108 protein-coding genes, 7 tRNA genes, 3 rRNA genes, 1 other RNA gene, 2 pseudogenes and 1 other annotated feature (2 of these 122 only partly in view) are annotated in these 115343 nt (G+C 50.5%); of the genes and pseudogenes, 63 read left to right on the top strand and 58 right to left on the bottom strand.

Annotated elements, in window-relative coordinates:
* Positions 1–553, top strand: partial view of a nitric oxide reductase transcriptional regulator NorR gene (gene norR, locus HUZ68_RS17355; protein WP_000010728.1) — the 3' portion only. The gene continues 962 nt to the left of window position 1, outside the view; 553 of the gene's 1515 nt are visible here — the last part of the coding sequence; its start codon lies off the left edge, out of view; its stop codon occupies positions 551–553.
* Here the strand turns inward: norR and gutQ are convergent.
* The 7 genes from gutQ to srlA all read right to left on the bottom strand — a co-directional run bounded on the left by gutQ (position 550) and on the right by srlA (position 5497).
* Positions 550–1515, bottom strand: coding sequence for an arabinose-5-phosphate isomerase GutQ (gutQ, locus tag HUZ68_RS17350; protein ID WP_001287416.1), 966 nt, complete (start codon positions 1513–1515; stop codon positions 550–552). The genes norR and gutQ overlap by 4 nt on opposite strands.
* Entirely contained in the window at positions 1508–2281 is a 774-nt protein-coding gene (gene srlR / locus HUZ68_RS17345) for a glucitol operon DNA-binding transcriptional repressor SrlR (RefSeq protein ID WP_000804550.1), read from the bottom strand. The genes gutQ and srlR overlap by 8 nt, the downstream gene beginning before the upstream one ends.
* Positions 2282–2347: 66 nt before the next feature.
* Positions 2348–2707, bottom strand: coding sequence for a transcriptional regulator GutM (gutM, locus tag HUZ68_RS17340; RefSeq protein WP_000252908.1), 360 nt, complete (start codon positions 2705–2707; stop codon positions 2348–2350).
* 105 nt (positions 2708–2812) lie between these two features.
* The gene (gene srlD, locus HUZ68_RS17335) at positions 2813–3592 is read right to left on the bottom strand and encodes a sorbitol-6-phosphate dehydrogenase (RefSeq protein ID WP_001077342.1); all 780 of its coding nucleotides are present in this window, start codon (positions 3590–3592) and stop codon (positions 2813–2815) included.
* A 3-nt stretch (positions 3593–3595) separates the two neighbouring features.
* Complete coding sequence (gene srlB, locus HUZ68_RS17330; RefSeq protein ID WP_000216201.1) at positions 3596–3967, bottom strand: PTS glucitol/sorbitol transporter subunit IIA; 372 nt, start codon at positions 3965–3967, stop codon at positions 3596–3598.
* A 10-nt stretch (positions 3968–3977) separates the two neighbouring features.
* The gene (gene srlE / locus HUZ68_RS17325; protein WP_239593941.1) at positions 3978–4937 is read right to left on the bottom strand and encodes a PTS glucitol/sorbitol transporter subunit IIB; all 960 of its coding nucleotides are present in this window, start codon (positions 4935–4937) and stop codon (positions 3978–3980) included.
* Complete coding sequence (gene srlA / locus HUZ68_RS17320; RefSeq protein WP_000573321.1) at positions 4934–5497, bottom strand: PTS glucitol/sorbitol transporter subunit IIC; 564 nt, start codon at positions 5495–5497, stop codon at positions 4934–4936. Before srlA ends, srlE begins: the two co-directional genes overlap by 4 nt.
* A 255-nt stretch (positions 5498–5752) precedes the next feature.
* Between srlA and mltB the strand changes: the two genes are divergently transcribed.
* From mltB to luxS, 15 genes are all read left to right on the top strand, one after another.
* A complete protein-coding gene (mltB, locus tag HUZ68_RS17315; protein ID WP_001295177.1) occupies positions 5753–6838 on the top strand; it encodes a lytic murein transglycosylase B in 1086 nt (361 codons plus the stop codon).
* A 144-nt stretch (positions 6839–6982) separates the two neighbouring features.
* Positions 6983–7480: a nicotinamide-nucleotide amidase gene (gene pncC / locus HUZ68_RS17310; protein WP_000132231.1), complete on the top strand. Its 498-nt coding sequence runs from the start codon at positions 6983–6985 to the stop codon at positions 7478–7480.
* A 79-nt stretch (positions 7481–7559) separates the two neighbouring features.
* The gene (recA, locus tag HUZ68_RS17305) at positions 7560–8621 is read left to right on the top strand and encodes a recombinase RecA (protein WP_000963143.1); all 1062 of its coding nucleotides are present in this window, start codon (positions 7560–7562) and stop codon (positions 8619–8621) included.
* A 242-nt stretch (positions 8622–8863) separates the two neighbouring features.
* Positions 8864–9364, top strand: a complete 501-nt coding sequence (gene recX, locus HUZ68_RS17300) for a recombination regulator RecX (protein ID WP_000140506.1) — start codon at positions 8864–8866, stop codon at positions 9362–9364.
* Positions 9365–9491: 127 nt separating this feature from the next.
* Positions 9492–12122 (top strand): alanine--tRNA ligase, encoded by a 2631-nt coding sequence (alaS, locus tag HUZ68_RS17295; RefSeq protein WP_000047196.1) that lies wholly within the window; start codon positions 9492–9494, stop codon positions 12120–12122.
* A 234-nt stretch (positions 12123–12356) separates the two neighbouring features.
* Positions 12357–12542, top strand: coding sequence for a carbon storage regulator CsrA (gene csrA / locus HUZ68_RS17290; protein ID WP_000906486.1), 186 nt, complete (start codon positions 12357–12359; stop codon positions 12540–12542).
* A 315-nt stretch (positions 12543–12857) separates the two neighbouring features.
* Positions 12858–12950: transfer RNA gene (locus HUZ68_RS17285), tRNA-Ser, on the top strand.
* A 3-nt stretch (positions 12951–12953) separates the two neighbouring features.
* Positions 12954–13030, top strand: a tRNA-Arg gene (locus tag HUZ68_RS17280).
* Positions 13031–13229: 199 nt separating this feature from the next.
* A tRNA-Arg gene (locus HUZ68_RS17275) sits at positions 13230–13306 on the top strand.
* A gap of 62 nt (positions 13307–13368) precedes the next feature.
* Positions 13369–13445, top strand: a tRNA-Arg gene (locus HUZ68_RS17270).
* 63 nt (positions 13446–13508) lie between these two features.
* A tRNA-Arg gene (locus HUZ68_RS17265) sits at positions 13509–13585 on the top strand.
* A gap of 280 nt (positions 13586–13865) precedes the next feature.
* The gene (yqaB, locus tag HUZ68_RS17260; RefSeq protein WP_000273309.1) at positions 13866–14432 is read left to right on the top strand and encodes a fructose-1-phosphate/6-phosphogluconate phosphatase; all 567 of its coding nucleotides are present in this window, start codon (positions 13866–13868) and stop codon (positions 14430–14432) included.
* Positions 14429–14857: a YqaA family protein gene (locus HUZ68_RS17255; protein ID WP_001287454.1), complete on the top strand. Its 429-nt coding sequence runs from the start codon at positions 14429–14431 to the stop codon at positions 14855–14857. The genes yqaB and HUZ68_RS17255 overlap by 4 nt, the downstream gene beginning before the upstream one ends.
* 72 nt (positions 14858–14929) lie before the next feature.
* Positions 14930–16486, top strand: a complete 1557-nt coding sequence (gene gshA / locus HUZ68_RS17250) for a glutamate--cysteine ligase (RefSeq protein WP_000611802.1) — start codon at positions 14930–14932, stop codon at positions 16484–16486.
* 149 nt (positions 16487–16635) lie between these two features.
* Positions 16636–17151 carry an S-ribosylhomocysteine lyase gene (gene luxS, locus HUZ68_RS17245; RefSeq protein ID WP_001130211.1) on the top strand — a complete coding sequence of 172 codons (516 nt, stop codon included), beginning with the start codon at positions 16636–16638 and terminating at the stop codon, positions 17149–17151.
* Positions 17152–17214: 63 nt separating this feature from the next.
* On the opposite strand, the gene emrB is transcribed toward luxS, so the two are convergent.
* The 14 genes from emrB to HUZ68_RS17175 all read right to left on the bottom strand — a co-directional run bounded on the left by emrB (position 17215) and on the right by HUZ68_RS17175 (position 31330).
* Positions 17215–18753 (bottom strand): multidrug efflux MFS transporter permease subunit EmrB, encoded by a 1539-nt coding sequence (gene emrB, locus HUZ68_RS17240; protein ID WP_001295176.1) that lies wholly within the window; start codon positions 18751–18753, stop codon positions 17215–17217.
* Positions 18754–18769: 16 nt separating this feature from the next.
* Positions 18770–19942, bottom strand: a complete 1173-nt coding sequence (gene emrA, locus HUZ68_RS17235; RefSeq protein WP_001295175.1) for a multidrug efflux MFS transporter periplasmic adaptor subunit EmrA — start codon at positions 19940–19942, stop codon at positions 18770–18772.
* Positions 19943–20068: 126 nt separating this feature from the next.
* Positions 20069–20599, bottom strand: a complete 531-nt coding sequence (emrR, locus tag HUZ68_RS17230; protein WP_000378442.1) for a multidrug efflux transporter EmrAB transcriptional repressor EmrR — start codon at positions 20597–20599, stop codon at positions 20069–20071.
* Positions 20600–20689: 90 nt separating this feature from the next.
* Positions 20690–21025: an L-valine transporter subunit YgaH gene (gene ygaH / locus HUZ68_RS17225; RefSeq protein WP_000119749.1), complete on the bottom strand. Its 336-nt coding sequence runs from the start codon at positions 21023–21025 to the stop codon at positions 20690–20692.
* Positions 21015–21752: an L-valine exporter subunit YgaZ gene (gene ygaZ / locus HUZ68_RS17220; RefSeq protein ID WP_000445658.1), complete on the bottom strand. Its 738-nt coding sequence runs from the start codon at positions 21750–21752 to the stop codon at positions 21015–21017. Before ygaZ ends, ygaH begins: the two co-directional genes overlap by 11 nt.
* A gap of 123 nt (positions 21753–21875) precedes the next feature.
* The gene (locus HUZ68_RS17215; RefSeq protein WP_077039653.1) at positions 21876–23060 is read right to left on the bottom strand and encodes an MFS transporter; all 1185 of its coding nucleotides are present in this window, start codon (positions 23058–23060) and stop codon (positions 21876–21878) included.
* 291 nt (positions 23061–23351) lie between these two features.
* A complete protein-coding gene (proX, locus tag HUZ68_RS17210; protein WP_001216525.1) occupies positions 23352–24344 on the bottom strand; it encodes a glycine betaine/L-proline ABC transporter substrate-binding protein ProX in 993 nt (330 codons plus the stop codon).
* A gap of 56 nt (positions 24345–24400) precedes the next feature.
* On the bottom strand, positions 24401–25465 hold the full coding sequence (proW, locus tag HUZ68_RS17205; RefSeq protein WP_089629534.1) for a glycine betaine/L-proline ABC transporter permease ProW: 1065 nt from the start codon (positions 25463–25465) through the stop codon (positions 24401–24403).
* On the bottom strand, positions 25458–26660 hold the full coding sequence (gene proV / locus HUZ68_RS17200; RefSeq protein WP_000985483.1) for a glycine betaine/L-proline ABC transporter ATP-binding protein ProV: 1203 nt from the start codon (positions 26658–26660) through the stop codon (positions 25458–25460). Before proV ends, proW begins: the two co-directional genes overlap by 8 nt.
* A 354-nt stretch (positions 26661–27014) precedes the next feature.
* Complete coding sequence (gene nrdF, locus HUZ68_RS17195) at positions 27015–27974, bottom strand: class 1b ribonucleoside-diphosphate reductase subunit beta (RefSeq protein ID WP_000777969.1); 960 nt, start codon at positions 27972–27974, stop codon at positions 27015–27017.
* A gap of 9 nt (positions 27975–27983) precedes the next feature.
* On the bottom strand, positions 27984–30128 hold the full coding sequence (gene nrdE / locus HUZ68_RS17190) for a class 1b ribonucleoside-diphosphate reductase subunit alpha (protein ID WP_239593940.1): 2145 nt from the start codon (positions 30126–30128) through the stop codon (positions 27984–27986).
* Positions 30101–30511 carry a class Ib ribonucleoside-diphosphate reductase assembly flavoprotein NrdI gene (gene nrdI / locus HUZ68_RS17185; RefSeq protein WP_000080947.1) on the bottom strand — a complete coding sequence of 137 codons (411 nt, stop codon included), beginning with the start codon at positions 30509–30511 and terminating at the stop codon, positions 30101–30103. The genes nrdE and nrdI overlap by 28 nt, the downstream gene beginning before the upstream one ends.
* Positions 30508–30753: a glutaredoxin-like protein NrdH gene (gene nrdH, locus HUZ68_RS17180; protein WP_001223227.1), complete on the bottom strand. Its 246-nt coding sequence runs from the start codon at positions 30751–30753 to the stop codon at positions 30508–30510. Before nrdH ends, nrdI begins: the two co-directional genes overlap by 4 nt.
* A gap of 247 nt (positions 30754–31000) precedes the next feature.
* Complete coding sequence (locus tag HUZ68_RS17175) at positions 31001–31330, bottom strand: ElaB/YgaM/YqjD family protein (protein ID WP_001295174.1); 330 nt, start codon at positions 31328–31330, stop codon at positions 31001–31003.
* A gap of 151 nt (positions 31331–31481) precedes the next feature.
* Here HUZ68_RS17175 and HUZ68_RS17170 point away from each other — a divergent pair, with 151 nt between their 5' ends.
* On the top strand, positions 31482–31826 hold the full coding sequence (locus HUZ68_RS17170; protein ID WP_000281320.1) for a DUF2002 family protein: 345 nt from the start codon (positions 31482–31484) through the stop codon (positions 31824–31826).
* A gap of 36 nt (positions 31827–31862) precedes the next feature.
* On the opposite strand, the gene alaE is transcribed toward HUZ68_RS17170, so the two are convergent.
* Positions 31863–32312, bottom strand: a complete 450-nt coding sequence (alaE, locus tag HUZ68_RS17165; RefSeq protein ID WP_000492656.1) for an L-alanine exporter AlaE — start codon at positions 32310–32312, stop codon at positions 31863–31865.
* Positions 32313–32979: 667 nt separating this feature from the next.
* Here alaE and stpA point away from each other — a divergent pair.
* Complete coding sequence (gene stpA, locus HUZ68_RS17160) at positions 32980–33384, top strand: DNA-binding protein StpA (protein ID WP_000115383.1); 405 nt, start codon at positions 32980–32982, stop codon at positions 33382–33384.
* 52 nt (positions 33385–33436) lie between these two features.
* Here stpA and ygaP read toward each other — a convergent pair whose 3' ends face one another.
* The gene (gene ygaP / locus HUZ68_RS17155; protein ID WP_001229448.1) at positions 33437–33955 is read right to left on the bottom strand and encodes a thiosulfate sulfurtransferase YgaP; all 519 of its coding nucleotides are present in this window, start codon (positions 33953–33955) and stop codon (positions 33437–33439) included.
* A 9-nt stretch (positions 33956–33964) separates the two neighbouring features.
* Positions 33965–34264 carry an ArsR/SmtB family transcription factor gene (locus tag HUZ68_RS17150; protein WP_000137282.1) on the bottom strand — a complete coding sequence of 100 codons (300 nt, stop codon included), beginning with the start codon at positions 34262–34264 and terminating at the stop codon, positions 33965–33967.
* Positions 34265–34446: 182 nt separating this feature from the next.
* Here HUZ68_RS17150 and HUZ68_RS17145 point away from each other — a divergent pair, with 182 nt between their 5' ends.
* Together HUZ68_RS17145 and kbp are read left to right on the top strand one after the other, a co-directional pair.
* Entirely contained in the window at positions 34447–34605 is a 159-nt protein-coding gene (locus tag HUZ68_RS17145; protein WP_000508177.1) for a YqaE/Pmp3 family membrane protein, read from the top strand.
* 83 nt (positions 34606–34688) lie between these two features.
* Positions 34689–35138, top strand: a complete 450-nt coding sequence (kbp, locus tag HUZ68_RS17140; RefSeq protein WP_000522424.1) for a potassium binding protein Kbp — start codon at positions 34689–34691, stop codon at positions 35136–35138.
* Here the strand turns inward: kbp and csiR are convergent, their stop codons facing one another.
* From csiR to HUZ68_RS17105, 7 genes are all read right to left on the bottom strand, one after another.
* Positions 35139–35801 carry a DNA-binding transcriptional regulator CsiR gene (csiR, locus tag HUZ68_RS17135; RefSeq protein WP_000156806.1) on the bottom strand — a complete coding sequence of 221 codons (663 nt, stop codon included), beginning with the start codon at positions 35799–35801 and terminating at the stop codon, positions 35139–35141.
* Between the two features lie 20 nt (positions 35802–35821).
* Positions 35822–37222, bottom strand: coding sequence for a GABA permease (gene gabP, locus HUZ68_RS17130; protein ID WP_001301367.1), 1401 nt, complete (start codon positions 37220–37222; stop codon positions 35822–35824).
* 508 nt (positions 37223–37730) lie between these two features.
* Positions 37731–39011 (bottom strand): 4-aminobutyrate--2-oxoglutarate transaminase, encoded by a 1281-nt coding sequence (gene gabT / locus HUZ68_RS17125; RefSeq protein WP_239593939.1) that lies wholly within the window; start codon positions 39009–39011, stop codon positions 37731–37733.
* 13 nt (positions 39012–39024) lie between these two features.
* Entirely contained in the window at positions 39025–40473 is a 1449-nt protein-coding gene (gene gabD / locus HUZ68_RS17120) for an NADP-dependent succinate-semialdehyde dehydrogenase (RefSeq protein WP_239593938.1), read from the bottom strand.
* Between the two features lie 22 nt (positions 40474–40495).
* Positions 40496–41764, bottom strand: a complete 1269-nt coding sequence (lhgO, locus tag HUZ68_RS17115; protein ID WP_239593937.1) for an L-2-hydroxyglutarate oxidase — start codon at positions 41762–41764, stop codon at positions 40496–40498.
* Between the two features lie 19 nt (positions 41765–41783).
* Complete coding sequence (gene glaH / locus HUZ68_RS17110; RefSeq protein ID WP_239593936.1) at positions 41784–42761, bottom strand: glutarate dioxygenase GlaH; 978 nt, start codon at positions 42759–42761, stop codon at positions 41784–41786.
* Between the two features lie 336 nt (positions 42762–43097).
* A complete protein-coding gene (locus tag HUZ68_RS17105; RefSeq protein WP_097470687.1) occupies positions 43098–45350 on the bottom strand; it encodes an alpha amylase C-terminal domain-containing protein in 2253 nt (750 codons plus the stop codon).
* A gap of 559 nt (positions 45351–45909) precedes the next feature.
* On the opposite strand from HUZ68_RS17105, the gene HUZ68_RS17100 reads away from it, so the two are divergent.
* The 5 genes and pseudogenes from HUZ68_RS17100 to ypjA all read left to right on the top strand — a co-directional run bounded on the left by HUZ68_RS17100 (position 45910) and on the right by ypjA (position 53602).
* Positions 45910–45985, top strand: a tRNA-Ile gene (locus tag HUZ68_RS17100).
* Between the two features lie 751 nt (positions 45986–46736).
* Positions 46737–48086: a YpjCB family protein gene (gene ypjCB / locus HUZ68_RS17095; RefSeq protein WP_097470686.1), complete on the top strand. Its 1350-nt coding sequence runs from the start codon at positions 46737–46739 to the stop codon at positions 48084–48086.
* Positions 48087–48446: 360 nt separating this feature from the next.
* Positions 48447–48614, top strand: a pseudogene (locus HUZ68_RS17090) (recombinase family protein); the annotation flags it as partial.
* Between the two features lie 223 nt (positions 48615–48837).
* Positions 48838–48957 carry a hypothetical protein gene (locus HUZ68_RS17085; protein WP_001120794.1) on the top strand — a complete coding sequence of 40 codons (120 nt, stop codon included), beginning with the start codon at positions 48838–48840 and terminating at the stop codon, positions 48955–48957.
* A 64-nt stretch (positions 48958–49021) separates the two neighbouring features.
* Entirely contained in the window at positions 49022–53602 is a 4581-nt protein-coding gene (gene ypjA, locus HUZ68_RS17080) for an adhesin-like autotransporter YpjA/EhaD (RefSeq protein WP_044807814.1), read from the top strand.
* Between the two features lie 160 nt (positions 53603–53762).
* Here the strand turns inward: ypjA and ssrA are convergent.
* Positions 53763–54125: a transfer-messenger RNA gene (gene ssrA, locus HUZ68_RS17075) on the bottom strand.
* 214 nt (positions 54126–54339) lie between these two features.
* Complete coding sequence (smpB, locus tag HUZ68_RS17070; protein ID WP_000162574.1) at positions 54340–54822, bottom strand: SsrA-binding protein SmpB; 483 nt, start codon at positions 54820–54822, stop codon at positions 54340–54342.
* Between the two features lie 170 nt (positions 54823–54992).
* On the opposite strand from smpB, the gene ratA reads away from it, so the two are divergent.
* Positions 54993–55430 carry a type II toxin-antitoxin system toxin RatA gene (gene ratA / locus HUZ68_RS17065; RefSeq protein ID WP_001341638.1) on the top strand — a complete coding sequence of 146 codons (438 nt, stop codon included), beginning with the start codon at positions 54993–54995 and terminating at the stop codon, positions 55428–55430.
* Complete coding sequence (locus HUZ68_RS17060; protein WP_001117838.1) at positions 55420–55710, top strand: RnfH family protein; 291 nt, start codon at positions 55420–55422, stop codon at positions 55708–55710. The genes ratA and HUZ68_RS17060 overlap by 11 nt, the downstream gene beginning before the upstream one ends.
* 61 nt (positions 55711–55771) lie before the next feature.
* On the opposite strand, the gene bamE is transcribed toward HUZ68_RS17060, so the two are convergent.
* The 3 genes from bamE to nadK form a co-directional block, all read right to left on the bottom strand.
* Positions 55772–56113 carry an outer membrane protein assembly factor BamE gene (gene bamE, locus HUZ68_RS17055; RefSeq protein WP_001203437.1) on the bottom strand — a complete coding sequence of 114 codons (342 nt, stop codon included), beginning with the start codon at positions 56111–56113 and terminating at the stop codon, positions 55772–55774.
* A gap of 148 nt (positions 56114–56261) precedes the next feature.
* A complete protein-coding gene (recN, locus tag HUZ68_RS17050) occupies positions 56262–57923 on the bottom strand; it encodes a DNA repair protein RecN (RefSeq protein WP_028132686.1) in 1662 nt (553 codons plus the stop codon).
* An 85-nt stretch (positions 57924–58008) separates the two neighbouring features.
* A complete protein-coding gene (gene nadK / locus HUZ68_RS17045; protein WP_001059169.1) occupies positions 58009–58887 on the bottom strand; it encodes an NAD(+) kinase in 879 nt (292 codons plus the stop codon).
* A 122-nt stretch (positions 58888–59009) separates the two neighbouring features.
* Between nadK and grpE the strand changes: the two genes are divergently transcribed.
* Entirely contained in the window at positions 59010–59603 is a 594-nt protein-coding gene (gene grpE / locus HUZ68_RS17040; protein ID WP_001296310.1) for a nucleotide exchange factor GrpE, read from the top strand.
* Between the two features lie 54 nt (positions 59604–59657).
* Here the strand turns inward: grpE and HUZ68_RS17035 are convergent, their stop codons facing one another.
* Together HUZ68_RS17035 and HUZ68_RS17030 are read right to left on the bottom strand one after the other, a co-directional pair.
* Complete coding sequence (locus tag HUZ68_RS17035; RefSeq protein ID WP_010723175.1) at positions 59658–60944, bottom strand: HlyC/CorC family transporter; 1287 nt, start codon at positions 60942–60944, stop codon at positions 59658–59660.
* A gap of 21 nt (positions 60945–60965) precedes the next feature.
* On the bottom strand, positions 60966–61757 hold the full coding sequence (locus HUZ68_RS17030) for a cytochrome C assembly family protein (protein WP_001338897.1): 792 nt from the start codon (positions 61755–61757) through the stop codon (positions 60966–60968).
* Between the two features lie 166 nt (positions 61758–61923).
* Between HUZ68_RS17030 and ffh the strand changes: the two genes are divergently transcribed.
* The 5 genes from ffh to rplS all read left to right on the top strand — a co-directional run bounded on the left by ffh (position 61924) and on the right by rplS (position 65424).
* Positions 61924–63285, top strand: coding sequence for a signal recognition particle protein (gene ffh, locus HUZ68_RS17025; protein ID WP_000460035.1), 1362 nt, complete (start codon positions 61924–61926; stop codon positions 63283–63285).
* A gap of 136 nt (positions 63286–63421) precedes the next feature.
* A complete protein-coding gene (gene rpsP / locus HUZ68_RS17020; RefSeq protein ID WP_000256450.1) occupies positions 63422–63670 on the top strand; it encodes a 30S ribosomal protein S16 in 249 nt (82 codons plus the stop codon).
* 18 nt (positions 63671–63688) lie between these two features.
* Positions 63689–64237: a ribosome maturation factor RimM gene (gene rimM / locus HUZ68_RS17015; RefSeq protein WP_000043335.1), complete on the top strand. Its 549-nt coding sequence runs from the start codon at positions 63689–63691 to the stop codon at positions 64235–64237.
* Positions 64238–64267: 30 nt separating this feature from the next.
* Positions 64268–65035, top strand: coding sequence for a tRNA (guanosine(37)-N1)-methyltransferase TrmD (trmD, locus tag HUZ68_RS17010; protein WP_000264777.1), 768 nt, complete (start codon positions 64268–64270; stop codon positions 65033–65035).
* A 41-nt stretch (positions 65036–65076) separates the two neighbouring features.
* Positions 65077–65424 (top strand): 50S ribosomal protein L19, encoded by a 348-nt coding sequence (gene rplS, locus HUZ68_RS17005; protein WP_000065253.1) that lies wholly within the window; start codon positions 65077–65079, stop codon positions 65422–65424.
* 76 nt (positions 65425–65500) lie between these two features.
* Here rplS and HUZ68_RS17000 read toward each other — a convergent pair whose 3' ends face one another.
* From HUZ68_RS17000 to HUZ68_RS16985, 4 genes are all read right to left on the bottom strand, one after another.
* Positions 65501–65983: an OmpA family protein gene (locus tag HUZ68_RS17000; protein ID WP_000589826.1), complete on the bottom strand. Its 483-nt coding sequence runs from the start codon at positions 65981–65983 to the stop codon at positions 65501–65503.
* A 15-nt stretch (positions 65984–65998) separates the two neighbouring features.
* The gene (gene dgcN, locus HUZ68_RS16995) at positions 65999–67225 is read right to left on the bottom strand and encodes a diguanylate cyclase DgcN/YfiN (RefSeq protein WP_072686791.1); all 1227 of its coding nucleotides are present in this window, start codon (positions 67223–67225) and stop codon (positions 65999–66001) included.
* A complete protein-coding gene (gene yfiR / locus HUZ68_RS16990; RefSeq protein WP_021577824.1) occupies positions 67215–67733 on the bottom strand; it encodes a regulatory sequestration protein YfiR in 519 nt (172 codons plus the stop codon). Before yfiR ends, dgcN begins: the two co-directional genes overlap by 11 nt.
* Before the next feature lie 149 nt (positions 67734–67882).
* Positions 67883–68248, bottom strand: coding sequence for a DUF2799 domain-containing protein (locus HUZ68_RS16985; protein ID WP_024248389.1), 366 nt, complete (start codon positions 68246–68248; stop codon positions 67883–67885).
* 209 nt (positions 68249–68457) lie between these two features.
* On the opposite strand from HUZ68_RS16985, the gene aroF reads away from it, so the two are divergent.
* Together aroF and tyrA are read left to right on the top strand one after the other, a co-directional pair.
* The gene (aroF, locus tag HUZ68_RS16980; protein ID WP_001168032.1) at positions 68458–69528 is read left to right on the top strand and encodes a 3-deoxy-7-phosphoheptulonate synthase AroF; all 1071 of its coding nucleotides are present in this window, start codon (positions 68458–68460) and stop codon (positions 69526–69528) included.
* Between the two features lie 10 nt (positions 69529–69538).
* Positions 69539–70660: a bifunctional chorismate mutase/prephenate dehydrogenase gene (tyrA, locus tag HUZ68_RS16975; RefSeq protein WP_000225221.1), complete on the top strand. Its 1122-nt coding sequence runs from the start codon at positions 69539–69541 to the stop codon at positions 70658–70660.
* 42 nt (positions 70661–70702) lie between these two features.
* Here the strand turns inward: tyrA and pheA are convergent, their stop codons facing one another.
* The 4 genes from pheA to bamD form a co-directional block, all read right to left on the bottom strand.
* Positions 70703–71863, bottom strand: a complete 1161-nt coding sequence (pheA, locus tag HUZ68_RS16970) for a bifunctional chorismate mutase/prephenate dehydratase (protein WP_239593935.1) — start codon at positions 71861–71863, stop codon at positions 70703–70705.
* A gap of 21 nt (positions 71864–71884) precedes the next feature.
* Positions 71885–72010 (bottom strand) — a sequence feature (Phe leader region).
* A complete protein-coding gene (pheL, locus tag HUZ68_RS16965) occupies positions 71962–72009 on the bottom strand; it encodes a pheA operon leader peptide PheL (protein WP_001386991.1) in 48 nt (15 codons plus the stop codon). It overlaps the preceding feature by 48 nt.
* A 102-nt stretch (positions 72011–72112) precedes the next feature.
* A complete protein-coding gene (gene raiA / locus HUZ68_RS16960) occupies positions 72113–72454 on the bottom strand; it encodes a ribosome-associated translation inhibitor RaiA (RefSeq protein WP_000178456.1) in 342 nt (113 codons plus the stop codon).
* A 270-nt stretch (positions 72455–72724) separates the two neighbouring features.
* Complete coding sequence (bamD, locus tag HUZ68_RS16955; RefSeq protein WP_000197686.1) at positions 72725–73462, bottom strand: outer membrane protein assembly factor BamD; 738 nt, start codon at positions 73460–73462, stop codon at positions 72725–72727.
* Between the two features lie 134 nt (positions 73463–73596).
* Here bamD and rluD point away from each other — a divergent pair, with 134 nt between their 5' ends.
* The 8 genes from rluD (at position 73597) to kgtP (ending at position 85084) form a co-directional block, all read left to right on the top strand.
* A complete protein-coding gene (gene rluD / locus HUZ68_RS16950) occupies positions 73597–74577 on the top strand; it encodes a 23S rRNA pseudouridine(1911/1915/1917) synthase RluD (RefSeq protein ID WP_000079091.1) in 981 nt (326 codons plus the stop codon).
* Positions 74574–75305: a purine nucleoside phosphorylase YfiH gene (gene yfiH / locus HUZ68_RS16945; protein ID WP_000040129.1), complete on the top strand. Its 732-nt coding sequence runs from the start codon at positions 74574–74576 to the stop codon at positions 75303–75305. Before rluD ends, yfiH begins: the two co-directional genes overlap by 4 nt.
* A 129-nt stretch (positions 75306–75434) precedes the next feature.
* Positions 75435–78008 (top strand): ATP-dependent chaperone ClpB, encoded by a 2574-nt coding sequence (clpB, locus tag HUZ68_RS16940; RefSeq protein ID WP_001235102.1) that lies wholly within the window; start codon positions 75435–75437, stop codon positions 78006–78008.
* A 443-nt stretch (positions 78009–78451) separates the two neighbouring features.
* A 16S ribosomal RNA gene (locus HUZ68_RS16935) occupies positions 78452–79993 on the top strand.
* Positions 79994–80078: 85 nt separating this feature from the next.
* Positions 80079–80154: transfer RNA gene (locus tag HUZ68_RS16930), tRNA-Glu, on the top strand.
* 193 nt (positions 80155–80347) lie between these two features.
* Positions 80348–83250, top strand: a 23S ribosomal RNA gene (locus tag HUZ68_RS16925).
* Between the two features lie 94 nt (positions 83251–83344).
* Positions 83345–83460, top strand: a 5S ribosomal RNA gene (gene rrf / locus HUZ68_RS16920).
* The 16S, 23S and 5S rRNA genes sit together here with 1 tRNA gene alongside, the layout of an rRNA operon.
* A 325-nt stretch (positions 83461–83785) precedes the next feature.
* On the top strand, positions 83786–85084 hold the full coding sequence (kgtP, locus tag HUZ68_RS16915; protein WP_000841103.1) for an alpha-ketoglutarate permease: 1299 nt from the start codon (positions 83786–83788) through the stop codon (positions 85082–85084).
* Here kgtP and HUZ68_RS16910 read toward each other — a convergent pair.
* From HUZ68_RS16910 to trxC, 5 genes are all read right to left on the bottom strand, one after another.
* The gene (locus HUZ68_RS16910) at positions 85081–85404 is read right to left on the bottom strand and encodes a YfiM family lipoprotein (RefSeq protein WP_001300818.1); all 324 of its coding nucleotides are present in this window, start codon (positions 85402–85404) and stop codon (positions 85081–85083) included. The genes kgtP and HUZ68_RS16910 overlap by 4 nt on opposite strands.
* 45 nt (positions 85405–85449) lie before the next feature.
* Positions 85450–86805: a CDP-diacylglycerol--serine O-phosphatidyltransferase gene (gene pssA / locus HUZ68_RS16905; RefSeq protein ID WP_000949265.1), complete on the bottom strand. Its 1356-nt coding sequence runs from the start codon at positions 86803–86805 to the stop codon at positions 85450–85452.
* Positions 86806–86918: 113 nt separating this feature from the next.
* On the bottom strand, positions 86919–89579 hold the full coding sequence (gene patZ, locus HUZ68_RS16895) for a peptidyl-lysine N-acetyltransferase PatZ (RefSeq protein WP_000082981.1): 2661 nt from the start codon (positions 89577–89579) through the stop codon (positions 86919–86921).
* Positions 89580–89610: 31 nt separating this feature from the next.
* Positions 89611–90309, bottom strand: coding sequence for a tRNA-uridine aminocarboxypropyltransferase (tapT, locus tag HUZ68_RS16890; RefSeq protein ID WP_000138184.1), 699 nt, complete (start codon positions 90307–90309; stop codon positions 89611–89613).
* A 68-nt stretch (positions 90310–90377) separates the two neighbouring features.
* Complete coding sequence (trxC, locus tag HUZ68_RS16885; protein ID WP_001098726.1) at positions 90378–90797, bottom strand: thioredoxin TrxC; 420 nt, start codon at positions 90795–90797, stop codon at positions 90378–90380.
* A 206-nt stretch (positions 90798–91003) separates the two neighbouring features.
* Between trxC and HUZ68_RS16880 the strand changes: the two genes are divergently transcribed.
* Positions 91004–92041, top strand: a complete 1038-nt coding sequence (locus HUZ68_RS16880) for a tRNA/rRNA methyltransferase (protein WP_000997418.1) — start codon at positions 91004–91006, stop codon at positions 92039–92041.
* A 47-nt stretch (positions 92042–92088) separates the two neighbouring features.
* Here the strand turns inward: HUZ68_RS16880 and ung are convergent, their stop codons facing one another.
* Positions 92089–92778 (bottom strand): uracil-DNA glycosylase, encoded by a 690-nt coding sequence (gene ung, locus HUZ68_RS16875; protein ID WP_001262723.1) that lies wholly within the window; start codon positions 92776–92778, stop codon positions 92089–92091.
* A 304-nt stretch (positions 92779–93082) separates the two neighbouring features.
* Here ung and grcA point away from each other — a divergent pair, with 304 nt between their 5' ends.
* Complete coding sequence (gene grcA, locus HUZ68_RS16870) at positions 93083–93466, top strand: autonomous glycyl radical cofactor GrcA (protein WP_000627807.1); 384 nt, start codon at positions 93083–93085, stop codon at positions 93464–93466.
* A gap of 55 nt (positions 93467–93521) precedes the next feature.
* On the opposite strand, the gene eamB is transcribed toward grcA, so the two are convergent.
* A complete protein-coding gene (gene eamB, locus HUZ68_RS16865; RefSeq protein ID WP_001613622.1) occupies positions 93522–94109 on the bottom strand; it encodes a cysteine/O-acetylserine transporter in 588 nt (195 codons plus the stop codon).
* Between the two features lie 102 nt (positions 94110–94211).
* On the opposite strand from eamB, the pseudogene HUZ68_RS16860 reads away from it, so the two are divergent.
* Positions 94212–95084, top strand: a pseudogene (locus tag HUZ68_RS16860) (LysR family transcriptional regulator); the annotation flags it as partial.
* A 43-nt stretch (positions 95085–95127) separates the two neighbouring features.
* Here the strand turns inward: HUZ68_RS16860 and srmB are convergent.
* Complete coding sequence (srmB, locus tag HUZ68_RS16855) at positions 95128–96462, bottom strand: ATP-dependent RNA helicase SrmB (RefSeq protein WP_000219193.1); 1335 nt, start codon at positions 96460–96462, stop codon at positions 95128–95130.
* Between the two features lie 131 nt (positions 96463–96593).
* On the opposite strand from srmB, the gene trmN reads away from it, so the two are divergent.
* Entirely contained in the window at positions 96594–97331 is a 738-nt protein-coding gene (gene trmN / locus HUZ68_RS16850; RefSeq protein ID WP_033815565.1) for a tRNA(1)(Val) (adenine(37)-N(6))-methyltransferase TrmN, read from the top strand.
* Here the strand turns inward: trmN and nadB are convergent.
* Positions 97316–98938 carry an L-aspartate oxidase gene (nadB, locus tag HUZ68_RS16845; protein ID WP_001094486.1) on the bottom strand — a complete coding sequence of 541 codons (1623 nt, stop codon included), beginning with the start codon at positions 98936–98938 and terminating at the stop codon, positions 97316–97318. The two genes, trmN and nadB, sit on opposite strands and share 16 nt — an antisense overlap.
* Before the next feature lie 255 nt (positions 98939–99193).
* Between nadB and rseD the strand changes: the two genes are divergently transcribed.
* From rseD to shoB, 13 genes are all read left to right on the top strand, one after another.
* The gene (gene rseD, locus HUZ68_RS16840) at positions 99194–99349 is read left to right on the top strand and encodes a rpoE leader peptide RseD (protein ID WP_001303621.1); all 156 of its coding nucleotides are present in this window, start codon (positions 99194–99196) and stop codon (positions 99347–99349) included.
* On the top strand, positions 99346–99921 hold the full coding sequence (rpoE, locus tag HUZ68_RS16835; RefSeq protein ID WP_001295364.1) for an RNA polymerase sigma factor RpoE: 576 nt from the start codon (positions 99346–99348) through the stop codon (positions 99919–99921). Before rseD ends, rpoE begins: the two co-directional genes overlap by 4 nt.
* Before the next feature lie 32 nt (positions 99922–99953).
* Positions 99954–100604 (top strand): anti-sigma-E factor RseA, encoded by a 651-nt coding sequence (rseA, locus tag HUZ68_RS16830; RefSeq protein WP_001168459.1) that lies wholly within the window; start codon positions 99954–99956, stop codon positions 100602–100604.
* Entirely contained in the window at positions 100604–101560 is a 957-nt protein-coding gene (gene rseB, locus HUZ68_RS16825) for a sigma-E factor regulatory protein RseB (protein ID WP_000812053.1), read from the top strand. Before rseA ends, rseB begins: the two co-directional genes overlap by 1 nt.
* The gene (rseC, locus tag HUZ68_RS16820) at positions 101557–102036 is read left to right on the top strand and encodes a SoxR-reducing system protein RseC (protein ID WP_000589070.1); all 480 of its coding nucleotides are present in this window, start codon (positions 101557–101559) and stop codon (positions 102034–102036) included. The genes rseB and rseC overlap by 4 nt, the downstream gene beginning before the upstream one ends.
* A gap of 197 nt (positions 102037–102233) precedes the next feature.
* Positions 102234–104033, top strand: coding sequence for a translation elongation factor 4 (gene lepA, locus HUZ68_RS16815; protein ID WP_000790168.1), 1800 nt, complete (start codon positions 102234–102236; stop codon positions 104031–104033).
* Between the two features lie 15 nt (positions 104034–104048).
* Positions 104049–105023: a signal peptidase I gene (gene lepB, locus HUZ68_RS16810; RefSeq protein WP_000002542.1), complete on the top strand. Its 975-nt coding sequence runs from the start codon at positions 104049–104051 to the stop codon at positions 105021–105023.
* Positions 105024–105295: 272 nt separating this feature from the next.
* A complete protein-coding gene (gene rnc, locus HUZ68_RS16805) occupies positions 105296–105976 on the top strand; it encodes a ribonuclease III (protein WP_001068343.1) in 681 nt (226 codons plus the stop codon).
* Positions 105973–106878, top strand: a complete 906-nt coding sequence (gene era, locus HUZ68_RS16800) for a GTPase Era (RefSeq protein WP_000020749.1) — start codon at positions 105973–105975, stop codon at positions 106876–106878. The genes rnc and era overlap by 4 nt, the downstream gene beginning before the upstream one ends.
* An 11-nt stretch (positions 106879–106889) precedes the next feature.
* Positions 106890–107618, top strand: coding sequence for a DNA repair protein RecO (gene recO / locus HUZ68_RS16795; protein ID WP_000399401.1), 729 nt, complete (start codon positions 106890–106892; stop codon positions 107616–107618).
* An 11-nt stretch (positions 107619–107629) separates the two neighbouring features.
* Positions 107630–108361, top strand: coding sequence for a pyridoxine 5'-phosphate synthase (gene pdxJ / locus HUZ68_RS16790; protein ID WP_001297412.1), 732 nt, complete (start codon positions 107630–107632; stop codon positions 108359–108361).
* A complete protein-coding gene (gene acpS / locus HUZ68_RS16785) occupies positions 108361–108741 on the top strand; it encodes a holo-ACP synthase (protein WP_000986037.1) in 381 nt (126 codons plus the stop codon). The genes pdxJ and acpS overlap by 1 nt, the downstream gene beginning before the upstream one ends.
* 420 nt (positions 108742–109161) lie before the next feature.
* On the top strand, positions 109162–109242 hold the full coding sequence (shoB, locus tag HUZ68_RS16780) for a type I toxin-antitoxin system toxin ShoB (RefSeq protein WP_000128773.1): 81 nt from the start codon (positions 109162–109164) through the stop codon (positions 109240–109242).
* Positions 109243–109436: 194 nt separating this feature from the next.
* On the opposite strand, the gene yfhL is transcribed toward shoB, so the two are convergent.
* Both yfhL and HUZ68_RS16770 read right to left on the bottom strand, forming a co-directional pair.
* Positions 109437–109697 (bottom strand): 4Fe-4S dicluster ferredoxin YfhL, encoded by a 261-nt coding sequence (gene yfhL, locus HUZ68_RS16775; RefSeq protein ID WP_001196285.1) that lies wholly within the window; start codon positions 109695–109697, stop codon positions 109437–109439.
* A 55-nt stretch (positions 109698–109752) separates the two neighbouring features.
* Positions 109753–110601: a MurR/RpiR family transcriptional regulator gene (locus HUZ68_RS16770; RefSeq protein ID WP_001013779.1), complete on the bottom strand. Its 849-nt coding sequence runs from the start codon at positions 110599–110601 to the stop codon at positions 109753–109755.
* Positions 110602–110809: 208 nt separating this feature from the next.
* Between HUZ68_RS16770 and yfhb the strand changes: the two genes are divergently transcribed.
* Together yfhb and tadA are read left to right on the top strand one after the other, a co-directional pair.
* Complete coding sequence (gene yfhb / locus HUZ68_RS16765; protein WP_000190644.1) at positions 110810–111445, top strand: phosphatidylglycerophosphatase C; 636 nt, start codon at positions 110810–110812, stop codon at positions 111443–111445.
* Between the two features lie 57 nt (positions 111446–111502).
* Positions 111503–112006 carry a tRNA adenosine(34) deaminase TadA gene (gene tadA, locus HUZ68_RS16760; RefSeq protein WP_001301544.1) on the top strand — a complete coding sequence of 168 codons (504 nt, stop codon included), beginning with the start codon at positions 111503–111505 and terminating at the stop codon, positions 112004–112006.
* Here tadA and mltF read toward each other — a convergent pair.
* Complete coding sequence (gene mltF, locus HUZ68_RS16755; RefSeq protein WP_033815564.1) at positions 112003–113559, bottom strand: membrane-bound lytic murein transglycosylase MltF; 1557 nt, start codon at positions 113557–113559, stop codon at positions 112003–112005. The two genes, tadA and mltF, sit on opposite strands and share 4 nt — an antisense overlap.
* A 257-nt stretch (positions 113560–113816) precedes the next feature.
* On the opposite strand from mltF, the gene purL reads away from it, so the two are divergent.
* On the top strand, positions 113817–115343 hold the 5' end (the start) of the coding sequence (purL, locus tag HUZ68_RS16750; protein ID WP_239593934.1) for a phosphoribosylformylglycinamidine synthase. 2361 nt of this gene lie beyond the right edge of the window; the window shows 1527 of its 3888 coding nt (coding positions 1–1527); its start codon is at positions 113817–113819; its stop codon lies beyond the right edge, outside the window.

Below are 115343 nucleotides of genomic sequence, written 5' to 3'. Positions count from 1 at the left end.
GCGCGTGCTGGCGGCGACTAACCGCGATTTACGCGAAGAGGTGCTGGCAGGGCGATTTCGCGCTGACTTGTTCCACCGCCTGAGCGTGTTTCCACTTTCGGTGCCGCCGCTGCGTGAGCGGGGCGATGATGTCATTCTGCTGGCGGGGTATTTCTGCGAGCAGTGTCGTTTGCGGCTGGGGCTCTCCCGCGTGGTATTAAGTGCCGGAGCGCGAAATTTACTGCAACACTATCGTTTTCCGGGGAACGTGCGCGAACTGGAACATGCTATTCATCGGGCGGTAGTGCTGGCGAGAGCCACCCGCAACGGCGATGAAGTGATTCTTGAGGCGCAACATTTTGCTTTTCCTGAGGTGACGTTACCGCCGCCAGAAGCGGCGGCGGTGCCCGTTGTTAAGCAAAACCTGCGTGAAGCGACAGAAGCGTTCCAGCGTGAAACTATTCGTCAGGCACTGGCACAAAATCATCACAACTGGGCAGCCTGCGCGCGAATGCTGGAAACCGACGTCGCCAACCTGCATCGGCTGGCGAAACGTCTGGGATTGAAGGATTAAATAATCCCGGCCTGATAGAAATCCTGCAGGTTAATTGCGCCGACGAGTTTGCCGTTTTCATCTACCACCGGTGCGGCAGTGATTTTGCGCTTCATCAGGATCTCTTTGGCGTCGATGGCGCGGCTTTGTGCCTGTAATGTGGTACCGCCTGTCGTCATCGCTTCATTAACTGGCGTGGTGAGTGCGCCGCCGCCAACCAGCCAGCGACGTAAATCGCCGTCGGTAAAGACGCCTTGTACCTGTTGTTGAGCGTCACATACCGCCACCAGCCCCAGACCGGTGCGGCTGAGTTCCAGCATCGCATCCATCACGCTGGCGGTTAACGCTACCTGTGGGATAGCGTCATCACGACGCATCAGATGATGCACTTTATTCAGCAAGCGAGCGCCCAGTGCCCCGGCTGGGTGGGAGCGGGCAAAATCTTCTTCATTAAATCCGCGCGCCTGCATGACCGCCATCGCCAGCGCGTCGCCCATCATCAGGGTATTGACGGTGCTGGAGGTCGGCGCAAGGTGCATCGGGCAGGCTTCGCGTTCTACGGAGATATCCAGCACCGCTTTCGCCGCCAGGCCCAGCGGTGACGTCGGTTTGCCGGTCATCGCCAGCAGCGCGATAGATTTATCTTCCAGACGCGGAATAATCAGATCCAGTTCCTTCGCGCCACCGGAGTAAGAGATAAACAGCATCACATCGCGGCTTTCGATCATCCCCAGATCGCCGTGCAGCGCTTCTGCCGGATGGACAAAAAAAGCCGGTGTGCCGGTACTGGCAAGCGTTGCGGCGATTTTCTTACCAATGTGGCCCGATTTGCCAATTCCCGAAACCACCACTTTGCCTTCGCAGTGCAGGATGATATTGGCGGCGCGAACAAAATCATCGCCCAGACGTTCCGGTAAGCGGCTTGCTTCCTGCAACTCCAGCATTAACGTCTGACGTCCCGCGTTCAGTAGTGCTTCACTCATTGCTCTCTCCGGTTATGATCACATCGATCCCTTTCTCTTCCAGCGCCTGACGAAACGCCGGATCGATACCTGCGTCGGTAATTAGCTTATCGACGCTTTCAAGACTGCAAACTACATTGGGGCTTTTACGGCCAAACTTTGATGAGTCCGCCATCAAAATCACTTCGCGCGCGGCATTGCACATTGCCTTACTGACGGTATAAACCTCGTTGAAGGTGGTTACGCCCGCATTGAGATCGATGCCGTCGGTGCCCATAAACAATTTATCGAAGGTGAAATGCTCGAAGGCATTCTCTGCCAGCTGCCCGTGAAATGAGGCCGATTTTTTACGAAATGTTCCGCCTGGCATCAGGATAGTTTGTTCGTTATCCAGTTCGGATAGCGCATTGACGATATGCAGGCTGTTGGTCATCACTGTGATGTTATTAAAGCGCGAGAGCAGGGGGACCATCTGCAAAACGGTACTGCCAGCATCAAGAATGATCGAATCGCCATCATGGATAAAACTAACGGCAGCTTCTGCAATCAGCTCTTTCTTGTGGGTGTTGATGAGTGTTTTATGATCGATAGGCGGATCGGATTCCTCTTTATTCAACACCACTCCGCCATAAGTACGAATGACGGTTCCGGCATGTTCCAGAATGACCAGATCTTTGCGAATGGTTGTGCCTGTGGTGTCAAAGTATTGCGCCAATTCTTCAACCGAGCATTTACCCTGCTTTTGCAGATACTCCAGAATGGCGGCCTGACGCTGACGAGGTTTCATGGGCGTGATTACCTGATTTAGGTTTCAAAATGATAACTTCGCAAGCAAGTAACATTCACAACGAAATTATCCACGTTTCAGTTTAAGCGCCAATGATAGAGCATTCTGTGATAGTGGATCATGGGGAAAGATCACATCGGGCTGTAAATCACCCGCATGCATACCGGTAATTGCGGGAATTTTTTGCGGTCGGGCGAAGACGGTCAGTCCTTTCATAAACAAGGTGTCGACGATGCGCTGCTGATCGTCCAGGGCGATGGCGACCACGACCCGCGGTTTAAAGCGCCCGCTGGAACGGCCCACGCCAACCCGCCCTTGCTGGCATAGTGTGTCGAAGGCACGGTTAAAACGAGAAATTTGCCAGCCGCCTAAGGCCAGTTGCGCACACCAGGCGATAACGGCGACAGTGATGAGTGCGGATACCATAACTTTTCCTTAATGTAGTGGCGGAAGTCCTGTATGCCTGATGAGCGTAGCGCATCAGGCATTCTATTAGTCCCACGGAGATCCTTAACGGATCTCCGCTGTTGATCAGAACATCACCTGACCGCCGGTGACATTGATCGACTGACCAGTGCAGTACGATGCCTTAGGACTGGCGTAGAACAGCAGCATATTCAGCACATCCTGATAATCGCAGCCGCGTTTGAGCGGTACTTTATCGATGTAATACTGCTCGACTTGATCCGGTTTGATACCCAGCTTGGTCGCGTATTGTGGCAACAGCGACTGGAACATCGGCGATTTCAGCAGGTTACCGAGCATCAGTGAATGCACCGTAATGCCGTACTCCGCCAGATCCAGCGCCAGTGATTGAGTCAGCCCTACGCCACCAAATTTCGCTGCGCTGTAGCCAGAGTTGTGTTTGCTGCCCACTTTGCCGGATTTCGAGTTGATCTGAATAATGCGTCCCTGAATCCCATCGCGGATCATCAAACGCGAAAATTCACGCGCACACAGGAAATAACCCACCAGATTCACCTGTAGCGAACGGTCAAAATCACCGAGCTGGAAGTCGCTGATAAAGGCTGCTTTTGCAATTCCGGCGCTGTAGACCAGCAAATCCACGCGACCAAAGATTTCATCTACCCCACGAGAGAGCGCCAGAACGCTTTGCTCACTGGTGGCGTCAGCACCAAAACCGTACGCCATACCTTCACCATATTCGGCGTTAATTTCTTGTGCCACATTTGCGGCTTTGTCGCTCTGAATATCGACAACCGCGACGCGATACCCCTCGGCAGCCAGACCGTGGCACAGGAACGCGCCTAAGGTTTGCCCACCACCGATGACAACGGCAACCTGATTCATTTTTTACTCCTTAACAGATTCAAACTTCAAAACCGATCCCGGCGCGATATCGTCGGGGACAGGGCCTGCCACATGGACAGTGCCCGGAAATTCCGCTTCGTTTAAACCATCGAAGCGCAGGGTGACATGACCCAGTTCGCGAAGGTTGTCTTCCGCCACGCTGCCAACGGCGGTCACCGGATAGCGATGCTGCCCGAGCGAAAATTGCAAACCGGGATGGAGTGCACCTTTTAACTCACCGTGGCAATGAATGAAGCAATACTCTTCGAGATCCGCAGGCGCGCCTTCACGAAAGGTGATGAGCATCTGGTCGCTGAGGGCGTCAGTGGCACTCGCGCCGATACGGGTGATGGTGGTCTGATAAATAACGGTCATGTTTCAGCCTCTATTGATAGATAAAACCGGAGACAAACCAGGCGATCAGTACAGTCGGTGCGCCGGTTAAAAAGCGGCTCACCAGAACAGAAGGGACACCGACGCGAACCGTGTCCTGACGGGCTTCCGCCAGCGACAAACCGACCGGGATGAAGTCGCAGGCCGCCTGCGCGTTGATGGCAAACAGCGCAGGTAAAGCCAGATGCGGCGGAATATTGCCGAGACCAATCTGCACGCCAATCAATACGCCGATAACCTGTGCGATAACTGCGCCTGGGCCGAGGAAAGGTGAAAGCAGTGGGAAGGAGCAGATGAGCGCCAGCATGACCAGACCCAGTGGATGGCTCGCCAGCGGAGCAAGACCGTGGGCAATCCAGTCACCAAGGCCAGAAGCCATAATGATGCCAATGAGCGCCGAAACGAATGCCATAAACGGCAGAATGGTTTTTAATACAGTGTCGATGGTGTCACGACCAGATTGAAACAACACGGCTACGGCAGAACCCATACCCATTCCCACCTTCGCCAGTAAACCATCGCTTTGTTCGGTGATTTTCTTGCTGGTGTCATAGTCACGGCCCACGGAAGAGGGTTGTGGTGTCGCATCACCCACTACAGTGATGTTTTCTTCTTTTACGCCAGAGACATAAATATCTTCCACAATGTACTGCACCAGTGGACCGGACTTGCCCGTCGAGTGGATATTAATGGTGGGAATACGTCGTTTCGGATAGATGCCGCAGCGTAATGTGCCGCCACAGTCGATTACCGCAATGCCAATTTCTGCCTCCGCGGGTTCACCTTCTTTAAATCCGTCAATAGCCTGCCAGCCAGTAAGCTGTGCCAGTTTGTCGACAATCGCAGGCCGGGTACCGGCGGTGATATAGACGATTTTTTTGCCCGGCGTGGCTTCCAGCTCAAGCGGGCCGCCCCAGCCACCCGTTCCTTTTTCGATCCGAATACGCGTCATGATGTTGCTCCTGCCAGATGAACTTTTTGTTCAAGTTGAATGCCCATCTTTTTCTCAAAAATAGCGGTGGTCAGATCGGTCACCCAGCCGCGGAAGAAGTTGGTGACCAGACCAACCAGCAGATAGCTCACCGCCAGTGGGCCAAGTGGCAGGTTCAGCGTTGTCAGACCGCTGGCAATGCCAAGATAAACAAACAGTTCGCCAGGGTTGATATGGGGAAAGAGGCCATTCATTGAGTGGCAGCTATAAGAGGCCGCCGCGTAGTAGCTGGGTTTGTACTTTTCCGGCATAAAGCGACCCAGGCTTAAGGTCATCGGATTGCAAAAGACAAACGTGCCAATGCACGGTAACAGCAGGTAACGGGAAACAGGGTTACCGGCGCAACGTTGAGCAAAACGTTCAATACGATGCTGACCGATAAAATTAATCAGTGCGTTCATGATAACCAGCAGGCTAATCAACAGCGGAAGAATGCCGGTCACCATCCCGGTAAACACCTCTCCGCCCTTTTGGAACAGCCCGATAAACCACTCTGCACCATGAGTAATGGTTTCTATCATTGTTCTCTCCTTCAGGATTTATTGTTTTATTACCAAACGGCAACCTAATCTAATCAGATTGAAAGATTTAAAAGTGTTATTTTGATCGCAAAATGAAAGATAAATATTTTAATTTGAAAGTTTGAATAAAAGGATAGCGAGGGGGATGAGTTGAGTTATGTAAAGTCCGTATCGGGCAGTGACTACCGCTTCCTTGTGCGGGGCGTGATGCTTTACCATACTTGCCCCTGGTTGAATCTGTTAAATGGACCCCTCATGTTCAAGCGTCGTTATGTAACATTGCTTCCCCTTTTTGTGTTGCTTGCCGCCTGTAGCAGCAAGCCAAAACCTACTGAGACTGATACGACCACCGGAACGCCGTCTGGCGGCTTCCTGCTTGAGCCGCAGCACAATGTGATGCAGATGGGCGGTGACTTCGCCAATAACCCGAATGCCCAGCAGTTCATCGACAAAATGGTGAACAAACACGGTTTCGATCGTCAGCAGTTGCAGGAAATTCTCTCCCAGGCGAAACGTCTGGATTCGGTACTGCGGCTGATGGATAACCAGGCACCAACGACATCGGTGAAACCGCCATCAGGTCCGAACGGCGCATGGCTGCGTTATCGCAAAAAATTTATTACGCCGGACAATGTGCAGAACGGTGTGGTTTTCTGGAATCAGTATGAAGATGCGTTGAATCGCGCGTGGCAGGTGTATGGCGTACCGCCGGAAATTATCGTCGGGATTATCGGCGTTGAAACCCGCTGGGGGCGCGTGATGGGGAAAACTCGCATCCTCGATGCGCTGGCAACGCTGTCATTTAACTACCCACGCCGCGCGGAGTATTTCTCTGGCGAGCTGGAAACCTTCCTGCTGATGGCGCGCGACGAGCAGGACGATCCGCTCAATCTGAAAGGTTCCTTTGCCGGGGCGATGGGCTACGGACAGTTTATGCCGTCGTCTTACAAACAATATGCGGTAGATTTCAGCGGCGACGGGCATATCAACCTGTGGGATCCGGTTGATGCGATCGGTAGCGTGGCGAATTATTTCAAAGCGCACGGCTGGGTGAAAGGCGATCAGGTCGCGGTAATGGCAAACGGTCAGGCTCCAGGCTTGCCAAATGGCTTCAAAACCAAGTACAGCATTTCGCAGCTTGCCGCGGCAGGTTTAACGCCACAGCAGCCGCTGGGCAACCATCAACAAGCCAGCCTGCTGCGTCTGGATGTCGGTACCGGTTACCAGTACTGGTACGGTCTGCCGAACTTCTACACCATTACCCGTTATAACCACAGCACCCATTACGCAATGGCGGTCTGGCAGTTAGGACAAGCCGTGGCGCTGGCGCGCGTGCAGTAACTATTTGCAAGAGGGGGGCGTGAGCTTCCTTCTGGCTAATCAGCTTTTTTCTGAATCCTCCTCGTAAAATTGCAACGCCAACACCATCTTCCTGACGAAAGTGCTATCTTGTCCGGCATAAATTTTTGACTGACAGAGGTTGTGATGACTGACAGTGAACTGATGCAGTTAAGCGAACAGGTTGGGCAGGCGCTGAAAGCCCGTGGCGCAACCGTAACAACTGCTGAGTCTTGTACCGGCGGTTGGGTAGCGAAAGTGATTACCGATATTGCCGGTAGCTCCGCCTGGTTTGAACGCGGATTTGTCACCTACAGTAACGAAGCCAAAGCGCAGATGATCGGCGTACGTGAAGAGACGCTGGCGCAGCATGGCGCGGTGAGCGAACCCGTCGTGGTGGAAATGGCGATAGGCGCACTGAAAGCGGCTCGTGCTGATTACGCCGTGTCTATTAGTGGTATCGCCGGGCCGGATGGCGGCAGTGAAGAGAAGCCTGTCGGCACCGTCTGGTTTGCTTTTGCCACTGCCCGCGGTGAAGGCATTACCCGGCGGGAATGCTTCAGCGGCGACCGTGATGCGGTGCGCCGTCAGGCTACTGCGTATGCATTGCAGACCTTGTGGCAACAATTTCTACAAAACACTTGATACTGTATGAGCATACAGTATAATTGCTTCAACAGAACATATTGACTATCCGGTATTACCCGGCATGACAGGAGTAAAAATGGCTATCGACGAAAACAAACAGAAAGCGTTGGCGGCAGCACTGGGCCAGATTGAGAAACAATTTGGTAAAGGCTCCATCATGCGCCTGGGTGAAGACCGTTCCATGGATGTGGAAACCATCTCTACCGGTTCGCTTTCACTGGATATCGCGCTTGGGGCAGGTGGTCTGCCGATGGGCCGTATCGTCGAAATCTACGGACCGGAATCTTCCGGTAAAACCACGCTGACGCTGCAGGTGATCGCCGCAGCGCAGCGTGAAGGTAAAACCTGTGCGTTTATCGATGCTGAACACGCGCTGGACCCAATCTACGCACGTAAACTGGGCGTCGATATCGACAACCTGCTGTGCTCCCAGCCGGACACCGGCGAGCAGGCACTGGAAATCTGTGACGCCCTGGCGCGTTCTGGCGCAGTAGACGTTATCGTCGTTGACTCCGTGGCGGCACTGACGCCGAAAGCGGAAATCGAAGGCGAAATCGGCGACTCTCACATGGGCCTTGCGGCACGTATGATGAGCCAGGCGATGCGTAAGCTGGCGGGTAACCTGAAGCAGTCCAATACGCTGCTGATCTTCATCAACCAGATCCGTATGAAAATTGGTGTGATGTTCGGTAACCCGGAAACCACTACCGGTGGTAACGCGCTGAAATTCTACGCCTCTGTTCGTCTCGACATCCGTCGTATCGGCGCGGTGAAAGAGGGCGAAAACGTGGTGGGTAGCGAAACCCGCGTGAAAGTGGTGAAGAACAAAATCGCTGCGCCGTTTAAACAGGCTGAATTCCAGATCCTCTACGGCGAAGGTATCAACTTCTACGGCGAACTGGTTGACCTGGGCGTAAAAGAGAAGCTGATCGAGAAAGCAGGCGCGTGGTACAGCTACAAAGGTGAGAAGATCGGTCAGGGTAAAGCGAATGCAACTGCCTGGCTGAAAGATAACCCGGAAACCGCGAAAGAGATCGAGAAGAAAGTACGTGAGTTGCTGCTGAGCAACCCGAACTCAACGCCGGATTTCTCTGTAGATGATAGCGAAGGCGTAGCAGAAACTAACGAAGATTTTTAATCGTTCGTTATTGATGATAATAGATAATGTGTGCACGGACGGTCCCCTCGCCCCTTTGGGGAGAGGGTTAGGGTGAGGGGAACAGGCCAGCACTGGCGTGAAAAATTACTCTCACCTCGATCCTCTAACGAATTGGGCCTGCGGGAACATTCTGCACACTCATTGACTATTAAATCTGTTTATCAGCAAAACCTGGGTCGCATCTGCGGCCCTTTTGCTTTTTTAAGTTGTAAGGATATGCCATGACAGAATCAACGTCCCGTCGCCCGGCATATGCTCGCCTGTTGGATCGTGCGGTACGCATTCTGGCGGTGCGCGATCACAGTGAGCAAGAACTGCGACGTAAACTCGCGGCACCGATTATGGGCAAAAATGGCCCAGAAGAGATTGATGCTACGGCAGAAGATTACGAGCGCGTTATTGCCTGGTGCCATGAACATGGCTATCTCGATGACAGCCGATTTGTTGCGCGCTTTATCGCCAGCCGTAGCCGCAAAGGTTATGGACCTGCGCGTATTCGCCAGGAACTGAATCAGAAAGGTATTTCCCGCGAAGCGACAGAAAAAGCGATGCGTGAATGTGACATCGACTGGTGCGCACTGGCGCGCGATCAGGCGACGCGAAAATATGGTGAACCTTTGCCAACTGTCTTTTCAGAAAAAGTTAAGATCCAGCGTTTTCTGCTCTATCGTGGCTATCTGATGGAAGATATCCAGGATATTTGGCGAAATTTTGCCGACTGAACGCATACGGTATTTTACTTCCCAGTCAAGAAAACTTATCTTATTCCCACTTTTCAGTTACCAGCCCGGCGGTTAAGACACGCTGGAGCTGGTGGCGATATTTCGTTAGCTTGATTTCAGGATAATTATGAGCAAGAGCACCGCTGAGATCCGTCAGGCGTTTCTCGACTTTTTCCATAGTAAGGGACATCAGGTAGTTGCCAGCAGCTCCCTGGTACCCCATAACGACCCAACTTTGTTGTTTACCAACGCCGGGATGAACCAGTTCAAGGATGTGTTCCTTGGGCTCGACAAGCGTAATTATTCCCGCGCTACCACTTCCCAACGCTGCGTGCGTGCGGGTGGTAAACACAACGACCTGGAAAACGTCGGTTACACCGCGCGTCACCATACCTTCTTCGAAATGCTGGGCAACTTCAGCTTCGGCGACTATTTCAAACACGATGCCATTCAGTTTGCATGGGAACTGCTGACCAGCGAAAAATGGTTTGCCCTGCCGAAAGAGCGTCTGTGGGTTACCGTCTATGAAAGCGACGACGAAGCCTACGAAATCTGGGAAAAAGAAGTAGGGATCCCGCGCGAACGTATTATTCGCATCGGCGATAACAAAGGTGCGCCATACGCATCTGACAACTTCTGGCAGATGGGTGACACTGGTCCGTGCGGCCCGTGCACCGAAATCTTCTACGATCACGGCGACCACATTTGGGGTGGCCCTCCGGGAAGTCCGGAAGAAGACGGCGACCGCTACATTGAGATCTGGAACATCGTCTTCATGCAGTTCAACCGCCAGGCCGATGGCACGATGGAACCGCTGCCGAAGCCGTCTGTAGATACCGGTATGGGTCTGGAGCGTATTGCTGCGGTGCTGCAACACGTTAACTCTAACTATGACATCGACCTGTTCCGCACGTTGATCCAGGCGGTAGCGAAAGTCACTGGCGCAACCGATCTGAGCAATAAATCGCTGCGCGTAATCGCTGACCACATTCGTTCTTGTGCGTTCCTGATCGCGGATGGCGTAATGCCGTCCAATGAAAACCGTGGTTATGTACTGCGTCGTATCATTCGTCGCGCAGTGCGTCACGGTAATATGCTCGGCGCGAAAGAAACCTTCTTCTACAAACTGGTTGGTCCGCTGATCGACGTTATGGGCTCTGCGGGTGAAGACCTGAAACGCCAGCAGGCGCAGGTTGAGCAGGTGCTGAAGACTGAAGAAGAGCAGTTTGCTCGTACTCTGGAGCGCGGTCTGGCGTTGCTGGATGAAGAGCTGGCAAAACTTTCTGGTGATACGCTGGATGGTGAAACTGCTTTCCGTCTGTACGACACCTATGGCTTCCCGGTTGACCTGACGGCTGATGTTTGTCGTGAGCGCAACATCAAAGTTGACGAAGCCGGTTTTGAAGCTGCAATGGAAGAGCAGCGTCGTCGCGCGCGCGAAGCCAGCGGCTTTGGTGCCGATTACAACGCAATGATCCGTGTTGACAGTGCATCTGAATTTAAAGGCTATGACCATCTGGAACTGAACGGCAAAGTGACCGCGCTGTTTGTTGATGGTAAAGCGGTTGATGCCATCAATGCAGGCCAGGAAGCTGTGGTCGTGCTGGATCAAACGCCATTCTATGCGGAATCCGGCGGTCAGGTTGGTGATAAAGGCGAACTGAAAGGCGCTAACTTCTCCTTCGTGGTGGAAGATACGCAGAAATACGGCCAGGCGATTGGTCACATCGGTAAACTTGCTGCGGGTTCTCTGAAAGTGGGCGACGCTGTGCAGGCTGATGTTGATGAGGCTCGTCGCGCCCGTATTCGTCTGAATCACTCCGCAACGCACCTGATGCACGCTGCGCTGCGCCAGGTTCTGGGTACTCATGTATCGCAGAAAGGTTCACTGGTTAACGACAAGGTGCTGCGCTTCGACTTCTCACACAACGAAGCGATGAAACCAGAAGAGATTCGTGCGGTCGAAGACCTGGTGAACGCACAGATTCGTCGCAATTTGCCGATCGAAACCAACATCATGGATCTCGAAGCGGCGAAAGCGAAAGGTGCGATGGCGCTGTTCGGCGAGAAGTATGATGAGCGCGTACGCGTGCTGAGCATGGGCGATTTCTCCACCGAGCTGTGTGGCGGTACTCACGCCAGCCGCACTGGTGATATTGGTCTGTTCCGCATCATCTCTGAATCGGGTACTGCTGCAGGCGTTCGTCGTATCGAAGCGGTAACCGGAGAAGGTGCTATCGCCACCGTTCATGCAGACAGCGATCGCTTAAGCGAAGTCGCACATCTGCTGAAAGGCGATAGCAATAATCTGGCTGATAAAGTGCGCTCAGTACTGGAACGTACGCGTCAGTTAGAAAAAGAACTACAACAGCTTAAAGAACAAGCTGCCGCACAGGAGAGCGCAAATCTTTCCAGTAAGGCAATTGATGTTAATGGTGTTAAGCTGTTGGTTAGCGAGCTTAGCGGTGTTGAGCCGAAAATGTTGCGTACCATGGTTGACGATTTAAAAAATCAGCTGGGGTCGACAATTATCGTGCTGGCAACGGTAGCCGAAGGTAAGGTTTCTCTGATTGCAGGCGTATCTAAGGACGTCACAGATCGTGTGAAAGCAGGGGAACTGATTGGTATGGTCGCTCAGCAGGTGGGCGGCAAGGGTGGTGGACGTCCTGACATGGCGCAAGCCGGTGGTACGGATGCTGCGGCCTTACCTGCAGCGTTAGCCAGTGTGAAAGGCTGGGTCAGCGCGAAATTGCAATAATATAAGCGTCAGGCAATGCCGTGGACTCGCTTCACGGCATTCGCATTAACGCTATCGACAACGATAAAGTCAGGTTGAAGTTGTGTATATCGGCTAAACTTAGGTTTAACAGAATGTAATGCCATGACTGCTTAGATGTAATGTGTTTGTCATTGCTTACTTTTTGGCGTTATATGATGGATAATGCCGGGATACAGAGAGACCCGACTCTTTTAATCTTTCAAGGAGCAAAGAATGCTGATTCTGACTCGTCGAGTTGGTGAGACCCTCATGATTGGGGATGAGGTCACCGTGACAGTTTTAGGGGTAAAGGGCAACCAGGTACGTATTGGCGTAAATGCCCCGAAGGAAGTTTCTGTTCACCGTGAAGAGATCTACCAGCGTATCCAGGCTGAAAAATCCCAGCAGTCCAGTTACTAATCTTTCCGCGTCTCATCTTTATCGGTGAGACGCACCCTCAAAATTTCTCCTTCATTCCATTGTCTTTTCGCTTTACTCCCGTTCATTCAACTTAAGTCTCCATTTTTTTGCATTACTGCTATCTGCCAGACCTCCGTTTTTCTGTTGATAAAACACTCTTTTTGACGTTTTTACAGACTAATTGAGCGTGAAGTGTGCAAACGATAAAAGTGTGGGAAAAATTGTTTGACTTATAAGTCTCAGAAAGTAATATGTGCGCCACGCAGCGACGATGAGCGATAAACAAGTTCTTCGAAGCACTCGTAAGAGGCGTGTGGTGAGGTGGCCGAGAGGCTGAAGGCGCTCCCCTGCTAAGGGAGTATGCGGTCAAAAGCTGCATCCGGGGTTCGAATCCCCGCCTCACCGCCATTTGCATCCGTAGCTCAGCTGGATAGAGTACTCGGCTACGAACCGAGCGGTCGGAGGTTCGAATCCTCCCGGATGCACCATATTCTCCGTAACCTTCAGCGATGAAGGTATGGAAGAGGTGGCGGTACTAACCGCAGGCACCAGGGAGGATAACGTTGCTTTAGCAACGGCCCGAAGGGCGAGCCGCAAGGCGAGTAATCCTCCCGGATGCACCATCTCTTACTTGATACAGCTTTAGTAGCGGTATCAAAAAATCTGCAGTAAAGTAAGTTTCCCGATGCATCCGTAGCTCAGCTGGATAGAGTACTCGGCTACGAACCGAGCGGTCGGAGGTTCGAATCCTCCCGGATGCACCATCTCTTACTTGATATGGCTTTAGTAGCGGTATCAATATCAGCAGTAAAATAAATTTCCCGATGCATCCGTAGCTCAGCTGGATAGAGTACTCGGCTACGAACCGAGCGGTCGGAGGTTCGAATCCTCCCGGATGCACCATCTCTTACTTGATATGGCTTTAGTAGCGATATCAATATCAGCAGTAAAATAAATTTTCCCGATGCATCCGTAGCTCAGCTGGATAGAGTACTCGGCTACGAACCGAGCGGTCGGAGGTTCGAATCCTCCCGGATGCACCATATTCTCCGAAATCTTCAGCAATGAATATATCGAAGAGGTAGCGGAATTAACCGCAGGCACCAGGAAGGATAACGTTGCTTTAGCAACGGCCCGAAGGGCGAACGCCAGTGAGTCATCCTCCCGGATGCACCATCTTCTCCAAAAAATTTCCTTCAAAAATATCTCATTTCTAAATAACTACTTTATCCATTTCCTGAATTTTCTTCTCCTTCGCCATCAGCGACAAAATCAAGCAATTACGCTAAAGTAGCGTCATATTTTTCGACTTGCGAGAAGACCATGTACGAGCGTTATGCAGGTTTAATTTTTGATATGGATGGCACAATCCTGGATACGGAGCCTACGCACCGTAAAGCGTGGCGCGAAGTATTAGGGCACTACGGTCTTCAGTACGATGTTCAGGCGATGATTGCGCTTAATGGATCGCCCACCTGGCGTATTGCTCAGGCAATTATTGAGCTGAATCAGGCCGATCTCGACCCGCATGCGTTAGCGCGTGAAAAAACAGAAGCAGTAAGAAGTATGCTGCTGGATAGTGTCGAGCCGCTTCCTCTTGTTGAAGTGGTGAAAAGTTGGCATGGTCGTCGCCCAATGGCTGTAGGAACGGGGAGTGAAAGCGCCATCGCTGAGGCATTGCTGGCGCACCTGGGATTACGCCGTTATTTTGACGCCGTCGTCGCTGCCGATCACGTCAAACACCATAAACCCGCGCCAGACACATTTTTGTTGTGCGCGCAGCGTATGGGCGTGCAACCGACGCAGTGTGTGGTCTTTGAAGATGCCGATTTCGGTATTCAGGCGGCCCGTGCAGCAGGCATGGACGCTGTGGATGTTCGCTTGCTGTGAGTGAAGCGTTATCGCTTTTCTCGTTGTTTGCCAGTAGTTTTCTCAGCGCTACACTATTACCCGGCAACTCCGAAGTCGTGCTGGTGGCAATGTTGCTTTCCGGGATCAGTCATCCCTGGGTTTTAGTTTTAACAGCAACAATGGGTAATAGCCTTGGAGGGTTAACTAACGTTATCCTTGGGCGTTTCTTTCCATTGCGTAAAACATCGCGCTGGCAAGAGAAAGCTACCGGCTGGCTGAAACGCTATGGTGCAGTCACGCTATTATTAAGCTGGATGCCCGTGGTTGGCGATTTACTGTGTCTGTTAGCGGGATGGATGCGCATCTCGTGGGGACCGGTAATCTTTTTTTTGTGCCTTGGTAAAGCGTTACGCTATGTTGCAGTTGCAGCAGCTACCGTTCAGGGCATGATGTGGTGGCACTAATTGTAGGCCTGCACATATGGTCACCATTACAGTTATGCTAATTAAAACGATTTTGACAGGCGGGAGGTCAATTTGATCCCGGACGTATCACAGGCGCTGGCCTGGCTGGAAAAACATCCTCAGGCGTTAAAGGGGATACAGCGTGGGCTGGAGCGCGAAACTTTGCGTGTTAATGCTGATGGCACACTGGCAACAACAGGTCATCCTGAAGCATTAGGTTCCGCACTGACGCATAAATGGATTACTACCGATTTTGCGGAAGCATTGCTGGAATTCATTACACCAGTGGATGGTGATATTGAACATATGCTGACCTTTATGCGCGATCTGCATCGTTATACGGCGCGCAATATGGGCGATGAGCGGATGTGGCCGTTAAGTATGCCATGCTACATCGCAGAAGGTCAGGACATCGAACTGGCACAGTACGGCACTTCTAACACCGGACGCTTTAAAACGCTGTACCGTGAAGGGCTGAAAAATCGCTACGGCGCGCTGATGCAAACCATTTCCGGCGTGCACTACAATTTCTCTTTACCAATGGCATTCTGGCAAGCGAAGTGCGGTGATATCTCGGGCGCTGATGCCAAAGAGAAAATTTCTGCGGGCTATTTCCGCGTTATCCGCAATTACTATCGTTTCGGTTGGGTCATTCCTTATCTGTTTGGTGCATCTCCGGCGATTTGTTCTTCTTTCCTGCAAGGAAAACCAACATCGCTGCCGTTTGAGAAAACCGAGTGCGGTATGTATTACCTGCCGTATGCGACCTCTCTTCGTTTGAGCGATCTCGGCTATACCAATAAATCGCAAAGCAATCTTGGTATTACCTTCAACGATCTTTACGAGTACGTAGCGGGCCTTAAACAGGCAATCAAAACGCCATCGGAAGAGTACGCGAAGATTGGTATTGAGAAAGACGGTAAGAGGCTGCAAATCAATAGCAACGTGCTGCAGATTGAAAACGAACTGTATGCGCCGATTCGTCCAAAACGCGTTACCCGCAGCGGCGAGTCACCTTCTGATGCGCTGTTACGTGGCGGCATTGAATATATTGAAGTGCGTTCGCTGGACATCAACCCGTTCTCGCCGATTGGTGTAGATGAACAGCAGGTGCGATTCCTCGACCTGTTTATGGTCTGGTGTGCGCTGGCTGATGCACCGGAAATGAGCAGTAGCGAACTTGCCTGTACGCGCGTTAACTGGAACCGGGTGATCCTTGAAGGTCGCAAACCGGGCCTGACGCTGGGTATCGGCTGCGAAACCGCGCAGTTCCCGTTACTGCAGGTGGGTAAAGATCTGTTCCGCGATCTGAAACGCGTCGCGCAAACGCTGGATAGCATTAACGGCGGCGAAGCGTATCAGAAAGTGTGTGATGAACTGGTTGCCTGCTTCGATAATCCCGATCTGACTTTCTCTGCCCGTATCTTAAGGTCTATGATTGATACTGGTATTGGCGGAACAGGCAAAGCGTTTGCAGAAGCCTACCGTAATCTGCTGCGTGAAGAGCCGCTGGAAATTCTGCGCGAAGAGGATTTTGTAGCCGAGCGCGAGGCATCTGAACGCCGTCAGCAGGAAATGGAAACCGCTGATACCGAACCGTTTGCGGTGTGGCTGGAAAAACACGCCTGACAGAAAAGAAAAAGGCCACTCGTGAGTGGCCAAAATTTCATCTCTGAATTCAGGGATGATGATAACAAATGCGCGTCTTTCATATACTCAGACTCGCCTGGGAAGAAAGAGTTCAGAAAATTTTTAAAAAAATTACCGGAGGTGGCTAAATGCCGTTGTTAGATAGCTTCACAGTCGATCATACCCGGATGGAAGCGCCTGCAGTTCGGGTGGCGAAAACAATGAACACCCCGCATGGCGACGCAATCACCGTGTTCGATCTGCGCTTCTGCGTGCCGAACAAAGAAGTGATGCCAGAAAGAGGGATCCATACCCTGGAGCACCTATTTGCTGGTTTTATGCGTAACCATCTTAACGGTAATGGTGTAGAGATTATCGATATCTCGCCAATGGGCTGCCGCACCGGTTTTTATATGAGTCTGATTGGTACGCCAGATGAGCAGCGTGTTGCTGATGCCTGGAAAGCGGCAATGGAAGACGTGCTGAAAGTGCAGGATCAGAATCAGATCCCGGAACTGAACGTCTACCAGTGTGGCACTTACCAGATGCACTCGTTGCAGGAAGCGCAGGATATTGCGCGTAGCATTCTGGAACGTGACGTACGCATCAACAGCAACGAAGAACTGGCACTGCCGAAAGAGAAGTTGCAGGAACTGCACATCTAGTCAGTAAACTATCTTCACAATTAATTGAAAAAAGCCAGTTCAAATGAACTGGCTTAGTTGTACTTAGTGCGCACCGCCTCCGCCGCCACCTGCGCCAAATGGCGGTTTAGCAAACCACACCAGCCCCAGCAGTACGAGGAATATCCCGGCTGACATCCAGAAGATCTCATTGGCGGAAATAATCAGCCCCTGATTGGTGATCTGCTGGGCAATCCAGCCTGATGCCTGCTGTTGCGTCATCCCAAGCCCTTCCAGTTGACTGTACATCGCCTGGGCATTCGGGTTGAACGGGTTTACCGACTCAGTCAACTGCGCATGGTGCATCGACTCGCGGTTGGTCCACATGGTCGTGGTTATCGACGTGCCGATAGACCCCGCCAGCGTTCGCGTAAAGTTAGAGAGGCTCGATGCCGCCGCCAGTCGTTCCGGTGGCAAACCAGACAGCGTAATGGTGGTCAGCGGCATAAAGAAGCAGGCCACCGCAAACCCCTGGATAAACTGCGGCCAGGCCGACGCGCCAAAATCCATACCTGGTTCAAAGGTATAGGCACGCCAGTAGAAGCAGACGGCATACATAATAAAGCTGAAGGTTACCAGCCGCCGCATATCCAGTTTATGCGCGAAGCGGCCGATAATCGGCGACAGGATCACCGGAATAATCCCTACCGGCGCAGAGGCCAAACCTGCCCAGGTCGCCGTGTAACCGTAGACCTCCTGCAACAACTGCGGCAGCAGAACAATAGCGCCGAAGTAGAGCATATACGCGAGGCTGATACACAAGCAGCCGATGGTGAAGTTGCGCGACTTAAACAACGACAGATCGACTATCGGGTTATCGTCGGTCAGCTCCCAGACAATCAGGAAGCAGATAGCCACCACCGCCACCACGGTAAGAATGATAATTTCCTGTGATGAAAACCAGTCCAGCTCTTTACCGCGGTCGAGCATAATCTGCAGGCTGCCGATACCAATAACCAGCAGTGCCAGCCCCACGGCATCAATCCGCCGCCGTTCGGTGCGGGTTTCACGTCCGCGCAGAGTTTGCAGTGTCATCAACACCACCGCCACGCCAATCGGCACGTTGATGAAGAATATCCAGCCCCAGTGGTAATTATCGCTGATATAACCGCCGAGGATCGGGCCGCAAATTGGCGCGACAATCACCGTCATCGACCACAACGCCAGCGCGATCGAGCGTTTGGCTGGCGGGTAGTTATTCAGCAATAGACTTTGCGAAAGCGGGATCAACGGCCCGGCGACAATCCCCTGAATCACGCGGAAGAAGATCAGCATATTCAGGCTGCTGGAGACACCACACGCCCACGACGCAATAGCAAAGGCGATGGTGGACCAAAGGAACAGTTTCACTTCCCCGACGCGCTTTGCCAGCCAGCCGGTAAGCGGGATCGAGATGGCATTCGCCACCCCGAAAGAAGTGATTACCCACGTTCCCTGGCTGAGCGATGAGCCCAGATTCCCGGCGATAGTGGGGATCGCCACGTTAGCAATGGTGGAGTCCAGCACCTGCATGAATGTCGCCAGTGACAGCGCAATCGTCATAATGACCAGTTGCGCGCCTTCCAGCGGTTTTTGCTGTTGCATCACACGCACCTCTGGATTAGCCAGCGTTAGCTTTTACGATATCGTCGATCAGTTTATTGACAGGTGCCAGGCTGATTTCACGCGCGGTACTTACCGCGACCGGTGTTGAACGTACTTTATTTGCCAGTACCTGACCGTCACGGTTAGTGGTATTGACGCTCACCAGCGTGGACAAACCAATGCGCAGCGGGTATTGCTCCAGCTGTTTCTGGTCCAGTTCGATACGCACAGGTAGACGCTGAACGACTTTGATCCAGTTACCGGTCGCATTTTGCGCCGGAAGCAGTGAGAATGCGCTACCTGTGCCCATATCCAGACCAACCACTTTACCGGTGTATTTCACATCATCGCCGTAAATATCCGTGGTGATAGTGACCGGCTGACCGATACGCATATTGGCAATCTGCGTCTCTTTAAAGTTGGCATCCACCCACATATTGGTGGCTGGAACGACCGCCATCAGCGGCGTCGTTGGGCTAATTTGCGCCCCAGGCTGTACCGCGCGGCGGGAGACATAACCGGTCATCGGACTGACAATACGGGTACGCTCCAGCGCCAGCCAGGCGTTACGTACTTCGGTGGCAGCCTGTTGCACGGCAGGCTGATCTTCCAGTTTAGTCCCCAGAATCATCGCCTGATTGGCATTGTATTGTTGAATAGCGACGTCCAGTTGCGCCTGGGCACTGGTGACGGCGTCGCGGGCGTGTTGCAGCTCTTCGCGACCAATCAGGTTGGCATTGCCCAGCGGCACACGGCGGTTGTAGTCGCTTTGTGCTTTTGCGAGGGCGATTTTCTGCACCTCAATATTCGCCTGCAACTGCTTGCTGTTAATCATCAGCTGGTGGGTTTGGCGAACGCTGGAAGCCAGTGCAGTTTTGGCTTTTTCAAACGCCTGGCGAGCATCTGTCGGGTCGAGAGTGACCAGCACGTCGCCTTCTTTTACAAAATCGGTGTTATCGGCCCAGACTTTCGTCACGCTGCCAGACACCTGAGACATAATTTGAATTTGATTCCCTGCCACGTATGCGTCATCGGTTTCTTCGAAGTGACGCAGTACCAAAAACCAATAAATCCCTATCGCTACGGCAATAATTATAAAGAGCAAGGTGAGAAGGAGGAGCAGACGCTTACGTTTGCCGCTCTTCTTTACCGGTTGCTGCGGGGTTTGAGTCTCCGCATTTGCGCTCATATTGTTCTCCACGATCTTCTTAACTCATCGGCTGAGCCGACCTGCTTGCCAAAAAGGCCAGCATGTTGCGATGCTGGCCAGTCATTTTTTCTTTTATAAATCTGGATTTTTGAGCGAGATGACGCGTTAGCTCATCGCTTCGAGAACCACACCGTCTTGTTCCATCTGGTCGAGACGGGAGAGCAATTTGCGGGTGATTTGCTCGAGCTGATCTTTTTCTGTTGTGCTGAGCGCGGACCAGAGTTGATGCAGGCAGTTATGCTGCGGTGGTAAAACCTCGCGCAAAAACTCGTGACCTTTTTCCGTTAATTGCAGATGCAGGCAGCGGCGATCGTTATCGCTTTCACGACGTTCGATCCAACCGCGTTTTTCCAGTTCATCGGCAATACGCGTCGCGTTGGTACGGGATGATCCAAGAGCACAACTTAATTCAGAAGGCTGAATACTGTGGTTTTCCTGAGACTCCAGCGTAATCAACGCCATAAACAACGTCTCGTTAATCCCCTGAGCCTTCAGCATTTTATTGCGGTTCTCCAGCAGCTTGCTTTGCATGTGCATGCAAAGACGAGTCAGAAGGATCTCCTGATAAGGAAAATCTTCGTGGCGGCTGGCGCGAAATTTTAGCATTTGTTCAATGGGCGTAAACGAACTATCCATTTGGGTATGACCTCATTAATTTCAGCCGATATAGTAACGACAGTGACAAATAAAGTAAATGTATTGTTTTAGAAAAATGATTCTTGTGGGTTATATAATCGCCATCACTTTCCAGGCGAGCCCATAGGCCAGCGCACTAAGCAGTGTTGGGATGATAATGCTGCGTGTTTTATAGAAACTGGCACCCAGTACCGCGAAGCCGACCAGCGTGGGCACGAAACGGCGTGTATCGTGCATCACTTCTGGTGCGGTAGAGACAACCAGCAGAGCGCATATCGAGGCGATGCCAATGGTGTCGAGCAAAATACCTACCGCGCCACGTTTGGTTGGGCGGGCATTACCCACACGCAGGCGCAGCGGCAAATAGCGGAAGCAATAATTCGCTGCGCCAACCAGTAACCCAAGCAGCAGAACCTCATAGCTCATCGGGCGCTCCTTGCCAGAATGCCTGGATTAACGCAGTGAGGCAGCCACAGACAATGCCTGCCAGAATGGCGACGGGAATAGAAAATAGCGTTACGCCTGCAAGGGCACCAACTAACGCTGCGGTAACGCAAAGAGATTGTTTGCGCTGGAAAGAGGCGAGCAGGAAACTCATAAAGAGTGCCGGAAGCATAAAACCTAATGCAGCTTCAACGGCGGGATAACCTTGCAGCAAGCCGCTGCCGGAGAATGCCCCTATTACCGTACCAAATACCCACGATGACCATGAACTGAAGGCAATGCCGATCATCCAGTTCTCGCTCCAGCGGCGATTATTGCGTACCAGTTTTGCGGTTGCGGCGGCAAAAACCTCATCCGTCAGGCCAAACGCCCACAGGGCGGTTTTCGATTTTTGCAGACGCTGAATAATACGGCTACGCAGTGACGGGCCATACAACACATGGCGAACATCCATTGCCATGACGGTCAGTGCAGCAACCCACAAACTACTCCCGGCTGCCAGCATCGCGGTAATGACGAACTGGCTCGCGCCTGCATAAATGATGCAGGAGAAAAAAACGCTTTCGAGAGGAGAGAATCCCAGACGGGTCGCATTCAGACCGAACGCAAAGGCCACCGGAATATAACTAATAACAATCGGTAAACTGTCTTTGCATCCTTCCATGAAGGTCGCCGAACCAGGAGCAGGCTGTGGAGTAGGGCTTTCCATAGAGTGTACGCTTAACGATTGTTAATATTATAAATAGACTGAATGAATATCTTAACCTTATCAGACTGATGGGCTTCTTAACACCCTTATAAGTGTAAAGCCACGAAAACGGTTGCTGATTGCTTAATTTGCGGCTTCCTGACGATGAAAACCTCGCCACCAGACCAGTAAGTTAACCAGGGCAATCGTCGCGCCAGCCAGACAAACGCCAGCCCAACCGCCATGTTGCCAGGCTGAGGCTGAAATTAGCGAACCGGCGGCACCGCCAATAAAGTAGCTGGTCATGTAACCTGCGGTCAGGCGATTACGCGCATCAGGGTGTATTCGATAAATTACCGTCTGGTTAGTGATATGCACGCCCTGTACGGTGAGATCCAGCACCAGGATGCCGATAATCAGCGCCAGTACGGAAGTGTGACCAAACCAGATCGCCAGCCATGAAAGTAATAGCAGCAGCAGACCGAAAGTTGTGGTGTGGTGCGATTTACCCTTATCGGCAAAACCGCCCGCCGGACGAGCGCCCAACGCTCCGGCAGCTCCCGCAAGTCCAAACAGACCAATGACACCATCGCTGTAGTTAAAAGGTGGAGCGGCAAGCAAAAAGGCCATTGAGGTCCAGAGAATGCTGAAGTTGGCAAAGGTCAGGCAGCCCAGCAATGCGCGGGTGCGCAGGATCTTATCGCTGATAAACATGCTGAAAACGGAACCTAACAACTGTGGGTAGTTGAGGTGGGTTTCTGATTTCATTTGTGGCAGACCACGCCATAATGCCAGCGCCATCAGTGCCATTAACACCGAGGCAACCCAATAGACGGTGCGCCAGCCGCCGAGATTCGCCAGCAATCCGGCAACGGTCCGTGCGAGTAAGATCCCCAACAGCAGACCGCTCATAATAGTGCCAACCACTTTGCCGCGTTTGTCCGGTGAAGCCAGCGTCGCTGCCAGCGGAACCAGAATTTGTGCCACGACAGAGAATAAACCGGTTAATGCCGTACCGAGGATCATCATCGCCAGCGACTGACTGCTGGCAGTGATTAACATGCCGCCTGCCGCCAGTAAGGTCATCGAGACAATCAGGCGGCGGCGTTCAAACATATCACCGAGGGGAACAAGAAACAGCAGACCTGCTGCATAGCCCAATTGCGCGGCGGTAACAATAAAGCCTGCCGAACTGGCGGAAAGGGAAAAGTTACGCGCGATGGTGTCGAGCAATGGCTGAGCGTAATAGTTACTGGCGACCGCCAGACCGGTGGCGATAGACATCAGCACGATCAGCGCCGGGCTAAGCTCATGATTAGGTTTAGTCATTATTTTTGTTCATCAGGTGATGATTAAGCTGGAAATCAATAATAGCGGATGTTGATGAATATGGGATGAAAGATAGCTTGTTGAAATGTGCGATGTGGTTTGTAGGCATGATAAGACGCGCCAGCGTCGCATCAGGCATTGTGCACAGAACGGCGGATGCGGCGAAAACGCCTTATCCGCCATACGGAATGAGTGTATTTTGTAGGCATGATAAGACGCGTCAGCGTCGCATCAGGCATTGTGTATAGAGCGGCGGATGCGGCGTAAACGCCTTATCCGCCCGAATAAAAATTACTTCTGCGCTGCCAACGCCTCATTCACCCAGCCATCGAACTGTTGCTGGTGGGCTTTGATCCAGCCATCAACGTGGCCCTGAATATCGCCTTCTGAGGCTTTGCCGTCATGCATAATGGCGTTCTGGGCGTTAATATCTGCCACTGGCAACTGCATAATGGCAAACAGTTTCGCTGCTGCCGGGTTTTTCTCGGCCCAGGCTTTATTGGCAACGATATGCATGGTGCTGACCGGGAAGCCGTAATTCGCGCCATTCGGCAGTTTGGTATCGGCATTTTTATCGCCCGGCAGTGCAGAGAACGGCACCTGCAACCAGACCACATCTTTGCCTGGCTTCAGCTCATTACTCACCCAGTACGGCGTCCAGGTGTAGTAAAACACCGGTTTGCCCTCTTTGTAACGACTGATGGTGTCAGCCATCATCGCCGCGTAGTTCCCCTGATTATGCGTCACGGTATTGGTCAGTTCATACGCGGCAAGCTGGTGGTTGATCGCACCTTCGCAGCCCCAGCCAGGGTTACAACCGGTTAAATCCGCTTTTCCGTCGCCGTTGGTATCGAACAGTTTGGCGATCTTCGGATCTTTCAGTTGTGCGATGTTGGTGATTTTGTACTGGTCGGCGGTTTTCTTATCGATCAGGTAACCCTGTGCCGCGCCGTTAACAAATACCCCTTCACGATAAAATTTCTTATCGCCACCGGCAGCTTCGTACATGTTGTCATGCAGTGGCGTCCAGTTCACGGCGGTGAAGGTTGCATCGCCGGAAGCAAGCGAGGTGTAGCCAACGTTGTAATCCACTTCGCTGGGTTTATTGACGGTATAACCTAATTTCTCCAGCGCACGACTGACCAGCAGTGTCTGGAAGGTTTCTTCGGTGATGGTGCTTTGAACTGGATTAACAGTAATGCCTTTGCCCGGCAGATCGGCAGCAAAAGTTTGTGTAGAGATAAGCGTGGCAAACGCTGTCGCAAAAAGTACGCTATGTCGCATTGTTATTCCTTTTTTTGGCAGGGTGATATGCCCGGCGTCACCGGGCAAGTGCAGAGTTACTTAATGAATGGGCGGGTCAGCAGACCGACAGGGCCAGTGGTGTACCAGCGACGGTTGCCGCGACTGCGTGAGTCGCGCCCAACGGCCTGCGTCAGGCGATCGAGGATAATGGCGAGGATCACAATCCCGACGCCTCCAACGGTGGCAAGCCCCATATCCAGACGACCGATACCGCGAAGTACCATCTGACCCAGCCCGCCGACGGCAATCATCGAGGCAATGACCACCATAGAAAGGGCCAGCATCAGCGTCTGGTTAACGCCCGCCATAATGGTCGGCATCGCCAGCGGTAACTGAACTTTGAACAGCATCTGGCGCGGGCTGGCACCGAATGAGCGCGAGGCTTCAATCAGATCCGCCGGAACCTGGTTAATCCCCAGAATGGTCAGACGGATAATCGGCGGCAGAGCAAAGATGATCGTCACCACCACGCCCGGCACGTTACCGATACCAAATAGCATGACGATTGGCACCAGATAAACAAACGCTGGCGTGGTCTGCATGGCATCAAGCAGTGGACGAATAATTTTCGCCGCTCGCGGACTTCTCGCCAGCCAGATCCCCAACGGCAAACCGATGACGATACAGAACAGCAGGGCGGTTAACACCAGCGCCAGAGTCACCATTGCCTGCGACCAGGCACCGATTGCGCCGATGGCAATCATCGAAACCAGCGTCGCCACACCCATTCCGACCCCGGAAATCTGCCAGGCGATGAGAGCGAAAACGATAATCGCCACCGGCGCGGGCATACCCAGCAGCAATTGCTGGAAACCGTTGAGGATATAATCAACCGGAACGCGCACGCCCTGGAAGACGGGACGGAAATGGGTAACGACCCAGTCGATCCCTTCAGTGACCCAACTGTCGAGCGGGATCAGCGTTTTATGGAACGGATCGAGAATATTAAAATGCTCGACGTTTGGCGCAGGCGTACTGGTCAGCCAGTCAGCACCACCGCCGTCAGTCGGTGCAGTCGCCGGTGTACCCCAGGCGTCTGCGGATTGCGCGGCACTGTCCGCCGCTGGCGTGGTATCCCACGGATTATTTTGATCAGCCATTATTTACCCCCTCACGATCTAAAGCGCGCAGCAGCATTCCTTTCGAAATGATGCCGACATACTGTTGGTCCTCGTCGACCACGGGCACCGCACAGGGTGCCTGTCCGACATGAGAGAGCAACTCGCTAAGAGGCGTTTGTGCATCGACTGCTAACGGCGCATCAATCAGCGCCGCATCAAGACCTTGCTGCTGCGTTAACGCGGTTTTAAGCGAATCGATAGACACTGCGCCGACAAACTTATTACCGCGTTCGATAACGTAGCCATATTCGCGATCTTCATCCTGCAATAATTTCAGTGCCGAACGTGGGCCGAAGCCAGGGGTTTTACGAATTAAGCCATTCGGTGTCCGGCGGGCAATATCTTTCGCACTGAATACCTGACTAATATCAACGCCACGGAAGAAGGTACGGACATAATCATTCGCCGGATTATTGAGAATTTCATCCGGTGTGCCGACCTGTACCACTTCACCATTTTGCATAATGGCAATTCGGTCGCCAATACGCATGGCTTCATCGAGATCGTGGGAAATAAAGACAATGGTGCGCTGATGTTTCGCCTGTAATTTTACCAGCTCATCCTGCATTTCGGTGCGAATTAATGGATCGAGCGCCGAGAAGGCTTCATCCATTAATAAAATATCCGGATTAATCGCTAACGCGCGGGCTAATCCCACACGTTGACGCATCCCGCCAGAGAGTTCATCCGGGTAGCTGTGGGCATAATTTTCCAGCCCGACCTGACGCAGTGCATCAATGGCTTTTTCCCGGCGTTCTTCGGCATTAATTCCGGCCAATTCCATACCAAACGCAGTATTGTCCAGCACGGTCATATGCGGCATTAAGGCAAAGGACTGGAAGACCATCGCAATCTTTTTTCTGCGCACCTCACGGAGTTCGGCGTCGGATATTTTGGCAATATCCACACCATCAATCAGTACTTGCCCGCGGGTGGGTTCAATCAGGCGATTGAGAAGGCGTACCATTGTGGATTTACCCGAGCCGGATAATCCCATGATGACAAATATCTCGCCTTCTTCAATGGCCAGACTGGCGTCTTTTACGCCAAGCGATAGCCCAGTTTTTTCCAGAATTTGTTCTTTCGAAAGTCCTTGTTCGATATATTTGAACGCTCGCTGTGGATGCTCACCAAATATTTTATAAAGATTTTTAATTTCTAATTTAATTGCCATGCAATAGAAAGATTCCTTTATTTGTTTATGTCGATATATTACCCAATGGAAATAGTCACTTTTTTCTACCCTAACATACTGAGAATCTGAGGCAACCCCTGAGGGCAAATGTGGCATGAATATTGATGCGAGCAAATCGCCGGAATTTCCCGTGATATAAGGGCTGAGAGCAAATCGAGAAAAGTTGATATTTTTTGTCATAGATAGCGAAAAAACGCCTGAATATTGTAGTTTCAGGCGAATAATGCAACAGAGTATCAGTGTAGATCACTACAGAATATTTGCGTGATAAAAAGCTATTTGGCGGGAATTATTTCCCTGCTGCGGGTAGTGATATTTTTGAAAATAACACCCTCAGAAATTCCAGTCTTCATCTTCTGTTTCAACCGCTTTCCCCATCACATAAGAGGAGCCTGAACCGGAAAAGAAATCGTGATTTTCATCGGCATTTGGCGAAAGCGCGGCGAGGATTGCCGGATTCACTTCCGCCATTTCTGCGGGAAATAACGGTTCGTAGCCCAGATTCATCAAAGCCTTATTGGCGTTGTAACAGAGAAACGCTTTCACATCGTCAGCCCACGGGGTTTCGGCGTACAGCTCATCGGTGTATTGCAACTCGTTGTCGTAGAGTTCCAGCAACAAATCGAAGGCGAAACTCTTCAACTCTTCACGTTGTCCCAGAGATATCTTTTCCATGTTTTTCTGATATTTATAGCCTATGTAGTAACCGTGGACTGCTTCATCGCGGATAATCAGACGGATCAGGTCCGCGGTATTGGTCAGCTTTCCGCGGCTGGAAAAATACATCGGCAGCCAGAAACCGGAATAGAACAAAAAAGATTCAAGAAACACACTGGCGATTTTCTTTTTCAGCGGATCATCACCGCGATAATGTTGCTGAATAATCTGAGCTTTTCGCTGCAACGGTGCGTTTTCTTCACTCCAGGCGTAGGCGGCATCGACATCTTTGGTCTGGCATAGCGTCGAGAAAATCGAACTGTAAGAGCGGGCATGAACCGCTTCCATAAAGCTGATATTCGATAATACCGCTTCTTCATGAGGCGTGAGTGCATCGGGCATCAGCGAAGGCGCGCCGATAACATTTTGCAGCGTGTCGAGCAGCGTCAGGCCAGTAAAAACGCGCATCGTCAGTTGTTGTTCTACGACAGTTAATGTCTGCCAGGCAGGAATATCGTTCGACAGCGGCACCTTTTCTGGTAGCCAGAAATTGCTGGTCAGGCGATTCCACACCTCCAGATCTTTATCGTCAGATATCTTGTTCCAGTTGATGGCGCTGATACGTGAGAGTTTCATAGATATTCCTTAAAGTGCACAGGAGACGCAGCCTTCAATTTCAGTGCCTTCCAGCGCCATCTGACGCAGGCGGATGTAATAGAGCGTTTTGATACCTTTGCGCCAGGCGTAAATCTGCGCTTTGTTGATATCGCGAGTGGTGGCGGTATCGGGGAAAAACAGCGTCAGCGACAGCCCCTGATCGACATGGCGAGTCGCTTCCGCGTAGGTGTCGATGATCTTTTCTGCGCCGATTTCGTAAGCGTCCTGATACAGCGCCAGATTTTCGTTAGTCATAAATGGGGCAGGGTAGTAAACGCGTCCTGTTTTGCCCTCTTTGCGTATCTCTACTTTCGCCACAATCGGATGAATACTCGACGTGGCATGGTTGATATAAGAGATAGAACCGGTTGGCGGCACCGCCTGGAGATTCTGGTTGTAAATGCCGTAGCGCATCACGTCATCGCGCAGTTGCGCCCACATCTCACGGGTAGGTAACGTAATACCGCTGCGGGCAAACAGTTCGCCAACTTTCGCCGTTTTCGGCTGCCAGTTACCTTGCAGATATTGGCTGAAATATTCACCACTGGCATAGCGTGACTGTTTGAACCCGGCGAAGGTTTGACCGCGTTCGCGCGCCAGCAACATCGAGGTACGCAGTGCGTGCCAGGTGATGGTATAGAAATAGAGATTGGTGAAATCCAGTGCTTCCGGCGAACCATAAGCGATGCCTTCTCGCGCCAGATAACCGTGTAAATTCATCTGCCCCAGTCCGATGGCGTGCGAGGCGGCATTTCCGGCTTCGATGGACGGTACGCTGCGAATATGACTCATATCTGATACTGCCGTTAAACCGCGCACGGCAGTCTCTACCGTGCGGGCAAAGTCGGGGGAATCCATGGTGTGGGCAATATTCAACGAACCTAAATTGCAGGAGATATCATGGCCTGTGCGGGCATAGTCGAGATTCTCGTTATACTCTGAGGCGCTGTTAACCTGCAAAATCTCTGAGCAGAGATTACTCATATTTATGCGCCCGGCGATAGGGTTAGCACGGTTTACCGTGTCTTCATACATGATGTACGGATAGCCGGACTCAAACTGGATTTCTGCCAGTCGCTGGAAGAAATCACGGGCGTTGAGGTATTTTTTTCGAATGCGTTCATCGGCAACCAGTTCGTCATAGTGTTGACTGATGGCCACATCGGCAAACGGCTTGCCATAAACTCGCTCTACGTCATAAGGCGAAAACAGCGCCATCTGCGCATTCTCTTTTGCCAGATGGAAAGTGATATCCGGGATCACCACGCCAAGCGACAGTGTTTTAATGCGGATTTTTTCGTCGGCATTTTCCCGTTTCGTGTCGAGAAAACGCAGAATATCGGGATGATGAGCATGTAAATAGACTGCACCAGCCCCCTGACGAGCGCCGAGTTGGTTGGCATAGGAAAATGCGTCTTCCAGCATTTTCATCACAGGAATTACGCCAGAAGATTGATTTTCAATACGTTTAATTGGCGCGCCCGCTTCCCGCAGATTCGACAGCAAAAATGCTACGCCGCCGCCGCGTTTCGACAGTTGCAGTGCGGAATTTACCGCCCGACCAATCGACTCCATATTGTCTTCAATACGCAGCAAAAAACAGGAAACCAGTTCGCCGCGCTGCTGCTTACCGCAGTTGAGGAATGTTGGCGTGGCTGGCTGAAAGCGTCCTGACAGCATTTCATCTGTCAGTTGCAACGCCAGCGTCTCATCGCCTTGTGCCAGCGTCAGCGCCACCATCGTGACTCGATCGGCAAAATCTTCCAGATAACGTTTACCGTCGAATGTCTTCAACGTATAGCTGGTGTAAAACTTCCATGCCCCGAGGAATGTCTGGAAACGAAAACCGCTGGTGTGTGCGTGGGCAAACAGCGTAATGACAAAGTCGCGAGAGTAGCGATTAAGAACGCTTTCATCATAGTAACCTTCGTTGACCAGCCAGTTCAGGCGCTGCTGCTGGCTACTGAAGGTCACACTGTTCGGACGCACATGTGTCGCCATAAAAGCGTCAACGGCCTGCCGATCTTTATCGAACTGAATGCGACCTGCGCTATCGTAAAGGTTAAGCATCGCATTCAGCGCGTGATAATCCATCGTTTCCTGCGTCAGGCGTTCTGCGGTTGTCGTTGCCAAAATTCGGTTACTCCTTTACGAACGTTTTCGATATCGCTTTGCGTACCCATGAGTTCAAAACGGTACAGCCACGGCACGCCGCATTTCCGGGCAATCACATCTCCGGCGCGGCCATACGCCTCACCAAAGTTGCGATTACCAGAAGCAATAACGCCGCGAAGCAACGCCCGGTTGTGCTCGTCGTTTAAAAAGCGAATTACCTGTCGTGGCACCGCGCCAGCCGTACCGCCGCCGCCGTAAGAGGGCACGATCAGGATGTAAGGCTCGTCTACCTGAATCCGTTCCCGCTCATTGAGCGGGATGCGCACCGCGGGCAGCCCTAAACGTTCGATAAAACGCTGCGTATTTTCGGAGCTGCTGGAAAAGTAGACGAGCTGGCTCATGCACTGGCCGCGTGTGGCGCTGGATGCAGACGATTGATCATGTCCGGGCGGAAACCAGACCAGCTAAGATCGCCTGCAATCACTACCGGCAACTGACGAAAGCCCTGAGCACGCAACGCTTCTGCCGCTTCAGGAACGCGATCGACATTAATCATTTCAAAATCAAAGCCCCGGTTTTCCATCGCCCGTTTGGTGGCGTGGCACTGAACGCAATCGTTACGAGTGTAAATAGTAATGCGCATGATTCGTATTTCCGTTTAAAATGAAGATACGGCGCGATGATACGCGTCGGGTTGTCTCTCTGTTGATACAGAGATACTAGATGTAGTTGAAAAAAGATTCAACCACACAATATATAGCAAATAGTGGTCGAAATTACCCTGGATATGAGCGTGACGGGGTAGGGGGATTTTTGTGATTCACCAGGCAAAAAGAAACCCCGAAGACAGGCTTCGGGGTCAAAGACGCGTATTTATTATCATTTTTGCACTACGATTTACGCATGCTCAACAACGCACCGATAAAAATACCTACCGCAGCAGCAGTTCCCACACTACACCAGGGTCGTTCACGAACAAAAGAATCCGCGCAGCCAACGGCATCGCGTGCGGCTTGCTGGACGCGAGTACGACCATGCATTCGCGCCCTGGTTTCTTTCAGCAATGCCTGAGCTTTACTGCGTGCGGCTTCAGCTTCCCCTTTGGCGTCGCTGCCCCAGGACTTCAATACAGATTCGAGGCTGTCAGCTAATTGATTGACATCATTCTGGATATCCTGCACGCCATCATCAACGTCGTTGCGGTTCGGTCGGTTAAACATATGATCCCCCATTAGAATTCGATGTAATTTTCAGTGTAGACCATAATTTTCTTAACTGAGGCTCATCGCGGCTTTATGGACTTTTCTGAAAGCGTTGTGAATGCGCAATCAGGTAAGGTAGGCCCGCGGTTGATAATAACGAGGATCAAATATGTATTTACGACCAGACGAGGTGGCGCGCGTACTTGAAAAAGTCGGTTTTACTGTCGATGTGGTAACCCAGAAAGCGTATGGTTACCGCCGTGGGGAAAATTATGTCTATGTTAATCGCGAAGCGCGAATGGGACGTACCGCACTGGTAATTCATCCAACATTAAAAGAACGTAGTTCGACACTGGCTGAACCCGCTTCCGATATTAAAACTTGCGATCATTATCAACAATTTCCGCTCTATTTAGCAGGCGAGCGACACGAGCATTACGGTATCCCGCATGGCTTTAGTTCGCGTGTTGCGCTTGAACGTTATTTGAATGGTTTATTTGGCGAAGCCAGTTAAAGACGCGACTGGCGATGCCAGTCGCGAAAAGAAGAGTCAGGCTTTTACCTGCTGGTAACGGCTGACTTTAAACAGTCGGCGGCAATAATCGAGGAAGTAGCCATAAACCGCCCCCATCAACATCGAAACAACGATGTTTGAACTGACCGCCGCCATAATCTGATGCCAGTCTGCGCCCACCACTAACAAGATCGCCACATACACCGGTGACTGGAACGTCACATAAGCCAGGATATCCGCCAGATTTTTTATCCAGCCCGACGGGCTAACTTTGCGTGCCGCGCGCATAAACAGATCGCGGTACATACCGTATGGCCATGCAATTAAGATGTTCACCGGAATCGCTACCAATCTGGAATAAAAAGACTGTTCGAAGCTCATTCCGGAGAGGAAAACTTCAATACACATGTTCACGACAGAACAGTAAACAACCATCGCGAACGTATCTGCAACTGCATGACGCAAGCGTGACTGCGGTGAGAACATGCTAATGCTCCTTAATAAAAGCGTAATGGGATGTTAATGGAGATGAAAGCAGTGGATCTCATTACCATCTGCATTTTCGCATAGCGTATATCGCTGGCTATGACTAATCAATTAGTGAAAAATTTTTATTTAGTTAGTTTTTGTAGATAAAATATTCCGTAACGGCTCGTTTTTTGTACATTGTGGATTTTTACATTCCGATATGATTTATTTTCAATTAAATCAATTAGATATGACCTTGCCTTTAATTTCACTAATGAAAGTTTGGGGGTGAGGTAACGCTATAAGCGTAGAGAATTCGGTGTATGTCGTGACCGGGTCATTTACAGCATTTTTTATGCCAGAAAATGTACATTAACAGCAGAAAGCACCAGTGAGGGGTGTTTTCTTTTATTCTATTATATTGCATTTTTATTCACTTCGGTTTTGTCAGGCTTGCGGAATTAGCGAGCAGAGAGCGCCACTCTGTTCACCAATAACCTAAATTACTCATCAAAATGGCTAATATATAATCTTGAAATTATTCTGAGAGTTTCAGAAAATAACAGCTGAAATAATCTCGCGCAGGACTGTAAATAGATTAAATTTTGTGGAAATATAATAAGTGATCGCTTACACTACGCGACGAAATACTTTTTTGTTTTGGCGTTAAAAGGTTTTCTTTATTATGTCCGTAATGTTACAAAGTTTAAATAACATTCGCACCCTCCGTGCGATGGCTCGCGAATTCTCCATTGACGTTCTTGAAGAAATGCTCGAAAAATTCAGGGTTGTCACTAAAGAAAGACGTGAAGAAGAAGAACAGCAGCAGCGTGAACTGGCAGAGCGCCAGGAAAAAATTAGCACCTGGCTGGAGCTGATGAAAGCTGACGGAATTAACCCGGAAGAGTTATTGGGTAATAGCTCTGCTGCTGCACCACGCGCTGGTAAAAAACGCCAGCCGCGTCCGGCGAAATATAAATTCACCGATGTTAACGGTGAAACTAAAACCTGGACCGGTCAGGGCCGTACACCGAAGCCAATCGCTCAGGCGCTGGCAGAAGGTAAATCTCTCGACGATTTCCTGATCTAATTACTGAGGCCGGATGTTGCTGATATGGCGCGTCCGGCGTCGCTTCTCAAGCTCATTGGTTCCACGGCATCTTATCTAACAACCTTGCCATCCCACAAAAACCGCTAATTCCTGCAAACAGTAACCCGGCACCAACAAAGCCGCTTAATAAGAAGAAACCGCTATTTACGGTATAACCCAGTATAACGCCGATTAATATTAAACCACCCGCAGCGATCTGCACCTGGCGCATTAACGGCAAGGGTTGAGATTTATTTACCGCTACTGGCAATCCTGCTTTTTTCCAGCCATCAATCCCATCTTCGAGTAAAAAGATTTCTGCGGGGGCGGCAATCGCTGCTAATTTATCGGCGTTATTACTGGTGCGTTTACCTGCCTGGCAGTGGAATATAATTTGCTCGCGACGTAATTTAGCCGGGAGACCTGACTGTTCCAGCACGGATAATGGAGCCAGATCTGCTTCAGGAATATGTTCACGAAGATATTCATCAGCGTCACGAATATCGATTAACTTTGCGCCGCGTGCGATTAATTCTTGTGCATCATGCGGCGAAATGGTTGTCAAAGCCATAGTGACTCCTTACGGACAATAGACATTTTTCAGGGTGGCGATAATGGCATTTACCGCCTCATTTTTAATGGAATATAGAATGCGTTGGGCATCCCGTTGGCTGTTGATAAGCCCTTCGTCCCGCATACGAGCGAGATGCTGTGATGTCGCAGAGGCGCTCAGTCCGGTAATGCGCGTCAGCTCTCCCGCGCTGGTGCCGGGGGAACCGCTAAGCATGCACAGAATCAGCAACCGTTTAGGGTGGCTCATTGCTTTCAATAAGGCCGCTGCCTGTTCGGCACTGGCCTGTAATTGCGCGAGTTCAGTCATATTTATTTAAGTATTTTCTAAATTAAGTAAACTCTAAACTAAAAATGCAACATATACCAGCCTCAGCAGCGTAAATGAGAGTAAAAGCGTAAGCTGAAACTGGCAGGCTCCGCTAAAATTACTACGCTTAAGAGATAAAATCTCTTTTTAAACAATGAGTAATTTTCTTATAGGGAGTACATATGGGTTTCTGGAGAATCGTCATCACCATCATTCTGCCGCCGCTCGGCGTGCTGCTCGGTAAAGGGTTCGGTTGGGCGTTCATTATTAATATTCTGTTGACACTGCTTGGGTATATCCCCGGTTTGATTCACGCGTTCTGGGTGCAAACCCGCGATTAAACCTGTGCTCATCCCCGCGGCGTTAACGCGCCGCGTTCCTCTGCTACACTTTCTGAGTGTTTCCGTTAACGAATGAGGTAGCTATGGGTCTGTTCAATTTTGTGAAAGATGCCGGAGAAAAACTCTGGGACGCGGTTACAGGTCAGCACGATAAAGACGATCAGGCGAAGAAGGTGCAGGAGCATCTGAGCAAAACCGGTATACCTGATGCCGATAAAGTGAACATTCAAATTGCCGACGGCAAAGCGACGGTCACTGGTGACGGCCTGAGTCAGGAGGCGAAGGAGAAAATCCTTGTTGCGGTGGGGAATATTTCCGGTATTGCCAGTGTTGATGATCAGGTGAAAACGGCGACACCAGCCACTGCCAGCCAGTTTTATACCGTTAAGTCTGGCGACACTCTGAGTGCCATTTCCAAACAGGTCTACGGTAACGCTAATCTGTACAATAAAATCTTCGAAGCGAATAAACCGATGCTAAAAAGCCCGGATAAAATTTATCCGGGGCAAGTGTTGCGTATTCCGGAAGAGTAGTTAATTGCCAGCCATCGCCTGCTGGATAATGGGAATTGGCGTCAGTAAATGCTGGCGCATTAACTCACTGGCGCGCGCGGTATCTCGCGCCAGTACCGCCGCAGTCAGGGTCTGGTGCTGATCGTGTTTATCCTCCAGCATTTCCACCGAAAGCACTGTTTGTCGCAGCCAGATAAATCGATAGCGCGCCGCCAGATCAAACAACCGTTCACGCATTTGCAGCAAATAGTGAGAACCACAGCCCGCCACAATTGCAGTATGAAACGCCTGATGACGCAGATCCCACTCATCAAGCATTTTCTCGCTGGCGTCACAGGCCTCAAGCTTACTCAGCAGATGCGCTTTTGCGAGAACGTCTGCCTCCCACTCATCGCCACCGCGGGCAATCGCCAGACTCACTAACATCGCTTCCATATTGGCGCGGGCATCGAAAATATCGAGCAGCTCCTGCTCTGACATAGACGCCACCCGATACCCTTTTTGATTCACCACCGTGACCAGCCGTTCCGCCACCAGTTGAGAAAGTGCTTCCCGCAACGGCCCAACGCCAAGTGCATAACGCGATGTCAGCAAACTCATCCGTAATTTTTCATCCGGTTGAAAATTACCGCGAATAATATCGTTCTTCAGCCAGCGATAGCCATCCAGAGACGTAATGGTCATGGTGTGACTCCTGATCATTATCAGCGCGTATTATGAACGGGTGTTTTTTGCCACAATACCAGCTTTTTCCAGCGCGCCATAATCGGCACGGTACAGATAATCCCTATCGCTAATAAGCCGGTAGAGATCACTTCTAACTGTTGCGCCGGGCGGAATAACATCACCACCAACACAAAGGTAATAAAGCCGATTACCAGCCAGGTGAGCCACGGGTAAAGCCACATGCGCAAGCGAATTTCGCTTCCTTCTGCTCGCAGAATTTTGCGCATCCGCAACTGTGAAACGGCGATGACTAAATAAACCAGCAGGGCGATAGCACCGGAGCTGTCTATCAGGAATTTAAACACTTTCGCAGGTGCGTAATAGTTCACCACCACCGTTAAAAATGCTGCTCCGGTGGAGAGTAACACCGCCACGTACGGGGTTTTACTGCGGTTGATTTTACCCATTACTGCGGGCGCATCACCGCGACGGCTTAAGGAGTAGAGCATCCTGGAAGCGGTATACAGCGCCGAGTTCAGACAGCTGGTTACGGAAAGTAATATCACACAGTCCATGATTAATTTCGCATGGGGAATATTGAGCAATTCCAGAACCGAGCGATAAGATCCAACGGCTTTCAGCCCCGGCATATTCCACGGTATTAACGCCACTACGACAAAAATAGAGCACAAATAGAAGATAGAAATACGCCAGATAACCGAGTTGGTAGCGCGGACAATATGTTTTTCCGGCGTGTCGGATTCCGCGGCGGCAATGGTGACAATTTCTGCGCCCATAAACGAGAACATGGTGATCAACATCGCGCTTAATACTGCACCGAAGCCGTTGGGCATAAAGCCGCCGCTATCCCACAATCTTGAGATCCCGCTCACGTCGGCATACGGGTAAAAACCGCTAATTGCGACTGCACCAAGGAAAATAAAGGCCAGGATAGCGATGACTTTGCACAGCGCCAGCCAGAACTCAAATTCGCCGTAGTTTTTAACGCTTAATAAATTACTGCCAGTTAAGGCAAGGGTAATGACGAGGGAAAATAACCAGATGGGAATGCCTGGAACCCACGAGTGCAGGATCATGGCGGCGATGTTGGCTTCCAGCGGGATAACCAGTACCCAAAACCACCAGTACAACCAGCCGATGGTATAGCCCGCCCAGCGGCCAATCGCTTTATCGGCATAGGTGGAAAACGAACCGGTATCGGGTGTGGCAACCGCCATTTCTGCCAGCATCCGCATAATCATAACCACCAGTAGCCCGGCGAACAGATAGGCCAGTAATACCGCCGGGCCCGCTTCGGCGATGGCGACGCTGGAACCGACAAACAGACTTGCGCCGATAACACCGGCAATAGACAACATGGTGACATGGCGTGACTTCAGCCCGCCGCCTAACTCATGTGGTTGCGATGATTGCCCCATCCTGAATCCTCTCGAAAGTGTGTCACTTGGGAGAGCGCCCCGACATTTCCCGCGTCGGGTCACGCGTTTAATTGTTATTGATTCTTTTTGCCGGAGAGCGGCTCCGCCTTACCCGGCCAACATAGATTTATTCCTGTTCACGTACAGATTGTCGGATGCGGCGTAAACGCCTTATCCGACCTGGATCCCCGTAGGCCGGACAAGACGCGTAAGCGTCGCCTCCGGCAGGGTGCGCCGAATGTCGGATGCGGCGCAAACGCCTTATCCGACCTACATTTCCGTAGGCCGGACAAGACGCGTAAGCATCGCCTCCGGCAGGGTGCGCCGATTGTCGGATGCGGCGTAAACGCCTTATCCGACCTGGATCCCCGTAGGCCGGACAAGACGCGTAAGCGTCGCCTCCGGCATGGGTGCGCCGAATGTCGGATGCGGCGTAAACGCCTTATCCGACCTACACTCTCGTAGGCCGGACAAGACGCGCAGCGTCGCCTCCGGCATGGGGGCGGTGCTACTGCTTCGCCTCAGCAAAACACTGGCCGATGATCTCCAGCCCCTGACGAATCTGAGCGTCTTCAATAGTGAGCGGTACCAGGATGCGCAGCACGTTGTAATACGGGCCGCAGGAGAGAAGAATCAGGCCCTTATCGCGGGCGCGAGCCACGATCTCGGCGGTGAGTTTGGCGTCCGGTTTGCTGTGATCGCCATCTTCAAACAGCTCGATGGCGATCATCGCCCCCAGACCGCGTACGTCGCCGATCTCCGTGTGTTTTTCGGCGATCGCCAACAATCCGTCTTTCAACTTCTGCCCCAGAACGTTGGCTTTTTGCAGCAGATTTTCCTGCTCGAACACCTTCAACACTTCCAGCGCCGCCACGCAGGCAATCGGGTTACCGGCATAGGTGCCGCCCAGCCCGCCCGGTGCGACGGCATCCATCACTTCGGCGCGCCCGGTGACGCCCGCCAGCGGGAAACCGCCTGCGATCGATTTCGCAAAGGTGGTGAGATCTGGTGCCACGCCCATTTGCTCCATCGCAAACAGCGTGCCGGTACGCCCCGCGCCGCTCTGCACTTCATCGGCAATCAGCATGATCCCGTGCTCGTCACACAGCGCGCGTAAACGCTGCATAAAGGCTGGCGTCGCGGCGTAGAAACCGCCTTCGCCCTGAACCGGCTCAATCACGATGGCGGCGATATCTTCCGGCGCAGCATCATTTTTAAAAATTCGGTGGATACTGGCGATAGCGTCATCTTCACTGATGCCGTGCAGCGGGCAAGGATAAAGCGCGCGATAAACATGCCCTGGCATCAGCCCCATCCCCGCAGAGTACGGATTCACCTTGCCGGTCAGCGCCAGCGTATAGTGCGTGCGCCCGTGATACGCGCCGCTAAAGGCGATGGTGCCGCTACGTTTGGTGGCAGCGCGGGCGATTTTCACCGCGTTTTCCACCGCTTCGGAACCGGTCGTAACCAGCAGCGTTTTCTTGGCAAAATCACCCGGCACCTTCTGATTCATAATCTCGCACAGCTCCAGATACGGCTCGTAAGCCAGCACCTGGAAGCAGGTGTGCGACAGTTTTTTCAACTGCGCTTCCACCGCCGCAACCACTTTCGGATGCAGGTGCCCGGTATTGAGCACCGCAATGCCGCCCGCGAAATCAAGATACTCACGGCCTTCAACGTCCCACACCCGGCAGTTTTCTGCGCGATCAGCGAAAATGGGGTGAATTTGCCCAACGCCACGAGGAACTGCCTGACTACGGCGCTGCATTAACTCTTTATTGCTGCTCATTCGCGTTCTCCAGTTAAAGACCGATGCACATATATTTGATTTCTAAGTAATCTTCGATGCCATACTTCGAACCTTCACGACCCAGACCCGAGGCTTTGATGCCGCCGAACGGGGCCACTTCATTGGAAATAATCCCGGTATTGATGCCGACGATGCCGTACTCCAGCGCCTCGCCCACGCGGAAGACGCGACTTAAATCACGGGCGTAGAAATAGGCGGCAAGGCCAAACTCGGTGTCATTGGCCTGCGCGATCACATCGGCTTCATCTTTAAAACGGAACAGCGGGGCGAGGGGGCCGAACGTCTCTTCTTTCGACACTTTGGCGTTGGCTGGAACGTCCACCAGAATGGTCGGCTGGAAGAAGTTACCGCCGCGTTCGTGTGCTTTACCACCGCAAACCACGCGCGCGCCTTTCTCCAGCGCATCGGCAATATGCTCTTCCACTTTTGCTACCGCTTTTTCATCGATCAGCGGCCCGATGGTGACGCCTTTATCCAGCCCGTCGCCGATATGCAGTTTGCTCACCGCCTGCTGCAATTTTTCGGCAAAGCGGTCATACACGCCGTCCTGCACGTATAAACGGTTGGCGCAGACGCAGGTTTGTCCGGCGTTGCGGAATTTCGAGGCCAGTGCGCCTTCCACGGCTTTATCGAGATCGGCATCGTCAAAGACGATAAACGGCGCGTTGCCGCCCAGCTCCAGCGACACTTTTTTGATGTCTTTCGCGCACTGTTCCATTAACTGGCGGCCAATTTCGGTCGAGCCGGTAAACGACAGTTTGCGTACCAGCGGGTTGCTGGTCAGTTCATTACCCACCGCGCCCGCCGAACCGGTGACCACGTTAAACACGCCAGCCGGAATGCCCGCGCGGATCGCCAGCTCTGCCAGCGCCAGCGCAGAGAACGGCGTCTGACTGGCGGGCTTCAGCACCATGGTGCAACCTGCCGCCAGCGCCGGGCCGGCTTTACGGGTAATCATCGCCGCCGGGAAGTTCCACGGCGTGATAGCCGCGGTAACGCCAATCGGCTGCTTGATAACAATCAGGCGTTTATCGGCCTGATGACCGGGAATGGTGTCGCCATAAATACGTTTGCCTTCTTCAGCAAACCACTCAATAAAAGAAGCGGCGTAGCTGATTTCACCTTTCGCTTCAGCCAGTGGTTTGCCCTGTTCGAGGGTCATCAGGCGCGCTAAGTCGTCCTGATGCTCCATCATCAAATTGAACCAGTTGCGCAGAATGTTGGCGCGTTCTTTGGCGGTGAGCGCACGCCAGGCGGGCAGGGCGCGGTTGGCGGCGTCGATAGCGGCGCAGGTTTCATCAGCGCCCATTTTCGGCACGCTACCTAGCTTGTCGCCGTTCGCCGGATTGGTGACGTCGATGACTTCACCATTGTTGGCGTCCAGCCATTCCCCGTTAATCAACGCCTGCTGGCGGAATAATTTACTGTCGTTAAGTTTCATTGTTACGTCCTGTTTTCAAAGGTTATTGATTAAATGCGGCGTGTAAGGCATCCACACTACGTGCCGCTCGCAGCGTGCGTCCGGGGTTACTCTGGCTTGCCAACAGCGTTTGTACCTTGCTGACAATATGCGCACCAATAGGAATTGCTGATGTCGCTGCCGGGGAGGGCGCATTGCAGGTGTGGATCGTGCGCGGGGTGGTGACAAACAGAAAATCGTCAATCAGCTTGCCGTCCGGCGATACCGCCTGCGCCCGCACACCGGCGGGCCAGGGCTGGAGATCGCTTAACGAAAGCCGGGGACAATACTTTTGCACCAGCCGCAGATAGCCGCTTTTGCACAGCGAGTTTTTCATCTCGCCCAGTCCTGAGCGTAGATGGTTTTGCAGCACCCGGCGAATCCCCGACGAGCCCAAAATCTCCAGCGTGTCGCTAAATGAGAAGTCGCGCTTGCGATAGCCTTCGCGTTTGAAAGCCAGCACCGCGTTTGGCCCGACGGTGACGCTGCCATCGATCATTCGGGTGAGATGCACGCCCAAAAACGGCATTGCCGGGTCGGGAATGGGGTAAATCAGATGGTTAACAATCTGGTTATGCTCCGGCGCCAGGCGGAAATACTCGCCGCGGAACGGGCAGATGATAAAGCCCGGTTCGAGGCCGAGCATTTTCACCAGCCGGTCAGCCATCAGCCCGGAACAGCTAATCAGCGTCGATGCTTCATAGTCGCCGCCCTGACGGGTACGTATCACCACGCCGCTTTTATGCTCACTAAGGCCGCTGACTTCGGCGTTATAGATAATCTCGCCGCCTCTGGCCTGTAAAATTTTTGCCATCGCCGCCGTTACTTCGCGGTAGCTGACAATGCCGCTGGACGGCACAAAAATACCGCCAAGCCCGGTGATATTCGGTTCGCGCTCGCGCAGTTCATCGGCGTTTAACCACTCGCGCTCGATACCGTTTGCCGCCGTGCGTTCCCACAACGCGCGCATCCGTTCCATTTCGAGTTCAGAGGTGGCGACCAGCATCTTGCCGCAGTTGTCATAGCGAATGCCGTTTTGATCGCAAAAGGCTTTAGTGGCGCGGTTTCCCGCCAGGCAAAACTGTGCCTTCAGGCTGCCGGGCGTGTAATAGACTCCGGCATGGATCACGCCGCTGTTGTGGCCCGTCTGGTGACAGGCCGGGCCGGACTCTTTTTCCAGCAACGCAATGCGGGCGTCCGGATAGACATCAATCAGTTGCATGGCGGTCGACATGCCGATGATGCCGCCGCCAATAATCACAAAATCATACATCCGCTCAATTCCTTTGCGCTTACTGATGCGTCTGGTAGTGGTGAGTGGCGTAAGCGAAATAGCCGCGCTGGCGCATCAGTTCACGGCGCAGATCCGGGTGCGGAGTAAAGCGGTCGCGACCGTGCAGCCAGAACAGGTTGTTAATCAACAGGAATTTGCCAACGGGAACGGGTACAGAAAGAATGCCTTTGCTGGTTTCGATGGCGTCCGAAAGCTCGCTCAACCACACGCCTTCTTCGAAGTCTTTCGGCTGGACGAACTGGTCGATATAGCGCATCACCGGGCGGCCCTGCTGATCGACATCGAACACCGGATGGAAGACATCTTTGCTGACGTTTTTACTCGGCGGCGCGGCAAAGCGCATCGGACGGCGCGCCAGCGGATGGCGGAAAAAGTGGTCCAGATGTTCCCAGTCGTCGAGATGTAGCAGCAGCGAGTTGCCGCCCTGCATGTTCTGCTCGTCGATTTTCATCATCAGCACATAGTCGGTGATCTCTTCGACGTAGGTACCGTCGTTGTGCAGCTCCATTACGCGGTGCGGCTGACGCAGATAGCTGTCTGAGTTATCGACATTTTTCACTACAAAACGCGCGTAATACTGACCGCTCATCGCGTCGAAATTGGAGCGACCAATCAGATGCGCCACCGCCGTTGCCAGCTTCACCATCTCATCCGCTTGCTTCACATCATCGACACCCACCGCATTGATCAACAACGCACCTTCAGCGCGGTTTAGCAGGGTCTTCAACAGCAACGGTTGCAGCTGATTCGCACACAGATCATCAAGAATTTTGCCTACCCGAAAACGCAGAAACGATTTGTACTCCAGCGCCTGCACGGGCCACTCGGCAACCTGTTCGAGAAACTGTTTGGTCGTCTGTTCGGTGAAGGTGAGTTCCAGCAGACGCGGGGATTGCGCCGACGGGATGAGAGTGAATCCGCTATAGTCCTGGCCTGAATCGACAGCGTTATTTTGTACGGCGGTCAGTGCATTCATCAGAAGCGATCCTCTTTTGAGATGTAGGGTGACATGGCGATGCTCATTTCGTAGCCATAATCTAAAAATATCTACATTTCTGAAAAATGCGCACAAATGCGCCATATTGTTTTCTTATTGTGATCAAAAGCAACAAATTGGTAACATTTAACGTAGGGTATTAAGGCAAAGTGAGACAGGAAATGAATAACTAAAGCAACAGGTTAGGGGGAGATTACCATCAGAGAACAGATTATCTGGTCGATAAAAAACGGTAAATGGCTTCACTGCAAAATGACCGCTAGTAAACTAAATATATTATCTGCCCCGTTTTAGCGAGGCAGATATAACATTAAATTACAAATAGAGATAGTTCAGCGGTTCTCCTGTTCTCCCTAAAAGAAGAGCGCTACGCCCAGGAATGTTGATATTTAGAGTTCCGCCTCTAAGCATAAATGCTTTACCAGGGGGGATAATTTTTCGGGTATTATTAATAATAATGTTAACGCTATTACTCCCCATGTTTTTATATTTTCCAGGTTGCAATTTGTTAGGCCAGGCACCTTCAACTTCTTCGTTTCCTTTATTTATTATAACTAGTCCATCATGAGGAGAGTGATTAATGTTCACAGAATCCCCACGACTAAAGGCCAGAACGTTTTTAGTTGCAAATACACCCTCAAATGCGCTCCATATTCCTGCTTTATCTATATATAATGCGTGGAATTCATTGTAGAGCTGCTGATAGGTAGAGCAACCTTTATTAAGCCACGCCTCACCGCCGACACGCGTCGACCCATCATAATTTTTAATTTCAGTCGTTGATTTTAATACCTGGCCATCCCAGTAAACTAAAGGCCTGCTGAACGGGAGAGCGGCCATATATGCCATTGCTAATTGTTCATCTTGTTGATGGTTAAATAGAAAGTCATTGAAAAGATTGCCATTGTTAGGAAAATCGTGGTTAATGTTAATCAATATCCGTCTTTTTGATGGGATGCTTGAGATTGTGGAACCCGGTTTTGATGCAAGGGTTTGGAGATCGCCACCAAATGAAAAAGCTTTTATCGTCTTCATGAGCAATGAAAAATCAATGGCGCTTAAATCATCTCTTTCATAAAGCAGCGATGACATTTGTTCTTCATCCAACTGACAAGTTACCAGATATTCCATGTAATTCATGACGGCTTTTTCATGATATTTTGGGTTAAATAAGTTAGTATTGTGTAATCGCTCATTATAATTTTTAAGCGGTGGGGTTATTGATCTTTCTATTTGTTCATGTTTTGAGTGTTTTGCTGCATCGTAACGTAAACCTCGTACGCCATATTTTCGCATTTCACGAACGTATTGATTTTGCAGCATAATAACCTGGTCACTTTTGGGGGTTGTTTTAGGCATTCCATTTAAACGCTTTTCTTTTAATGCATGGAGGTTTTCCCATTCATCCTTAGAAATATTATCTTTACTAGCTTCGAAGTCTTTTGCAGTGAGATGTATATCTTCTGGATGGATTTGTTTACGTTCTTTTGTTACTGGATCGATAATAAATGGAATCAAAACCTGACCTTGCCAATAGCCAGGGATACCACCTTCTATATCTTTACTGATCTTCGCTCGTATATCAGCAGAGGGATAATCCAGGTCATTTTTACCACTCCCCCCGATTCCCATAAAGTTAAAGGTATAATCAGGAATGATATCGATACCAAATTTTTTAGCATCTTTAACCAATGCGATAAAATCCTGCAAATCTCCCATTGGATTGTGGATGGTACAAAGATCTTCGGGTTGATAAGCGTGAAACCAGTAACCTTTTTCTTCTTCGGGAGTTTCTGGTCCGTCGGCACGGAAAGTTGTCACTGGAGGGATTTGTATATACCCATAATGGCAACGTGCAAATTCAGACATATTTTCTCTGATTTGCTGGTAGGTGGCATTAAAAGCATGAAGAATCGCTTCGCCAGGTTTTTTGGGGGTGATGATTTCACATTGTGATTTCTGAACAGCAGTAAGAGATTTACGCTCAAGTGTTTGCCGTAGATGTTCTGGATTGATTAGTATTTTAAATGTTTCTTGCTGTCCGGAAGGTGACGTCACGTTAATATTATATACATCGGCTGCCAGCTCATAGTCAGGAATGTTAATAGCATATGCAACATACTTATCTTTTGGGGAGGGTTTGTCAGATATAATGTGGGTGAAATGTTCAGCAGGACCATACTGGTGAACCCCCTTGTTATCTTCTCTTTCATTCATTGTATCTCTTTGATAAATCCATGTTTTTCCTTCTCCTATCCTGTCTGGCGCTGTAATGCTACGCTGTGCAGCTTTATTCAGTTCACGGTAAGTTGTATCTGGAAAAAGGGAAATTTTATAATCGTTTTTTAACAGATCATTAATGATTTTTTCTGCGTGAAAAGTTGATATAATTTCTCTGTCTTTTAAATCCTGAGGATAAACTCCACAAGCATTAATAATATTTGTTACACAGTTTAGATATTCTAATGTATTTAATTTGGAATTTAGATCCCCGTCAGTAATGTTCCATGATAACAATGTGGGGTTGTCGATAGGTAAATTTCTTGGTCCTGGTTTTATAGAAAACATAATAACGTTCCTCTAATGGTAGAGTAATATGATGTATACGGAAACATAAAAATGTTTAATTGTTGTGAAAGTAATTGCAAACAGATGTCCTATTTTTATCCAATATTTATATGGAAAAGGATAATGCTTAAATCTGTTTTTTTAATTATCGATGTGGTCTGGAGAGGCAACTGTCAAAAATCGCTCATACGAAACTAATTATTAGCAGAATAAGTTCTATAAAAGAATATATTGCTATATGAAGTTTATTTTTATGGAGTGAAAAGTAACAGATATCATAATGATGCGAAAACTCTTCAGTTAATGTAATAAACTTATATTATTAGATACAAAATCATTACAAAGTATCATTGAATCGATGATAACTATAGATAGTGTTAATTATTAACATTTGCTTGTTGACTGCGAGTATCGACTTTGCGAATGGAGGCGATGTCGGGTTTTATGTCGCATGTATTGACGCCCCAGGATGGATGAGAACGCATAAAAATCTGTTATTTACATCATAAGATCATCATGTTTATTGCGTGGTTTATAAGTATTGTTATTGCATACTTAAGGCCCTTTAGCTCAGTGGTTAGAGCAGGCGACTCATAATCGCTTGGTCGCTGGTTCAAGTCCAGCAGGGGCCACCAAATCATCATTCATGTATCAGGAAGAGTTAAGGGTACAAGGGGTACTCGATGGCGGTCTATATTTCATGACTAACGCCATTTAAAGGAAGAAGTGCGGTGGGTGGTTTCGAATGAGGGCTGGTGTTTTGGTACGTGGCACGCCACTGCAATGTATTTATCCATCAGTACTCATTCAAAAGTACCTGGAAAAAATGCCCGCTATGCCAAGCGGGCAAATTGCTTACATGTGGAATTAAGTAATTAACGATAAAGCCAGAGTATTATCATTTATTATACCCATTCATTTAATCAGGTTAATTACTCAAATCACTGAACTATTCTCTGTTCGCTCACTGATGATGAGTGAGTACCACAACCAATGTATGTAGAACAATGCCGTAGAGTAAGGATGAAATGTCTCTGCCACGCCTTAAACATCTACTACTGACCAGAACACCCGCCGCAGGTAGATGAGTTTTGTGAGCGTTACAGGAGCGTGGCTATGCTCATTAACCAACGCTATTGAGATATAAATTTCTAACACTTGAAAAACGATTTTCACTAATAAATTATAACGGGTGTTTTTTATCATACAGCGAAATAACTTTTTGTTTATTAAATTTAACATTTTTGTGCTAATTTAATTAAAAAGTCCATGCGTAGCATGTGAAGCAGTTAATGCCAGCAATTGTCTCAAATGAGCGATTTTTTATAGTGACAAACAATAATAACATTAAAAATAGCCATGTAGACATTAACTGAGGAATAGACAATGTTAATTAATAAAAGCAACGGATTTAACGCTAGCGCAGTTTTGGGTAGTGGAAGTTATAATGAAAATAAATCTTCTAAACACATGGAGCTACTAGCTCATAGTATTGTAAAATTAATTTGTAAGGAAGCTGCATCAGAGACGTATCGCGGTGCTCTTGAAACTTTACAAAAAATGATGTCTGAATGTAAATATAAAGAAGGCAACGCCTTTGTCATTATGGGAGCTGGAGGACAATTAAAACGTATTAAATATGATGTTGATGAAAATAAATTAAAAATATTCAACATATACTTTGATAATAATTACGAGGTAGTTACTGATGGTGAGCCTGACGTAGTATTTTTAAGCAAGCAGGAGTGGGAAAATCTTCTCATTAAATTAAAACCGGAGATTAAAGAAAATGTGTTTTCTGAAAATAACAAATTATCGAGAGAAAATAATTTTGATCAGTATGTTCAATCCGCTAAAAGAAATGAACAGACCCTTTTCGATAATATAAGAAAAAGTGATTTTCATGTTGGTTCACTTAAGCCAGGTAGTATGAATAATGTTATTTTAGAAATGCCACCAAATGTCTGTATGGAATCACGTAATTCATATGAAAACCAAATAGATGAGATTTCATCTTTGTCAGAGTCAAAGGAACACCCCATAGATATTCAAGAAAAAACAGATGCGTTTGTGAATGAGTTCAGGGGGATATTATTTGATCAAAATGGAAGGTCTTCAGAGTTTCTACTTAATTTTTATGAATGTTGCTATGTGTTTTTACCAAGAGCGCAGCCTCAGGATAAAATCGAAAGCTATAATTCAGCACTGCAAGCTTTTTCCATCTTTTGTTCATCTACGTTGACACATAATAATATAGGCTTTGATTTCAAATTATTTCCAGAAGTCAAGCTGTCTGGAGAACATCTTGAAACGGTATTCAAATACAAAAATGGCGATGATGTCCGGGAGATAGCCAAAATTAACATTACTCTCCAAAAAGAAGAGGGTGGCTTATATAATCTACGTGGATTGGATTTTAAGGGATGCTTCTTTTCTGGACAGAACTTCAGTAACTATGATATTCAATATGTGAACTGGGGAACGTCATTGTTTGATGTTGATACTCCGTGTATTTTTAATACGCCTGCTAACCATGAGAGTTATGAAAAATCATTAAAACCTGTAAGCGAAAACGGTTTAAATGGAGTCTTATCTGATCGTAATAAAAAAATAAAAATGATCACGGGTGTGGCGCCATTCGATGATATTTTATTTATGGATGATGACTTTGATGATAACTCCCCTGAGGATGCTCCCATTGAGAATAGTCCTGTTGTGAATAGTCCCCTTGTATGAAGTTCTAAAAGTAGTTTTCAATGATAAATAAATGGCTATTTTTACGAAGAGATAATAAAGTAGATTGAAACAATATGTATTATTGATTGAGTAAATGGGATTATTCTTCACACTACATCCATTTTAGTGTCACTACCAAAGAAAAAGGGGCTACGTTTTCATGTAACCCCTTGATTTATTTGGTGGGCTAGCAGTGACTGAATTGGTGCTGTAATTGGTTGAAATATTTCATCTAATGTCTGGTTCAACTTTCCTTAGCTGCCTGAAAGTTTTTTGATCTTACCCAGCAATAACAGCGTTACGGTGCACCACGCCTGACTGAAGAACTGCGTGCTCAGGGTTACCACTTCAACGTAAAACCGTGGCAGGAGGTCCGGACTGAAAAAACTGCTCAGGACATCATCGGCAGGGAACGCACTGCTAGTCTGTAAACTGAACCGACTGGGGCGCAGTATGTGGCATCTTGTCGTGCTGTTGGAGGAGCTGTGCGAACGTGGTATTAACTTTCGTGCTCTGGCCCAATCTATATTTGCCCAACAATGGGGGGGCGAATGCTGTAAAAGTAAAACAATCTGCGATCTCAAAGTTATTGTGTGATTTTTATGTGAGCAGAAGATATTCATCAGAAACGATTATGTAAATCATTTTATTTTGCCAACGGCCTCATTGTCGAAAGAAAAGAATACGCCCGTGTTTCCTGAATAGATTGACTTTTTTATCCAACCACACTTCAGCGCACTGCGTTTAAAAAATGCCTCATTCTTATGCGGAATATCATCATTTCATCATGATGTCTTTGATGAGCGGTGAACACAATACACTTGCGCTGTCTCTTCAGGATGAATCCCCTGGTCTGGTGCCTGTGGGCTGATGTTGCAGCAAAGCTAAGGTCGCTTAAACGCTACTCAGTATTCACTTTTCAGAGGATGAAATTTATGAACAGGACCAGTCCCTATTATTGTCGCCGCTCAGTACTTTCCTTATTGATATCTGCCTTGATATATGCCCCGCCCGGGATGGCTGCCTTCACTACTAATGTTATTGGTGTGGTAAACGATGAGACTGTAGATGGTGTCCAAAAAGTAGATGAACGAGGTACAACAAATAACACTCATATTATCAACCATGGCCGGCAGGAGGTCTATGGTGGGATATCTAATAGTAGTATTATTGAAACTGGTGGCGAGCAACTAGTATCAATCCATGCCGATATTAACGGGCAAGCTAATAATACAACCATTAATGGAGGCAGACAGTCAATTGAGTACGGAGGAATTTCTACTGGCACGATAATCGAAAGTGGCAATCAATATGTTCATAAAGGTGGTACCAGCAATGACACGACAATTAAGGGCGGTACTTCACGCATAGAGGGGGGGACTGCGAATGGAACAATCATTGATGGTGGCAGCCAACGAGTAACAACTCAGGGGCATGTCGACAGTACAACGATAAATAAGTCTGGCTCTCAGGACATCACGCAAGGAAGTCTGGCAACGAACACAACCATAAATGGTGGTCGACAGTATGTTGAACAGAGCACAGTAGAAACAACCACCATTAAAAATGGCGGTGAGCAAAGAGTATATGAGAGCCGTGCGCTGGACACGACGATTGAAGGCGGAACTCAGTCTCTGAATAGTAAGTCAACGGCAAAAAATACGCAGATCTATTCTGGTGGTACGCAAATTGTTGATAACACGAGCTCCTCGGATGTTATTGAAGTTTATTCCGGCGGCGTGCTTGATGTTAGAGGTGGTACGGCAACTAATATTACGCAGCACGATGGAGCCGCTTTAAAAGTAACGACTTACGATTTGACGGTGAGCGGTACGAATAGTGAAGGGGCATTCTCCATCCACAATAAAGTGGCTGACAATGTGTTGCTGGAAAACGGAGGCCATTTAGAAGTATCTCATTCTGCAAACAAGACGATTATCAAAGATAAAGGAACAATGTCAGTTTTAACCAATGCTAAAGCTGATGCGACCCGAATAGATAATGGCGGGGTTATGGATGTTGCCGGAAACGCGACAAATACCATAATTAATGGTGGCACACAGAATATTAATAATTATGGCATAGCCACAGGCACCAATATCAACAGCGGAACGCAAAATATCAAAAGCGGCGGGAAAGCTGACACAACAATTATATCCTCCGGGAGCCGGCAGGTTGTTGAGAAAGATGGTACGGCAATTGGCAGCAATATTAGCGCCGGAGGCTCGCTGATTGTCTATACCGGCGGTATTGCACATGGGGTTAACCAGGAGACGGGCAGTGCTTTAGTTGCCAACACGGGTGCAGGGACTGATATCGAAGGATACAACAAGCTCTCTCACTTCACTATTACCGGAGGGGAGGCTAATTATGTTGTGCTGGAAAATACCGGCGAACTGACGGTAGTGGCTAAAACCTCGGCGAAAAATACTACCATTGATGCTGGCGGTAAGCTGATTGTCCAGAAGGAGGCTAAAACAGATAGCACCAGACTTAATAATGGCGGCGTTCTGGAGGTTCAGGATGGTGGTGAGGCTAAGCATGTTGAGCAACAATCCGGCGGCGCATTAATTGCTTCCACGACATCCGGAACACTTATCGAAGGAACCAACAGTTATGGTGATGCTTTCTACATTAGGAATTCAGAAGCTAAAAATGTAGTGCTGGAAAACGCTGGCTCATTAACAGTCGTCACTGGTTCCCGGGCAGTTGACACGATTATTAATGCCAACGGCAAAATGGATGTTAATGGAAAAGATGTTGGCACTGTACTCAATAGTGCTGGCACCCAAACAATATATGCCAGTGCCACTTCTGATAAAGCAAATATCAAAGGTGGCAAGCAAACGGTATATGGTTTAGCCACTGAAGCAAATATCGAAAGTGGTGAACAAATTGTTGATGGTGGGTCAACAGAGAAAACACACATCAATGGTGGCACGCAAACCGTTCAGAATTATGGTAAGGCGATCAATACCGATATCGTCTCTGGCCTACAACAAATTATGGCAAACGGGACAGCGGAAGGTTCCATTATTAATGGCGGTTCACAGATAGTTAATGAGGGCGGTCTGGCTGAAAACTCGGTGCTTAATGACGGCGGCACACTCGATGTGCGGGAGAAAGGCAGCGCAACGGGGATACAGCAAAGTAGCCAGGGCGCGTTGGTTGCAACCACCAGGGCGACGCGGGTCACAGGGACACGCGCTGATGGTGTCGCGTTCAGCATCGAGCAGGGTGCGGCGAACAATATCCTGCTGGCAAATGGCGGCGTGTTAACCGTGGAGTCAGACACCACTTCCGCCAAAACACAGGTCAATACGGGCGGGCAGGAGATCGTCAAAACAAAAGCCACTGCGACAGGCACGACGCTCACCGGCGGCGAACAAATCGTCGAGGGTGTGGCGAATGAGACAACGATTAACGACGGTGGAATACAAACAGTTTCGGCTAACGGAGAGGCAATAAAAACAACGATCAATGAAGGCGGTACGCTGACAGTTAACGATAATGGCAAAGCAACAGATATCGTCCAGAACAGCGGTGCCGCTCTCCAGACGAGCACGGCTAACGGTATTGAAATCAGCGGTACTCACCAGTACGGCACTTTTTCCATTTCCGGCAATTTAGCGACCAATGCGTTGCTGGAAAATGGCGGTAATTTATTGGTATTAGCAGGCACCGAAGCTCGCGACTCCACGGTTGGCAAGGGTGGTGCAATGCAAAACCTGGGTCAGGACTCCGCCACAAAGGTTAACTCTGGCGGGCAATATACCCTTGGGCGGTCAAAAGATGAGTTTCAGCCTCTGGCCCGGGCAGAAGATCTCCAGGTCGCTGGCGGGACGGCAATCGTCTACGCAGGTACGCTGGCGGATGCATCGGTCAGTGGCGCGACAGGAAGCCTGTCGTTAATGACGCCACGGGATAATGTTACGCCAGTTAAACTCGAAGGGGCGGTCCGGATTACCGATAGCGCGACATTGACTCTGGGAAATGGCGTCGATACAACGCTTGCCGACCTGACGGCTGCCAGCCGGGGCAGTGTCTGGCTTAACAGCAATAATTCCTGTGCAGGCACCAGCAACTGCGAGTATAGAGTAAACAGTTTGCTACTTAACGACGGTAATGTTTATTTATCAGCACAAACAGCAGCGCCTGCCACAACTAACGGTATATACAATACGCTGACAACCAATGAACTTTCCGGTAGCGGTAATTTCTACCTGCATACCAACGTTGCAGGCTCCCGGGGCGATCAACTGGTCGTCAACAACAACGCCACTGGTAATTTTAAAATCTTTGTTCAGGATACCGGCGTCAGCCCACAGTCTGACGACGCGATGACGCTGGTGAAAACAGGGGGAGGGGATGCTTCGTTTACGCTGGGCAATACCGGCGGTTTCGTTGATCTTGGGACCTATGAGTATGTCCTGAAAAGCGATGGCAACAGCAACTGGAACCTGACCAATGATGTCAAACCCAACCCGGATCCCAACCCAAATCCCAACCCAAATCCGAAGCCAGATCCAAAACCAGACCCAAAACCGGATCCGAAACCAGACCCGACTCCCGATCCAACGCCGACACCCGTTCCGGAGAAACGCATCACGCCTTCTACGGCAGCCGTACTCAATATGGCTGCAACATTACCGTTGGTATTTGATGCTGAGCTAAACAGTATTCGCGAGCGGTTGAACATAATGAAAGCGAGTCCACACAACAATAATGTCTGGGGGGCGACGTATAACACCCGTAATAATGTCACCACCGATGCGGGGGCCGGGTTTGAGCAGACGCTGACCGGAATGACAGTGGGGATCGACAGCCGTAATGATATTCCTGAGGGGATTGCGACGCTGGGCGCTTTTATGGGTTATTCCCATTCACATATCGGTTTTGATCGTGGAGGACATGGCAGTGTGGGCAGTTATTCTCTGGGCGGCTATGCCAGTTGGGAACATGAAAGTGGTTTCTATCTGGACGGTGTCGTGAAGCTGAACCGTTTTGAAAGTAACGTAGCCGGTAAAATGAGCAGCGGTGGAGCCGCCAATGGCAGTTACCACAGCAACGGGCTGGGCGGTCACATTGAAACCGGGATGCGATTTACCGATGGTAACTGGAACCTGACGCCGTATGCATCGTTAACGGGGTTCACCGCTGATAACCCCGAATATCATTTATCCAATGGCATGAAATCGAAATCAGTCGATACCCGCAGTATATATCGTGAACTGGGCGCAACGCTGAGTTACAACATGCGTCTGGGAAACGGTATGGAAATTGAGCCGTGGCTGAAGGCGGCTGTGCGCAAAGAATTTGTCGATGATAACCGGGTGAAGGTGAATAATGACGGTAATTTCGTCAATGATTTGTCGGGCAGACGTGGAATATACCAGGCAGGTATTAAAGCCTCATTCAGCAGTACGCTAAGCGGGCATCTCGGGGTGGGGTATAGCAACGGTGCCGATGTGGAATCCCCGTGGAACGCGGTGGCTGGTGTGAACTGGTCGTTCTGACCATCAACGAAAAAGCCCACATCTGTGGGCTTTCATGTCACCAGGAGCCGCGGCTCCTTTGCGTATCCTTTTATGTCTCCTCACCGTCTGGTCGGTGTCCTGCTAAGACTTCTAACTTCCTGTTTTTGTTGGTGTTGTCCTTACACCGTCCAATCATGATTGGTGGAGCTGGCGGGAGTTGAACCCGCGTCCGAAATTCCTACATCCTCGGTACTACATGCTTAGTCAGTCTTTACATTCGCTTGCCAGCTGCGGACGGACACGCCACTAACAAACTAGCCTGATTAAGTTTTAACGCTTCAACCCCAGGCAGGGCTTCCACGCGATCTCTTTTGGGTTTGACCTCTCTTGATCCCCGTCCTAAGAGCGGAGGCTAGGGAGAGAGGGCTCTAAGCAGGTTATTAAGCTGCTAAAGCGTAGTTTTCGTCGTTTGCGACTATTTTTTGCGGCTTTTTACGAGGCCAACCGCCCCTCGGCATGCACCTTGGGTTTCGCAAATCCCGTCGAATCCAGAATCAGCCCCAATGTGTAAAGGTAAGTATACCAGATTTATGAGCGCCATGACCAGCCTCAATGGCGTTATCGTTAAAGATTTAGCACCCATGTAGCCTGATTTTTATTCGATTAAGCAATGGGATGGCAACATTTGTGTCGGATGTAATAGCCAATAAGATGTTCATTCGCGCCGCCGGAGAGGGAGGCGCGGTGAGGAACTGGTCAATAATTGGAGTGCAGGTTTAACGGTGGGCGTTTTTCATGATACGTGCTTTATCCACCTGCCATTCGCGTTCTTTGATATCTGAACGTTTATCGTGCTGTTTCTTACCTTTGGCGACGCCGATTTTCACTTTGCACCAGGCATTTTTCCAGTACAGGGAGAGCGCCACTACGGTATAGCCTTCTCGATTGACGCGACCGTACAATGAGTCCAGTTCGCGCTGGTTGAGAAGTAACTTGCGGGTACGGGTAGGGTCGCACACCACATGCGTGGAGGCCACGGCCATTGGCGTGATGTTAGCGCCAAACAGAAATGCCTCTCCGTCACGCAGAAGGACGTAGCTGTCGCTGATATTGGCTTTTCCTGCGCGCAGGGATTTAACTTCCCAGCCTTGCAGGGCAAGTCCCGCTTCGAACTCTTCTTCGATAAAGTATTCGTGACGGGCGCGCTTATTAAGCGCGATGGTCGCTGAACCAGGTTTATGTGCTTTTTTCTTCGTCATAAGCGTCGTGAATCATCGGTAATCTGAAATCGAAAACACCCCATATCAATCCTGCGGGGGACAAGGCTCTATCTTAGCATGAACCCGATGTTACCCAGCGCCGGGATAGCGTTTTTTTTACAGCAGGATAAATGATATTATTTGTTGGATTTTTGTTGATGGAAATTGTTATGCCTCAGATTAGCCGGACCGCACTGGTACCCTACAGCGCGGAGCAAATGTATCAGTTAGTGAATGACGTTCAGTCTTATCCTCAGTTTTTGCCGGGTTGTACCGGAAGTCGGATTCTGGAGTCCACTCCTGGGCAGATGACTGCGGCGGTAGATGTCTCTAAGGCTGGGATCAGCAAAACGTTTACTACCCGCAACCAGTTGACCAGTAACCAAAGTATTCTTATGAATCTGGTGGATGGGCCGTTCAAGAAATTGATCGGTGGATGGAAGTTTACGCCGCTGAGCCAGGAGGCGTGTCGTATCGAGTTTCATCTCGACTTTGAGTTTACCAATAAGTTGATTGAGCTCGCCTTTGGTCGCGTGTTTAAAGAGCTGGCGTCTAATATGGTCCAGGCTTTTACGGTTCGTGCGAAAGAGGTTTACAGTGCCAGGTAAAATTGCCGTTGAGGTGGCTTATGCGCTACCTGAGAAGCAGTACCTGCAGCGCGTGACGCTGCAGGAGGGCGCGACGGTTGAAGAAGCTATTCGCGCCAGTGGCTTGCTGGAATTGCGGACCGATATCGATTTAACTAAAAACAAAGTCGGCATTTATAGCCGTCCGGCAAAACTGAGCGATAGTGTGCATGATGGCGATCGGGTGGAGATTTATCGCCCTCTCATTGCCGATCCGAAAGAGCTGCGCAGGCAACGAGCAGAAAAATCAGCGAATAAATAACAGACAGAAAAAAGGTGCTCATTGAGCACCTTTTTTAACGTCTTTGAGAGCAACTTTATTATTAGTTACCACTCAGCGCAGGTTTGTTATCAATATTGGTCAACACACCGCTACTGTTAAAGGTTAGCGTCAGCGTTTGCTGCGTTACACCTTCATGACCTGGTTGCTGGCGGAAGACATAGAACCAGGTATTCGTACCAAATGGATCGGACATCAGCGGTGTACCCAATGCGTACGCAACTTGTTGTTGCGTCATGCCAACACGTATTTTGGATACGTCGTTAGCGGTCAGATAGTTCCCCTGGTTGATGTCAGGACGGTAAACCACTCGCTCCAGAGTGGAACAGCCTGCGGTCAACATCAATAGTACTGCTGCTGCAGCAGTCAGCGTTTTACAGCGCATAGTGATTTGATTCCTTTTCGGGCCCGAGCAGTACGTGGCTCATCTGTAATATGCCGATGATAATAGACCTTTCATCACTTTAAAACCTTTTGCTTTCCGGTCTTACGGCGTTTTGCTGTTTACTCTGACCGTGAAGCAGGAAAAAAGTTTACGCTGCAAGCAGTTCTTTCGCATTCGCCAGTGTGTTACGTGTGACTTCACTGCCACCAAGCAGGCGCGCCAGCTCTTGTAACCGCGCTTTTTTATTCAGGGATTGCATATGCGTTTCTGTCATCGCACCATCGGTTTCTTTGCTGACAAAATAGTGTTGATGACCACATCCCGCGACTTGTGGCAGGTGGGTAACACACATCACCTGAGTTGATTCGCCGAGTTGACGCAGCAGTTTGCCGACAACTGCCGCTGTTGGACCGCTAATCCCTACATCCACTTCATCAAAAATCAGTGCCGGGGTTTCCATTTTACGCGCCGTGATGACCTGGATTGCCAGTGCGATGCGGGACAATTCACCACCGGATGCGACTTTGGCAATAGGCTGCATTGGCTGACCTGGGTTGGTGGTTACCCGAAACTCAATACGATCGGCACCGTCAGCGCCCAGGTGATGCTCGTCAAATTTAACATCGATCGTAAACTGCCCATGCGGCATTGAGAGCGCATGCATACTGTCGGTGATCAGCTGTGCAAGTTCTTCTGCATATTGCTGGCGTTGTTGGTGTAATGCGCGCGCGGTTTCCAGTGCCTGCTGATGATGTTTCGTTACCGCCAGCGCGAGCGTTTCTTGTGAGTCGGCCTGATCGTCCAGTTGCTGCTGTTCTTCCAGTAGCGACTGGTAATACTGTGGTAATGCCTCAGGGCTGACGTGATGTTTACGTGCCAGCGAAATCTGTTTTGAGATGCGTTGTTCAAGTTCAAACAGCCGGTTGGGATCGAGATCCAAACGATCGCAGTAGTGGCGCAGTTCGTCGCTGGCTTCAGCAATCTGGATGGTAGCTTCTTCCAGCATATCAAGTACGCCGGACAGTTTGCTGTCCATGCCAATCAATTCGCTCACCAGTTGTTTAGCCGTGTAAAGCTGACTTTGCAGGTTTGCGTCTTCACCGTCGGCCATTAATGCCAATGCATTCTGGCTGGTGGTCAGCAATTGACCGCTGTTCGCCAGACGTTTGTACTCTTCGTCGATTTGCTCAAACTCTCCGGGCTGCGGATTAAATTCGTTAAGTTCTTTTAATTGGTATTGCAGCAGTTCCGCACGGGCAGCGCGTTCCTGACTTAACTGTTGATGATGCGCGAGGTCACGGCAGCTTTGATGCCACAACTGATAACGTGCGGTCATTTCCTGGAGTAGAGAGGTTTCATTGGCATAGCCATCAAGCAGGAACTTTTGGTGCTCGGGTTTGGTGAGTAACTGATGAGCGTGCTGACCATGGATCTGAATCAGCAACTGACCCAGTTCGCGCAGTTGTGACAGAGGAACAGCTGTACCGTTGATGAAACCACGGGAGCGACCATCGCTGCTGATCACGCGACGAAGCAAACATTCATGCCCGTCTTCAAGCTGGTTTTCTTCCAGCCAGCGCAGGGCCGCTGGCGTATCTTTCAGAGAAAAACGGGCGCACAGGTCAGCGCGAGCAGCGCCGGTACGCACCATGTCGGCTTCAGCGCGACCACCGAGACAAAGACCGAGGGCATCTATTGCAATAGATTTACCCGCACCGGTTTCGCCAGTTATTACGGTCATGCCGCTATGAAAATCAATCTCAAGCTCACGAACGATAGCAAAGTTGCTGATGGTCAGTTGTGCCAACATAGTCGTTTTCCTGTATGAAAAACCATTACTGTTATTGTGTACAGTATAAACTGGTTTTATATACAGTAAAGAGGCTGGCGTAAAATTAGAATAATTTTTTTGACCAGCCGAGCTTGGTGCTTAATGTATTGAAATAACTGTAATCTTTCGGATGAATCAGATTCAGATGGTAATCACAGCGACGAATCAGGACATCTTCACCTTCCTGAATCGGTAGTGCTATCTGGCTGTCGCAACTGATTTCCAGGTCGTTACGGCGATGCGAAAAACGCAGACGGATCGTGCTGCTGCTGTTTATGACCAGTGGTCGTGCTGACAACGTATGCGGGAACATGGGCACCAGAGTAATCGCATCCAGAGAGGGGGTCAGAATAGGACCGCCCGCAGAGAGGGAATAGGCGGTGGAGCCTGTTGGCGTCGAAATAATTAGCCCATCAGATCGCTGAGAAAACGCAAAGATCTCGTCGATATACACTTCGAACTCTATCATATGCGCCACTTTGCCTGGATGAAGTACCACTTCATTTATCGCGGTGCTGATGCGCTTTTGGCAATCTTGCTGACAGACTTGCGCTTCCAGCAAAAAACGTTTCTCGCTGATGTAGTGACCTTCCAGCACATCGGCTAATTGTTGCTGGGCGTTATCGGGGTCAAGGTCAGTCAGGAAACCCAGGTTGCCACGGTTGATTCCAATAACTTTAATATCGTAACGGGCGAGCGTGCGCGCCGCGCCCAGCATATTACCGTCGCCACCAACGACTACCGCGAGATCAGCCAGTTGCCCAATCTCCGCGAGCGTGCCAGTTTTCACATTCTTCAGTTGCAATTCGTGAGCGATTTGTTGCTCAACGATGACCTCGTAACCTTTTGTGCACAGCCAGCGGTAGAGCATTTCATGTGTTGTCAGTGCAGTCGGGTGCCGTGGGTGTCCCACAATGCCAATACACTTGAAATGATTATTCATTTTTCCGAGGTCCTTGTTGCGAAGATTGATGACAATGTGAGTGCTTCCCTTGAAACCCTGAAACTGATCCCCATAATAAGCGAAGTTAGCGAGATGAATGCGAAAAAAACGCGGAGAAATTCATGAGTAGTAAAGAACAGAAAACGCCTGAGGGGCAAGCCCCGGAAGAAATTATCATGGATCAGCACGAAGAGATTGAGGCAGTTGAGCCAGAAGCTTCTGCTGAGCAGGTGGATCCGCGCGATGAAAAAATTGCGAATCTCGAAGCTCAGCTGGCTGAAGCCCAGACCCGTGAACGTGACGGCATTTTGCGTGTAAAAGCCGAAATGGAAAACCTGCGTCGTCGTACTGAACTGGATATTGAAAAAGCCCACAAATTCGCGCTGGAGAAATTCATCAACGAATTGCTGCCGGTGATTGATAGCCTGGATCGTGCGCTGGAAGTGGCTGATAAAGCTAACCCGGATATGTCTGCGATGGTTGAAGGCATTGAGCTGACGCTGAAGTCGATGCTGGATGTTGTGCGTAAGTTTGGCGTTGAAGTGATCGCCGAAACTAACGTGCCGCTGGACCCGAATGTGCATCAGGCTATCGCAATGGTGGAATCTGATGACGTTGCGCCAGGTAACGTACTGGGCATTATGCAGAAGGGTTATACGCTGAATGGTCGTACGATTCGTGCGGCGATGGTAACTGTAGCGAAAGCAAAAGCGTAATTTCTGTTTTCGTAATAATTCACGGCCCTGCATGCGAATGCAGGGCCGTTTTCGTTACTCCGCCACACTCTCGCGCAGCGGTTTCACAGGAAAAACTTTTACCTGCTTAATCATATTGTCCTGTACGTCGAGAATATCTATATCGTACTCGCCAATACGCACGCGGGTGCCTGCGACAGGGATCTCTTCCAGTGCCTCAAGAATGACGCCATTAACCGTGCGGGCATCATCTTCCGGTAGATGCCAGTTAAAGGCTTTGTTGATTTCCCGCACGTTGGCAGTGCCATCAATAATCACCGAACCGTCGTTTTGCGGCGTGACTTCTTCGGCAAGTGTTGGCGACATCGACGTAGTGAAATCGCCGACAATCTCTTCCAGAATATCTTCAACCGTCACCAGCCCCTGAATGTCTCCATACTCGTTGACGACCAGGCCGACTTTCTTTTTGTTGCGCTGAAACTTCACCAACTGCGTGCTGAGCGGCGTACCTTCCGGCACAAAATAGATCTCGTCCGCGGCGCGCAGCATGGTTTCTTTGGTGAACTCTTTTTTCTCCGACATCAACCGCCAGGCTTCACGTACTCGCAGCATACTGATGGCGTCGTCCAGCGAATCACGGTAGAGCACGATGCGCCCGTGAGGTGAGTGGGAGAGTTGGCGCAGAATAGATTTCCAGTCATCGTTGATATCAATACCGATAATTTCACTGCGCGGCACCATGATGTCATCAACGGTCATTTTTTCCAGATCGAGCACCGACAGCAGCATATCCTGATTGCGACGGGAAATTTGTGAGCGCGATTCGTGCACGATAGTGCGCAACTCTTCTTTGCTCAAAGAGCCGCTAACCACGATATCGGTTTTGATACCCATCATGCGCATCAGCATACGGGTGATAGCATTCAGCAACCAGACCAGCGGCATCATCAAAATTTGCAGCGGAGCCAGCAGAAAACTACTCGGATAAGCGACTTTTTCCGGGTACAGCGCGGCAATGGTTTTCGGCAATACCTCAGCAAAAACCAGTACGACAAAAGTCAGCACACCAGTCGCAATTGCCACGCCCGCATCGCCGTACAAACGCATCCCAACAATAGTGCCGAGCGCGGAGGCAAGAATATTGACCAGGTTATTGCCGATTAACACCAGGCTTATCAGGCGGTCTGGCTTACGCAGCAATTTTTCGACGCGTTTGGCCGAGCGATTACCCTGTTTCGCCATATGTCGCAGACGATAGCGGTTGAGGGTCATCATTCCGGTTTCGGACCCGGAAAAATAGGCTGAAATGACCACCATGATGATCAGAATAATGATCAACGTAGTAGTAGAAATGTGTTCCAGGGGGAAACTCCTTTTCTGGGTTTAGCTGATTAACTGCTGGACAATTCGGCTGCCGAAGTAGGCCAGTGTCAGAATGACTGCACCCGCAACGTTAAACCAGACGACGCGACGTCCACGCCATCCTTCATGATAATGTCCCCACAGCAGCACAATATAGACAAACCACGCCACGATAGAGAGCACAGCCTTGTCGATATTTTCCATGCTAAATAAGTTGTGCATGTAGAACAGGCCAGTGCAAAGCGTGAGCGTTAGCAGCACCACGCCAATCTGCGTGATGTGGAACATTTTACGCTCGATACTCATCAATGGCGGCATTTCCTGGTTAAACGCCAGCTTCTTGTTCTTCAGTTGGTAATCAATCCACGCCAGTTGCAGCGCGTACAGGGCGGCGATAATTAGCGTGGCATAGGAAAAGAGCGATAAGCCAATGTGCACCAGCATCCCAGGCGTAGCTTCCAGATGGGTGATGTATTCATTGGGCATGAAGGTCGCCAGCGCCAGGTTGATAAGCGCAAAGGCATAGACAATGGGTAGCAGCAACCAGCCACGATTGCGAGAAGCCACAATGGTCATTACCGTACAGATCATCAAACTGACCAATGAACCAACGTTCAGCAGGCTGAGGTTTTGTCCGCTATCACCGTCGGGCAGGATGCGGGCTTCCAGAGCGATTGCGTGGCAGACCAGCGCAATGACCGCAGAAATAATAGCCATGCGCCGCCAGCCGCCGTTTTTTTGCAGCAGACCGGGAACAATCAGCGCAAGACTGACGGAGTAGGCGACAAGCGCGAGCAGAGCAAAAACGGGCATAGTGATGTCGACAGTTTGAGCAATAAGAAAGAGAAGCAGTATAGCGTCAGGTGAACGCTGCTCCAACCGTTGCATAACAACAAAGACGCCTTCATGTTATACTGCGGCAAAATACTGATGATGTGTCGCGATTGCGGCCAACCGTTTCCACCCCAGGCGAGAGACAATGTTTGATAATTTAACCGATCGTTTGTCGCGCACGCTGCGCAATATCAGTGGCCGTGGACGCCTCACTGAAGACAACGTAAAAGATACGCTGCGCGAAGTGCGCATGGCGCTGCTGGAGGCGGACGTCGCTCTGCCGGTAGTGCGTGAGTTTATCAATCGCGTAAAAGAGAAAGCGGTTGGTCATGAAGTTAATAAGAGCCTGACGCCGGGGCAGGAGTTCGTCAAAATCGTCCGTAACGAACTGGTTGCGGCGATGGGCGAAGAGAACCAGACCCTGAACCTGGCTGCGCAACCGCCTGCGGTCGTACTGATGGCGGGCCTGCAAGGTGCCGGTAAAACAACCAGCGTTGGTAAACTCGGTAAGTTCCTGCGCGAGAAGCACAAGAAGAAAGTGCTGGTGGTTTCTGCTGACGTCTATCGCCCGGCGGCAATCAAACAGCTTGAGACGCTGGCAGAGCAGGTGGGCGTTGATTTCTTCCCTTCTGATGTTGGTCAGAAGCCGGTTGATATTGTTAACGCGGCGCTGAAAGAAGCCAAACTGAAATTCTACGACGTGCTGCTGGTGGATACCGCTGGTCGTCTGCACGTTGACGAAGCGATGATGGACGAGATCAAACAAGTCCATGCGTCGATTAACCCGGTTGAAACCCTGTTTGTGGTTGACGCCATGACCGGTCAGGATGCGGCCAATACGGCAAAAGCATTCAATGAAGCGTTACCGCTTACCGGCGTAGTGTTGACCAAAGTGGACGGTGATGCCCGCGGCGGTGCGGCGCTCTCTATTCGTCACATCACTGGCAAACCGATCAAGTTCCTCGGTGTTGGCGAGAAAACTGAGGCGCTGGAGCCGTTCCATCCGGACCGCATCGCGTCGCGTATTCTCGGCATGGGCGACGTACTGTCGCTGATCGAAGATATCGAAAGCAAAGTTGACCGCGCGCAGGCAGAGAAATTAGCCAGCAAGCTGAAAAAAGGTGACGGCTTCGATCTCAACGACTTTCTTGAGCAGCTGCGCCAGATGAAAAATATGGGCGGCATGGCTAGCCTGATGGGCAAGCTGCCGGGCATGGGGCAGATCCCGGATAACGTCAAGTCGCAGATGGACGATAAAGTGCTGGTGCGTATGGAAGCCATCATCAACTCGATGACGATGAAAGAGCGCGCTAAGCCAGAAATCATCAAAGGTTCGCGTAAACGCCGTATTGCTGCCGGTTGCGGTATGCAGGTGCAGGACGTTAACCGTCTTCTGAAACAGTTCGACGACATGCAGCGCATGATGAAGAAAATGAAGAAGGGCGGAATGGCGAAGATGATGAGAAGCATGAAGGGGATGATGCCGCCGGGATTTCCTGGTCGCTAAATGACCTTATGCGACAGAGTTATTAACTGCTGATTGCATTTTCTCCAGAAATCAGTAAAATTTTCGGGCTTTTAATATGACACCGGACTCCGTTCCTCGATGGGGTCCGGTTGTTTTATTCACACAAGAGGATGTTATGGTAACTATTCGTTTAGCACGTCACGGCGCTAAAAAGCGTCCGTTCTACCAGGTTGTTGTCGCTGACAGCCGTAATGCACGCAACGGTCGCTTCATCGAGCGCGTTGGTTTCTTCAACCCAATCGCTAGCGAAAAAGAAGAAGGCACTCGCCTGGATCTGGATCGCATCGCTCACTGGGTTGGCCAGGGCGCAACTATTTCTGATCGCGTTGCTGCGCTGATCAAAGAAGTAAACAAAGCAGCTTAATCTGTCACGGTGGTCATGATGAGCAAACAACTCACCGCGCAAGCACCTGTTGATCCCATCGTTTTGGGAAAAATGGGTTCGTCTTACGGTATTCGTGGGTGGCTCAGAGTGTTTTCTTCCACCGAAGACGCCGAAAGCATTTTTGACTATCAGCCCTGGTTTATCCAGAAGGCGGGTCAGTGGCAGCAAGTCCAGCTGGAAAGCTGGAAGCACCACAATCAGGACATGATCATCAAGCTGAAAGGCGTTGACGATCGTGATGCGGCGAACCTGCTGACGAATTGTGAAATTGTCGTGGATTCATCGCAGCTGCCTCAGCTTGAAGAGGGGGACTACTACTGGAAAGACCTTATGGGCTGCCAGGTAGTAACCACTGAAGGCTACGATCTCGGTAAAGTCGTCGATATGATGGAAACCGGATCCAATGACGTTCTCGTCATTAAGGCAAACCTGAAAGATGCGTTTGGTATCAAGGAACGTCTCGTACCGTTCCTCGATGGGCAGGTTATCAAGAAAGTCGATCTCACTACTCGTTCAATCGAAGTAGATTGGGATCCTGGTTTTTAAACCACCGGATAAACGGTAAAAGACGGCGCTATGTGGATTGGCATAATTAGCCTGTTTCCTGAAATGTTCCGCGCAATTACCGATTACGGGGTAACTGGCCGGGCAGTTAAAAATGGCCTGCTGAGCATCCAGAGCTGGAGTCCTCGCGACTTCACGCATGACCGGCACCGTACCGTGGACGATCGTCCTTACGGCGGCGGACCGGGGATGTTAATGATGGTGCAACCCTTGCGGGACGCCATTCATGCAGCAAAAGCCGCGGCGGGTGAAGGCGCAAAGGTGATTTATCTGTCACCACAGGGACGCAAGCTTGATCAAGCGGGCGTCAGCGAGCTAGCAACGAATCAAAAATTGATTCTGGTGTGCGGTCGCTACGAAGGTATAGATGAGCGCGTGATCCAAACCGAAATTGACGAAGAATGGTCAATCGGCGATTACGTTCTCAGTGGTGGTGAGTTACCAGCAATGACGCTGATTGACTCCGTTTCCCGGTTTATTCCGGGAGTACTGGGACATGAAGCCTCGGCAACGGAAGATTCCTTTGCTGAAGGATTGCTGGATTGCCCGCACTATACGCGGCCTGAGGTGTTAGAAGGGATGGAAGTTCCGCCAGTGTTACTGTCGGGAAACCATGCCGAGATACGTCGCTGGCGTTTGAAACAGTCGCTGGGCCGTACCTGGCTTAGAAGACCTGAACTTCTGGAAAACCTGGCTCTGACTGAAGAGCAAGCAAGGTTGCTGGCGGAGTTCAAAACGGAACACGCACAACAGCAACATAAACATGATGGGATGGCGTAAGCCCCCGAGATATCAGTTTACCCAGGATAAGAGATTAAATTATGAGCAACATTATTAAGCAACTTGAACAAGAGCAGATGAAGCAGGACGTACCTTCCTTCCGTCCGGGTGATACCGTGGAAGTGAAAGTATGGGTTGTTGAAGGTTCCAAAAAACGTCTGCAGGCATTCGAGGGCGTGGTTATCGCTATTCGTAACCGCGGTCTGCACTCTGCATTCACTGTTCGTAAAATTTCCAACGGCGAAGGCGTTGAGCGTGTCTTCCAGACTCACTCTCCGGTAGTTGACAGCATTTCTGTCAAACGTCGTGGTGCTGTTCGTAAAGCTAAACTGTACTACCTGCGTGAGCGTACTGGTAAGGCTGCTCGTATCAAAGAGCGTCTTAACTAAGATTTCGCTTAAGCGACATCCTGTTAAGAAGGGCTGGCCAATTGGCTGGCCCTTTTTTTATCTGTTTGCTCGTGTTTTAAGGGGTAGTAATCACCACTGCGACGCGGCGGTTCTCGGCGCGGCCCTGGGCGGTCTTGTTACTGGCTATGGGATATTTTTTTCCTAAACCCTGTGTGGTGAGATTGCTGCGCGGAATTTGTCCACCCTTAGCCCATGCATCGGCCACGACATTCGCCCGTTTCAATGATAAGCCTTCGTTGTAACTATCTTCACCATAGTTATCGGTGTGTCCATCCATACGGGCATGTGTTAGCCCTGTCGAGGCCAATTTGGCTGCCATGGTTTGGATCTGTTGCTGGCTTTCCGGGAGCAATTTGTAGTCATTTTTTGCGAACAGAATGGCATCTGATAAGCCCAGCGACCAGTCGCCGGCGGATTCAGTAAATCCATAAGATTGCATAGCGGCGACTTGCTCAGGAGTAAACTTTCCCTGAGGGGACTGGCAGCCAGTCAGTATTAGTGAGGTGAAAATCAGGGGTGCTACCAGGTGCTTTATCATATCGATATATCCTTGTTATCTCACCAGCTTTTCGGCACGCTGGTGTTTGGCCTGATACATATTGTGATCGGCAAGCTCTTGTAATTTTTCCGCAGAGGCGTGCGCAATGGTCATCGCGTAACCAATGCTTAATGTCATAGTGGTCAGATGGCCATTATGAAGATCAAACGGGCGATTAAAGATTTGTGTCAGTGCTGAGCATATCTGCTGCACTTCAGATTCCGACTGTACATCATAGAGCACCATAGCGAATTCATCGCCGCCCAGGCGGTATGCTTTATGTCGCAGCCCGCCAAATTCAGCTAACCGTTTTGCGATTTCAATCAAGACTCTATCGCCCGTCGCATGACCCCAGGTATCATTGATATATTTGAAATTATCGCCATCAAGAAATAGTAACGCCGACGTTTTTCGGGCATCGGAATTGTTCATCAACGTATTGATGCCGCTACGAAACGCTGCGCGGTTAGCCAGCCCGGTTAATGGGTCATGTAGCGCGGTACGCAGAAGCTGCGCATTTTTGGCCTGTAAACGAAGCTGCCACTCTTCCATTTCATCCAGCAGACTGTTGAAGTCGAGAGCGAAGCGGTGAAACTCAGCGATACGTTCTTCCGAAACTCGTCGGGAAAAATTGCGGTTGGAACGCACATCATGTACGACATCGGTGATATTTTTCAGTGCTTCCACCAGGCCATTGTGCAAATGGCGGGTGAGGGTAATTGCGATTCCTGATGCCAGCAGAATACAACCGGTCAGTACGGCGAGCGAAAACCAGATAAAATTGCTGATTGAACTGTCGCGAGCGGTTAAGCGTACTTCGCCAATGGTTTCGCCATTGTGACGAATCGGCTGAATGATGGGGGCAGGGAAGAGCCAGTGGCTTATGAAATTGCTGAAAGTATCGCCTGGATCCTTACGGGTGTAATGCCAGGATGCCAGAATATTTTGCTGCTTATCACGTACTTCTGCAGTTGAAAATTGCCCTTGCTGGCCCAGCGCTGCCAGTGTTTCAGTTGCTGCAGGGCCATCGGCAAAAACGACAGCTGCTTCCAGACTGTAAGTCATTGTTGCTGCTGTCAGTGCCAGGTTTTTTTGCGCGTACTGTTTCAGGGTCAGCACCGAGGTCACGGAAAGCAGCAACCAGATCAGCATCATAGTGATAAATATGCTGGTCATACTGATGTTGCGTAATGCTCTTTTAAACGTGGGGCGCTTATTAAGAGAATTATCGTTATCCATCATTTTTCTTCCGTGCGAGCATCAAGACATCCGGGTTGACCTTTACACCGCTACGCGATAAGGCATCCAGGTTTACGGCAAATCTGACGTCATTATTGTGGATGATTAGACAAAAGGCGCTACCAATAATGCACTCGGTATTTTGTTCGGCAATTAATAATAACGCCTTTGACGGATATTGTTCGGTTAATTCCATCTGGAATGTCGGTGACTCGTTGCCAAAATAAAAACCATTGCAGTCTGAAATCATCGCCTCTTGTTGAGTGTGAATGATGACAGGCAGATAAGGCAAAGATGTCGCGGCATTCTCTTGTAGGGCGGTACTAAAACGTGAAGATGAAAAGATACATAACTTTGGTGGCCCTGATAGCGCAGGCCAGCGGGTGTAACTGATAATACCGGACACCATCATACGCACGTTTTTCGCAACGTCAGAAGGTTCCTGAGCGAGTATTGGTGCTCCCGTCAGCAGGATAATCAGCAGTAAGAACAGTCGGTGAGAAAAACGCATTCAGGGATCCCCACCATCTTCGCTCGAAATGCATCGATATTTTTTCAGAATGCTCATTAAAATATCATTATTTCATGCGGTCGTCATCATTGTGAGAAATAAAACATAATGAGTAAAATCTTATGTTTAATTTATTTGTGGGGTTTTAATTAATTTAATCGTATTGCGCTGGCATTTTCATCAGCCCCTTTTTGCCATACTTCATGCAGTTGGCTGGCATTTTCAACATTGTTGCAGCTGGCAGGAAAGCTTTTACCGGAAAGTCCTCGGGTATAAGTAAAATCGGTCTGGCAAGTTTTCTTTTGTCCTTCGGCATATCCTTTAAGGTATAGACCGCGATCCGCCTGTGAATCGCTAAATGCATCGTCATCTTTTATGGCGCTGCCCGATATCGCATCTTCCATACCAACATCATACCAGTCGGTGCTGGTCAAGGTTGGCGCGTGAGTATAAGGATCAATCTGGCATCCGCTAACCAGTAAAGCCAACAAGGGGGCGATAAACTTTTTCATCATTTCTTTCTCCTTTTTCAAAGCATAGCGGATTGTTTTCAAAGGTGGTGTAAATTTATCTATACAGAATCAAGGGTTGAAAGCGCGAATAAATTGCTTATGTAAAGAAAAATGTACGAAATATGGATTGAAAACTTTACTTTATGTGTTATCGTTACGTCATCCTCGCTGAGGATCAACTATCGCAAACGAGCATAAACAGGATCGCCATCATGCAAAAAGACGCGCTGAATAACGTACATATTACCGACGAACAGGTTTTAATGACTCCGGCACAACTGAAGGCCGCTTTTCCATTAAGCCTGCAACAAGAAGCCCAGATTGCTGACTCGCGTAAAACCATTTCAGATATTATCGCCGGGCGCGATCCTCGTCTGCTGGTAGTATGTGGTCCTTGTTCCATTCATGATCCGGAAACTGCTCTGGAATATGCTCGTCGATTTAAAGCCCTTGCCGCAGAGGTCAGCGATAGCCTCTATCTGGTAATGCGCGTCTATTTTGAAAAACCCCGTACCACTGTCGGCTGGAAAGGGTTAATTAACGATCCCCATATGGATGGCTCTTTTGATGTAGAAGCCGGTCTGCAGATCGCGCGTAAATTGCTGCTTGAGCTGGTGAATATGGGACTGCCACTGGCGACGGAAGCGTTAGATCCGAATAGCCCGCAATACCTGGGCGATCTGTTTAGCTGGTCAGCAATTGGTGCTCGTACAACGGAATCGCAAACTCACCGTGAAATGGCATCCGGGCTTTCCATGCCGGTTGGTTTTAAAAACGGCACCGACGGCAGTCTGGCAACAGCAATTAACGCTATGCGCGCCGCCGCCCAGCCGCACCGTTTTGTTGGCATTAACCAGGCAGGGCAGGTTGCGTTGCTACAAACTCAGGGGAATCCGGACGGGCATGTCATCCTGCGCGGTGGTAAAGCGCCGAACTATAGCCCTGCGGATGTTGCGCAATGTGAAAAAGAGATGGAACAGGCGGGACTGCGCCCGTCTCTGATGGTAGATTGCAGCCACGGTAATTCCAATAAAGATTATCGCCGTCAGCCTGCGGTGGCAGAATCCGTGGTTGCTCAAATCAAAGATGGCAATCGCTCAATTATTGGTCTGATGATCGAAAGTAATATCCACGAGGGCAATCAGTCTTCCGAGCAACCGCGCAGTGAAATGAAATACGGTGTATCCGTAACCGATGCCTGCATTAGCTGGGAAATGACCGATGCCTTGCTGCGTGAAATTCATCAGGATCTGAACGGGCAGCTGACGGCTCGCGTGGCTTAAGAGGTTTATTATGGTTGCTGAATTGACCGCATTACGCGATCAAATTGATGAAGTCGATAAAGCGCTGCTGAATTTATTAGCGAAGCGTCTGGAACTGGTTGCTGAAGTGGGCGAGGTGAAAAGCCGCTTTGGACTGCCTATTTATGTTCCGGAGCGCGAGGCATCTATGTTGGCCTCGCGTCGTGCAGAGGCGGAAGCTCTGGGTGTACCGCCAGATCTGATTGAGGATGTTTTGCGTCGGGTGATGCGAGAATCTTACTCCAGTGAAAACGACAAAGGATTTAAAACACTTTGTCCGTCACTGCGTCCGGTGGTTATCGTCGGCGGTGGCGGTCAGATGGGGCGCCTGTTCGAGAAGATGCTGACACTATCGGGTTATCAGGTGCGGATTCTAGAGCAACATGACTGGGATCGAGCGGCTGATATTGTTGCCGATGCCGGAATGGTGATTGTTAGTGTGCCAATCCACGTTACTGAGCAAGTTATCGGCAAATTACCGCCTTTACCGAAAGATTGTATTCTGGTTGATCTGGCATCAGTGAAAAATGGACCATTACAGGCCATGCTGGCGGCGCACGATGGTCCGGTACTGGGGTTACACCCGATGTTCGGCCCGGACAGCGGTAGCCTGGCAAAGCAAGTTGTGGTCTGGTGTGATGGACGTAAGCCGGAAGCATACCAATGGTTTCTGGAGCAAATTCAGGTCTGGGGCGCTCGGTTGCATCGTATTAGCGCTGTCGAGCACGATCAGAATATGGCGTTTATTCAGGCTCTGCGCCACTTTGCTACTTTTGCTTACGGGCTGCACCTGGCAGAAGAAAATGTTCAGCTTGAGCAACTTCTGGCGCTCTCTTCGCCGATTTACCGCCTTGAGCTGGCGATGGTCGGGCGACTGTTTGCTCAGGATCCGCAGCTTTATGCCGACATCATTATGTCGTCAGAGCGTAATCTGGCGTTAATCAAACGTTACTATAAGCGTTTCGGCGAGGCGATTGAGTTGCTGGAGCAGGGCGATAAGCAGGCGTTTATTGACAGTTTCCGCAAGGTGGAGCACTGGTTCGGCGATTACGCACAGCGTTTTCAGAGTGAAAGCCGCGTGTTATTGCGTCAGGCGAATGACAATCGCCAGTAATAATCCAGTGCCGGATGATTCACATCATCCGGCACCTTTTCATCAGGTTGGATCAACAGGCACTACGTTCTCACTTGGGTAACAGCCCAATACCTTCATTGAACGGGTGATTTCCCCTAACTCTTTCAATGCTTTTTGCATTTCCGCTGATTCAAGATTGGCCTGAATATCCAGATAAAACATCTCTTCCCATGGATTACCGTGAATCGGGCGTGATTCCAGACGGGTCATAATCAGATTGTGGTTGCGCAGTACCAGCAACGCTTCAACCAGCGCACCGGCTTGTTGCCCGGTCGCCATTAACAACGTCGTTTTCGCCGGAACCTGATCAGACACGTTAATGGCTTTACGCGCCAACACCACAAATCGGGTGAAGTTTTGTCGCTGATTCGCTTCAATCCGCTCCAGTACCTGCAAACCGTACAAAGTGCCGCCAGCTTCGCTTCCCAACGCAGCAACATGCGGTGATTTTGCCTGTGCAACCTTTTCCATTGCCGCAGACGTACTTTCGGTATATTCAATCTTCCAGTGCGGATAACGATTAAGGAATTTGCTGCATTGCTGGAATGGCTGCGGATGGCTGTAGACCGTATTGATGGTGGATAAATCAGTAGTGCCGGAGACCAACAAACAATGGTCGATAGTTAACGTCATCTCGCCAACAATCGACAAGCTGGTATGTTGCAGCAGATCGTAAACGTCGTTTATGGCACCGGAGCTGGTATTTTCAATCGGTACGACGGCATAGTCGGCCTGGCCGGTTTCCACCTGATTAAAAATATCGGCAAATTTGGCGCAGCCACTTTCAATGAATTGCTCAAAGTGACGGGCAGCATACTGGCGCGCCGCAAGATGGGAATAAGAACCTTTGGGGCCGAGAAAAGCGATGCGTGCTGAGTGCGGATTAATTTTATTGAGATATTGTTGGAGTAAAGCCTGCTGAGTTAATACGGAATCTTCAATGATGAGCTGGAACAGGCGAGTAATGTAATGGGCGTCCAGATGGTGCGCTTTACCGAGCGTAATTAATCTTTCCAGTAAATCGCGTTCACGATCAATATCACGTACCGGGCGATGCGAGAGCAGTTTGGCTTTTCCCACCTCGACGGCCAGTTCGCGCCGCTCTGCCAGTAATGCTAATAATTTTTCATCCAGCGCGCTGATTTTCTCTCGCAGCGCCAGTAACGGGTTTTCCGATGTCATAGTGTTGCCTTTTTGTTATCAATAAAAAAGGCCCCCCGATTTGGGAGGCCTTATTGTTCGTCTTCGCATTCTGTTTCACACGACGAAACGCCTCCCATTCAGGGGAAGGTAAAAAAGAATGCGAAGAAAAACGGTGTGTGTTTCATGTTTGTTTCCTTAAGTGACTTTAGTACAGTACCCGTACTGTTTTCACGCTGTCAACAAAAAACGCGCCCGAAGGCGCGTTGGCGATACACTCAATATAAAGGACTACTCTTCTTCAACTTCTTCGACGAAGTTGGCGTCTTTCACCGATGTTGCGGCACGACGTGCTTCGCCTTTGTGCTGCAGTTTATTGAGCTGCCGTTCCAGCTTGTTGATCAATTCGTTAATTGCGGTGTACATATCTTCATGTTTACCACTGGCAACCAGAACGCCGTTAGGTGTATTGATTGTGGCGTCAGCAACAAACCCTTGTGGCTCTTTGGACAGAATGATATGTGGATTAATCAGATGTGTTTGCCATTTTTCCAGTTTGGCGAGACGGTCTGCGACATGTTGGCGGATGGCCGGAGTAATTTCCATTTGTTTGCTGGTAATGTTCATTGTCATAAATTTTACCTCTTGTCTTCCCGTCTTGGTGAATTCAGCATACCGTTCCTGATGTCAAAATGTGTGATGAAAATCTCATAATTTTGTCACTTTTTGTCAACGAAGTTTTTTTGTGAGAAATCGCAGGAAGAGGTGTTTTTTTACTTGAGGAATATCTCAAAGCGAGCCATATTTGATGAGATCGATAGTGACTAAATCGCTTCAGTTTCACAACTGACAGAATAAAAAAACGGCAGCTCAAGGGCTGCCGTTTTGTGTTTCAGGTTTCTGTTATGTATTGCTGCTGTTTGCGGCGATGATTTTCGCTACTTTTTCAGCTTGCGCATTCATCTGCATCTGACGGTATGCATTTTCCATCAGCGGCAGCGCATCACGCGTAGCCTGGGTATCCGGGTAGTCGCGCAACATGCCTTCTACGCGGTTAACGACGGCAACCCATGCGCCACGTTCTGTATAGTACTCGGCCACGGAGTATTCATATTTCGCCAGACGATCTTTCAGGAATACCAGACGTTTGGTGGCATCGGTGGTGTACTGACTGTTTGGATAGCCGCGCACCAGTTTGGAAAAGTCACTAAACGCAGCTCGTGCATGTTGAGGATCGCGATCGCTACGGTCAACGCCAAAGAACCCTTGCAGCGCACTGTCATCCAGCGCCATATTGGTCAGGCCACGCATGTACATGACATAATCGATATTCGGATGGGTCGGGTTAAGGCGAATAAAACGATCGATGGCAGCCTGCGCTAACGGCAAATCGGCGTTTTTATAGTAGGCGTAGATGAGATCCAGCTGCACCTGCTGCGAATACGGACCAAACGGATAGCGATTATCTAACGCTTCCAGTTGCGTTATTGCCTGTCTCCAGTTACCGTCCTGCAGCTTTTGTTGTGCAGTCGCGTAAATTTCATTTGGCGGATTATCAGGTACTTCTTCCTTTGACCCCGAGCAACCCGCCAAAAACAGGCTTAGTGTGGCGGCTGCCACCAGATATTTCATGCGCGTCATGACGTTTTGACTTTCCTCAAAATGTAATACGGGAGATTCTCTGTTCCTGCTCCCGGTTAAGACCAGCTACAATAGCACACTATATTAAACGGCAAAGCCGTAAAACCCCAACGATAAACGAAGAAGCAGTATATATGGCACAACGAGTACAGCTCACTGCAACGGTGTCCGAAAACCAACTCGGTCAACGCTTAGATCAGGCTTTGGCCGAAATGTTCCCGGATTATTCACGTTCGCGAATAAAAGAATGGATCCTCGACCAGCGCGTGCTGGTTAACGGCAAACTTTGTGATAAGCCGAAAGAAAAAGTATTGGGTGGCGAGCAGGTTGCCATCAACGCAGAGATTGAAGAAGAAGCGCGTTTTGAACCGCAGGATATCCCGCTGGATATCGTCTATGAAGATGAAGACATCATCGTCATTAATAAACCGCGCGACCTGGTGGTTCATCCTGGCGCGGGTAACCCGGATGGCACGGTACTGAATGCGTTGCTTCATTATTATCCGCCTATTGCCGATGTACCGCGTGCGGGCATCGTCCATCGTCTGGATAAAGACACCACTGGCCTGATGGTTGTGGCAAAAACCGTTCCGGCTCAGACGCGTTTAGTCGAATCTTTGCAAAGGCGTGAAATTACTCGTGAGTACGAAGCGGTGGCGATTGGTCATATGACCGCTGGCGGTACGGTGGATGAACCAATCAGTCGCCACCCGACCAAACGTACTCACATGGCGGTGCATCCGATGGGCAAACCAGCGGTGACTCACTATCGCATCATGGAACACTTCCGTGTGCACACGCGTCTGCGGTTGCGTCTGGAAACTGGACGTACGCACCAGATCCGCGTGCATATGGCCCATATCACTCATCCGCTGGTGGGCGATCCGGTTTATGGTGGCCGTCCGCGTCCGCCAAAAGGTGCTTCGGAAGCGTTTATCTCCACGCTGCGTAAGTTTGACCGCCAGGCGCTTCATGCAACCATGCTGCGTCTTTATCACCCGATCTCCGGCATCGAAATGGAATGGCATGCGCCTATTCCACAAGATATGGTGGAGCTGATTGAGGCGATGCGTGCCGATTTCGAAGAACATAAGGATGAAGTGGACTGGTTATGAGTAAGCTGATTGTCCCGCAGTGGCCGCTGCCAAAAGGTGTTGCGGCTTGTAGCTCTACTCGTATCGGCGGCGTGAGCTTGCCCCCGTATGACTCGCTCAACCTCGGTGCCCATTGTGGCGATAACCCGGATCACGTTGAGGAGAATCGCAAGCGACTTTTTGCTGCGGGCAATTTGCCTTCTAAACCGGTCTGGCTTGAGCAGGTACACGGCAAAGATGTGCTTAAGCTTACTGGCGAACCTTATGCCTCAAAACGAGCAGATGCCTCTTATAGCAATACGCCTGGCACGGTTTGCGCAGTGATGACTGCCGACTGCCTCCCTGTGCTGTTTTGCAATCGAGCGGGAACGGAAGTCGCCGCCGCTCATGCTGGCTGGCGTGGACTGTGCGCAGGCGTGCTGGAAGAGACAGTTTCCTGTTTTGCTGATAATCCGGAAAATATTCTCGCCTGGTTAGGGCCGGCAATTGGTCCACGCGCGTTCGAAGTGGGGGCGGAGGTTCGCGAGGCGTTTATGGCAGCAGACGCCAAAGCGAGTACAGCTTTCATTCAGCATGGTGATAAGTATCTGGCGGATATTTATCTGCTTGCCCGGCAGCGTCTGGCGAGCGTTGGTGTTGAACAAATTTTCGGCGGCGACCGTTGTACATATACGGAAAATGAGACTTTCTTCTCTTATCGTCGCGACAAGACCACCGGGCGTATGGCAAGTTTCATTTGGCTGATATAACCTAAAGAATCAAGACGATCCGGTACGCGTGATTTTCTTTTCACATTAATCTGGTCAATAACCTTGAATAATTGAGGGATGACCTCATTTAATCTCCAGTAGCAACTTTGATCCGTTATGGGAGGAGTTATGCGTCTGGATCGTCTTACTAATAAATTCCAGCTTGCTCTTGCCGATGCCCAATCACTTGCACTCGGGCACGACAACCAATTCATCGAACCACTTCATTTAATGAGCGCCCTGCTGAATCAGGAAGGGGGGTCGGTTAGTCCTTTGTTAACATCAGCTGGCATAAATGCTGGCCAGTTGCGCACAGATATCAATCAGGCATTAAATCGTTTACCGCAGGTTGAAGGTACTGGTGGTGATGTCCAGCCATCACAGGATCTGGTGCGCGTTCTTAATCTTTGCGACAAGCTGGCGCAAAAACGTGGTGATAACTTTATCTCGTCAGAACTGTTCGTTCTGGCGGCACTTGAGTCTCGCGGCACGCTGGCCGACATCCTGAAAGCAGCAGGGGCGACCACCGCCAACATTACTCAAGCGATTGAACAAATGCGTGGAGGTGAAAGCGTGAACGATCAAGGTGCTGAAGACCAACGTCAGGCTTTGAAAAAATATACCATCGACCTTACCGAACGAGCCGAACAGGGCAAACTCGATCCGGTGATTGGTCGTGATGAAGAAATTCGCCGTACCATTCAGGTGCTGCAACGTCGTACTAAAAATAACCCGGTACTGATTGGTGAACCCGGCGTCGGTAAAACTGCCATCGTTGAAGGTCTGGCGCAGCGTATTATCAACGGCGAAGTGCCGGAAGGGTTGAAAGGCCGCCGGGTACTGGCGCTGGATATGGGCGCGCTGGTGGCTGGGGCGAAATATCGCGGTGAGTTTGAAGAACGTTTAAAAGGCGTGCTTAACGATCTTGCCAAACAGGAAGGCAACGTCATCCTGTTTATCGACGAATTACATACCATGGTCGGCGCGGGTAAAGCCGATGGCGCAATGGACGCCGGAAACATGCTGAAACCGGCGCTGGCGCGTGGTGAATTGCACTGCGTAGGTGCCACGACGCTTGACGAATATCGCCAGTACATTGAAAAAGATGCTGCGCTGGAACGTCGTTTCCAGAAAGTGTTTGTTGCCGAGCCTTCTGTTGAAGATACCATTGCGATTCTACGTGGCCTGAAAGAACGTTACGAATTGCACCACCATGTGCAAATTACTGACCCGGCAATTGTTGCAGCGGCGACGTTGTCTCATCGCTACATTGCTGACCGTCAGCTGCCGGATAAAGCCATCGACCTGATCGATGAAGCAGCATCCAGCATTCGTATGCAGATTGACTCAAAACCAGAAGAACTCGACCGACTCGATCGCCGTATCATCCAGCTCAAACTGGAACAACAGGCGTTAATGAAAGAGTCTGATGAAGCCAGTAAAAAACGCTTGGATATGCTCAACGAAGAACTGAGCGACAAAGAACGTCAGTACTCCGAGTTAGAAGAAGAGTGGAAAGCAGAGAAGGCATCGCTTTCTGGTACGCAGACCATTAAAGCGGAACTGGAACAGGCGAAAATCGCTATTGAACAGGCTCGCCGTGTGGGGGACCTGGCGCGGATGTCTGAACTGCAATACGGCAAAATCCCGGAACTGGAAAAGCAACTGGAAGCCGCAACGCAGCTCGAAGGCAAAACTATGCGTCTGTTGCGTAATAAAGTGACCGACGCCGAAATTGCTGAAGTGCTGGCGCGTTGGACGGGGATTCCGGTTTCTCGCATGATGGAAAGCGAGCGCGAAAAACTGCTGCGTATGGAGCAAGAACTGCACCATCGCGTAATTGGTCAGAACGAAGCGGTTGATGCGGTATCTAACGCTATTCGTCGTAGCCGTGCGGGGCTGGCGGATCCAAATCGCCCGATTGGTTCATTCCTGTTCCTCGGCCCAACTGGTGTGGGGAAAACAGAGCTTTGTAAGGCGCTGGCGAACTTTATGTTTGATAGCGACGAGGCGATGGTCCGTATCGATATGTCCGAGTTTATGGAGAAACACTCGGTGTCTCGTCTGGTTGGTGCGCCTCCGGGATATGTTGGTTATGAAGAAGGTGGCTACCTGACCGAAGCTGTGCGTCGTCGTCCGTATTCCGTTATCCTGCTGGATGAAGTGGAAAAAGCGCATCCGGATGTCTTCAACATTCTGTTGCAGGTACTGGATGATGGGCGTCTGACTGACGGGCAGGGGAGAACGGTCGACTTCCGTAATACGGTTGTCATTATGACCTCTAACCTCGGTTCCGATTTGATTCAGGAACGCTTCGGTGAACTGGATTATGCGCACATGAAAGAGCTGGTGCTCGGTGTGGTTAGCCATAACTTCCGTCCGGAATTCATTAACCGTATCGATGAAGTGGTGGTCTTCCATCCGCTGGGTGAACAGCACATTGCGTCGATTGCGCAGATTCAGTTGAAACGTCTGTATAAACGTCTGGAAGAACGTGGTTATGAAATCCACATTTCTGACGAGGCGCTGAAACTGCTGAGCGAGAACGGTTACGATCCGGTCTATGGTGCACGTCCTCTGAAACGTGCAATTCAGCAGCAGATCGAAAACCCGCTGGCACAGCAAATACTGTCTGGTGAATTGGTTCCGGGTAAAGTGATTCGCCTGGAAGTTAATGAAGACCGGATTGTCGCCGTCCAGTAAATGATAAAACGAGCCCTTCGGGGCTCGTTTTTGTCTATAAGTTAGACGGAAAAGACTATATTTAAGATGTTTTGCCTGAAAAGTGAGCGAACGATAAAGTTTTTATATTTTTCGCTTGTCAGGCCGGAATAACTCCCTATAATGCGCCACCACTGACACGGAACAACGGCAAACACGCCGCCGGGTCAGCGGGGTTCTCCTGAGAATTCTGGCAGAGAAAGCAAAAATAAATGCTTGACTCTGTAGCGGGAAAGCGTATTATGCACACCCCGCGCCGCTGAGAAAAAGCGAAGCGGCACTGCTCTTTAACAATTTATCAGACAATCTGTGTGGGCACTCGAAGATACGGATTCTTAACGTCGCAAGACGAAAAATGAATACCAAGTCTCAAGAGTGAACACGTAATTCATTACGAAGTTTAATTCTTTGAGCATCAAACTTTTAAATTGAAGAGTTTGATCATGGCTCAGATTGAACGCTGGCGGCAGGCCTAACACATGCAAGTCGAACGGTAACAGGAAGAAGCTTGCTTCTTTGCTGACGAGTGGCGGACGGGTGAGTAATGTCTGGGAAACTGCCTGATGGAGGGGGATAACTACTGGAAACGGTAGCTAATACCGCATAACGTCGCAAGACCAAAGAGGGGGACCTTCGGGCCTCTTGCCATCGGATGTGCCCAGATGGGATTAGCTAGTAGGTGGGGTAACGGCTCACCTAGGCGACGATCCCTAGCTGGTCTGAGAGGATGACCAGCCACACTGGAACTGAGACACGGTCCAGACTCCTACGGGAGGCAGCAGTGGGGAATATTGCACAATGGGCGCAAGCCTGATGCAGCCATGCCGCGTGTATGAAGAAGGCCTTCGGGTTGTAAAGTACTTTCAGCGGGGAGGAAGGGAGTAAAGTTAATACCTTTGCTCATTGACGTTACCCGCAGAAGAAGCACCGGCTAACTCCGTGCCAGCAGCCGCGGTAATACGGAGGGTGCAAGCGTTAATCGGAATTACTGGGCGTAAAGCGCACGCAGGCGGTTTGTTAAGTCAGATGTGAAATCCCCGGGCTCAACCTGGGAACTGCATCTGATACTGGCAAGCTTGAGTCTCGTAGAGGGGGGTAGAATTCCAGGTGTAGCGGTGAAATGCGTAGAGATCTGGAGGAATACCGGTGGCGAAGGCGGCCCCCTGGACGAAGACTGACGCTCAGGTGCGAAAGCGTGGGGAGCAAACAGGATTAGATACCCTGGTAGTCCACGCCGTAAACGATGTCGACTTGGAGGTTGTGCCCTTGAGGCGTGGCTTCCGGAGCTAACGCGTTAAGTCGACCGCCTGGGGAGTACGGCCGCAAGGTTAAAACTCAAATGAATTGACGGGGGCCCGCACAAGCGGTGGAGCATGTGGTTTAATTCGATGCAACGCGAAGAACCTTACCTGGTCTTGACATCCACAGAACTTTCCAGAGATGGATTGGTGCCTTCGGGAACTGTGAGACAGGTGCTGCATGGCTGTCGTCAGCTCGTGTTGTGAAATGTTGGGTTAAGTCCCGCAACGAGCGCAACCCTTATCCTTTGTTGCCAGCGGTCCGGCCGGGAACTCAAAGGAGACTGCCAGTGATAAACTGGAGGAAGGTGGGGATGACGTCAAGTCATCATGGCCCTTACGACCAGGGCTACACACGTGCTACAATGGCGCATACAAAGAGAAGCGACCTCGCGAGAGCAAGCGGACCTCATAAAGTGCGTCGTAGTCCGGATTGGAGTCTGCAACTCGACTCCATGAAGTCGGAATCGCTAGTAATCGTGGATCAGAATGCCACGGTGAATACGTTCCCGGGCCTTGTACACACCGCCCGTCACACCATGGGAGTGGGTTGCAAAAGAAGTAGGTAGCTTAACCTTCGGGAGGGCGCTTACCACTTTGTGATTCATGACTGGGGTGAAGTCGTAACAAGGTAACCGTAGGGGAACCTGCGGTTGGATCACCTCCTTACCTTAAAGAAGCGTACTTTGCAGTGCTCACACAGATTGTCTGATAGAAAGTGAAAAGCAAGGCGTCTTGCGAAGCAGACTGATACGTCCCCTTCGTCTAGAGGCCCAGGACACCGCCCTTTCACGGCGGTAACAGGGGTTCGAATCCCCTAGGGGACGCCACTTGCTGGTTTGTGAGTGAAAGTCACCTGCCTTAATATCTCAAAACTCATCTTCGGGTGATGTTTGAGATATTTGCTCTTTAAAAATCTGGATCAAGCTGAAAATTGAAACACTGAACAACGAAAGTTGTTCGTGAGTCTCTCAAATTTTCGCAACACGATGATGAATCGAAAGAAACATCTTCGGGTTGTGAGGTTAAGCGACTAAGCGTACACGGTGGATGCCCTGGCAGTCAGAGGCGATGAAGGACGTGCTAATCTGCGATAAGCGTCGGTAAGGTGATATGAACCGTTATAACCGGCGATTTCCGAATGGGGAAACCCAGTGTGTTTCGACACACTATCATTAACTGAATCCATAGGTTAATGAGGCGAACCGGGGGAACTGAAACATCTAAGTACCCCGAGGAAAAGAAATCAACCGAGATTCCCCCAGTAGCGGCGAGCGAACGGGGAGGAGCCCAGAGCCTGAATCAGTGTGTGTGTTAGTGGAAGCGTCTGGAAAGGCGCGCGATACAGGGTGACAGCCCCGTACACAAAAATGCACATACTGTGAGCTCGATGAGTAGGGCGGGACACGTGGTATCCTGTCTGAATATGGGGGGACCATCCTCCAAGGCTAAATACTCCTGACTGACCGATAGTGAACCAGTACCGTGAGGGAAAGGCGAAAAGAACCCCGGCGAGGGGAGTGAAAAAGAACCTGAAACCGTGTACGTACAAGCAGTGGGAGCCTCTTTTATGGGGTGACTGCGTACCTTTTGTATAATGGGTCAGCGACTTATATTCTGTAGCAAGGTTAACCGAATAGGGGAGCCGAAGGGAAACCGAGTCTTAACTGGGCGTTAAGTTGCAGGGTATAGACCCGAAACCCGGTGATCTAGCCATGGGCAGGTTGAAGGTTGGGTAACACTAACTGGAGGACCGAACCGACTAATGTTGAAAAATTAGCGGATGACTTGTGGCTGGGGGTGAAAGGCCAATCAAACCGGGAGATAGCTGGTTCTCCCCGAAAGCTATTTAGGTAGCGCCTCGTGAATTCATCTCCGGGGGTAGAGCACTGTTTCGGCAAGGGGGTCATCCCGACTTACCAACCCGATGCAAACTGCGAATACCGGAGAATGTTATCACGGGAGACACACGGCGGGTGCTAACGTCCGTCGTGAAGAGGGAAACAACCCAGACCGCCAGCTAAGGTCCCAAAGTCATGGTTAAGTGGGAAACGATGTGGGAAGGCCCAGACAGCCAGGATGTTGGCTTAGAAGCAGCCATCATTTAAAGAAAGCGTAATAGCTCACTGGTCGAGTCGGCCTGCGCGGAAGATGTAACGGGGCTAAACCATGCACCGAAGCTGCGGCAGCGACACTATGTGTTGTTGGGTAGGGGAGCGTTCTGTAAGCCTGTGAAGGTGTACTGTGAGGTATGCTGGAGGTATCAGAAGTGCGAATGCTGACATAAGTAACGATAAAGCGGGTGAAAAGCCCGCTCGCCGGAAGACCAAGGGTTCCTGTCCAACGTTAATCGGGGCAGGGTGAGTCGACCCCTAAGGCGAGGCCGAAAGGCGTAGTCGATGGGAAACAGGTTAATATTCCTGTACTTGGTGTTACTGCGAAGGGGGGACGGAGAAGGCTATGTTGGCCGGGCGACGGTTGTCCCGGTTTAAGCGTGTAGGCTGGTTTTCCAGGCAAATCCGGAAAATCAAGGCTGAGGCGTGATGACGAGGCACTACGGTGCTGAAGCAACAAATGCCCTGCTTCCAGGAAAAGCCTCTAAGCATCAGGTAACATCAAATCGTACCCCAAACCGACACAGGTGGTCAGGTAGAGAATACCAAGGCGCTTGAGAGAACTCGGGTGAAGGAACTAGGCAAAATGGTGCCGTAACTTCGGGAGAAGGCACGCTGATATGTAGGTGAAGTCCCTCGCGGATGGAGCTGAAATCAGTCGAAGATACCAGCTGGCTGCAACTGTTTATTAAAAACACAGCACTGTGCAAACACGAAAGTGGACGTATACGGTGTGACGCCTGCCCGGTGCCGGAAGGTTAATTGATGGGGTCAGCGCAAGCGAAGCTCTTGATCGAAGCCCCGGTAAACGGCGGCCGTAACTATAACGGTCCTAAGGTAGCGAAATTCCTTGTCGGGTAAGTTCCGACCTGCACGAATGGCGTAATGATGGCCAGGCTGTCTCCACCCGAGACTCAGTGAAATTGAACTCGCTGTGAAGATGCAGTGTACCCGCGGCAAGACGGAAAGACCCCGTGAACCTTTACTATAGCTTGACACTGAACATTGAGCCTTGATGTGTAGGATAGGTGGGAGGCTTAGAAGTGTGGACGCCAGTCTGCATGGAGCCGACCTTGAAATACCACCCTTTAATGTTTGATGTTCTAACGTTGACCCGTGATCCGGGTTGCGGACAGTGTCTGGTGGGTAGTTTGACTGGGGCGGTCTCCTCCTAAAGAGTAACGGAGGAGCACGAAGGTTGGCTAATCCTGGTCGGACATCAGGAGGTTAGTGCAATGGCATAAGCCAGCTTGACTGCGAGCGTGACGGCGCGAGCAGGTGCGAAAGCAGGTCATAGTGATCCGGTGGTTCTGAATGGAAGGGCCATCGCTCAACGGATAAAAGGTACTCCGGGGATAACAGGCTGATACCGCCCAAGAGTTCATATCGACGGCGGTGTTTGGCACCTCGATGTCGGCTCATCACATCCTGGGGCTGAAGTAGGTCCCAAGGGTATGGCTGTTCGCCATTTAAAGTGGTACGCGAGCTGGGTTTAGAACGTCGTGAGACAGTTCGGTCCCTATCTGCCGTGGGCGCTGGAGAACTGAGGGGGGCTGCTCCTAGTACGAGAGGACCGGAGTGGACGCATCACTGGTGTTCGGGTTGTCATGCCAATGGCACTGCCCGGTAGCTAAATGCGGAAGAGATAAGTGCTGAAAGCATCTAAGCACGAAACTTGCCCCGAGATGAGTTCTCCCTGACCCTTTAAGGGTCCTGAAGGAACGTTGAAGACGACGACGTTGATAGGCCGGGTGTGTAAGCGCAGCGATGCGTTGAGCTAACCGGTACTAATGAACCGTGAGGCTTAACCTTACAACGCCGAAGATGTTTTGGCGGATGAGAGAAGATTTTCGGCCTGATACAGATTAAATCAGAACGCAGAAGCGGTCTGATAAAACAGAATTTGCCTGGCGGCCGTAGCGCGGTGGTCCCACCTGACCCCATGCCGAACTCAGAAGTGAAACGCCGTAGCGCCGATGGTAGTGTGGGGTCTCCCCATGCGAGAGTAGGGAACTGCCAGGCATCAAATAAAGCGAAAGGCCATCCTGACGGATGGCCTTTTTGCATTGGCGCAGAAAAAAATACCTGATGCGACGCTGCGCGTCTTATACTCCCACATATGCCAGATTCAGCAACGGATACGGTTTCCCCAACTTGCCTACTTCCATACGTGTCCTCCTTACCAGAAATTTATCCTTAAGCTCCTCAATAACCATTTTCCTGCTAACTAAATTCATGGTTAAGGTTGCATAATGATACGCAACAAATGTATAACATTTTCTTTACCAAAAGAAATAAACAAAAGCGACCGACAAAAGCATCGGATTACGGCAGGAGACATAATGGCATGGCTGAAAGTACTGTAACGGCAGACAGCAAACTGACAAGTAGTGATACTCGTCGCCGCATTTGGGCGATTGTGGGGGCCTCTTCAGGTAATCTGGTCGAGTGGTTCGATTTCTATGTCTACTCGTTCTGTTCACTCTACTTTGCCCACATCTTCTTCCCTTCCGGGAACACGACGACTCAACTACTACAAACAGCAGGTGTTTTTGCTGCGGGATTCCTGATGCGCCCAATAGGCGGTTGGCTATTTGGCCGCATAGCCGATAAACATGGTCGCAAAAAATCGATGCTGCTATCGGTGTGTATGATGTGTTTCGGCTCACTGGTAATCGCCTGTTTGCCTGGTTATGAAACAATCGGTACGTGGGCTCCGGCATTATTGCTTCTCGCGCGTTTATTTCAGGGATTATCCGTTGGCGGAGAATATGGCACCAGCGCCACCTATATGAGTGAAGTTGCCGTTGAAGGGCGCAAAGGTTTTTACGCATCATTTCAGTATGTGACGTTGATCGGCGGACAACTGCTAGCCCTACTGGTTGTCGTGGTTTTACAACACACCATGGAAGACGCTGCACTCAGAGAGTGGGGATGGCGTATTCCTTTCGCGTTAGGAGCTGTGTTAGCTGTTGTGGCGTTGTGGTTACGTCGTCAGTTAGATGAAACTTCGCAACAAGAAACGCGCGCTTTAAAAGAAGCTGGATCTCTGAAAGGATTATGGCGCAATCGCCGTGCATTCATCATGGTTCTCGGTTTTACCGCTGCGGGCTCCCTTTGTTTCTATACCTTCACCACTTATATGCAGAAGTATCTGGTAAATACTGCGGGAATGCATGCCAACGTGGCGAGTGGCATTATGACTGCCGCATTGTTTGTATTCATGCTTATTCAACCACTCATTGGCGCGCTGTCGGATAAGATTGGTCGCCGTACCTCAATGTTATGTTTCGGTTCGCTGGCAGCGATTTTTACCGTTCCTATTCTCTCAGCATTGCAAAACGTTTCCTCGCCTTATGCCGCTTTTGGTCTGGTGATGTGTGCCCTGCTGATAGTGAGTTTTTATACATCAATCAGTGGAATACTGAAGGCTGAGATGTTCCCGGCACAGGTTCGCGCATTAGGCGTTGGTCTGTCATATGCGGTCGCTAATGCTATATTTGGTGGTTCGGCGGAGTACGTAGCGTTGTCGCTGAAATCAATAGGAATGGAAACAGCCTTCTTCTGGTATGTGACCTTGATGGCCGTGGTGGCGTTTCTGGTTTCTTTGATGCTACATCGCAAAGGGAAGGGGATGCGTCTTTAGTGACGGGTCAGTTGCCAGACGGTATAGCCGGTGCTTGCACCGGCGACATCCCAGGCCAAATCCTTCCAGCTCCAGCCGCTCCCTTCGGGGCGGCTATCCCAAAGCTCTTTTGACGCCCCCAAACTGACAGAGAACATCAATCCAAACATGGCACTGCGATCCCGGCTCATCCCCTGATGCTGTGAATATTCATTTCCGGCGGCGGAAAGCATCGCCGAGGCGATAAAGTGTTGAGCTTTATCCTGCCCGCTCCAGCTATCGTTAGCCATATGGCTGCATCCAGAAAGTAACAATAGCGAACAGACAAAAAGAATACGCAAAACGTGGCCTCCAAAAAACAAACCCCGTACAGGACGGGGTTGTGATTACAGGATGCGGCTAATTAATCGGTCGATGCGGATACGGCGCAAACGGCGGATGAGTTTACGAACCTTCACCGGATAATCGGCAATACTTTGCAGATCGCGATAGTGCTTAACGATGGTGGTATGCTCGCGGATCAGCTCCAGTTCTTTCTCTCGCTGTGGCGCAAGCTCCAGTTGCGGATCGTGGATCAAAATGGCGTTTTCCAGATCCAGACGCCAGGCGCGCGGGTTCAGGTTATTACCGGTGATCAACATCCACTTATCATCAACCCACATCCCTTTCAGGTGATAGGTGTTGTCGTCATCTTTCCATAACCGAACCACTAACTGGTCAGTATTGACGTAATACTGCAAACGGCTCAGGAAACGACGCAGATTGATCTCATAGAGATAAGGCAATGCGCCAATTATCTTGAAAGGTTCATCTTCCGGAATGTAGAAGTCGTTCGCGGTTTTATCACCAACAATAATTTCGACCTTTTTCCCTTCGCGCAGCAACTGGATAATATTGCGCACAAGGATTGCTGGCAGGTTGAAGTATGGCGTACAGATGGTTAGTTTCTGCTCGGCACAAGGCATAAGATGGAAAATGGTCTTGTTCAACAGACTCGATTTCCCCAGCCCCACTAGCGGCGTTACGGAAAGCTGATCGTTGTCGGCATCGCCCTGGAAATGATAAGCGGCATCACGCAGCTCCTGGCGGAACAGACGAATATCATTCTTGATTTCCGGGCTTTTTGGCCGATTAACATCATCCAGACGATTAACGCCGCGGCCATTCATAATATTCTGTGTAACCCATTCAAACATAATGTCTGACATCTTACGGTTACGGATAAGATGATAACGGTCGTAGCGATATTTATCGTGCTGATGCAGGTAAACATCGTTCAGGCTGGCACCGCTATAAAGTACGCTATCGTCGATGATAAAGCCTTTAAAGTGCAGAACACCAAGGGCTTCACGGGTATTGATTGGAACGCCATAAACCGGAACATCTACGCCCGGATTTTCCTGCGCCATGCGGCAGTACCAGTCAGCGTTAGTGTTAGATGCCGCAGCGCCAATGCGTCCACGTTGTGCACGATGCCAGTCGACCAGCACCCGCACATCCAGTTCCGGACGCTGCCTTTTAGCTTCATACAACGCGTTCAGAATGCCTTTGCCACCGTCATCCTGTTCGAGATACAGGGCGACAATGCAAATGCGCTGCTTCGCGCTGGCTATTTTTTCCAGCAGCGTCTCCCGGAAATCGGCGGGAGCGTAAAAGAAATCGACATCATCAACTGATTGAGAAATCTTGGGTAGTTGGGCAAGGTGTTGTTGATGTTTATTACGCTTAAATTTTGACAACATCACAGTGCATTTCTTCTCTGTTCATTGAAGGGTCCTCTGTGCAATGCAGACGACATAAGCGGGCAATAATAACACCAGTCCCGATTAAGTGGTCAACATTTCCAGTACCTTACTCATGATTCCTCGCGCTGGGCAAGATTTAGCGTAAGCCCAACGATCCCCTCTTCGAGCTGGATATCAACGTTAAACCCGAGCTTGCGGGCCAGCGCCACCATGCCACGATTATTTGGCATCGTAATACCATTCAGACGTTGTAGTCCGTGATCTCGCGTATAGGTAATCAACTTTTCCATTAAGCGTCGACCTAAGCCTAACCCTTTGAGATCCGAGCGAACCAGCACGGCAAATTCGGCATCGATGTTATCAGGGTCGGAGATCGCACGCGTGACGCCGAGGATCTCTTCCGTTTGATCAATACGTCGTACCGCTACAAACGCCATTTCCCGATCGTAGTCGATCTGCGTCATGTTGGCTAAATCTTCATGGGTAAATTCGTTGATCTCACTAAAGTAGCGGTAATAAAGATCTTCTTTGGTGACTCGCGAAATGAATTGCTGAAGTTGTGGCTCATCTTCTGGCAAAATCGGGCGGAACAAGCAGCGTTCACCGTTTTTCAATTCTACCCATTCTTCCAGCTGATGCGGATAAGGGCGCACTGCCAGCCGACTCTCGTTATCGCCTTCAAACGGCGCGATATCCAGCGTGACATCCAGCGCGGTAAATTCACTGCCAGAAGCCAGCAAAGGATGAATATCCAGACGCTGAATTTCCGGGCAATCGACAATCAAGTTGGAAACCTGCACCAGAAGCTGGCTCAAGCCTGCAACATCCAATGGGCGTAGCGCACTGCGCGCACGAATCTTTTTACTTTTGATCCCCTGAATAACCAGATAGCGGGCCAGGTTCATATTCAGCGGCGGCAGTGCGACGACGGCTTGATCTTCAGGACGCCACTCCACACCGCCTTCACCCAGCATGATCAACGGCCCAAAAACCGGATCGTGCTCAACCACAACCCGCAACTCCTGAGCGCCAGCACGGTTAGCCATACTTTGCACCAACAGGCCGTGGACCCGCGCCTGCGGCCAGGTCATTTTTACGCGATCGAAAATAGCGTTTGCCGCTTGCTGGACTTCATTGGCTGTACGCAGGTACAGCATGACGCCCTGAACTTCCGATTTATGTGGAATATCCGGCGAACGCAATTTCAGCGCCACCGGATAACCAATCTGTTCGGCAATATGCACCGCTTCGGTGCTATCACTAGCAATCCAGGTAGGGAGCGTGTTCATGCCATACGCTTGCAGGATGGGCTGAACTTCATGGGTATCGAGCGACGTAGCCCCTTCGGCAATCGCCTGTTGCAACAGAAGATGCGCTTTTGCGGTATTGGAAGTCAGATTGCTGGGCAACGCCGGCGTTTCGCGTAGTTGCTTCTGATTACGCCGGTACTCCACCATATGCATAAAAGCAGTGATGGTTCCTTCCGGGGTACGGTAGGTCGGCAGCCCGGCTTCGCTGAATAAACGTCGTGCCTCTTGCGAGGAGTGCTCGCCGCACCAGTTCGTCAGCAGAGAAACATACTTGCTGCGGGGATGATGCTTTACCGCTTCAATTAATGCTTGCGCACTTTCTGTTGCGGGAGCAGCGGCGCTGGGCGAATGAATAACCATCAGTGCATCAAAATCCTGGCTATGGAGCAGAATGTCCAGCGTTTTGACATAATGCTCGCTGCTGGCGTCATCGCGCAGATCGAGCGGGTTAGAGATTGCCACATGTCCTGGCAGTGCATCGCGCAGTTTCTGGCAGGTTTCTTCGCTTAGTGTTGCCAGCTTGCCATTGCGTGACCATAAGGCATCCAGCGCCAGCGCGGCAGGCGCAGCACCGTTGCTGATAATCATCAACCGGTCGCCACGCAGCGGGCGCATATGGCTAAGGGTTTCTACCGCCGAAAACAGTTCGTGGGTGTCCTGTACCCGCAACAAACCGGCACGCTGAATAGCCGCATCCCATGCCGGGTCCATTCCTGCCGTCGTGTTGAGCAGTCGCTGTGCCGCCGGGCTACGTCCGCTTTTAATCACCAGAATCGGTTTATTACGCGAGGCACTACGGGCCGCCGAAACAAAGCGTCGCGCGTCGCTTAACTGTTCGAGATAGAGCAGGATGGCGCTGGTTTTACTGTCGCGTGCCAGATAGTCAAGCAATTCATCAACGTCGATATCCAGGCTGTCGCCGAGCGCAATAAAGTAGGAAAAGCCCATCTCACGCTGTTGCGCCCAGTCGAGGATGGTGTTGGAGACGGCAGCCGATTGTGAAATAAACGCCAGCTTGCCGCGTTTAATCGGCACAGGCGAAAAGCTGGCATTCAGACCTTGCCAGGGAGCCAGTAAACCCAGACTGTTTGGTCCAAGCAGGCGCATGTTATGGCGCAGGGCGCAGGCGCGGAGATCTTCGTGTTGCGATGCCGGGGCGGAAAGAATAATGCAGGTTTTACAGCCTTTCTCGCCGAGCTCTTCCAGAAGAGCAAGATTACGGCTGGCATTGGTACATAAAACCGCAAGGTCGGGTGTAAAGGGCAAGCTGGCAATATCCGGCCAGGCCAACACACCCAACACCGCTTTCCAGGCTGGCGTCACCGGGAGTACCGGTCCGTTAAAGCCTCCCGCCAGCAGGTTACGCATCATCAGGTAACCTGCGCGATTGGGTTTCATCGACGCGCCAATTACCGCTATCGATTTTGGTCGCAGTAGTGCTTCCAGTCCTCGCTGACTCATACCGGTCTCCCGCAGAAGTGACCGAATGATTTTAAACGCTTTCTAACTGTTCTGCTGTGATGCTACCCAGATGTTGCGTTTTTCCTGCCAGATAGCGTGTTTTAAAGCGGGTAAAATGCTCGCCTAACCCTGCTGCCGCCCCGGTATCGCCGGCCATATCTAACAGTGCGATGGCTACTTCGGCAGTACAATATTGGCCTTCAGCCTGGGCTTCACGCAGGCGATAGGCAGAAAGCCGGGAAAGATCGACGGAAATGACGGGAAGATTATCCAGATACGGACTTTTACGAAACATCTTGCGAGCTTCCGGCCAGGTACCATCGAGCATGATAAACAGCGGTGGCTTACCGGCAGGTGGTGTGAAGATCACTTCCCGTTGCTCATCAGCATACGAGGCGGGAAAGACCACCATTGGCTGATAATCCGGGTTTTGTACCAGATCCAGCAAATCCTGCGAGGGTTCGGTACGCGACCATTGAAACGCAACGGTATCAGGCAAAATATCAGCAATCAGACGCCCGGTATTACTGGGCTTCATTGGCTCGGTGTCGAACATCAGCAAACAGAAGCGACTTTTTGCTTGTGCTGGGGTAATTGTCGAACAGAGACATAATTTCTCTGGCAAAAGACAGCGTTGGCAGCGACGAACGCGATTACCGCGGGCAAGAAAAGGACGTGTTGCGCGCGCAATACGCTCGGCACGTAACTGGAGAACAGCGTTTTCGGTCATAAGAGAGCGTCGAAAAAACGCCATTGTCGCAGAGGAGAAAACGGGGCACAAGATGCGCCCCGGTAAGATTAAAGAGATTCGTTCAGCCAGCTATCGAACGGCGCTTTCGGTACTGCGCCATTAAGCATGTCGACAACCTGACCGTTTTTGAAAATCATGATCGTCGGTATACTACGAATTCCAAAGCGACTGCTCAATTCACGTTCAGCTTCGGTATTCACTTTCACAAAGCGCACTTTACCGCTACGCTCTTGCGCGACATCTTCAAAAATTGGTGCGAAATTACGGCAGGGGCCGCACCACGGTGCCCAGAAGTCGATCACCACTGGTAGATCATCTTTCAGCAATTTGTCGAGCGTTTCACCGGTCGCATTAATCACCTCTCCGTCAAACAAGTCGTGACCGCAGCGTCCGCATTTTGCCGCATCTTCGATCCGATCGTCGGGAATGCGATTGATGGCCTGACAATGGGTACAAACGGTATTCATAACTAACCTCGGGATGAGTAAGGAGACTTATCGGCAACGACGCCGGTATGTTTCTAATATGTTACATATTATCGGGGACATTGTTCCAGACAACAATCTGTTTTATTCAATAGGTATGATAGTCGCAGGCTTTGGTACGAAATCATGGCGAACCGCGCGGACTTCGGGTAATCTGCGCGCTTCGCGCAGCGCTGGTGGAGAAAAGCATGAACGATGAAATGAAAGGTAAAAGCGGCAAGGTCAAAGTGATGTATGTCCGCAGTGATGATGATTCTGATAAACGTACCCACAACCCGCGTACCGGGAAAGGGGGCGGGCGTCCAGGAAAATCTCGTGCTGACGGTGGCCGTCGCCCCGCCCGCGATGACAAACAGAGTCAGCCCCGTGACCGCAAGTGGGAAGAGTCGCCGTGGCGCACGGTTTCCCGCGCGCCGGGTGATGAGACGCCGGAAAAGGCCGATCACGGTGGCATCAGTGGTAAAAGTTTTATTGATCCAGAAGTTTTGCGTCGTCAGCGTGCGGAAGAAACCCGCGTCTACGGCGAAAATGCATGTCAGGCACTGTTCCAGAGCCGTCCGGAAGCGATTGTTCGCGCCTGGTTTATCCAGAGCGTAACGCCACGTTTTAAAGAAGCCTTGCGCTGGATGGCGGCAAACCGCAAAGCGTACCATGTGGTGGATGAAGCGGAATTGACAAAAGCGTCAGGCACGGAACATCACGGTGGCGTTTGCTTCCTGATCAAAAAGCGTAATGGCACAACCGTGCAGCAGTGGGTAAGCCAGGCAGGTGCGCAGGATTGCGTTCTGGCACTGGAAAACGAATCTAACCCGCATAACCTGGGTGGCATGATGCGCAGCTGCGCGCACTTCGGCGTGAAAGGCGTTGTGGTGCAGGATGCGGCACTGCTGGAGTCGGGTGCGGCTATCCGTACCGCAGAAGGCGGCGCAGAGCACGTTCAGCCGATTACTGGCGACAACATTGTTAACGTGCTGGATGATTTCCGTCAGGCGGGTTACACCGTAGTGACAACTTCCAGCGAGCAGGGTAAGCCGCTGTTCAAAACCAGTCTGCCAGCGAAAATGGTACTGGTGCTGGGTCAGGAATATGAAGGGTTACCGGATGCCGCACGCGATCCGAACGATCTGCGCGTGAAGATTGACGGTACGGGCAACGTTGCCGGGCTGAATATCTCTGTTGCAACAGGCGTTTTGCTTGGTGAATGGTGGCGTCAGAATAAAGCCTGATAAATCAGCCGGGTGACAACTCTGCCATCCGGCATTTTCCCGCAAATTTACTCACTCTCTGCCGGTAATACTGGCATCCAGTCAATCGGCGTCTCGCCACGTTGTTCCAGCCACTGATTTGCCAGCACAAAATGGTTACAGCCAAAGAATCCACGATGCGCAGAAAGCGGTGACGGATGCGGTGCTTTCAGTACGTGATGGCGTTGCTTATCTATAATCGCCCCTTTCTTTTGCGCATGCGATCCCCACAACAAAAACACCACGCCTTCGCGATGCTGGTTAATCAGGCTGATCACTTTATCGGTGAAGGTTTCCCAGCCGAGGCTGGCGTGGGAATGCGCCTGACCTGCGCGTACCGTCAACACAGTATTGAGTAGCAGAACGCCCTGACGCGCCCAGCTTTCAAGATAACCATGATTAGGGCGGGTGAAGCCCGGAATAGTATTTTCCAGCTCTTTATACATATTCAGCAGTGACGGAGGAGTGGCGATTCCGGGGCGAACGGAAAATGCCAGCCCATGCGCCTGTCCCGGTCCGTGATAAGGATCCTGGCCGAGAATCACCACTTTAACGTCACCCAACTCGGTAAAGCGGAACGCGTTAAAGACATCTTTTTGTGGTGGATAGATAGTGACGCCGGACTGCCGCTCGCTGGCGACGGTCTGAAGGGTATTAAGAAAATAGGGTTGCTGCTTCTCTTCAGCCAGCACGTCATGCCAGGTTAATTCGTTAGCCATCTCGCTCTCCTGCGAATCTTCAATCCGCCTAGCTTAACTGCTTCTTTCTACAGAACAAAATCATGCTCATTTTTTAGACTTAAACGAGTGCAAAAAAATGTAAATTGGTAAAATTTCACACCCGCATAAGTTGATGTAAAACAATAAAATCCATTTGCGACCACACTTGATGTGTGGTTTTTATTGATTTAAATCAAAGAATCAAGGGTGTTTGAGGAGTATATATACACTCAAGCAACAATGGTTTTACCAATTGGCCGCGACAGGCTGAACAAATCAAATAATTTTGCCGGGGAGGCATCACATGATTACAGGTATCCAGATTACTAAAGCCGCTAACGACGATCTGCTGAACTCTTTCTGGCTGCTGGATAGCGAAAAAGGCGAAGCGCGTTGCATCGTTGCGAAAGCAGGTTATGCAGAAGACGAAGTGGTTGCAGTAAGCAAACTGGGTGACATTGAGTACCGTGAAGTTCCAGTAGAAGTGAAACCAGAAGTTCGCGTTGAAGGTGGTCAGCACCTGAACGTTAACGTTCTGCGTCGTGAAACTCTGGAAGATGCAGTTAAGCATCCGGAAAAATATCCGCAGCTGACCATCCGTGTATCCGGTTATGCAGTTCGCTTTAACTCTCTGACTCCGGAACAGCAGCGCGACGTTATCGCTCGTACCTTTACTGAAAGCCTGTAAGGCTTAAGTAGCAAGTTACTAAGCGGAAGAGGGCGACCTCTTCCGCTTTTTTTCATTAATAGAAAATGCGTACCGCGCAATAGATCAGCAGCAGCGCCAGCACGATATTTAACTGGCGACCATACTGGCGAAACAATCGCTGAAACAGATGCCCCGCCAGCGCCCAGCACACATTACCAAACGTCCCAATCATTGCCAGCAAAACGCTGACGCCAACTATCCAGCTTAACGCCTGTGTTTGCGGCAGAACAAATGTCGACAGTGCCGTAACACCGTACAAAATGATTTTGACGTTCACAAACTGCAAAGCAAAGCTGGCCCAAAAACTGATTGGTTTTGTCTGAAGCCCGTCTTCCTTTGTTGGACTGGTAGCGATTTTCCACGCCAGCCAGACAATATATGCCGCCCCCGCCCAACTCAACAGATGCACAGCTGCCGGGTCGATAACAGCCAGTGAAAACGAAATGCCCGCACACAGCAACATGACGATTAAAAATCCCAGACTCATCCCTGCCAGCACACGGGTACTCTGACGAAATCCGTGCGTTGTGGCTGAGCTAAGGGCGAGAATATTGTTCGGTCCTGGCGTCATGGCGGTAATCAGGGTGTAAGTCCAAAAAGCACTTAAAAGGGTCGGTGTCACTTGTTATCTCCTCTGTTTTGGTAGACAGTATCCGACACGGAATATTTAAAAAAATGAATGTTTTTACATTCTAAATTCGATATTTTCGATAGGTTTGGGGTTATGGATCTGCGCCGTTTTATTACGCTTAAAACCGTGGTGGAAGAGGGTTCCTTTTTGCGAGCTTCGCAAAAATTGTGCTGCACACAATCGACGGTGACTTTTCATATTCAGCAGCTTGAGCAGGAGTTCTCAGTCCAGTTATTTGAGAAAATTGGCCGACGGATGTGCCTCACTCGCGAAGGTAAAAAGCTGCTGCCGCACATTTATGAACTCACCAGAGTGATGGATACCCTTCGTGAGGCTGCCAAAAAGGAGTCGGATCCGGACGGGGAACTACGCGTTGTTTCGGGCGAAACGTTGCTCTCTTACCGAATGCCGCAGGTGTTGCAGCGTTTTCGGCAACGTGCCCCAAAAGTGCGTTTATCGTTGCAGTCGCTGAACTGTTACGTGATCCGTGATGCGCTACTGAATGATGAGGCCGATGTTGGCGTCTTTTATCGTGTAGGGAATGATGATGCTCTGAATCGACGAGAGTTGGGTGAACAATCACTGGTGCTGGTGGCTTCACCGCAAATTGCAGATGTCGATTTTACTGAGCCGGGAAGACATAACGGCTGTAGCTTTATTATCAACGAACCGCAATGTGTCTTCCGGCAGATATTTGAGAGCACGCTGCGCCAGCGGCGGATCACGGTGGAAAACACCATTGAGCTTATAAGTATCGAAAGCATCAAGCGTTGTGTCGCGGCGAATATCGGAGTCAGCTACCTGCCGCGTTTTGCGGTGGCAAAAGAGTTGGAGTGCGGAGAATTAATTGAATTGCCTTTTGGCGAACAGTCGCAGACCATTACGGCCATGTGCGCACACCATGCTGGAAAAGCGGTTAGCCCGGCGATGCACACTTTTATTCAGTGTGTTGAAGAGTATTTTGTGGTTGCTTAAAAAAACAATGCCGGGCTTAAACCCGGCATTGAGATTACTCTTCTGTCGTTTGCGGTGGCACGCCCGTTCCGCTTGGTTTACGGCGCTTACCAATATTTTTGGTATCGCGATGGCGTTTTTTCACCCGCGGCTTCTCTTTCTCTTTAGCTTTTTTCTTCTCGGCGCGTTTTGCCAGTACTTTCTTCGATGGCTTGCCGGTCTGCTTCTCGCTTGGTGCACGCGTTTTCGGGCGTAACTCATCAATTACGCGAGCTTTAATTGGCTCTTCAATATAGCGACCAACTTTGCCCAGCAGCAGATGGTCATGGGCTTCCACCAGCGAAATTGCGGTGCCTTTACGACCGGCGCGCGCGGTACGTCCGATACGGTGCAAATAAGTATCGCCACTGCGCGGCATATCGAAGTTAAAGACGTGGCTGACGTCAGGAATGTCGATACCGCGCGCGGCAACATCGGTTGCAACCAGTACGTTTACGCGACCTTCGGTCAAACGTTTGATCGCTTCGTTACGCTTGCCCTGTACCATCTCACCTTCGAGATAGCAGTTGTTGATGCCCGCTTCGCGCAGCCAGTTTGCCAGCTCATGCACACGCTCACGCTTACGCACAAACACAATTGAGCGGGTCGCTTCCGGCTGTTTTAACAGATGCACCAGCAATGCGGTTTTATGTTCCAGGTCATCGGCGCGGTAATACCACTGATGAATTTTTTTGCGCTCACGGGTGGACGGATTGGCAGAAACCTCCACCGGATCTTCCAGCAGACGCTCGGCAAAGTCCTGAATCGCATCGCCTTCCAGAGTTGCCGAAAAGAGCAGGGTCTGTTTACGCCAGCGCGTTTCGCCAGCAATATGTTCGATATCCTGAGCGAAGCCCATATCCAGCATACGGTCTGCTTCGTCGAGGATCAGCGTTTCAACCGCGCGGCAATCGAAGTTCTCTTCTTTTATGTATTGCAGCAGACGTCCGGTCGTGGCGACCACGATGTCCTGATTTTCGCTGAACACTTCCGCGTGGTTCATATAGGCTACGCCGCCGGTGATGGTGGCGATATCCAGATGCGTATGTTTCGCCAGTTCGCGGGCATGATCGGCCACCTGCATCGCCAGCTCGCGAGTTGGGGTGAGGATCAAAATACGCGGCGGACCGGATTTCTTACGCGGGAAATCGAGCAGGTGCTGCAACGCTGGCAGCAGATACGCCGCCGTTTTACCGGTGCCTGTCGGCGCAGAACCGAGTACATCACGGCCATCGAGCGCAGGCGGAATGGCGGCAGCCTGAATGGCGGTCGGGCGAGTGAAACCTTTATCCTGGAGGGCTTCCAGCAGGCTTTCGTCGAGTTCAAGTTCGGAAAAAGTCGTTACAGTCATGTTCTACCTCTGTGTGGGGCGCTGATTATAGACGTTACGGCTGCAATCTTCATCTGTTTGTATGGATATCGCTTCTCGGGTATTGTTCTCACCCGGTGCTATCGCCGTTTTTCCTGCAAGGTTTTATTTTCATGTCACAGTCTACATCCGTGCTTCGTCGTAATGGATTTACTTTTAAACAGTTTTTTGTTGCTCACGATCGCTGTGCGATGAAAGTGGGAACGGATGGCATATTGCTGGGCGCATGGGCACCGGTGGCTGGGATAAAACGTTGCCTTGATATCGGTGCGGGTAGTGGCTTGCTGGCACTGATGCTGGCGCAGCGAACCAGTGACAGCGTGATAATTGATGCCGTTGAGCTGGAAAGTGAAGCTGCCTCTCAGGCGCAGGAAAATGTCGCCCAGTCCCCGTGGTTAGAGAGAATTAACGTCCATACGGCGGATATTCAGCAGTGGGTAACACAGCAGACCGCGCGCTTTGATTTAATCATCAGTAACCCACCTTACTATCAGCAGGGAGTAGAGTGCTCGACACCTCAACGGGAACAGGCTCGCTATACTACTACGCTTGATCACCCATCGTTGCTGGCCTGTGCGGCGGAGTGCATTACCGAAGAGGGATTTTTCTGCGTGGTGCTGCCAGAGCAGATTGGTAATAGTTTTACGGAGCTGGCATTAAGTATGGGCTGGCATTTACGTTTGCGGACGGATGTGGCGGAAAACGAAGCGCGACTGCCGCATCGGGTGCTGCTGGCATTCTCCCCGCAGGCGGGAGAATGCTTTAGCGATCGCTTAGTCATTCGTGGGCCAGACCAGAACTATTCCGAAGCGTATACGGCGCTGACCCAGGCTTTTTATCTGTTTATGTAATGATTGCCGGGAGAAAGGATCGATGGACCGGAATGCGTGAGCAGTTCCGGGTAATCCAGCGTAAAATGCAGGCCACGACTCTCCTTGCGCATCATCGCACAGCGAACAATCAACTCGGCAACCTGTACCAGATTACGCAGCTCCAGCAAATTATTTGAGACGCGGAAATGGGCGTAATATTCGTCTATTTCTTGTTGGAGCATTGTTATCCGCCGCAGGGCGCGTTCCAGGCGCTTCGTTGTGCGCACAATGCCAACGTAATCCCACATAAACAGCCGTAGCTCGTGCCAGTTATGCTGAATTACTACCCGTTCGTCAGGGTTCTCAACGCGGCTTTCATCCCACGGCGGTAACGTACTGACGCCGTGGGCATAAGGCATACGTCTGGTGATATCTTCTGCCGCCGACCAGCCATAGACCAGACACTCCAGCAATGAATTCGAGGCCATGCGGTTAGCGCCGTGTAAGCCGGTATAACTCACCTCGCCAATGGCATACAAGCCCTCGACGTCCGTCCGCCCATGATCATCAACCATTACACCACCGCAGGTATAATGTGCAGCAGGCACAATCGGTACCGGTTCTTGTGTGAGATCAATCCCCAGCCCGAGCAATTTTTCATAAATCATCGGGAAATGCTGGCGAATAAAATCGGCGGGCTTATGGCTGATATCAAGGAACATACAATCCGCGCCGAGGCGTTTCATTTCATGGTCAATGGCGCGGGCGACAATATCGCGCGGGGCCAGTTCGCCGCGCACATCAAAATCGGGCATAAAACGCGTGCCATCCGGGCGCTTGAGATAAGCGCCTTCGCCGCGCAGTGCTTCCGTTAACAGGAAATTGCGTGCCTGTGGGTGATACAGCGCGGTAGGGTGGAACTGATTAAATTCGAGATTGGCAACCCGGCAGCCTGCGCGCCACGCCATAGCAATGCCATCGCCAGAAGAAATATCCGGATTGGTGGTGTACTGATAAACCTTCGACGCACCGCCGGTTGCCAGCACCACCGCTTTTGCGTGGCAGGTTTCCACCTTTTCTTTATTTCGGTTCCATACCCACGCGCCAACAACCCGTCGCGTGCCCGGCAGGCCAATTTTGTCAGAAATAATCAGATCAACCGCGTTGCTGCGCTCCAGCACGCGAATATTCGGATGGTTCAGCGCCTTGCTCACCAGCGTGGTTTCTACTTCTCTACCAGTTGCGTCGGCGGCATGAAGAATACGACGGTGACTATGTCCACCTTCACGGGTCAGATGGTAGCTTTCTTCGCCATTCGGCTGAATGTGGGTATCAAATAACACCCCCTGGTCGATTAGCCATTGCACACAGGATCGTGCATTGCTGGCGACAAATTCAACTGCATGGCGATCGCAAATACCAGCCCCGGCAATCAATGTGTCTTCCACATGCGAGTCAATGCTGTCAGTTTCATCAAACACGGCGGCAATACCGCCCTGGGCATAAAATGTTGAACCTTCCGTTACCGGGCCTTTACTTAGAACGATGACCTGATGCTGGTCAGCCAGGCGTAGCGCCAGTGAAAGCCCGGCTGCGCCGCTACCGATAATCAACACGTCACATGAATGTTCAGGGAGAGTATTCATTTTCTTTGTTTAATTTACTAAACACGGTTTGGTCAGCATAGCATCATGTTGTGCGAATAAACACCTGCTATTTTAATATTTGTTACAGTGGCTAAACACGCTGACGCAGGGCGGCGAGAAAAAGAGAAGTTACTGGCTGGTGGAGGATTAGGTGGTGAAATAAAAAGGCCGTTGGGTTACTCTTCAGGCAGTTAAATGGGCATTTCTACACAGATAATGCGATGTTCAGATTCTGTAGACTTATAATGATAGATAATGATCCGTCTACAGCATGACAAACAAAAACAGATGCGTTACGGAACTTTACAAAAACGAGACACTCTAACCCTTTGCTTGCTCAAATTGCAGCTAATGGAGTGGCGTTTCGATAGCGCGTGGAAATTTGGTTTGGGGAGACTTTACCTCGGATGAGCGAGCAGTTAACGGACCAGGTCCTGGTTGAACGGGTCCAGAAGGGAGATCAGAAAGCCTTTAACTTACTGGTAGTGCGCTATCAGCATAAAGTGGCGAGTCTGGTTTCCCGCTATGTGCCGTCGGGTGATGTTCCCGATGTGGTACAAGAAGCTTTTATTAAAGCCTATCGTGCGCTGGATTCGTTCCGGGGAGATAGCGCTTTTTATACATGGCTGTATCGGATTGCTGTAAATACAGCGAAAAATTACCTGGTTGCTCAGGGGCGTCGTCCACCTTCCAGTGATGTGGATGCCATTGAAGCTGAAAACTTCGAAAGTGGCGGCGCGTTGAAAGAAATTTCGAACCCTGAGAACTTAATGTTGTCAGAAGAACTGAGACAGATAGTTTTCCGAACTATTGAGTCCCTCCCGGAAGATTTACGCATGGCAATAACCTTGCGGGAGCTGGATGGCCTGAGCTATGAAGAGATAGCCGCTATCATGGATTGTCCGGTAGGTACGGTGCGTTCACGTATCTTCCGAGCGAGGGAAGCTATTGATAACAAAGTTCAACCGCTTATCAGGCGTTGACGATAGCGGGATACTGGATAAGGGTATTAGGCATGCAGAAAGAACAACTTTCCGCTTTAATGGATGGCGAAACGCTGGATAGTGAGCTGCTTAACGAACTGGCTCATAACCCAGAAATGCAGAAAACCTGGGAAAGCTATCACTTAATCCGTGACTCAATGCGGGGTGATACTCCCGAGGTGCTCCATTTCGATATCTCTTCACGCGTGATGGCCGCCATTGAAGAAGAGCCAGTACGTCAACCGGCGACATTGATCCCGGAAGCCCAGCCTGCGCCGCATCAATGGCAGAAAATGCCATTCTGGCAGAAAGTACGTCCGTGGGCGGCACAGCTTACCCAAATGGGCGTAGCAGCATGCGTATCGCTTGCAGTTATCGTTGGCGTCCAGCACTATAATGGACAATCTGAAACGTCCCAGCAGCCCGAAACGCCGGTATTTAATACACTGCCGATGATGGGTAAAGCCAGCCCGGTAAGCCTGGGAGTACCTTCTGAAGCGACCGCAAACAATGGTCAACAGCAGCAGGTACAGGAGCAGCGTCGTCGCATTAATGCAATGTTGCAGGATTACGAACTGCAACGCCGACTCCACTCTGAACAGCTTCAGTTTGAGCAGGCACAAACCCAGCAAGCCGCTGTACAGGTGCCAGGAATTCAAACTTTAGGAACGCAATCGCAGTAATGAAGCAACTTTGGTTTGCCATGTCATTAGTGACAGGTAGCCTGTTATTCTCTGCTAACGCCTCGGCCACTCCCGCGTCCGGGGCGTTATTACAGCAGATGAACCTGGCTAGCCAGTCACTGAATTACGAGCTGTCATTCATCAGCATCAATAAACAAGGTGTTGAGTCTCTGCGTTATCGACATGCACGCCTCGATAACCGTCCGCTTGCACAGTTGTTGCAAATGGATGGCCCGCGCCGGGAAGTGGTACAGCGCGGCAATGAAATCAGCTACTTTGAGCCGGGCCTTGAACCGTTTACTCTTAATGGCGATTACATTGTTGATTCTCTGCCATCGCTCATCTATACCGATTTCAAACGCCTTTCTCCTTACTACGACTTTATCTCCGTCGGGCGCACGCGTATTGCTGATCGTCTTTGTGAAGTTATTCGCGTGGTTGCTCGTGATGGCACACGCTACAGCTACATTGTGTGGATGGACACCGAATCGAAATTACCGATGCGGGTTGACCTCCTTGATCGCGATGGTGAAACGCTGGAACAATTTCGCGTGATTGCTTTTAATGTCAATCAGGATATCAGCAGCAGTATGCAGACGCTGGCGAAGGCAAATTTGCCGCCGTTGCTTTCTGTTCCTGTAGGTGAAAAAGCCAAATTCAGCTGGACTCCCACCTGGTTGCCACAGGGTTTTAGCGAAGTTTCCAGTAGTCGACGTCCGCTACCGACGATGGACAACATGCCTATCGAATCACGTCTCTATTCCGACGGATTATTCAGCTTCTCGGTAAACGTTAACCGCGCTACGCCATCGAGCACCGATCAGATGTTGCGCACCGGACGCAGAACCGTCAGTACAAGCGTACGTGATAACGCCGAAATCACCATTGTCGGTGAACTGCCGCCGCAAACGGCGAAACGCATTGCCGAGAATATTAAGTTCGGGGCAGCGCAATGATCAAAGAGTGGGCTACCGTCGTCTCCTGGCAAAACGGGCAGGCGCTGGTCAGTTGTGATGTTAAAGCCTCATGCAGCAGCTGCGCTTCACGCGCCGGTTGCGGTAGCCGCGTGTTGAATAAACTTGGCCCGCAAACCACGCATACCATTGTCGTACCCTGTGATGAGCCGTTAGTGCCGGGGCAAAAAGTGGAATTGGGGATCGCCGAAGGCAGCCTGCTTAGCTCCGCATTACTGGTTTATATGTCGCCGCTGGTGGGATTATTCCTCATCGCTTCGCTATTTCAGCTACTCTTTGCTTCTGACGTCGCAGCATTATGTGGTGCGGTCCTCGGCGGTATTGGCGGGTTCCTGATTGCGCGTGGCTACTCGCGTAAGTTTGCTGCCCGGGCAGAATGGCAACCGATCATCTTAAGCGTGGCATTGCCGCCTGGCCTTGTGCGATTTGAAACATCTTCGGAAGACGCGAGCCAGTGATTTCACTGGCTTTGTTGCATTTTGCATAACAAATGCGAGGACGTTTCCAGATACCACAATCCATACGGTATGAACATTTCCTCGCCTCAATGTTGTAGTGTAGAATGCGGCGTTTCTATTAATACAGACGTTAAGCTCAGAACAGCGACTTCTAAAAGCCTGGTTAACCGGGCATTAAGGCACAATAATCATACTTTATGAAGAATATACGTAACTTTTCGATCATAGCTCACATTGACCACGGTAAATCGACGCTGTCTGACCGTATTATCCAGATCTGCGGTGGCCTGTCTGACCGTGAAATGGAGGCGCAGGTTCTCGATTCCATGGATCTTGAGCGTGAGCGTGGCATTACCATCAAAGCGCAAAGCGTGACGCTGGACTACAAAGCGTCTGACGGCGAAACCTATCAGCTTAACTTTATCGACACCCCGGGCCACGTAGACTTCTCCTATGAAGTTTCCCGTTCGCTGGCTGCCTGTGAAGGTGCATTGCTGGTGGTCGACGCCGGGCAGGGCGTGGAAGCGCAAACCCTGGCAAACTGCTACACCGCCATGGAAATGGATCTCGAAGTGGTGCCGGTACTGAACAAGATTGACCTGCCGGCAGCCGATCCTGAACGCGTGGCGGAAGAAATTGAAGATATCGTCGGCATCGACGCCACTGACGCGGTGCGCTGTTCAGCGAAAACCGGCGTTGGCGTGCAGGACGTTCTCGAACGTCTGGTGCGCGACATTCCGCCGCCGGAAGGCGATCCGGAAGGCCCGTTGCAGGCACTAATTATCGACTCATGGTTCGACAACTACCTGGGCGTTGTTTCACTTATCCGTATTAAAAACGGCACCCTGCGTAAGGGCGACAAAGTGAAAGTCATGAGTACCGGGCAGACCTATAACGCCGACCGTCTGGGCATCTTCACGCCGAAACAGGTTGACCGCACTGAACTGAAATGTGGCGAAGTAGGCTGGCTCGTATGTGCGATTAAAGATATCCACGGCGCTCCAGTCGGCGATACCTTAACGCTGGCGCGTAATCCGGCAGAAAAGGCGCTGCCTGGCTTTAAAAAAGTCAAACCGCAGGTATACGCCGGTCTGTTCCCGGTAAGTTCCGACGACTATGAGGCCTTCCGTGACGCGCTGGGTAAACTCAGCCTGAACGATGCCTCACTGTTCTATGAGCCGGAAAGCTCAAGCGCGCTGGGCTTTGGTTTCCGCTGCGGCTTCCTTGGCCTGCTGCACATGGAGATCATCCAGGAGCGTCTGGAACGTGAATACGATCTGGATCTGATCACCACTGCGCCGACCGTAGTGTATGAAGTTGAAACCACGTCAAGGGAAGTTATCTACGTCGACAGCCCATCCAAGCTGCCTGCGGTAAATAACATTTACGAACTGCGCGAGCCGATTGCAGAGTGTCACATGCTGCTGCCGCAGGCATATCTCGGCAACGTTATTACGCTGTGCGTAGAAAAACGCGGCGTGCAGACCAATATGGTTTACCACGGTAATCAGGTGGCGCTGACGTACGAGATCCCGATGGCGGAAGTGGTGCTCGACTTCTTCGATCGCCTGAAATCTACCTCGCGTGGTTATGCGTCTCTGGATTACAACTTCAAACGCTTCCAGGCGTCCGACATGGTACGTGTAGACGTATTAATCAACGGTGAACGTGTTGATGCGCTGGCGTTGATCACCCACCGTGATAATTCGCAAAACCGCGGTCGCGAGTTGGTGGAGAAGATGAAAGATCTGATCCCACGCCAGCAGTTTGATATCGCCATTCAGGCAGCGATTGGTACGCACATTATTGCGCGATCCACCGTGAAACAGCTGCGTAAAAACGTACTGGCTAAATGTTATGGCGGCGATATCAGCCGTAAGAAAAAGCTGCTGCAGAAGCAGAAAGAAGGTAAGAAACGCATGAAGCAGATCGGTAACGTCGAGCTGCCGCAGGAAGCGTTCCTCGCCATTCTGCACGTCGGCAAAGACAACAAATAACCCTTAGGAGTTGGCATGGCGAATATGTTTGCCCTGATTCTGGTGATTGCCACACTGGTGACGGGCATTTTATGGTGCGTGGATAAATTCTTTTTCGCACCTAAACGGCGGGAACGTCAGGCAGCGGCGCAGGCGGCTGCCGGTGACTCACTGGATAAAGCAACGTTGAAAAAGGTTGCGCCGAAGCCTGGCTGGCTGGAAACCGGTGCTTCTGTTTTTCCGGTACTGGCTATCGTATTGATTGTGCGTTCGTTTATTTATGAACCGTTCCAGATTCCGTCAGGTTCGATGATGCCGACTCTGTTAATCGGTGATTTTATTCTGGTAGAGAAGTTTGCTTATGGCATTAAAGATCCTATCTACCAGAAAACGCTGATCGAAACCGGTCATCCGAAACGCGGCGATATCGTGGTCTTTAAATATCCGGAAGATCCAAAGCTTGATTACATCAAGCGCGCGGTGGGTTTACCGGGCGATAAAGTCACTTACGATCCGGTCTCAAAAGAGCTGACGATTCAACCGGGATGCAGTTCCGGCCAGGCGTGTGAAAACGCGCTGCCGGTCACCTACTCAAACGTGGAACCGAGCGATTTCGTTCAGACCTTCTCACGCCGTAATGGTGGGGAAGCGACCAGCGGATTCTTTGAAGTGCCGAAAAACGAAACCAAAGAAAATGGAATTCGTCTTTCCGAGCGTAAAGAGACACTGGGTGATGTGACGCACCGCATTCTGACAGTGCCGATTGCGCAGGATCAGGTGGGGATGTATTACCAGCAGCCAGGGCAACAACTGGCAACCTGGATTGTTCCTCCGGGACAATACTTCATGATGGGCGACAACCGCGACAACAGCGCGGACAGCCGTTACTGGGGCTTTGTGCCTGAAGCGAATCTGGTCGGTCGGGCAACGGCTATCTGGATGAGCTTCGATAAGCAAGAAGGCGAATGGCCGACAGGTGTGCGCTTAAGTCGCATTGGCGGCATCCATTAATAGCTCATCTTCGTTCACGTTGTCGCCGTTATGGCGACAACGTGAATTATTTATGAGATAAATCTCCCGTGGCTAACGACATCCCCCGTCGTTGTGTATAGAATATTCCCCCGAAGTTTAAGGTTGGCACCTCCAGGTTGCCACGGCACACGAAACAGCGTTGGTCCCCATATACCGCTAAACTGAAACTGCAGCGAAGCAGTTAGCAGAGCCATGTATATCAGGTCTGTTTCGTGTGCTGAATTGTTGACGCATTTATTTATTGGTATCGCATGAACCCCATCGTAATTAATCGGCTTCAACGGAAGCTGGGCTACACTTTTAATCATCAGGAACTGTTGCAGCAGGCATTAACTCATCGTAGTGCCAGCAGCAAACATAACGAGCGTTTAGAATTTTTAGGCGACTCTATTCTGAGCTACGTTATCGCCAATGCGCTTTATCACCGTTTCCCTCGTGTGGATGAAGGCGATATGAGCCGGATGCGCGCCACGCTGGTCCGTGGCAATACGCTGGCGGAACTGGCGCGCGAATTTGAGTTAGGCGAGTGCTTACGTTTAGGACCAGGTGAACTTAAAAGCGGTGGATTTCGTCGTGAGTCAATTCTCGCCGACACCGTCGAAGCATTAATTGGTGGCGTATTCCTCGACAGTGATATTCAAACCGTCGAGAAATTAATCCTCAACTGGTATCAAACTCGTCTGGACGAAATTAGCCCAGGCGATAAACAAAAAGATCCGAAAACGCGCTTGCAAGAATATTTGCAGGGTCGTCATCTGCCGCTGCCGACTTATCTGGTAGTCCAGGTACGTGGCGAAGCGCACGATCAGGAATTTACAATCCACTGCCAGGTCAGCGGCCTGAGTGAACCGGTGGTTGGCACAGGTTCAAGCCGTCGTAAGGCTGAGCAGGCTGCCGCCGAACAGGCGTTGAAAAAACTGGAGCTGGAATGAGCATCGATAAAAGTTACTGCGGATTTATTGCCATCGTCGGACGTCCGAACGTTGGCAAATCCACATTGTTGAATAAATTGCTGGGGCAGAAAATCTCCATCACCTCCCGCAAGGCGCAGACAACTCGTCACCGCATTGTGGGGATCCATACTGAAGGCGCGTATCAGGCGATCTACGTCGATACACCGGGCCTGCATATGGAAGAAAAACGCGCCATTAACCGCCTGATGAACAAAGCGGCGAGCAGCTCTATTGGCGATGTTGAGCTGGTGATTTTTGTCGTTGAAGGCACCCGCTGGACGCCGGACGACGAAATGGTGCTCAACAAACTGCGCGAAGGCAAAGCGCCGGTAATCCTCGCGGTGAACAAAGTGGACAACGTGCAGGAGAAAGCCGATCTGCTGCCGCACCTGCAGTTCCTGGCAAGCCAGATGAACTTCCTCGATATCGTGCCAATCTCTGCCGAAACCGGGCTGAATGTTGACACTATTGCGGCAATCGTGCGTAAGCATCTACCTGAAGCGACTCATCACTTCCCGGAAGATTACATCACCGATCGCTCACAGCGTTTTATGGCGTCTGAAATCATCCGCGAAAAACTGATGCGTTTCCTCGGCGCTGAACTGCCGTACTCCGTGACCGTGGAGATCGAACGTTTCGTCTCTAACGAACGCGGTGGTTATGACATCAACGGTTTGATTCTCGTTGAGCGTGAAGGGCAGAAGAAGATGGTCATTGGCAACAAAGGGGCCAAGATCAAAACCATCGGGATTGAAGCGCGTAAAGACATGCAGGAAATGTTTGAAGCGCCTGTTCACCTTGAGCTGTGGGTAAAAGTGAAATCCGGTTGGGCCGACGACGAACGCGCACTGCGCAGTCTCGGTTACGTTGACGATCTTTAAGAGTAACTCCGATGGAAGGCTGGCAGCGCGCATTTGTCCTGCATAGTCGCCCGTGGAGCGAAACCAGCCTGATGCTGGACGTCTTCACGGAGGAATCGGGTCGCGTGCGTCTGGTTGCGAAAGGCGCACGCTCTAAACGCTCTACCCTGAAAGGTGCATTACAGCCTTTCACCCCTCTCTTGCTACGTTTCGGCGGGCGTGGCGAAGTCAAAACGCTGCGCAGTGCTGAAGCTGTCTCGCTGGCGCTGCCATTAAGCGGTATCACGCTTTACAGCGGTCTGTACATCAACGAACTTCTCTCCCGCGTACTGGAATACGAGACGCGCTTCTCTGAACTCTTTTTCGATTACTTGCACTGCATTCAGTCTCTTGCAGGGGGCACTGGTACGCCAGAACCCGCGCTGCGCCGCTTTGAACTGGCACTGCTCGGGCATCTGGGTTATGGCGTCAATTTTACCCATTGTGCGGGTAGCGGCGAGCCGGTAGATGACACCATGACGTATCGTTATCGCGAAGAAAAAGGGTTTATCGCAAGCGTCGTTATCGACAATAAAACGTTCACCGGAAGGCAGTTAAAAGCGTTAAACGCACGGGAATTTCCTGACGCAGACACACTGCGCGCCGCGAAACGCTTTACCCGCATGGCGCTTAAGCCGTATCTTGGCGGTAAACCTTTAAAGAGCAGGGAACTGTTCCGGCAATTTATGCCTAAGCGAACGGTGAAAACACATTATGAATGATGAGGATTGTCATGGCTGAATTACTGTTAGGCGTCAACATTGACCATATCGCTACGCTGCGCAACGCGCGCGGTACCGCTTACCCGGATCCGGTGCAGGCCGCGTTTATTGCCGAGCAGGCGGGGGCGGATGGCATTACCGTGCATTTACGTGAAGATCGCCGCCACATTACTGACCGCGATGTGCGCATCCTGCGTCAGACGCTGGATACCCGCATGAATCTGGAGATGGCGGTGACCGAAGAGATGCTGGCGATCGCGGTTGAGACGAAGCCGCATTTTTGCTGCCTGGTACCAGAAAAGCGTCAGGAAGTAACAACCGAAGGCGGCCTGGACGTTGCAGGGCAGCGTGACAAAATGCGCGATGCCTGCAAACGTCTGGCGGATGCCGGGATTCAGGTTTCTCTGTTTATCGACGCCGATGAAGAGCAGATCAAAGCTGCGGCAGAGGTTGGCGCACCGTTTATCGAGATCCACACCGGTTGCTATGCTGATGCCAAAACTGACGCCGAACAGGCGCAAGAGCTGGCGCGTATCGCCAAAGCCGCGACCTTTGCCGCTAGTCTCGGTTTGAAAGTTAACGCCGGACACGGTCTGACCTATCACAACGTAAAAGCCATTGCCGCCATCCCTGAGATGCACGAACTGAATATCGGTCATGCCATTATTGGTCGTGCAGTGATGACCGGACTGAAAGATGCGGTGGCAGAAATGAAGCGCCTGATGCTGGAAGCGCGTGGCTAATGGCAATATTAGGTTTAGGCACGGATATCGTAGAGATCGCTCGCATAGAAGCAGTGATCGCCCGATCCGGTGAGCGCCTGGCACGCCGCGTATTAAGCGATAACGAATGGGAAATTTGGAAAACGCACCACCAGCCGGTGCGTTTTCTGGCGAAACGCTTTGCCGTAAAAGAAGCCGCAGCAAAAGCGTTTGGCACCGGGATCCGCAATGGTCTGGCGTTTAATCAGTTTGAAGTATTTAACGATGAGCTTGGTAAGCCACGGCTGCGACTGTGGGGCGAGGCATTAAAACTGGCGGAAAAGCTGGGCGTTGCAAATATGCATGTGACGCTGGCCGATGAGCGCCACTATGCTTGCGCCACGGTAATTATTGAAAGTTAAAAATAATACCGTTCTCTTTAAAAAGTAAAACCCCCGAACTGGTAAGGAACGGGGGTTTTACTTTGTAACTTTAATTTAGTGCAGCACGCACCCTCAACAACAGCGATTATGGATCAGGGTAGTTATCTTTTACAAGCAACTTGCAATCTTTATCATAAAAACTCGAGCCTTTACGAAGAAAGCGATATTGATGGCAAGATTAACGTGACCGCCAATTCGTAAGTACATTAAAATTGGTTTCGTTATTGGCGATTTTGCTGTGCTTTACACCATGCCACAGAATTCCCCCATTGAAACGAGTGGTGTCGTCAAAGCTCTGGTGTGGAGTGCAGCATGCACCCTCAATAACTCGCACGTTCAGTTTTGGGGAGATGTAAGGGCTAATCTGAACGGCTGCATTCCTTGTTTAAGGAAAAACGAATGACTGATTGCCGATACCTTATTAAACGGGCCATCAAAATCATCATTGCTGTTTTACAGCTGATCCTTCTGTTCTTATAACACAAGGAAACGTACTTAAGGTGCGTCCGGTGAACCAGTCGGACGCACCTTTAATAACTATAAATAAGTGTCTGGGCAGATACTATATAAATTAACTTAGTGAATGTTTGTGCTAATAATCATCAATTAAATAAATATAATAGCGTTAAGGTTTCCCTATAAAATAATTAATACTCTACTTCAGGAGCAGAATATTAAATTTTATCCGCGTGGTGCATCAGCACAAATTTATCCCACAACTGTTCTTCTGTCTCGACATGTTGCGGATCTTTCACAATAGTATTGGGGATCGGGCACACCTTCTGGCAGGTTGGTGTCTCGTAGTGCCCTACGCATTCGGTACACTTATCGCTGTTAATCTCATAGATATGATCTCCCATTGAAATCGCCTCATTCGGGCATTCGGGTTCACACATATCACAATTGATGCATTTTTTAGTGATTAACAGCGCCATAAGGAAACTCTCAAAACAACACAAACCGGGCGGGCATTATACGCGCATTCTTTACTCAGACCAGTTTTTTCACCAGCGCTTCACTATGACGAATACGTTCTGGTGCCAGTTCCAGATCCTGCTGAATCAGCGCAATGAACAGCAAATCCGTTAACATTCCCTGCGCGTGACAAGCAGAGATTGAAGCACTGTTTGTCGCTTGTTCTTCGGCAATGGTATACAGGCAATGAGAAGCACGCTGTTGCAGGGCATTGGGAGTAAAGCCGGTAATCGCCAGCACTTTTCCGCCCACTCGCAGCATCTCATCTGCCGCCAGGTTTAACTCGCGTCGTACACCGGTGTAAGAAATGGCTAATAACAGATCGTCAGGGGACGACGCCTGTACGGTAGCGAGTAGCGCATGCATATCGCGCACTGCGGCAGCATTGAAGCCAATCTTCATCAGCTTCCAGGCAAAGTTTTGCGCCACCAGACCCGAAGCGCCAATACCGGTCAGAATTATCCGCCGCGCAGAGCGCAACATTGTTACGCATTCATGCAGTTTCTCTTCACTATTAACGTTTAGCGTTGCGTACATAGCGGCAGTATTTTCTTTAATCAGTTTTTCGCCGACCAGCCGTAACGGATCATCACCACGGATTTGGTTATGAATGGGCACGGAGGGCGATTCCGGCTGGCTTGCCAGCGCTTCACTCAACGCCAACTTAAGCGCCGGAAAACCTTTATAGCCGAGTTTTTGCGCGAACTTCACGACGCTGGACTGACTGACTCCGGCTTCGTTGGCCAGTTGCTGAGAGCTTAAATGGCGCGCCGTATCAGGTTGTAGCAGCAGATAATCCGCCAGTTTTTTATCACTCTGGGCAAGCCCCTGGTAACGCTGACGGATACGAAGTAAGCCGTTCATATCTTTCCTCGCGATGAAATAGTGGCGACAACAGGCAATATGAGACACACGCGAGTGAATTTTATATTCCATTGCCGCTAATTGCCATGAATTAAAAATTCCAGTTAGCCATGATGCGGTCGATTGTTGCCGGAAAAGTGATGATCTATCTGTTAGGCTATGTAGTAGCGAAAATTAATCAGGATGTTTCAGTCCAGAGGAGTATGGTTTGGCAACTCACGAGCGTCGTGTGGTGTTTTTTGACTTAGATGGAACATTGCATCAGCAGGATATGTTCGGCAGTTTTCTGCGCTATTTACTGCGTCGCCAACCGCTGAATGCGTTACTTGTCCTGCCGTTGTTGCCGATTATAGCCATTGCGTTATTGATAAAAGGTCGTGCGGCACGCTGGCCGATGAGTCTGCTTCTGTGGGGATGCACTTTTGGTCACAATGAAGCGCGTTTGCAGGCGTTGCAGGCCGATTTCGTACGCTGGTTTCGTGACAATGTTACCGCCTTTCCGCTGGTTCAGGAGCGATTAACCACCTACCTGTTAAGTTCTGATGCTGATATCTGGTTGATTACCGGCTCTCCGCAGCCGCTGGTTGAAGCGGTTTATTTCGATACGCCCTGGCTGCCGCGAGTTAATCTTATCGCTAGCCAAATTCAGCGTGGCTATGGTGGTTGGGTATTGACGATGCGTTGTCTGGGACATGAAAAGGTCGCACAACTGGAGCGCAAAATCGGCACGCCGCTGCGGCTGTACAGTGGCTATAGCGACAGTAATCAGGACAATCCGCTGCTTTATTTCTGTCAGCATCGTTGGCGAGTAACCCCGCGCGGTGAACTCCAGCAACTGGAATAGAGTAAAGCATAGCGTCCGTGTATAATGCGCCGCGCTTTTATAACCGGAGTTTTCTTTTTGTCTGAAGTCGAATTTAGCCACGAATACTGGATGCGTCATGCAATGACGCTGGCGAAGCGTGCCTGGGATGAGCGGGAAGTACCGGTCGGCGCGGTATTAGTGCATAACAATCGTGTTATTGGCGAAGGCTGGAACCGTCCTATTGGTCGACATGATCCCACCGCACATGCAGAAATCATGGCCCTGAGGCAGGGCGGTCTGGTGATGCAAAATTATCGTCTGATCGACGCCACGTTGTATGTCACGCTTGAACCATGTGTAATGTGTGCCGGAGCGATGATCCACAGTCGCATTGGTCGCGTGGTCTTTGGTGCGCGTGACGCGAAAACTGGCGCTGCGGGATCTTTAATGGATGTGCTGCATCATCCGGGTATGAATCACCGAGTGGAAATTACGGAAGGAATACTGGCGGATGAGTGCGCGGCGTTGCTCAGTGACTTCTTTCGCATGCGCCGCCAGGAAATTAAAGCGCAGAAAAAAGCGCAATCCTCGACGGATTAATTTTGTTTCTCTTCACTCCCTTTCCTGGAAAACAGCAGAGAGGGAGAATGGGGCAAATAGTTTGATGACGACTGGGAAAGAAACGAGAGAAAAGGAAATTTCTCTTTGCCCAACTCCGTAGGCGATACCGCCGGATAATCCTGCGCCAGTTGCATCGCCGCTTCTGTAGCCTGCTTCTCTTTCTCTTGCATATAACCCACCAGGCTAATCTGATACTTACGAATATTTTCGACATAAGCGTAGGCTTCATGCCCACGAGCGTAGCCGTAAGTCAGCTTGCTGTAATAGGGTTTCTGGCTAAGTAAAGGCAGACGCTGTTTTACGTCAGCCCAACTGTCAGGATTCCCTTTGGTTTTTGCCGTCAGGGCGCGGGCATCCAGCATATGCGCATAGCCCATATTGTACGCAGCGAGGGCAAACCAGATCCGCTCGTTCTCCGGCACACTTTCCGGCACTTTACTCATCATATCCTGCAAATAACGCACGCCACCGCTGATGCTCTGTTCGGCATCGGTACGATCCGTAATGCCGAGGCTTTGCGCGGTATTTTTGGTTAACATCATCATGCCGCGCACACCCGTCGGTGAAGTGGCCTGTGCATCCCAGTGCGATTCCTGATAAGCAATAGCGGCCAGCAAACGCCAGTCAATTTCTTCGGCGTATTTCTCAAACAGGGGCTTTAACTGCGGCAGTACCGCATCGACGGCGCGTAAAAATGTGCGCGTATCGACGTAATCAAAATCATCGCCATGCCCCAGGTATTTCTCTTCAATGCGTGCCAGCGTACCGTCTTCATTCATTTCGTTGAAGAAGTCGAGCAGGGCGGCGGAAAGGGTATTATCGCCATCTAACGGGCTAAACCAAGTCACCGGTTGTTCATCGGTGATATCGAGCGCTACGGCGAGCTCCGGGTGAACGCGCTGAAACAGGCTGATGGCGACAGAATCAGCAATGGTGTAATCGAGTTTTCCTTCGATGACATCTTCCATTAATTCCGCAGAGCCTTTTTTGTCGTCTACCTTCCAGCTTAATTCCGGGAATTTTGTTTCTTTCAGGGTCTGGAGATCGTTAACCACCACATGACCCGGTGCAACGGTGAGTTGCTCCGCCGTCAGGTTGCCCAGCGTACGTGGGCGATACTGACCCACTTTATAAACCAGTTGTTGTGACACGGAATAATAGGTAGGGCCAGGCTGATAATTTTTTACCCGCTCACTGTTATAGACAAGTCCTGCCGCCAGCAGGTCGGCGTTACCATTATCGAGGTCGTCAAACAGCTGGCTGATATTCTGCCGCACGGTCACTTTCAGTTTTACACCGAGGTAATCGGCAAACTGTTTCGCCAGTTCGTAATCCAGGCCAAAAGGTTTCCCGTTGATTTCGTTATAAGTCAGGGGAGTATGAATGGTGCTCACACGCAACTCTCCCCGCGCTTGAATGGCGGCGATACGGTTGTCGGCTTTACCAAACCAGGGAATGGATGGCCAGAGAGCGACCGCGAGCAGCAGTGCCAGAATGCCGATGAACAGATAATTAATCTTTAATTTTTTCAATTAGTTAATTCTCTGTGTCGTGCGCGTCCCAGCTTGAAAAAACGTAATAATAGTGAAAGGTTTACTCATAAATGAGCGGCATTTTGCGTAAACCTGCGCCAGATGGCAACTTATTACAGCCATTGGCGGCACGCGTTGCTAATTCACGATGGTGATTTTATTTCCACGCAAACGGTTTCGTCAGCGCATCAGATTCTTTATAATGACGCCCGTTTCCCCCCCTTGGGTACACCGAAAGCTTAGAAGACGAGAGACTTATGATGGAAATTCTGCGTGGTTCGCCTGCACTGTCGGCATTCCGAATCAACAAACTGCTGGCACGTTTTCAGGCTGCCAGGCTCCCGGTTCACAATATTTACGCCGAGTATGTCCATTTTGCTGACCTCAATGCGCCGTTAAACGATGATGAGCACGCACAACTTGAACGCCTGCTGAAATATGGCCCGGCACTCGCCAGCCACGCCCCGCAAGGCAAACTCCTGCTGGTGACCCCGCGTCCTGGCACCATCTCTCCCTGGTCTTCGAAAGCGACCGATATTGCCCATAACTGCGGGCTACAACAGGTAAACCGCCTTGAGCGCGGCGTTGCTTACTATATAGAAGCCGGTACGCTGACCAATGAACAATGGCAGCAGGTTACCGCTGAACTGCACGACCGCATGATGGAAACGGTCTTTTTTGCTTTAGATGATGCAGAGCAGTTGTTTGCCCACCATCAACCGACTCCGGTTACCAGCGTTGATTTGCTGGGGCAGGGCCGTCAGGCGCTGATCGACGCTAACCTGCGTCTTGGCCTGGCTCTGGCGGAAGATGAAATTGACTATCTGCAGGATGCTTTCACAAAGCTTGGTCGTAACCCGAACGACATCGAGCTGTATATGTTCGCTCAGGCGAACTCTGAGCACTGCCGCCACAAAATTTTTAATGCCGACTGGATTATCGACGGTGAACAGCAGCCGAAATCGCTGTTCAAGATGATCAAAAATACTTTCGAAACCACGCCAGATCACGTTCTCTCTGCTTATAAAGATAACGCCGCCGTAATGGAAGGTTCTGAAGTGGGCCGCTACTTTGCTGACCACGAAACGGGCCGCTACGATTTCCATCAGGAACCGGCGCATATTCTGATGAAAGTCGAAACTCACAACCACCCGACGGCGATTTCTCCGTGGCCGGGCGCGGCGACCGGTTCCGGCGGCGAAATTCGTGATGAAGGCGCCACCGGACGCGGCGCGAAGCCGAAAGCGGGTTTGGTTGGTTTCTCCGTTTCCAACCTGCGAATTCCTGGCTTCGAACAGCCGTGGGAAGAAGATTTCGGTAAGCCTGAGCGCATTGTCACCGCGCTGGACATCATGACCGAAGGCCCGCTGGGCGGCGCGGCGTTTAACAACGAATTTGGTCGTCCGGCACTGAATGGCTACTTCCGTACTTATGAAGAAAAAGTGAACAGCCACAACGGCGAAGAGCTGCGCGGTTATCACAAACCGATCATGCTGGCGGGCGGGATCGGCAACATTCGCGCCGATCACGTACAAAAAGGCGAGATCAACGTCGGTGCGAAACTGGTCGTTCTCGGCGGCCCGGCAATGAACATCGGTCTTGGCGGCGGAGCGGCGTCTTCCATGGCGTCAGGTCAGTCTGATGCCGACCTCGACTTTGCTTCCGTACAGCGCGACAACCCGGAGATGGAGCGTCGCTGCCAGGAAGTGATCGACCGTTGCTGGCAGCTTGGTGATGCCAACCCAATCCTGTTTATCCACGACGTCGGCGCTGGCGGTCTTTCT

This window comes from Shigella dysenteriae (genome assembly GCF_022354085.1).
Classification (GTDB): Bacteria; Pseudomonadota; Gammaproteobacteria; order Enterobacterales; family Enterobacteriaceae; genus Escherichia; species Escherichia coli.
This window is presented reverse-complemented; position numbering and strand designations above follow the sequence as displayed.

Coding starts and splice junctions, on each gene's coding strand:
- gutQ (WP_001287416.1), bottom strand. CDS start 1,515: ATGAGTGAAGCACTACTGAACGCGGGACGTCAGACGTTAATGCTGGAG.
- srlR (WP_000804550.1), bottom strand. CDS start 2,281: ATGAAACCTCGTCAGCGTCAGGCCGCCATTCTGGAGTATCTGCAAAAG.
- gutM (WP_000252908.1), bottom strand. CDS start 2,707: ATGGTATCCGCACTCATCACTGTCGCCGTTATCGCCTGGTGTGCGCAA.
- srlD (WP_001077342.1), bottom strand. CDS start 3,592: ATGAATCAGGTTGCCGTTGTCATCGGTGGTGGGCAAACCTTAGGCGCG.
- srlB (WP_000216201.1), bottom strand. CDS start 3,967: ATGACCGTTATTTATCAGACCACCATCACCCGTATCGGCGCGAGTGCC.
- srlE (WP_239593941.1), bottom strand. CDS start 4,937: ATGACGCGTATTCGGATCGAAAAAGGAACGGGTGGCTGGGGCGGCCCG.
- srlA (WP_000573321.1), bottom strand. CDS start 5,497: ATGATAGAAACCATTACTCATGGTGCAGAGTGGTTTATCGGGCTGTTC.
- mltB (WP_001295177.1), top strand. CDS start 5,753: ATGTTCAAGCGTCGTTATGTAACATTGCTTCCCCTTTTTGTGTTGCTT.
- pncC (WP_000132231.1), top strand. CDS start 6,983: ATGACTGACAGTGAACTGATGCAGTTAAGCGAACAGGTTGGGCAGGCG.
- recA (WP_000963143.1), top strand. CDS start 7,560: ATGGCTATCGACGAAAACAAACAGAAAGCGTTGGCGGCAGCACTGGGC.
- recX (WP_000140506.1), top strand. CDS start 8,864: ATGACAGAATCAACGTCCCGTCGCCCGGCATATGCTCGCCTGTTGGAT.
- alaS (WP_000047196.1), top strand. CDS start 9,492: ATGAGCAAGAGCACCGCTGAGATCCGTCAGGCGTTTCTCGACTTTTTC.
- csrA (WP_000906486.1), top strand. CDS start 12,357: ATGCTGATTCTGACTCGTCGAGTTGGTGAGACCCTCATGATTGGGGAT.
- yqaB (WP_000273309.1), top strand. CDS start 13,866: ATGTACGAGCGTTATGCAGGTTTAATTTTTGATATGGATGGCACAATC.
- luxS (WP_001130211.1), top strand. CDS start 16,636: ATGCCGTTGTTAGATAGCTTCACAGTCGATCATACCCGGATGGAAGCG.
- emrB (WP_001295176.1), bottom strand. CDS start 18,753: ATGCAACAGCAAAAACCGCTGGAAGGCGCGCAACTGGTCATTATGACG.
- emrA (WP_001295175.1), bottom strand. CDS start 19,942: ATGAGCGCAAATGCGGAGACTCAAACCCCGCAGCAACCGGTAAAGAAG.
- emrR (WP_000378442.1), bottom strand. CDS start 20,599: ATGGATAGTTCGTTTACGCCCATTGAACAAATGCTAAAATTTCGCGCC.
- ygaH (WP_000119749.1), bottom strand. CDS start 21,025: ATGAGCTATGAGGTTCTGCTGCTTGGGTTACTGGTTGGCGCAGCGAAT.
- ygaZ (WP_000445658.1), bottom strand. CDS start 21,752: ATGGAAAGCCCTACTCCACAGCCTGCTCCTGGTTCGGCGACCTTCATG.
- HUZ68_RS17215 (WP_077039653.1), bottom strand. CDS start 23,060: ATGACTAAACCTAATCATGAGCTTAGCCCGGCGCTGATCGTGCTGATG.
- proX (WP_001216525.1), bottom strand. CDS start 24,344: ATGCGACATAGCGTACTTTTTGCGACAGCGTTTGCCACGCTTATCTCT.
- proW (WP_089629534.1), bottom strand. CDS start 25,465: ATGGCTGATCAAAATAATCCGTGGGATACCACGCCAGCGGCGGACAGT.
- proV (WP_000985483.1), bottom strand. CDS start 26,660: ATGGCAATTAAATTAGAAATTAAAAATCTTTATAAAATATTTGGTGAG.
- nrdF (WP_000777969.1), bottom strand. CDS start 27,974: ATGAAACTCTCACGTATCAGCGCCATCAACTGGAACAAGATATCTGAC.
- nrdI (WP_000080947.1), bottom strand. CDS start 30,511: ATGAGCCAGCTCGTCTACTTTTCCAGCAGCTCCGAAAATACGCAGCGT.
- nrdH (WP_001223227.1), bottom strand. CDS start 30,753: ATGCGCATTACTATTTACACTCGTAACGATTGCGTTCAGTGCCACGCC.
- HUZ68_RS17175 (WP_001295174.1), bottom strand. CDS start 31,330: ATGTTTAACCGACCGAACCGCAACGACGTTGATGATGGCGTGCAGGAT.
- HUZ68_RS17170 (WP_000281320.1), top strand. CDS start 31,482: ATGTATTTACGACCAGACGAGGTGGCGCGCGTACTTGAAAAAGTCGGT.
- alaE (WP_000492656.1), bottom strand. CDS start 32,312: ATGTTCTCACCGCAGTCACGCTTGCGTCATGCAGTTGCAGATACGTTC.
- stpA (WP_000115383.1), top strand. CDS start 32,980: ATGTCCGTAATGTTACAAAGTTTAAATAACATTCGCACCCTCCGTGCG.
- ygaP (WP_001229448.1), bottom strand. CDS start 33,955: ATGGCTTTGACAACCATTTCGCCGCATGATGCACAAGAATTAATCGCA.
- HUZ68_RS17150 (WP_000137282.1), bottom strand. CDS start 34,264: ATGACTGAACTCGCGCAATTACAGGCCAGTGCCGAACAGGCAGCGGCC.
- HUZ68_RS17145 (WP_000508177.1), top strand. CDS start 34,447: ATGGGTTTCTGGAGAATCGTCATCACCATCATTCTGCCGCCGCTCGGC.
- kbp (WP_000522424.1), top strand. CDS start 34,689: ATGGGTCTGTTCAATTTTGTGAAAGATGCCGGAGAAAAACTCTGGGAC.
- csiR (WP_000156806.1), bottom strand. CDS start 35,801: ATGACCATTACGTCTCTGGATGGCTATCGCTGGCTGAAGAACGATATT.
- gabP (WP_001301367.1), bottom strand. CDS start 37,222: ATGGGGCAATCATCGCAACCACATGAGTTAGGCGGCGGGCTGAAGTCA.
- gabT (WP_239593939.1), bottom strand. CDS start 39,011: ATGAGCAGCAATAAAGAGTTAATGCAGCGCCGTAGTCAGGCAGTTCCT.
- gabD (WP_239593938.1), bottom strand. CDS start 40,473: ATGAAACTTAACGACAGTAAATTATTCCGCCAGCAGGCGTTGATTAAC.
- lhgO (WP_239593937.1), bottom strand. CDS start 41,764: ATGTATGATTTTGTGATTATTGGCGGCGGCATCATCGGCATGTCGACC.
- glaH (WP_239593936.1), bottom strand. CDS start 42,761: ATGAATGCACTGACCGCCGTACAAAATAACGCTGTCGATTCAGGCCAG.
- HUZ68_RS17105 (WP_097470687.1), bottom strand. CDS start 45,350: ATGTTTTCTATAAAACCAGGACCAAGAAATTTACCTATCGACAACCCC.
- ypjCB (WP_097470686.1), top strand. CDS start 46,737: ATGTTAATTAATAAAAGCAACGGATTTAACGCTAGCGCAGTTTTGGGT.
- HUZ68_RS17085 (WP_001120794.1), top strand. CDS start 48,838: ATGCCTCATTCTTATGCGGAATATCATCATTTCATCATGATGTCTTTG.
- ypjA (WP_044807814.1), top strand. CDS start 49,022: ATGAACAGGACCAGTCCCTATTATTGTCGCCGCTCAGTACTTTCCTTA.
- smpB (WP_000162574.1), bottom strand. CDS start 54,822: ATGACGAAGAAAAAAGCACATAAACCTGGTTCAGCGACCATCGCGCTT.
- ratA (WP_001341638.1), top strand. CDS start 54,993: ATGCCTCAGATTAGCCGGACCGCACTGGTACCCTACAGCGCGGAGCAA.
- bamE (WP_001203437.1), bottom strand. CDS start 56,113: ATGCGCTGTAAAACGCTGACTGCTGCAGCAGCAGTACTATTGATGTTG.
- recN (WP_028132686.1), bottom strand. CDS start 57,923: ATGTTGGCACAACTGACCATCAGCAACTTTGCTATCGTTCGTGAGCTT.
- nadK (WP_001059169.1), bottom strand. CDS start 58,887: ATGAATAATCATTTCAAGTGTATTGGCATTGTGGGACACCCACGGCAC.
- grpE (WP_001296310.1), top strand. CDS start 59,010: ATGAGTAGTAAAGAACAGAAAACGCCTGAGGGGCAAGCCCCGGAAGAA.
- HUZ68_RS17030 (WP_001338897.1), bottom strand. CDS start 61,757: ATGCCCGTTTTTGCTCTGCTCGCGCTTGTCGCCTACTCCGTCAGTCTT.
- ffh (WP_000460035.1), top strand. CDS start 61,924: ATGTTTGATAATTTAACCGATCGTTTGTCGCGCACGCTGCGCAATATC.
- rpsP (WP_000256450.1), top strand. CDS start 63,422: ATGGTAACTATTCGTTTAGCACGTCACGGCGCTAAAAAGCGTCCGTTC.
- rimM (WP_000043335.1), top strand. CDS start 63,689: ATGAGCAAACAACTCACCGCGCAAGCACCTGTTGATCCCATCGTTTTG.
- trmD (WP_000264777.1), top strand. CDS start 64,268: ATGTGGATTGGCATAATTAGCCTGTTTCCTGAAATGTTCCGCGCAATT.
- rplS (WP_000065253.1), top strand. CDS start 65,077: ATGAGCAACATTATTAAGCAACTTGAACAAGAGCAGATGAAGCAGGAC.
- HUZ68_RS17000 (WP_000589826.1), bottom strand. CDS start 65,983: ATGATAAAGCACCTGGTAGCACCCCTGATTTTCACCTCACTAATACTG.
- dgcN (WP_072686791.1), bottom strand. CDS start 67,225: ATGATGGATAACGATAATTCTCTTAATAAGCGCCCCACGTTTAAAAGA.
- yfiR (WP_021577824.1), bottom strand. CDS start 67,733: ATGCGTTTTTCTCACCGACTGTTCTTACTGCTGATTATCCTGCTGACG.
- HUZ68_RS16985 (WP_024248389.1), bottom strand. CDS start 68,248: ATGATGAAAAAGTTTATCGCCCCCTTGTTGGCTTTACTGGTTAGCGGA.
- aroF (WP_001168032.1), top strand. CDS start 68,458: ATGCAAAAAGACGCGCTGAATAACGTACATATTACCGACGAACAGGTT.
- tyrA (WP_000225221.1), top strand. CDS start 69,539: ATGGTTGCTGAATTGACCGCATTACGCGATCAAATTGATGAAGTCGAT.
- pheA (WP_239593935.1), bottom strand. CDS start 71,863: ATGACATCGGAAAACCCGTTACTGGCGCTGCGAGAGAAAATCAGCGCG.
- raiA (WP_000178456.1), bottom strand. CDS start 72,454: ATGACAATGAACATTACCAGCAAACAAATGGAAATTACTCCGGCCATC.
- bamD (WP_000197686.1), bottom strand. CDS start 73,462: ATGACGCGCATGAAATATCTGGTGGCAGCCGCCACACTAAGCCTGTTT.
- rluD (WP_000079091.1), top strand. CDS start 73,597: ATGGCACAACGAGTACAGCTCACTGCAACGGTGTCCGAAAACCAACTC.
- yfiH (WP_000040129.1), top strand. CDS start 74,574: ATGAGTAAGCTGATTGTCCCGCAGTGGCCGCTGCCAAAAGGTGTTGCG.
- clpB (WP_001235102.1), top strand. CDS start 75,435: ATGCGTCTGGATCGTCTTACTAATAAATTCCAGCTTGCTCTTGCCGAT.
- kgtP (WP_000841103.1), top strand. CDS start 83,786: ATGGCTGAAAGTACTGTAACGGCAGACAGCAAACTGACAAGTAGTGAT.
- pssA (WP_000949265.1), bottom strand. CDS start 86,805: ATGTTGTCAAAATTTAAGCGTAATAAACATCAACAACACCTTGCCCAA.
- patZ (WP_000082981.1), bottom strand. CDS start 89,579: ATGAGTCAGCGAGGACTGGAAGCACTACTGCGACCAAAATCGATAGCG.
- tapT (WP_000138184.1), bottom strand. CDS start 90,309: ATGACCGAAAACGCTGTTCTCCAGTTACGTGCCGAGCGTATTGCGCGC.
- trxC (WP_001098726.1), bottom strand. CDS start 90,797: ATGAATACCGTTTGTACCCATTGTCAGGCCATCAATCGCATTCCCGAC.
- HUZ68_RS16880 (WP_000997418.1), top strand. CDS start 91,004: ATGAACGATGAAATGAAAGGTAAAAGCGGCAAGGTCAAAGTGATGTAT.
- ung (WP_001262723.1), bottom strand. CDS start 92,778: ATGGCTAACGAATTAACCTGGCATGACGTGCTGGCTGAAGAGAAGCAG.
- grcA (WP_000627807.1), top strand. CDS start 93,083: ATGATTACAGGTATCCAGATTACTAAAGCCGCTAACGACGATCTGCTG.
- srmB (WP_000219193.1), bottom strand. CDS start 96,462: ATGACTGTAACGACTTTTTCCGAACTTGAACTCGACGAAAGCCTGCTG.
- trmN (WP_033815565.1), top strand. CDS start 96,594: ATGTCACAGTCTACATCCGTGCTTCGTCGTAATGGATTTACTTTTAAA.
- nadB (WP_001094486.1), bottom strand. CDS start 98,938: ATGAATACTCTCCCTGAACATTCATGTGACGTGTTGATTATCGGTAGC.
- rseD (WP_001303621.1), top strand. CDS start 99,194: ATGATCCGTCTACAGCATGACAAACAAAAACAGATGCGTTACGGAACT.
- rpoE (WP_001295364.1), top strand. CDS start 99,346: ATGAGCGAGCAGTTAACGGACCAGGTCCTGGTTGAACGGGTCCAGAAG.
- rseA (WP_001168459.1), top strand. CDS start 99,954: ATGCAGAAAGAACAACTTTCCGCTTTAATGGATGGCGAAACGCTGGAT.
- rseB (WP_000812053.1), top strand. CDS start 100,604: ATGAAGCAACTTTGGTTTGCCATGTCATTAGTGACAGGTAGCCTGTTA.
- rseC (WP_000589070.1), top strand. CDS start 101,557: ATGATCAAAGAGTGGGCTACCGTCGTCTCCTGGCAAAACGGGCAGGCG.
- lepA (WP_000790168.1), top strand. CDS start 102,234: ATGAAGAATATACGTAACTTTTCGATCATAGCTCACATTGACCACGGT.
- lepB (WP_000002542.1), top strand. CDS start 104,049: ATGGCGAATATGTTTGCCCTGATTCTGGTGATTGCCACACTGGTGACG.
- rnc (WP_001068343.1), top strand. CDS start 105,296: ATGAACCCCATCGTAATTAATCGGCTTCAACGGAAGCTGGGCTACACT.
- era (WP_000020749.1), top strand. CDS start 105,973: ATGAGCATCGATAAAAGTTACTGCGGATTTATTGCCATCGTCGGACGT.
- recO (WP_000399401.1), top strand. CDS start 106,890: ATGGAAGGCTGGCAGCGCGCATTTGTCCTGCATAGTCGCCCGTGGAGC.
- pdxJ (WP_001297412.1), top strand. CDS start 107,630: ATGGCTGAATTACTGTTAGGCGTCAACATTGACCATATCGCTACGCTG.
- acpS (WP_000986037.1), top strand. CDS start 108,361: ATGGCAATATTAGGTTTAGGCACGGATATCGTAGAGATCGCTCGCATA.
- shoB (WP_000128773.1), top strand. CDS start 109,162: ATGACTGATTGCCGATACCTTATTAAACGGGCCATCAAAATCATCATT.
- yfhL (WP_001196285.1), bottom strand. CDS start 109,697: ATGGCGCTGTTAATCACTAAAAAATGCATCAATTGTGATATGTGTGAA.
- HUZ68_RS16770 (WP_001013779.1), bottom strand. CDS start 110,601: ATGAACGGCTTACTTCGTATCCGTCAGCGTTACCAGGGGCTTGCCCAG.